The organism is Streptomyces sp. RLA131, assembly GCF_056270125.1.
Map to the genome: position 1 here is coordinate 6,064,652 of NZ_JBWDOQ010000002.1, position 115,343 is coordinate 6,179,994.

99 protein-coding genes, 2 pseudogenes and 1 riboswitch (2 of these 102 running past the window's edge) are annotated in these 115,343 nt (G+C 71.9%); of the genes and pseudogenes, 78 read left to right on the forward strand and 23 right to left on the reverse strand.

Translation table 11 applies throughout. The features are described from left to right. The 14 genes from rimM to RWE79_RS28520 form a co-directional block, all read left to right on the forward strand. Positions 1-443, forward strand: partial view of a ribosome maturation factor RimM gene (gene rimM, locus RWE79_RS28455; RefSeq protein WP_475942917.1) — the 3' portion only. 79 nt of this gene lie to the left of the window's left edge; 443 of the gene's 522 nt are visible here — the last part of the coding sequence; its start codon lies off the left edge, out of view; the stop codon is at positions 441-443. Positions 444-454: 11 nt separating this feature from the next. Then, the gene (trmD, locus tag RWE79_RS28460; RefSeq protein ID WP_475942918.1) at positions 455-1,288 is read left to right on the forward strand and encodes a tRNA (guanosine(37)-N1)-methyltransferase TrmD; all 834 of its coding nucleotides are present in this window, start codon (positions 455-457) and stop codon (positions 1,286-1,288) included. Between the two features lie 130 nt (positions 1,289-1,418). Then, positions 1,419-1,769, forward strand: a complete 351-nt coding sequence (rplS, locus tag RWE79_RS28465) for a 50S ribosomal protein L19 (RefSeq protein WP_475942919.1) — start codon at positions 1,419-1,421, stop codon at positions 1,767-1,769. 33 nt (positions 1,770-1,802) lie between these two features. Further along, the gene (gene lepB, locus RWE79_RS28470; RefSeq protein ID WP_475942920.1) at positions 1,803-2,420 is read left to right on the forward strand and encodes a signal peptidase I; all 618 of its coding nucleotides are present in this window, start codon (positions 1,803-1,805) and stop codon (positions 2,418-2,420) included. Continuing rightward, complete coding sequence (gene lepB / locus RWE79_RS28475; RefSeq protein WP_475942921.1) at positions 2,413-3,594, forward strand: signal peptidase I; 1,182 nt, start codon at positions 2,413-2,415, stop codon at positions 3,592-3,594. The genes lepB (RWE79_RS28470) and lepB (RWE79_RS28475) overlap by 8 nt, the downstream gene beginning before the upstream one ends. Then, positions 3,482-4,435 carry a signal peptidase I gene (gene lepB / locus RWE79_RS28480; protein ID WP_475942922.1) on the forward strand — a complete coding sequence of 318 codons (954 nt, stop codon included), beginning with the start codon at positions 3,482-3,484 and terminating at the stop codon, positions 4,433-4,435. The genes lepB (RWE79_RS28475) and lepB (RWE79_RS28480) overlap by 113 nt, the downstream gene beginning before the upstream one ends. A 34-nt stretch (positions 4,436-4,469) precedes the next feature. Then, entirely contained in the window at positions 4,470-5,255 is a 786-nt protein-coding gene (gene lepB / locus RWE79_RS28485; protein ID WP_475942923.1) for a signal peptidase I, read from the forward strand. Between the two features lie 2 nt (positions 5,256-5,257). Further along, positions 5,258-5,737: an NUDIX hydrolase gene (locus tag RWE79_RS28490; RefSeq protein WP_475946163.1), complete on the forward strand. Its 480-nt coding sequence runs from the start codon at positions 5,258-5,260 to the stop codon at positions 5,735-5,737. A 39-nt stretch (positions 5,738-5,776) separates the two neighbouring features. Continuing rightward, positions 5,777-6,103, forward strand: a complete 327-nt coding sequence (locus RWE79_RS28495; protein ID WP_475942924.1) for a DUF2469 domain-containing protein — start codon at positions 5,777-5,779, stop codon at positions 6,101-6,103. 149 nt (positions 6,104-6,252) lie between these two features. Continuing rightward, complete coding sequence (locus tag RWE79_RS28500; protein WP_475942925.1) at positions 6,253-6,630, forward strand: YraN family protein; 378 nt, start codon at positions 6,253-6,255, stop codon at positions 6,628-6,630. Continuing rightward, entirely contained in the window at positions 6,630-8,243 is a 1,614-nt protein-coding gene (locus RWE79_RS28505; protein ID WP_475942926.1) for a YifB family Mg chelatase-like AAA ATPase, read from the forward strand. Before RWE79_RS28500 ends, RWE79_RS28505 begins: the two co-directional genes overlap by 1 nt. Continuing rightward, entirely contained in the window at positions 8,240-9,439 is a 1,200-nt protein-coding gene (gene dprA / locus RWE79_RS28510) for a DNA-processing protein DprA (protein WP_475942927.1), read from the forward strand. Before RWE79_RS28505 ends, dprA begins: the two co-directional genes overlap by 4 nt. A 288-nt stretch (positions 9,440-9,727) precedes the next feature. Beyond that, entirely contained in the window at positions 9,728-10,573 is an 846-nt protein-coding gene (gene whiG, locus RWE79_RS28515; RefSeq protein ID WP_475942928.1) for an RNA polymerase sigma factor WhiG, read from the forward strand. A gap of 81 nt (positions 10,574-10,654) precedes the next feature. Then, positions 10,655-11,212: a TetR/AcrR family transcriptional regulator gene (locus tag RWE79_RS28520; RefSeq protein WP_475946166.1), complete on the forward strand. Its 558-nt coding sequence runs from the start codon at positions 10,655-10,657 to the stop codon at positions 11,210-11,212. Positions 11,213-11,404: 192 nt separating this feature from the next. On the opposite strand, the pseudogene RWE79_RS28525 reads toward RWE79_RS28520, so the two are convergent. Further along, a pseudogene (locus RWE79_RS28525) lies at positions 11,405-11,857 on the reverse strand (peptidoglycan DD-metalloendopeptidase family protein); the annotation flags it as partial. A gap of 254 nt (positions 11,858-12,111) precedes the next feature. Between RWE79_RS28525 and rpsB the strand changes: the two are divergent. The 9 genes from rpsB to RWE79_RS28570 all read left to right on the forward strand — a co-directional run bounded on the left by rpsB (position 12,112) and on the right by RWE79_RS28570 (position 20,601). After that, complete coding sequence (gene rpsB, locus RWE79_RS28530) at positions 12,112-13,059, forward strand: 30S ribosomal protein S2 (RefSeq protein WP_475942929.1); 948 nt, start codon at positions 12,112-12,114, stop codon at positions 13,057-13,059. Positions 13,060-13,198: 139 nt separating this feature from the next. Beyond that, positions 13,199-14,035: a translation elongation factor Ts gene (gene tsf / locus RWE79_RS28535; protein WP_475942930.1), complete on the forward strand. Its 837-nt coding sequence runs from the start codon at positions 13,199-13,201 to the stop codon at positions 14,033-14,035. Between the two features lie 162 nt (positions 14,036-14,197). After that, positions 14,198-14,932 (forward strand): UMP kinase, encoded by a 735-nt coding sequence (gene pyrH / locus RWE79_RS28540; protein ID WP_475942931.1) that lies wholly within the window; start codon positions 14,198-14,200, stop codon positions 14,930-14,932. A 126-nt stretch (positions 14,933-15,058) separates the two neighbouring features. Further along, on the forward strand, positions 15,059-15,616 hold the full coding sequence (frr, locus tag RWE79_RS28545; protein ID WP_475946168.1) for a ribosome recycling factor: 558 nt from the start codon (positions 15,059-15,061) through the stop codon (positions 15,614-15,616). 66 nt (positions 15,617-15,682) lie between these two features. After that, positions 15,683-16,672, forward strand: a complete 990-nt coding sequence (locus RWE79_RS28550) for a phosphatidate cytidylyltransferase (protein WP_475942932.1) — start codon at positions 15,683-15,685, stop codon at positions 16,670-16,672. Positions 16,673-16,694: 22 nt separating this feature from the next. Beyond that, entirely contained in the window at positions 16,695-17,801 is a 1,107-nt protein-coding gene (gene rlmN, locus RWE79_RS28555) for a dual-specificity RNA methyltransferase RlmN (RefSeq protein WP_475942933.1), read from the forward strand. 48 nt (positions 17,802-17,849) lie between these two features. Further along, a riboswitch (TPP riboswitch) is annotated at positions 17,850-17,956 on the forward strand. Further along, complete coding sequence (locus RWE79_RS28560) at positions 17,949-18,521, forward strand: ECF transporter S component (RefSeq protein ID WP_475942934.1); 573 nt, start codon at positions 17,949-17,951, stop codon at positions 18,519-18,521. Its footprint overlaps the riboswitch before it by 8 nt. Then, positions 18,521-19,867, forward strand: a complete 1,347-nt coding sequence (locus RWE79_RS28565; protein ID WP_475942935.1) for an ABC transporter ATP-binding protein — start codon at positions 18,521-18,523, stop codon at positions 19,865-19,867. Before RWE79_RS28560 ends, RWE79_RS28565 begins: the two co-directional genes overlap by 1 nt. After that, positions 19,864-20,601, forward strand: coding sequence for an energy-coupling factor transporter transmembrane component T family protein (locus RWE79_RS28570; protein ID WP_475942936.1), 738 nt, complete (start codon positions 19,864-19,866; stop codon positions 20,599-20,601). The genes RWE79_RS28565 and RWE79_RS28570 overlap by 4 nt, the downstream gene beginning before the upstream one ends. Positions 20,602-20,677: 76 nt before the next feature. Here the strand turns inward: RWE79_RS28570 and RWE79_RS28575 are convergent. Both RWE79_RS28575 and RWE79_RS28580 read right to left on the reverse strand, forming a co-directional pair. Next, positions 20,678-21,178: pseudogene (locus RWE79_RS28575) on the reverse strand (hypothetical protein); the annotation flags it as partial. A 70-nt stretch (positions 21,179-21,248) separates the two neighbouring features. After that, positions 21,249-22,685 (reverse strand): gamma-aminobutyraldehyde dehydrogenase, encoded by a 1,437-nt coding sequence (locus tag RWE79_RS28580; RefSeq protein WP_475942937.1) that lies wholly within the window; start codon positions 22,683-22,685, stop codon positions 21,249-21,251. Positions 22,686-22,861: 176 nt separating this feature from the next. Between RWE79_RS28580 and RWE79_RS28585 the strand changes: the two genes are divergently transcribed. From RWE79_RS28585 to RWE79_RS28600, 4 genes are all read left to right on the forward strand, one after another. Continuing rightward, positions 22,862-23,356 carry an Lrp/AsnC family transcriptional regulator gene (locus RWE79_RS28585; RefSeq protein WP_475942938.1) on the forward strand — a complete coding sequence of 165 codons (495 nt, stop codon included), beginning with the start codon at positions 22,862-22,864 and terminating at the stop codon, positions 23,354-23,356. A 2-nt stretch (positions 23,357-23,358) separates the two neighbouring features. Continuing rightward, positions 23,359-24,720: an aspartate aminotransferase family protein gene (locus RWE79_RS28590; protein WP_475942939.1), complete on the forward strand. Its 1,362-nt coding sequence runs from the start codon at positions 23,359-23,361 to the stop codon at positions 24,718-24,720. 151 nt (positions 24,721-24,871) lie between these two features. After that, complete coding sequence (locus RWE79_RS28595) at positions 24,872-25,609, forward strand: ABC transporter ATP-binding protein (RefSeq protein ID WP_475942940.1); 738 nt, start codon at positions 24,872-24,874, stop codon at positions 25,607-25,609. After that, positions 25,585-26,637: a hypothetical protein gene (locus tag RWE79_RS28600; protein ID WP_475942941.1), complete on the forward strand. Its 1,053-nt coding sequence runs from the start codon at positions 25,585-25,587 to the stop codon at positions 26,635-26,637. Before RWE79_RS28595 ends, RWE79_RS28600 begins: the two co-directional genes overlap by 25 nt. On the opposite strand, the gene RWE79_RS28605 is transcribed toward RWE79_RS28600, so the two are convergent. The 3 genes from RWE79_RS28605 to RWE79_RS28615 all read right to left on the reverse strand — a co-directional run bounded on the left by RWE79_RS28605 (position 26,626) and on the right by RWE79_RS28615 (position 29,728). Beyond that, positions 26,626-27,789 carry a serine hydrolase domain-containing protein gene (locus tag RWE79_RS28605; protein WP_475942942.1) on the reverse strand — a complete coding sequence of 388 codons (1,164 nt, stop codon included), beginning with the start codon at positions 27,787-27,789 and terminating at the stop codon, positions 26,626-26,628. The two genes, RWE79_RS28600 and RWE79_RS28605, sit on opposite strands and share 12 nt — an antisense overlap. A 119-nt stretch (positions 27,790-27,908) precedes the next feature. Beyond that, positions 27,909-28,574 carry a response regulator gene (locus RWE79_RS28610; protein ID WP_475942943.1) on the reverse strand — a complete coding sequence of 222 codons (666 nt, stop codon included), beginning with the start codon at positions 28,572-28,574 and terminating at the stop codon, positions 27,909-27,911. Next, complete coding sequence (locus RWE79_RS28615; RefSeq protein ID WP_475942944.1) at positions 28,571-29,728, reverse strand: sensor histidine kinase; 1,158 nt, start codon at positions 29,726-29,728, stop codon at positions 28,571-28,573. The genes RWE79_RS28610 and RWE79_RS28615 overlap by 4 nt, the downstream gene beginning before the upstream one ends. An 84-nt stretch (positions 29,729-29,812) precedes the next feature. On the opposite strand from RWE79_RS28615, the gene RWE79_RS28620 reads away from it, so the two are divergent. After that, positions 29,813-30,973, forward strand: a complete 1,161-nt coding sequence (locus tag RWE79_RS28620; RefSeq protein ID WP_475942945.1) for a polyamine ABC transporter substrate-binding protein — start codon at positions 29,813-29,815, stop codon at positions 30,971-30,973. On the opposite strand, the gene RWE79_RS28625 is transcribed toward RWE79_RS28620, so the two are convergent. Together RWE79_RS28625 and RWE79_RS28630 are read right to left on the reverse strand one after the other, a co-directional pair. Then, the gene (locus tag RWE79_RS28625; RefSeq protein WP_475942946.1) at positions 30,915-31,637 is read right to left on the reverse strand and encodes a glycerophosphodiester phosphodiesterase; all 723 of its coding nucleotides are present in this window, start codon (positions 31,635-31,637) and stop codon (positions 30,915-30,917) included. The two genes, RWE79_RS28620 and RWE79_RS28625, sit on opposite strands and share 59 nt — an antisense overlap. Beyond that, positions 31,622-32,659, reverse strand: a complete 1,038-nt coding sequence (locus tag RWE79_RS28630; RefSeq protein ID WP_475942947.1) for an adenosine deaminase — start codon at positions 32,657-32,659, stop codon at positions 31,622-31,624. Before RWE79_RS28630 ends, RWE79_RS28625 begins: the two co-directional genes overlap by 16 nt. A gap of 124 nt (positions 32,660-32,783) precedes the next feature. Here RWE79_RS28630 and RWE79_RS28635 point away from each other — a divergent pair, with 124 nt between their 5' ends. Then, positions 32,784-33,965 carry a DUF4190 domain-containing protein gene (locus tag RWE79_RS28635; RefSeq protein ID WP_475942948.1) on the forward strand — a complete coding sequence of 394 codons (1,182 nt, stop codon included), beginning with the start codon at positions 32,784-32,786 and terminating at the stop codon, positions 33,963-33,965. 27 nt (positions 33,966-33,992) lie between these two features. On the opposite strand, the gene RWE79_RS28640 is transcribed toward RWE79_RS28635, so the two are convergent. Further along, complete coding sequence (locus tag RWE79_RS28640) at positions 33,993-35,642, reverse strand: PucR family transcriptional regulator (RefSeq protein ID WP_475942949.1); 1,650 nt, start codon at positions 35,640-35,642, stop codon at positions 33,993-33,995. Positions 35,643-35,900: 258 nt separating this feature from the next. On the opposite strand from RWE79_RS28640, the gene RWE79_RS28645 reads away from it, so the two are divergent. The 8 genes from RWE79_RS28645 (at position 35,901) to RWE79_RS28680 (ending at position 45,281) form a co-directional block, all read left to right on the forward strand. Next, positions 35,901-37,385: a gamma-aminobutyraldehyde dehydrogenase gene (locus RWE79_RS28645; RefSeq protein ID WP_475942950.1), complete on the forward strand. Its 1,485-nt coding sequence runs from the start codon at positions 35,901-35,903 to the stop codon at positions 37,383-37,385. A gap of 20 nt (positions 37,386-37,405) precedes the next feature. Then, entirely contained in the window at positions 37,406-38,635 is a 1,230-nt protein-coding gene (locus RWE79_RS28650) for a polyamine ABC transporter substrate-binding protein (RefSeq protein WP_475942951.1), read from the forward strand. Between the two features lie 16 nt (positions 38,636-38,651). Further along, positions 38,652-39,830 carry an ABC transporter ATP-binding protein gene (locus RWE79_RS28655; RefSeq protein WP_475942952.1) on the forward strand — a complete coding sequence of 393 codons (1,179 nt, stop codon included), beginning with the start codon at positions 38,652-38,654 and terminating at the stop codon, positions 39,828-39,830. Continuing rightward, positions 39,830-40,765, forward strand: a complete 936-nt coding sequence (locus RWE79_RS28660; RefSeq protein WP_475942953.1) for an ABC transporter permease — start codon at positions 39,830-39,832, stop codon at positions 40,763-40,765. The genes RWE79_RS28655 and RWE79_RS28660 overlap by 1 nt, the downstream gene beginning before the upstream one ends. Next, on the forward strand, positions 40,765-41,574 hold the full coding sequence (locus RWE79_RS28665; protein WP_475942954.1) for an ABC transporter permease: 810 nt from the start codon (positions 40,765-40,767) through the stop codon (positions 41,572-41,574). The genes RWE79_RS28660 and RWE79_RS28665 overlap by 1 nt, the downstream gene beginning before the upstream one ends. An 81-nt stretch (positions 41,575-41,655) precedes the next feature. Then, complete coding sequence (locus RWE79_RS28670; RefSeq protein WP_475942955.1) at positions 41,656-43,050, forward strand: NAD(P)/FAD-dependent oxidoreductase; 1,395 nt, start codon at positions 41,656-41,658, stop codon at positions 43,048-43,050. Positions 43,051-43,202: 152 nt separating this feature from the next. Next, complete coding sequence (locus RWE79_RS28675) at positions 43,203-43,685, forward strand: hypothetical protein (RefSeq protein ID WP_475942956.1); 483 nt, start codon at positions 43,203-43,205, stop codon at positions 43,683-43,685. A 90-nt stretch (positions 43,686-43,775) separates the two neighbouring features. Further along, a complete protein-coding gene (locus RWE79_RS28680) occupies positions 43,776-45,281 on the forward strand; it encodes a CoA-acylating methylmalonate-semialdehyde dehydrogenase (RefSeq protein WP_475942957.1) in 1,506 nt (501 codons plus the stop codon). On the opposite strand, the gene RWE79_RS28685 is transcribed toward RWE79_RS28680, so the two are convergent. Both RWE79_RS28685 and gabT read right to left on the reverse strand, forming a co-directional pair. Continuing rightward, entirely contained in the window at positions 45,253-46,053 is an 801-nt protein-coding gene (locus RWE79_RS28685; protein WP_475942958.1) for a phosphatase PAP2 family protein, read from the reverse strand. The genes RWE79_RS28680 and RWE79_RS28685 overlap by 29 nt on opposite strands. Positions 46,054-46,215: 162 nt before the next feature. After that, positions 46,216-47,547 carry a 4-aminobutyrate--2-oxoglutarate transaminase gene (gene gabT / locus RWE79_RS28690; RefSeq protein ID WP_475942959.1) on the reverse strand — a complete coding sequence of 444 codons (1,332 nt, stop codon included), beginning with the start codon at positions 47,545-47,547 and terminating at the stop codon, positions 46,216-46,218. A gap of 173 nt (positions 47,548-47,720) precedes the next feature. Between gabT and RWE79_RS28695 the strand changes: the two genes are divergently transcribed. From RWE79_RS28695 to RWE79_RS28745, 11 genes are all read left to right on the forward strand, one after another. Beyond that, on the forward strand, positions 47,721-49,832 hold the full coding sequence (locus RWE79_RS28695; protein WP_475942960.1) for an ATP-binding protein: 2,112 nt from the start codon (positions 47,721-47,723) through the stop codon (positions 49,830-49,832). A 106-nt stretch (positions 49,833-49,938) separates the two neighbouring features. Then, complete coding sequence (locus tag RWE79_RS28700; protein ID WP_475946170.1) at positions 49,939-51,465, forward strand: PucR family transcriptional regulator; 1,527 nt, start codon at positions 49,939-49,941, stop codon at positions 51,463-51,465. A gap of 114 nt (positions 51,466-51,579) precedes the next feature. Then, positions 51,580-53,037, forward strand: coding sequence for an aldehyde dehydrogenase family protein (locus RWE79_RS28705; protein ID WP_475942961.1), 1,458 nt, complete (start codon positions 51,580-51,582; stop codon positions 53,035-53,037). 135 nt (positions 53,038-53,172) lie between these two features. Then, positions 53,173-55,353, forward strand: a complete 2,181-nt coding sequence (locus RWE79_RS28710; protein WP_475942962.1) for a M48 family metalloprotease — start codon at positions 53,173-53,175, stop codon at positions 55,351-55,353. Between the two features lie 122 nt (positions 55,354-55,475). Beyond that, positions 55,476-57,419, forward strand: a complete 1,944-nt coding sequence (locus tag RWE79_RS28715; RefSeq protein ID WP_475942963.1) for an acyl-CoA dehydrogenase family protein — start codon at positions 55,476-55,478, stop codon at positions 57,417-57,419. Between the two features lie 63 nt (positions 57,420-57,482). Beyond that, positions 57,483-58,817 (forward strand): 1-deoxy-D-xylulose-5-phosphate reductoisomerase, encoded by a 1,335-nt coding sequence (dxr, locus tag RWE79_RS28720; RefSeq protein WP_475942964.1) that lies wholly within the window; start codon positions 57,483-57,485, stop codon positions 58,815-58,817. Next, a complete protein-coding gene (locus RWE79_RS28725) occupies positions 58,814-60,139 on the forward strand; it encodes a M50 family metallopeptidase (protein WP_475942965.1) in 1,326 nt (441 codons plus the stop codon). Before dxr ends, RWE79_RS28725 begins: the two co-directional genes overlap by 4 nt. Positions 60,140-60,239: 100 nt before the next feature. Further along, positions 60,240-61,394 carry a flavodoxin-dependent (E)-4-hydroxy-3-methylbut-2-enyl-diphosphate synthase gene (gene ispG, locus RWE79_RS28730; RefSeq protein ID WP_475942966.1) on the forward strand — a complete coding sequence of 385 codons (1,155 nt, stop codon included), beginning with the start codon at positions 60,240-60,242 and terminating at the stop codon, positions 61,392-61,394. A gap of 102 nt (positions 61,395-61,496) precedes the next feature. Beyond that, positions 61,497-62,342 carry a GNAT family N-acetyltransferase gene (locus RWE79_RS28735; protein ID WP_475942967.1) on the forward strand — a complete coding sequence of 282 codons (846 nt, stop codon included), beginning with the start codon at positions 61,497-61,499 and terminating at the stop codon, positions 62,340-62,342. Between the two features lie 14 nt (positions 62,343-62,356). Further along, positions 62,357-62,890: a GNAT family N-acetyltransferase gene (locus RWE79_RS28740; protein ID WP_475942968.1), complete on the forward strand. Its 534-nt coding sequence runs from the start codon at positions 62,357-62,359 to the stop codon at positions 62,888-62,890. A 62-nt stretch (positions 62,891-62,952) separates the two neighbouring features. Continuing rightward, entirely contained in the window at positions 62,953-64,641 is a 1,689-nt protein-coding gene (locus RWE79_RS28745) for a proline--tRNA ligase (RefSeq protein ID WP_475942969.1), read from the forward strand. A gap of 61 nt (positions 64,642-64,702) precedes the next feature. Here RWE79_RS28745 and RWE79_RS28750 read toward each other — a convergent pair whose 3' ends face one another. From RWE79_RS28750 to RWE79_RS28760, 3 genes are read right to left on the reverse strand one after another with little or no spacing between them, the layout of a single operon-like run. Beyond that, positions 64,703-65,617 (reverse strand): aminoglycoside phosphotransferase family protein, encoded by a 915-nt coding sequence (locus RWE79_RS28750; RefSeq protein ID WP_475942970.1) that lies wholly within the window; start codon positions 65,615-65,617, stop codon positions 64,703-64,705. A gap of 39 nt (positions 65,618-65,656) precedes the next feature. Then, complete coding sequence (locus RWE79_RS28755; RefSeq protein WP_475942971.1) at positions 65,657-66,130, reverse strand: ferritin-like domain-containing protein; 474 nt, start codon at positions 66,128-66,130, stop codon at positions 65,657-65,659. Between the two features lie 7 nt (positions 66,131-66,137). Then, complete coding sequence (locus tag RWE79_RS28760) at positions 66,138-66,638, reverse strand: hypothetical protein (protein ID WP_475942972.1); 501 nt, start codon at positions 66,636-66,638, stop codon at positions 66,138-66,140. 191 nt (positions 66,639-66,829) lie between these two features. Between RWE79_RS28760 and rimP the strand changes: the two genes are divergently transcribed. The 9 genes from rimP (at position 66,830) to RWE79_RS28805 (ending at position 79,145) form a co-directional block, all read left to right on the forward strand. Next, positions 66,830-67,390: a ribosome maturation factor RimP gene (gene rimP, locus RWE79_RS28765; protein ID WP_475942973.1), complete on the forward strand. Its 561-nt coding sequence runs from the start codon at positions 66,830-66,832 to the stop codon at positions 67,388-67,390. Between the two features lie 2 nt (positions 67,391-67,392). After that, complete coding sequence (nusA, locus tag RWE79_RS28770; protein ID WP_475942974.1) at positions 67,393-68,379, forward strand: transcription termination factor NusA; 987 nt, start codon at positions 67,393-67,395, stop codon at positions 68,377-68,379. 80 nt (positions 68,380-68,459) lie between these two features. Continuing rightward, on the forward strand, positions 68,460-68,738 hold the full coding sequence (locus RWE79_RS28775; protein ID WP_475942975.1) for a YlxR family protein: 279 nt from the start codon (positions 68,460-68,462) through the stop codon (positions 68,736-68,738). Positions 68,739-68,893: 155 nt separating this feature from the next. Further along, complete coding sequence (gene infB, locus RWE79_RS28780; protein WP_475942976.1) at positions 68,894-72,112, forward strand: translation initiation factor IF-2; 3,219 nt, start codon at positions 68,894-68,896, stop codon at positions 72,110-72,112. 136 nt (positions 72,113-72,248) lie between these two features. Next, complete coding sequence (locus RWE79_RS28785) at positions 72,249-72,542, forward strand: DUF503 domain-containing protein (RefSeq protein WP_475942977.1); 294 nt, start codon at positions 72,249-72,251, stop codon at positions 72,540-72,542. A gap of 59 nt (positions 72,543-72,601) precedes the next feature. Beyond that, positions 72,602-73,123 carry a 30S ribosome-binding factor RbfA gene (rbfA, locus tag RWE79_RS28790; protein WP_475942978.1) on the forward strand — a complete coding sequence of 174 codons (522 nt, stop codon included), beginning with the start codon at positions 72,602-72,604 and terminating at the stop codon, positions 73,121-73,123. Further along, a complete protein-coding gene (gene truB / locus RWE79_RS28795) occupies positions 73,120-73,998 on the forward strand; it encodes a tRNA pseudouridine(55) synthase TruB (protein ID WP_475942979.1) in 879 nt (292 codons plus the stop codon). Before rbfA ends, truB begins: the two co-directional genes overlap by 4 nt. A 272-nt stretch (positions 73,999-74,270) precedes the next feature. After that, positions 74,271-78,029: a serine protease gene (locus RWE79_RS28800; RefSeq protein ID WP_475942980.1), complete on the forward strand. Its 3,759-nt coding sequence runs from the start codon at positions 74,271-74,273 to the stop codon at positions 78,027-78,029. Positions 78,030-78,191: 162 nt separating this feature from the next. Next, on the forward strand, positions 78,192-79,145 hold the full coding sequence (locus tag RWE79_RS28805) for a bifunctional riboflavin kinase/FAD synthetase (protein ID WP_475942981.1): 954 nt from the start codon (positions 78,192-78,194) through the stop codon (positions 79,143-79,145). A gap of 81 nt (positions 79,146-79,226) precedes the next feature. Here RWE79_RS28805 and RWE79_RS28810 read toward each other — a convergent pair whose 3' ends face one another. From RWE79_RS28810 to eccE, 3 genes are all read right to left on the reverse strand, one after another. After that, positions 79,227-81,845 (reverse strand): SCO5717 family growth-regulating ATPase, encoded by a 2,619-nt coding sequence (locus tag RWE79_RS28810; RefSeq protein ID WP_475942982.1) that lies wholly within the window; start codon positions 81,843-81,845, stop codon positions 79,227-79,229. Between the two features lie 171 nt (positions 81,846-82,016). Next, on the reverse strand, positions 82,017-82,850 hold the full coding sequence (locus tag RWE79_RS28815) for a hypothetical protein (RefSeq protein ID WP_475942983.1): 834 nt from the start codon (positions 82,848-82,850) through the stop codon (positions 82,017-82,019). After that, positions 82,850-84,148 (reverse strand): type VII secretion protein EccE, encoded by a 1,299-nt coding sequence (gene eccE / locus RWE79_RS28820; protein WP_475942984.1) that lies wholly within the window; start codon positions 84,146-84,148, stop codon positions 82,850-82,852. Before eccE ends, RWE79_RS28815 begins: the two co-directional genes overlap by 1 nt. Before the next feature lie 199 nt (positions 84,149-84,347). On the opposite strand from eccE, the gene eccB reads away from it, so the two are divergent. The 7 genes from eccB to RWE79_RS28855 all read left to right on the forward strand — a co-directional run bounded on the left by eccB (position 84,348) and on the right by RWE79_RS28855 (position 91,472). Further along, on the forward strand, positions 84,348-85,895 hold the full coding sequence (gene eccB / locus RWE79_RS28825; protein WP_475942985.1) for a type VII secretion protein EccB: 1,548 nt from the start codon (positions 84,348-84,350) through the stop codon (positions 85,893-85,895). 184 nt (positions 85,896-86,079) lie between these two features. Further along, the gene (locus RWE79_RS28830; protein ID WP_475942986.1) at positions 86,080-86,403 is read left to right on the forward strand and encodes a WXG100 family type VII secretion target; all 324 of its coding nucleotides are present in this window, start codon (positions 86,080-86,082) and stop codon (positions 86,401-86,403) included. Between the two features lie 84 nt (positions 86,404-86,487). Next, on the forward strand, positions 86,488-86,781 hold the full coding sequence (locus tag RWE79_RS28835) for a WXG100 family type VII secretion target (RefSeq protein WP_475942987.1): 294 nt from the start codon (positions 86,488-86,490) through the stop codon (positions 86,779-86,781). A gap of 100 nt (positions 86,782-86,881) precedes the next feature. Then, positions 86,882-88,135: a type VII secretion-associated serine protease mycosin gene (gene mycP, locus RWE79_RS28840; RefSeq protein ID WP_475942988.1), complete on the forward strand. Its 1,254-nt coding sequence runs from the start codon at positions 86,882-86,884 to the stop codon at positions 88,133-88,135. After that, on the forward strand, positions 88,135-88,482 hold the full coding sequence (locus RWE79_RS28845; RefSeq protein ID WP_475942989.1) for a hypothetical protein: 348 nt from the start codon (positions 88,135-88,137) through the stop codon (positions 88,480-88,482). The genes mycP and RWE79_RS28845 overlap by 1 nt, the downstream gene beginning before the upstream one ends. 57 nt (positions 88,483-88,539) lie before the next feature. Then, positions 88,540-90,063, forward strand: coding sequence for a hypothetical protein (locus RWE79_RS28850; RefSeq protein WP_475942990.1), 1,524 nt, complete (start codon positions 88,540-88,542; stop codon positions 90,061-90,063). 89 nt (positions 90,064-90,152) lie between these two features. Then, entirely contained in the window at positions 90,153-91,472 is a 1,320-nt protein-coding gene (locus RWE79_RS28855) for a S8 family serine peptidase (RefSeq protein WP_475942991.1), read from the forward strand. Between the two features lie 51 nt (positions 91,473-91,523). Here RWE79_RS28855 and RWE79_RS28860 read toward each other — a convergent pair whose 3' ends face one another. Together RWE79_RS28860 and RWE79_RS28865 are read right to left on the reverse strand one after the other, a co-directional pair. Then, positions 91,524-91,904 (reverse strand): hypothetical protein, encoded by a 381-nt coding sequence (locus tag RWE79_RS28860; protein WP_475942992.1) that lies wholly within the window; start codon positions 91,902-91,904, stop codon positions 91,524-91,526. Between the two features lie 49 nt (positions 91,905-91,953). Continuing rightward, positions 91,954-92,271 carry a hypothetical protein gene (locus RWE79_RS28865; protein WP_475942993.1) on the reverse strand — a complete coding sequence of 106 codons (318 nt, stop codon included), beginning with the start codon at positions 92,269-92,271 and terminating at the stop codon, positions 91,954-91,956. Positions 92,272-92,319: 48 nt separating this feature from the next. Between RWE79_RS28865 and RWE79_RS28870 the strand changes: the two genes are divergently transcribed. The 4 genes from RWE79_RS28870 to RWE79_RS28885 are packed head-to-tail and all read left to right on the forward strand — an operon-like array spanning position 92,320 to position 94,216. Continuing rightward, positions 92,320-92,643 (forward strand): hypothetical protein, encoded by a 324-nt coding sequence (locus tag RWE79_RS28870; RefSeq protein ID WP_475942994.1) that lies wholly within the window; start codon positions 92,320-92,322, stop codon positions 92,641-92,643. 20 nt (positions 92,644-92,663) lie between these two features. Continuing rightward, positions 92,664-93,419 carry a hypothetical protein gene (locus tag RWE79_RS28875; protein WP_475942995.1) on the forward strand — a complete coding sequence of 252 codons (756 nt, stop codon included), beginning with the start codon at positions 92,664-92,666 and terminating at the stop codon, positions 93,417-93,419. Positions 93,420-93,439: 20 nt separating this feature from the next. Then, positions 93,440-93,823, forward strand: a complete 384-nt coding sequence (locus RWE79_RS28880; RefSeq protein ID WP_475942996.1) for a hypothetical protein — start codon at positions 93,440-93,442, stop codon at positions 93,821-93,823. A 48-nt stretch (positions 93,824-93,871) separates the two neighbouring features. Next, positions 93,872-94,216, forward strand: a complete 345-nt coding sequence (locus RWE79_RS28885; RefSeq protein ID WP_475942997.1) for a hypothetical protein — start codon at positions 93,872-93,874, stop codon at positions 94,214-94,216. Between the two features lie 30 nt (positions 94,217-94,246). Here RWE79_RS28885 and RWE79_RS28890 read toward each other — a convergent pair whose 3' ends face one another. Together RWE79_RS28890 and RWE79_RS28895 are read right to left on the reverse strand one after the other, a co-directional pair. Next, the gene (locus RWE79_RS28890) at positions 94,247-95,560 is read right to left on the reverse strand and encodes an SUKH-4 family immunity protein (RefSeq protein WP_475942998.1); all 1,314 of its coding nucleotides are present in this window, start codon (positions 95,558-95,560) and stop codon (positions 94,247-94,249) included. Positions 95,561-95,639: 79 nt separating this feature from the next. Beyond that, positions 95,640-97,589: an ATP-binding protein gene (locus tag RWE79_RS28895; RefSeq protein WP_475942999.1), complete on the reverse strand. Its 1,950-nt coding sequence runs from the start codon at positions 97,587-97,589 to the stop codon at positions 95,640-95,642. Positions 97,590-97,730: 141 nt separating this feature from the next. Between RWE79_RS28895 and RWE79_RS28900 the strand changes: the two genes are divergently transcribed. From RWE79_RS28900 to RWE79_RS28910, 3 genes are all read left to right on the forward strand, one after another. Then, complete coding sequence (locus RWE79_RS28900) at positions 97,731-98,141, forward strand: hypothetical protein (RefSeq protein ID WP_475943000.1); 411 nt, start codon at positions 97,731-97,733, stop codon at positions 98,139-98,141. Between the two features lie 139 nt (positions 98,142-98,280). Then, positions 98,281-98,670, forward strand: coding sequence for a hypothetical protein (locus RWE79_RS28905; protein ID WP_475943001.1), 390 nt, complete (start codon positions 98,281-98,283; stop codon positions 98,668-98,670). A gap of 38 nt (positions 98,671-98,708) precedes the next feature. Beyond that, positions 98,709-103,718, forward strand: coding sequence for a toxin glutamine deamidase domain-containing protein (locus RWE79_RS28910; RefSeq protein ID WP_475943002.1), 5,010 nt, complete (start codon positions 98,709-98,711; stop codon positions 103,716-103,718). A 50-nt stretch (positions 103,719-103,768) separates the two neighbouring features. Here the strand turns inward: RWE79_RS28910 and RWE79_RS28915 are convergent, their stop codons facing one another. Beyond that, positions 103,769-104,755: a hypothetical protein gene (locus RWE79_RS28915; protein ID WP_475943003.1), complete on the reverse strand. Its 987-nt coding sequence runs from the start codon at positions 104,753-104,755 to the stop codon at positions 103,769-103,771. Between the two features lie 115 nt (positions 104,756-104,870). Here RWE79_RS28915 and RWE79_RS28920 point away from each other — a divergent pair, with 115 nt between their 5' ends. Genes RWE79_RS28920 through RWE79_RS28935 form a run of 4 tightly spaced genes read left to right on the forward strand, consistent with a single transcriptional unit; the run spans position 104,871 to position 108,619 of the window. Next, the gene (locus tag RWE79_RS28920; RefSeq protein ID WP_475943004.1) at positions 104,871-105,338 is read left to right on the forward strand and encodes a hypothetical protein; all 468 of its coding nucleotides are present in this window, start codon (positions 104,871-104,873) and stop codon (positions 105,336-105,338) included. After that, positions 105,338-106,546: an SUKH-4 family immunity protein gene (locus tag RWE79_RS28925; RefSeq protein WP_475943005.1), complete on the forward strand. Its 1,209-nt coding sequence runs from the start codon at positions 105,338-105,340 to the stop codon at positions 106,544-106,546. The genes RWE79_RS28920 and RWE79_RS28925 overlap by 1 nt, the downstream gene beginning before the upstream one ends. After that, positions 106,546-107,874, forward strand: coding sequence for a TerD family protein (locus tag RWE79_RS28930; protein WP_475943006.1), 1,329 nt, complete (start codon positions 106,546-106,548; stop codon positions 107,872-107,874). Before RWE79_RS28925 ends, RWE79_RS28930 begins: the two co-directional genes overlap by 1 nt. A 58-nt stretch (positions 107,875-107,932) precedes the next feature. Then, on the forward strand, positions 107,933-108,619 hold the full coding sequence (locus RWE79_RS28935) for a WXG100 family type VII secretion target (RefSeq protein WP_475943007.1): 687 nt from the start codon (positions 107,933-107,935) through the stop codon (positions 108,617-108,619). Positions 108,620-108,689: 70 nt separating this feature from the next. Here RWE79_RS28935 and eccCa read toward each other — a convergent pair whose 3' ends face one another. After that, entirely contained in the window at positions 108,690-112,634 is a 3,945-nt protein-coding gene (eccCa, locus tag RWE79_RS28940; RefSeq protein ID WP_475943008.1) for a type VII secretion protein EccCa, read from the reverse strand. 386 nt (positions 112,635-113,020) lie between these two features. Here eccCa and eccD point away from each other — a divergent pair, with 386 nt between their 5' ends. The 3 genes from eccD to RWE79_RS28955 all read left to right on the forward strand — a co-directional run. Next, positions 113,021-114,499 carry a type VII secretion integral membrane protein EccD gene (gene eccD / locus RWE79_RS28945; RefSeq protein WP_475946173.1) on the forward strand — a complete coding sequence of 493 codons (1,479 nt, stop codon included), beginning with the start codon at positions 113,021-113,023 and terminating at the stop codon, positions 114,497-114,499. A 206-nt stretch (positions 114,500-114,705) separates the two neighbouring features. Then, positions 114,706-114,993, forward strand: a complete 288-nt coding sequence (gene rpsO, locus RWE79_RS28950) for a 30S ribosomal protein S15 (protein ID WP_329311744.1) — start codon at positions 114,706-114,708, stop codon at positions 114,991-114,993. A 294-nt stretch (positions 114,994-115,287) separates the two neighbouring features. Beyond that, on the forward strand, positions 115,288-115,343 hold the 5' portion of the coding sequence (locus RWE79_RS28955; RefSeq protein ID WP_475943009.1) for a polyribonucleotide nucleotidyltransferase. 2,164 nt of this gene lie beyond the right edge of the window; only the first 56 of its 2,220 coding nucleotides appear in the window; its start codon is at positions 115,288-115,290; its stop codon lies off the right edge, out of view.

Below are 115,343 nucleotides of genomic sequence, written 5' to 3' on the forward strand. Positions count from 1 at the left end.
CCGAGCTGCGGCTCGGCCCGGGCGCCGTACTGGCCACGGACCCGGCCTCGGCCGGCCCGCTGACCATCGAGACGGGCCGGGTGCACAGCGGCCGGCTGCTGCTGCGCTTCGTGGGCGTCGCGGACCGCACCGCCGCCGAGGCGCTGCGCAACACCCTGCTGATCGCCGACGTGGACCCGCAGGAGCTGCCGGACGATCCGGAGGAGTTCTACGACCACCAGCTCATGGACCTCGACGTGGTGACCGTCGACGGCACCGAGGTCGGCCGGATCTCCGAGATCTCCCATCTGCCCTACCAGGACCTGCTGGTCGTGACCCGGCCCGACGGCAGCGAGGTCATGATCCCCTTCGTGGAGGCGATCGTCCCGGAGATCGACCTGGAGGAGCAGCGGGCCGTCATCAACCCGCCGCCGGGTCTGCTGGACGAGACCGGGGCACAGTGAGCGGCGCGGCCATGCGGATCGATGTCGTCACGATCTTCCCCGAGTACCTCGAACCGCTGAATGTCTCGCTCGTCGGCAAGGCCCGGCAGCGCGGGCAGCTCGACGTCCGCGTCCACGACCTGCGCGACTGGGCCCACGACAAGCACAACACCGTGGACGACACCCCGTACGGCGGCGGCCCCGGCATGGTGATGAAGCCCGAGCCGTGGGGTGAGGCGCTGGACTCGGTCCTGGCCTCGGCCGACCACGAGGCCGGCCACGAGGCCGACACCCGGCCCGTGCTGGTCGTGCCCACGCCCAGCGGGGTGCCCTTCACCCAGGAACTGGCCGTGGAACTGTCCGGGCGGCCCTGGCTGGTCTTCACCCCGGCCCGTTACGAGGGCATCGACCGCCGGGTCATCGACGCCTACGGCGAGCGGCTGGACGTGCGCGAGATCTCCATCGGCGACTATGTGCTGGCCGGCGGCGAGGCCCCGGTCCTGGTCATCGTCGAGGCGGTGGCCCGGCTGCTGCCCGGCGTCCTGGGCAACGCCGAGTCGCACCGCGACGACTCCTTCGCCCCCGGCGCCATGGCCGACCTGCTGGAGGGCCCGGTCTACACCAAGCCCCCGCTGTGGCGGGACCGTGAGGTGCCCGAGGTGCTGCTCAGCGGCCACCACGGCAAGGTCGCCCGCTGGCGCCGCGACGAGGCCTTCCGCCGCACCGCCGCCAACCGGCCCGACCTGATCGAGCGTTGCGACCCGGCCGGCCTCGACAAGCACGACCGCCGGCTGCTCGCCGAGCTCGGCTGGGTACAGCGCCCCGACGGCCGATTTGGGCGAGCGGCACAGCCCGTGGAAGAATAGGCCGCTGCTGTCCGTCCGGCGCGCGCCCCTGCCACAGGGGGAACGACGCCCGCCCGGTGGTGCGGCCCCCGTAGATCACTCCGAGAATGCCGCCGATGACCTGTGGCATCGGTGAAGAAAGCAGACAATCATGTCGCACCTGCTCGACTCCGTCGACTCCGCCTCGCTGCGCACCGACATCCCGGCGTTCCGCCCCGGCGACACCGTGAACGTCCACGTCCGCGTCATCGAGGGCAACCGCTCCCGTGTGCAGCAGTTCAAGGGTGTCGTCATCCGCCGTCAGGGCGCGGGCGTCCGCGAGACCTTCACGGTCCGCAAGGTCTCCTTCAGCGTCGGCGTCGAGCGCACCTTCCCGGTCAACAGCCCGATCTTCGAGAAGATCGAGGTCGTGACCCGCGGTGACGTCCGTCGCGCCAAGCTGTACTACCTCCGTGAGCTGCGCGGCAAGGCCGCGAAGATCAAGGAGAAGCGCGACAACTGAGTTCACAGCGGGGCCGGATAGGCTTTCCGCTCGATGGACACCGAGAACGACCCCCCGGAGCGCGACCGCAATGAGCGGTCGCGCTTCGGCGTACGTACACATCGGTACGCGCTGCTCTTCGTGGCGTGTGTCGCCGTTCTGTTCCTGGTCAACGCGTTTGTCGCGCAGCCCTTCGTGATCCCCAGCGGATCGATGGAGAACACGCTGCGCGTCGGTGACCGGGTACTGGTCGACAAGCTGGCCTACCGCTTCGGTGGTACGCCGCAGCGCGGGGATGTCGTGGTGTTCGACGGCGAGGGGTCGTTTGTGCAGGAGCCGGGCGGTTCCGACTACATCAAGCGGGTCATCGGCGTCGGCGGGGACCGGGTGACCTGTTGCGACAAGCTGGGCAGGATAACGGTGAACGGCCGGGCGGTGACCGAGACATACCTTTACCCCGGAGAGAGCCCGTCCCGGGTACCGTTCGACATCGAGGTGCCGGAGGGGAGGCTGTGGGTGATGGGCGACCACCGTGACGACTCGCGGGATTCGCGCGATCACCTCGGTGATCCCGGGGGTGGCACCGTGCCGGTGGGCAAGGTGATCGGCCGGGCCGAGTGGATCGTGTGGCCGTGGGGTCACTGGCGTTCCCTGGACCGTGTCCATGGGTAACAGGGGCAGGCCGCGCAACGGCGGCGGCAGGGGTGGCGGAGACCGGCTGTCCCAGTACGACACCTACATCGGCGATCCGCTGGAGGAGCCGGACGACCGCAGGCCCCGCAGGGGCGGCGGACGGGCCGACCGCCGCAAGCTGGCGCGCAAGGTCAAGCGCAAGCGGCGGCGCGGCGCGGCCAAGGAGGTGCCGATCCTCATCGTGGTCGCCCTGCTGATCGCGCTGGTGCTGAAGACGTTCCTGCTGCAGGCCTTCGTGATCCCGTCGGGTTCGATGGAGCAGACCATCCGGATCGGCGACCGGGTGCTGGTGGACAAGCTGACGCCGTGGTTCGGGTCCAAACCGCAGCGCGGTGACGTCGTGGTCTTCGGCGACCCGGGCGGCTGGCTGGACGGCGAGGAGACCACCACCACCGAGGATCCGGTGGTCATCAAGCAGGTCAAGGAGTTCTTCACCTTCATCGGACTGCTGCCCTCCGCCAAGGACGGGGACCTGATCAAGCGGGTCGTCGCGGTCGGTGGCGACACGGTGAAGTGCTGCGACTCCAACGGGAAGGTCACCGTCAACGGCACCCCTCTGGAGGAGCCGTACCTCAATCCGGGCAATCCGCCCTCGCAGATCAAATTCACGGTCAAGGTTCCGCAGGGCAGGCTGTGGGTGATGGGCGACCACCGTTCCAACTCCGCGGACTCGCGCTTCCACATGAACGACGACGGCAACGGCACCGTCCCCGAGAGCCTGGTGGTGGGCCGGGCCTTTGTGATCGCCTGGCCGATGGGCCATATGACGAGGCTGCGGGAGCCGACCACGTTCTCCTCGGTGGCGAGTCCGTCGAGCAGCGGTACGACGGCGTCCGGCGAGACCAATAGGGTGGCAGCAGCCAACAATCGGCAAGGATTGATCCAGCTCCCGACTCCTGCGGAACTCCCGCTCGTTATGGGAGTGGTGGGCCTGCGTCGCGTATGGGGCAGGCGGCAGCGTGGAGTGAGGAGTGGATGTGGGGGACCTGGTGGTCGGCGCACGGTCCGGACGCGAAGAACCCGAGGAGCGGGACTCCTCGGTGAACGACGCGACCGGCGGGAACGAGGCGGTGGCCGGCGACAAGGTCGGTTCCGCGGATACGGGTACGAGTACCGGAGGGTCCGGGCCCGGCTCCGGGGATTCCGCGTCTGACGCGGGTGACGGAAGCGGCGGCGACGGCAGGGGCGACGGCGGCGGTCAGGAGAAGCGCCCGTCGGAGAGGAAGCCTCGGTCCTTCTGGAAGGAACTGCCGCTGCTGATCGGCATCGCGCTGGTGCTGGCGCTGCTGATCAAGACCTTCCTGGTGCAGGCGTTCTCGATCCCGTCCGCGTCGATGGAGAACACCCTCCAGGAGGGCGACCGGGTCCTGGTCGACAAACTGACCCCGTGGTTCGGCTCCGAGCCGGAGCGCGGCGAGGTCGTCGTCTTCCACGACCCGGGCGGCTGGCTCGGCGAGACGGTCGAGCCCGACTCCAACCCGGTGGCCAAGGCATTCCAGAAGGCGCTGAGCTTCATCGGGCTGATGCCGTCCGCCGAGGAGAAGGACCTGATCAAGCGGGTCATCGCGGTCGGCGGCGACACCGTCGAGTGCAAGGGCACCGGCCCGGTCGAGGTCAACGGCAAGGCGCTCGACGAGCCGTACATCTACCCGGGGAACACGGCCTGCGGCGACAAGCCGTTCGGCCCGATCAAGGTGCCCAAGGGCCGTATCTGGGTGATGGGCGACCACCGCCAGGACTCCCTGGACTCGCGCTACCACCAGGACCTCAAGGGCAACGGCACGGTCTCGGCCGACGAGGTCGTCGGCCGCGCGATCGTGGTGGCCTGGCCGGTCAACCGCTGGGCCACGCTGCCGGTCCCGTCCACCTTCGACCAGTCGGGCATCAACGCCTCCGGCGCCACGCTGCCGGGCGCGGCCGGTGTCGCGGGCGCGGTGCCGCTGGTGATCTGGCGGCGGCGCCGGATGATCGCGAAGGTACGGCAGGGGCGCTGACCCAGGACCCTACCCCGGGGTAGGGTGCGGACCCATGAGCGGCGAGAGCACCACACGTACGGCTGCCCGGGGCGGCGCGCGTACGACTACGGGTAAGGCGGCGGGCCCGGCGGGCGGCCGGTCCGGACAGATCATCTCCGGGCTGGCCGTCGCGCTGGGCCTTGTGCTGTTCCTCGGCGGCTTCGTCTGGGGAGCGCTTCTCTACCGTCCGTACACCGTTCCGACCGGATCGATGGTTCCGACGGTCGAGGTGGGCGACAAGATCCTGGCGCAGCGGATCGACGGCTCCGAGGTCCGCCGGGGCGACATCGTGATCTTCACCGACTCGCTCTGGGGTGACGTCCCCATGGTCAAGCGGGTGGTCGGGACCGGCGGCGACAAGATCGCCTGTTGCGACAAGCAGGGCCGGATGACGGTCAACGGCAAGCCGGTCGAGGAGTCCTACCTGAAGGACACCGAGGGCCCCGCCTCGCCGACCGGCTTCAAGGCCACCGTGCCCAAGGGCGACCTCTTCCTGCTCGGCGACAACCGGGCGGTCTCCGAGGACTCCCGGGTGCGGCTGACCGACGCCGACAGCGGATCCGTACCGCGCTCCGCGGTGCAGGCCCGGGTCGACGCCACGGCATGGCCGCTCGGGCGGATGGGCATGATCGACAGGACCGGTGCGGACACCGCCTTCGCCGGACTGGGAGGCGGCGCGTCGCAGCAGGGGCCGCTGAAGTGGGTGGTGAGGGCGATCGTGGCGGGAATGGTACTGATCTTCGGCGGCGCGGCCTACGGGCCGGTCGCGGGGCTGGTGGCCCGGCGGCGGACACGCTAGGCATCCGCCGCCGCGCGGCCCGCGTCGTCCTGCTGGACGCCGACGACCGGATTCTGCTGCTGAACGGCTTCGAACCGGCCGACCCGGCGGTGCGCTGGTGGTTCACCCCGGGCGGCGGCGTCGAGAGCGGCGAGAGCCTGGAGGAGGCGGCCCGTCGCGAGCTCGCGGAGGAGACCGGAATCACATCCCTGCGGCTGGGCCCGGTGCTGTGGGAGCGTACGTGCTCCTTCGCCTTCGACGGCCGCAGCTGGGAGCAGGACGAGTGGTACTTCCTGGGGCGTACGGACACCACCGAGCTCGACCCGGCGGGCCAGACCGAGCTGGAGCGGCGCAGCGTCGCGGAGCTGCGTTGGTGGACCTGCGGGGAACTGCTCGCCGCGCGTGAGACGGTGTACCCGAGCAGGCTCGCCGGGCTGCTGCGCGCGCTGCTCGACGAAGGCCCCCCGGTGTCCCCGATTCACCTGGGGACAGAGCGTGACTGACGCACAATGGGGGGACGTACGGCTGAAGGGGAACATGCCATGAGCGCCGAGGACCTCGAAAAGTACGAGACCGAGATGGAGCTGAAGCTCTACCGGGAGTACCGCGACGTCGTCGGCCTGTTCAAATACGTGATCGAGACCGAGCGGCGTTTCTACCTCACCAATGACTACGAGATGCAGGTGCACTCGGTCCAGGGCGAGGTCTTCTTCGAGGTTTCGATGGCGGACGCGTGGGTGTGGGACATGTACCGGCCGGCGCGGTTCGTGAAGCAGGTGCGGGTGCTCACGTTCAAGGACGTGAACATCGAGGAGCTCAACAAGTCGGATCTCGACCTGCCGCAGGACGAGTCGGGCTTCAAGGGCTGAGCGCGGACACCGGGGGCGGGCCCGGGAGGGCCTCGATGGGCTCGCGCGGGCCCGGGTGGGCCTGGGCGGGTTCGGGTTATCCACAGGCACCGACGAAGATCATCTCGAGGGCGCGACCTCCGTCACAGTGAGTGACGGAGGTGGTGTACATGAACGCCCGGGCAGCTCTGGGACGGTACGGGGAGGATCTGGCGGCCCGATGGCTCGCCGACAGCGCCGGCATGACAGTGCTGGAGCGCAACTGGCGATGCCGCGAAGGCGAGATCGACATCGTCGCCGAGGACGGCGACGCGGTGGTCGTCTGCGAGGTCAAGTCCCGCATACAGGGTGACTACCAGCACCCCATGGACGCCCTGGGCCCCCGTAAGGCCGAGCGGCTGCGACGGCTCGCCGAGTGCTGGCTCACCGAGCGCTGGTTCGGACAGCACCATGTCCCGCCCCCGGGCGGGGTGCGGATCGACCTGGTCGGGGTGCTGGTACCGGAGCGCGGTGCCGCGCGCGTCGAGCATGTGCGGGGGGTGGCCTGATGGGCTTCGCCCGCACGGGTTCGGTGGCGCTGATCGGCGTGGAAGGCGTTGTCGTCGAGGTCCAGGCCGACCTGGAACCGGGCGTCGCGGCCTTCACCCTGGTCGGACTGCCGGACAAGAGCCTCACCGAGAGCCGCGACCGGGTCCGGGCCGCCATCGTCAACAGCGGCGAGGTCTGGCCCCAGAAGAAGCTCACCGTCGGCCTGAGTCCCGCCTCCGTCCCCAAGGGCGGAAGCGGCTTCGACCTCGCGGTGGCCTGCGCCGTCCTCGCCGCCAACGACCGTGTCGCCCCCAGGGACATCGCCGACCTGATGATGATCGGCGAGCTGGGCCTGGACGGCCGGGTGCGGCCGGTGCGCGGGGTGCTGCCGGCCGTCCTGGCCGCCGCGGAAGCCGGGTACCGCCATGTCGTCGTGCCCGACCGCACCGCCGCCGAGGCCGCCCTCGTCCCCGGTGTCTCGGTGCTCGGGGTGCGTACGCTGCGGCAGCTCGTCGCCCTGCTCAACGACGAACTGGCCCCCGAGGAGGACGAGGATCCCGCCGACGGCCGCCCCGACCCCATGCTGGCCGGGCTGGCGCTCCCGGGCGCGGGAATCGGCGCCGGCCTCGCCGACCAGGCCGCCGTTCCCGACCTGTCCGCCGTCGCCGGCCAGGGGGCCGCCCGGACGGCCCTGGAGGTCGCGGCGGCAGGCGGCCACCACCTGTATCTGAAGGGCCCGCCCGGGGCCGGCAAGACGATGCTCGCCGAGCGGCTGTCCGGGCTGCTTCCGCCGCTGACCCGGCAGGAGTCCCTGGAGGTCACCGCCGTCCACTCGGTCGCCGGCATGCTGCCGCCGGGCAAGCCGATGGTGGAGCTGCCGCCCTACTGCGCCCCGCACCACTCGGCGACGATGCAGTCCCTGGTCGGCGGGGGCAACGGCCTGCCCAGACCCGGCGCCGTGTCGCTGTCGCACAGGGGCGTGCTCTTCCTCGACGAGGCCCCGGAGTTCAACAGCCGGGCGCTGGAGGCACTGCGCCAGCCCCTGGAGTCCGGGCATGTGGTCATCGCCCGTTCGGCCGGCCTCGTGCGGCTGCCCGCCCGGTTCCTGCTGGTCCTGGCGGCCAACCCGTGCCCCTGCGGCCGGCACGGCTCGACCGGGGGCGGCTGCGACTGCACACCGAGCATGATCCGCCGCTACCAGGGACGGCTGTCCGGGCCGCTGCTCGACCGGGTGGACCTGCGGGTCGACGTGGAGCCGGTGAGCCGCAGCGAGCTGATCGGACACCTCGGGGAGTCGGAGTCCACCGCGACCGTCGCCGCCCGCGTCCGCCAGGCCCGCGACCGCGCCCTCGCCCGGTACGCCGGCAGCCCGTGGCGGACCAACAGCGAGGTGCCGGGACATGCGCTCAGAACCCGCTGGCCCGTGACCCCGGGCGCACTGCGGCCCGCCGAGCAGGACATGGAACGCGGGCTGCTCACCGCCCGCGGCCTCGACCGGGTGCTGCGGGTGGCCTGGACGGTGGCGGACCTCGCGGGCCGCGACCGCCCCGAGGGGACCGATCTGGTCCGCGCCCTGGAACTGCGTACCGGGGTCCGCCGGGGGCTGGCACTGGCGACGGGGGAGCGGCGATGACGGACGCACTGTTCGACCTGCGGGAGGAGCACGACACCTCCGGACCGCCCTCTCCGCAGGAGCGTCTCGCGCGGGCCGCGCTGACCCGGATCGCCGATCCCGGCGACGAGGTCGTCGGCCGCTGGCTGCGCGAGCGCGGCCCCCAGGAGGTCGTCCGGGCCCTGGTGGCGGGCGAGCGGCTGCCGGGGGCCGGTGAACGCCGGCTCGCCGGGTACCGGCTGCGCGGCCTGCAGGTGGACCCGCGGCGGGACCTGGCGGCGGCGGAGGCGCTGGGCGGACGCTTCGTCTGCCCCGGTGACCCCGAGTGGCCCGGCCAGCTGGACGACCTGGGCGACCAGCGCCCGTACGGCCTGTGGGTGCGGGGGAGGCCCTCCCTGCGGATGTGGGCGCTGCGCTCGGTCGCCCTGGTCGGCGCCCGGGCGTGCACGGACTACGGAGCGCACATGGCGGCCCGGATCGCCGCCGATCTGGCCGAGACCGGCTGGATCGTCGTCTCGGGGGCCGCGTACGGCATCGACGGGGCCGCGCACCGCGGCGCGCTGTCGGTGGCAGGCGCCACGGTGGGCGTCGTGGCCTGCGGCGTTGACGTCCCCTACCCGCCGGGCCACGCCGAACTGATCGGACGGATCGGCGAACAGGGTCTGCTGATCGGCGAGTTGCCGCCAGGATCGCATCCGACCCGCAGCCGGTTCGTCATGCGAAACCGGGTGATCGCGGCCCTGACCCGGGGCACCGTGGTGGTCGAGGCCCAGTACCGCAGCGGCTCCCTGATCACCGCCCGCCGGGCCGCCGAACTGGGCCGTTTCGTGATGGGCGTGCCCGGCCCCTGCACCTCGGCCCTGTCCCAGGGGGTGCACGAGCTGCTGCGCGGGGACGCGGTGCTGGTCACCGATGCCCGTGAGATCGCCGAGCTGGTCGGCAGTATCGGCGGCGATCTCGCGCCCGAGCGGCGCGGCCCGGTCCTCGCGCGCGACCTGCTGGCGCCCGACGCGGCCCGTGTGCTGGAGGCGGTCCCGGCCCAAGGGGGCGCGGGCGGCGTGGAGATCGCTCGCGCGGCGGGCGTGGGCGCCGACGACACGCTCGGCAGGCTCTACGAATTGCAGGCGCTCGGATTCGTCGAACGCGCCCACGACGGATGGAGGTTGGCCCGTACCAACCGGCCGGACCGGACCTTGGAAGGGCCTGAACCGCAATGAACACACCATCAGGTGACAGCACGGTTCTTGACCTGCGCCGGTCGGGTGACGAGTTCCCGGGGGTGCCGGCAGAACATGGCATTTCGCGACCGCGGCGCCACTACCACGCGCAACCCAGCCCCACCGCCACCTCGTCCCGGGCCGCGGCGCGGAAGGTCCCCGGCGCGGCCCCGTACCGCGTTCGTAGCAATCCGCGACCGCTCCGTCACGCTACGCTCAATGAGGCTCGATCCCTCACCCGCATCTTCTCCGTCCCCCACGGCACAGCAGAACGGCTCAGAACGACGCATGCCCCAGCACACCCCCGGGCCCGACCGCGCGATGGCGGCAGTCGCCGCCCGTCGCACCCCGCGGACGCCACGGCCCGCAGCGCCCACCTCGGTCGACGAGCTGTGGCGGACGTACAAGTCCACGGGGAACGCCCGGCTGCGGGAGCAGCTGATCCTGCACTACTCGCCGCTGGTGAAATACGTGGCGGGCCGGGTGAGCGTGGGCCTTCCCGCCAATGTCGAACAGGCCGACTTCGTCTCCTCCGGGGTCTTCGGGCTGATCGACGCCATCGAGAAGTTCGAGCCCGAGCGCTCCATCAAGTTCGAGACCTACGCGATCACCCGCATCCGCGGCGCCATGATCGACGAACTGCGGGCCCTGGACTGGATCCCGCGCTCGGTGCGGCAGAAGGCGCGGGCCGTCGAACGCGCCTACGCGACCCTTGAGGCCTCGCTGCGACGCACCCCGACCGAGCCCGAGGTCGCCGCCGAGATGGGCATCGGCCTGGAGGAACTGCACGGCGTGTTCAGTCAGCTCTCGCTGGCCAACGTCGTCGCTCTGGAAGATCTGCTGCACGCCGGCGGCGAAGGGGGCGACCGGCTCACCCTTGTCGACACCCTGGAGGACACCGGCGCGGACAACCCCGTCGAGGTCGCCGAGGACCGTGAGCTGCGCCGGCTGCTGGCCCGGGCGATCAACACGCTGCCCGAGCGCGAGAAGACCGTGGTCACCCTCTACTACTACGAGGGGCTGACGCTGGCGGAGATCGGTCAGGTGCTCGGCGTCACCGAGAGCCGCGTCAGCCAGATCCACACCAAGTCCGTGCTGCAGTTGAGGGCGAAGCTGGCGGACGTCGGCCGCTGAGCGCCGTACTGGGCGCACCGACTGCGGCCGACTTCACAGATTCCGTACAGTGGTGCCGTGCCCAAGATTCGAGCGGCCTCGGTGGCCGAGCACCGGTCGATGCAGCGCGACGCACTTCTGGACGCCGCCCGTTCCCTGCTGTCCGAGGGCGGCACCGATGCCCTGACCTTCCCGGCGCTCGCCGAGCGCACCGGGCTGGCGCGCTCGTCCGTCTACGAGTACTTCCGTTCGCGGGCGGCCGTGGTCGAGGAGCTGTGCGCGGTCGACTTCCCCGTCTGGGCGGCCGAGGTGGAGGCCGCGATGGCGGCGGCGGCCGACCCCGAGGCCAAGATCGAGGCCTATGTGCGCAGTCAGCTCACCCTGGTCGGCGACCGCCGGCACCGGGCGGTGGTGGCGATCTCCTCCGGCGAACTGGACGCGGGAGCGCGGGAGAAGATCCGCGCCGCCCACGGCGGTCTGGTCGCCATGGTCGTCGAGGCGCTGGGGTCCCTGGGGCACGCCGAGCCCCGGCTGAGCGCGATGCTGCTCCAGGGCGTCGTTGACGCGGCGGTGCGGCGGATCGAGCTGGGCGCGGCCGAGATCCCGGAGGTCATCGCCGAGGCGGCCGTGGCGATGGCGCTGCGCGGCGTACGCGGCTGAGGCCTCGGGCTCGGGCTCGTACAGCCCGCCCGGCCCGTCCGGCGACACCCACGGCCCGGGCACGGGCACTCCGAAGACCGGCAGCAGGCGGGACGGCCCGGAGCGCAGCATGCCCGGCGGGAGCAACGACAGCGGGTCCAGGTAGACCTGGCCGCGCAGCAGACCCCAGTGCAGACAGCGCCCCGCGCAGTGCGAGCGGACGCCGCCCTGGAGGACGCCGACCACCGTGCCGGCCGGGACCTCCTCGCCGACCGCCACCGAGGGCCGCACCGGCTCGTAGGTGATCCGCGGCGCACCGGGCACCGACAGCGCGATCACCACGACCCCGCGCCCGCCGACCGACCCCGCGAAGCTCACCCGGCCGGGGGCGGCGGCCCGTACCGGGGTGTCCGGCCCGGCCCGCAGATCGACGCCCCGGTGTCCGGCGCCCCAGGGGAGCAGGGGCGGGGCGAAGCCGCGCTCGACCACCGGGCGGCGCGCACCCGCGGCGGCGGCCACGGGCCAGGCGCGGCCGCCTTCGCCGGCAGCCGGTCCCGCAGCCGCGTGGGAAGCCGCGCCGGGGGCCGGGCCGGGGGCCGGGCCGACGCCCGCGCCGGGGCCCAGTACGGCGGCCAGGACCAGGAGAAACACCAGGTGCTGTGTCATGATCCGAGGGTCGCGCAGTACCGTCCCAACAGATGATCTTGCTCTGCGCCTGTGGATAACTCCGTGCGCCCCCTGATGGGTGTCGCCCCGGGCTCCGGCGGTCCCTTACACTTTCCATGGCGATCCGGGTCACCGGATCGACTTCGCACGCCCCGCCACACATGGTGTGGCCGCGCTCCTCGGTCCCGGACTTCGTCCGTGGCACGGCGCGTCGGGGCGTCAGGAACGTAACCGAGACCCCAAGGAGTACGGCTATGGCCGTCGTCACGATGCGGGAGCTGCTGGAAAGCGGCGTCCACTTCGGGCACCAGACCCGGCGCTGGAACCCGAAGATGAAGCGCTTCATCTTCACCGAGCGCAATGGCATCTACATCATCGACCTGCTCCAGTCGCTGTCGTACATCGACCGCGCCTACGAGTTCGTCAAGGAGACCGTCGCCCACGGCGGTTCCATCATGTTCGTCGGTACGAAGAAGCAGGCCCAGGAGGCCATCGCCGAGCAGGCCGGCCGCGTCGGCATGCCGTACGTCAACCAGCGCTGGCTGGGTGGCATGCTCACCAACTTCTCGACCGTCTACAAGCGCCTGCAGCGCCTGAAGGAGCTTGAGGAGATCGACTTCGAGGATGTGGCCGCCTCCGGCCTCACCAAGAAGGAGCTCCTGGTCCTCTCCCGCGAGAAGGACAAGCTGGAGAAGACCCTCGGTGGTATCCGTGAGATGCAGAAGGTGCCCAGCGCCGTCTGGATCGTGGACACCAAGAAGGAGCACATCGCCGTCGGTGAGGCGCGCAAGCTCCGGATCCCGGTCGTCGCGATCCTCGACACCAACTGCGACCCCGACGAGGTCGACTACAAGATCCCGGGCAACGACGATGCGATCCGCTCCGTCACGCTGCTCACCCGTGTGATCGCCGACGCCGTCGCCGAGGGCCTCATCTCCCGCTCGGGTGTCGCCACCGGTGCGGACAAGACCGAGGCCGAGCCGCTGGCCGCCTGGGAGCGCGAGCTCCTGGAGGGCGAGAAGGCCAAGTCGGACGACACCGCCGAGGCCCCCGCCGCCGAGGCTGCAGAGGCCCCCGCTGCAGAGGCCCCCGCCGCCGAAGCCCCCGCGGCCGAGGCCACCGAGGAGCCGGCCGCCGAGGCCGCTGCCGAGACCGAGGCGCCCGCCGCCGAGGCCCCGGCCGCCGAGGCCGAGCAGGCCTGAGCCTCAGCCTTTCCTCATCACGGCTGAAGACGGCGGGGGCCCATGGCCCCCGCCGTTCACCCGTAGAACCGCCGGATTCACCGGGATCCACCGGGATTCATCGGCATTCACCGACTTTCCGAGAAGAGACTCACAGACCATGGCGAACTTCACCGCCGCCGACGTCAAGAAGCTCCGCGAGCTGACGGCCGCCGGCATGATGGACTGCAAGAAGGCGCTCGAAGAGGCCGAGGGCGACCTGGAGAAGGCCGTCGAGGTCCTCCGCGTCAAGGGTCAGAAGGGCGTCACCAAGCGCGAAGGCCGCTCGGCCTCCAACGGTGCCGTCGTCTCCCTGATCGCCGCCGACAACTCCGAGGGCGTCCTCGTCGAGCTGAAGTGCGAGACCGACTTCGTCGCCAAGGGTGACAAGTTCGTCGTCGTCGCCGACGCGATCGCCGCGCACGTCGCCGCCACCAAGCCGGCCGGCATCGAGGCCCTGCTCGGCTCCGAGATCAAGGACGGCCAGACCGTCCAGGCGTTCGTCGACGAGGCCAACGCCACCCTCGGTGAGAAGATCGTCCTGGACCGCTTCGCGCAGTTCACCGACGGTTTCGTCGCCTCCTACCTGCACCGCACCAGCCCGGACCTGCCCCCGCAGGTCGGCGTTCTGGTCGAGCTGGACAAGCCCAACGCCGAGGTCGCCAAGGACGTCGCGCAGCACATCGCCGCCTTCGCCCCGACCTACCTCTCCCGCGAGGAGATCCCGGCCGACGTGCTGGAGAACGAGCGTCGCGTCGCCGAGGCCACCGCGCGCGAGGAGGGCAAGCCCGAGGCCGCCCTGTCCCGCATCGTCGACGGCCGCGTCACCGGCTTCGTCAAGGAGAACTCGGTCCTGGAGCAGGCGTTCGCCAAGGACAGCAAGAAGACCGTCGCCAAGGTCCTGGACGAGGCCGGCGTCACGCTGAAGCGCTTCGCCCGCTTCCGCGTCGGCGTCTGAGACGTCCATCCCGCGCACGGCACACCAGCCGTGACGCAGGCGATTGACCGACGACCCCGCTAGGGTCGTACGCAGTTGTGACGAGGAGGCCATTGCCGTACAGGGAACGATCACGGACCCGCGCGGCAATGGCCTTCTTCGTACGTGCACGAGGAGAACTCCATGTCTGACAGCACCCACCGCCGGTATATGCTCAAACTGTCGGGTGAGGCCTTCGCCGGCGGAGGCGGACTGGGCGTTGACCCCGACGTCGTGCACACGATGGCCCGGGAGATCGCCGCGGTCGTCCGGGACGGCTACGAGATCGCCATCGTCATCGGTGGCGGCAACTTCTTCCGCGGCGCCGAACTGCAGCAGCGCGGCATGGACCGCGCGCGCAGCGACTACATGGGCATGCTCGGCACCGTCATGAACTGCCTCGCCCTCCAGGACTTCCTGGAGAAGGAGGGCATCGAGACCCGCGTGCAGACCGCCATCACCATGGGCCAGGTCGCCGAGCCCTACATCCCGCTGCGCGCCGTGCGCCACCTGGAGAAGGGCCGCGTCGTCATCTTCGGCGCCGGTATGGGCATGCCGTACTTCTCCACCGACACCACCGCCGCGCAGCGCGCCCTGGAGATCCACGCCCAGGCGCTGCTCATGGGCAAGAACGGGGTCGACGGGGTCTACGACTCCGACCCCCGCAAGAACCCGGACGCGGTGATGTTCGACGCTCTGGAGTACGCCGATGTCATCTCCCGCGACCTGCGCGTCGCGGACCTGACGGCGATCACGCTGTGTCAGGACAACAAGCTTCCGATCCTCGTCTTCGAGCTCCTCACGGAGGGCAACATCGCGCGGGCCGTGAAGGGTGAGAAGATCGGCACGCTCGTCAACGACCAGGGCACCCGCGGCTAGACGCACGCCCGGGGCCGCCCGCCGGCTCGTTACGGGGATGGACAAGACGCTGCCGGTCGGACACCGTGCAGGAAAGACGCGCACAGGGGCGAGGCCGCCCCGCCTTCTGAAAACCAGGAGCACATGGTGATTGAAGAAACCCTCCTCGAAGCGGAGGAGAAGTTCGAGAAGGCCGTCGTGGTCGCCAAGGAGGACTTTGCCGCGATCCGTACCGGTCGTGCGCACCCGGCGATGTTCAACAAGATCGTGGCCGACTACTACGGCGCCCTGACCCCGATCAACCAGCTGGCCTCCTTCGCGGTGCCCGAGCCGCGGATGGCCGTGATCACCCCGTTCGACTCCAGCGCGCTGCGCAACATCGAGCAGGCGATCCGCGACTCCGACCTCGGCGTCAACCCGAGCAACGACGGCCGCATCATCCGCGTGGTCTTCCCGCAGCTGACGGAGGAGCGCCGCAAGGAGTACATCAAGGTCGCCCGCAGCAAGGCCGAGGACGCCCGGATCTCCATCCGCAGCGTGCGCCGCAAGGCCAAGGAGACCCTCGACAAGCTCGTCAAGGACGGCGAGAGCGGCGAGGACGAGGTGCGCCGCGCCGAGAAGGAACTCGACGACACCACGCACAAGTACGTCGCGCAGGTCGACGAACTGCTCAAGCACAAGGAAGCCGAGCTGCTCGAAGTCTGAGCCGCCCGCGCCACTCCTGCTCACCTCTCCCACCGGATCCGGAACGAAAACGCGAGGCGAATCTCCGTGAACGACTCTTCCTGGGGAGCTTCGCCACGCGCCGGCTCCTGGGGAGGCGAGAACGAAGGGGCTGCTCAGCTGAGCGGCCCCTTGTTCCGCGACGAGGCCCCCCAGCCCGCGGAGCGGCCCGCGACCCCCGAGCCGCCGTCGTCCGGGCCGGAACAGCCGGGCCGCGCCAAGAAGAACGCCGGCCGCAACCTGCGGGCGGCGATAGGGGTCGGTGTCGGCCTCGGAGCCGTGGTCATCGCCTCGCTCTTCGTCGTCAAGGCGGTGTTCGTCGGCGTCGTCGCCGCGGCTGTCGTCGTCGGCCTGTGGGAACTCACCTCCCGGCTCGCCGAGCGCAAGGAGATCCGCGCCCCCCTGGTGCCGCTCGCGGTGGGCGGCGCGGCCATGGTCGTCGCCGGCTATGCGCGCGGCGCCGAGGGCGCCTGGGTGGCCATGGCCTTCACCGCGCTCGCGGTACTGGTCTGGCGGATGACCGAGCCACCCGAGAACTACCTGCGGGACGTCACCGCCGGTGTTTTCGCGGCCTTCTACGTGCCGTTCCTGGCCACCTTCGTCTCCATGATGCTGGCCGCGGGGGACGGCGCCTGGCGGGTCTTCGTCTTCCTGATCCTCACAGTGATCAGCGACACCGGCGCGTACGCCGTCGGCTGGCGCTTCGGCACCCACCGGCTCGCCCCGCGGATCAGCCCCGGCAAGACCCGCGAGGGCCTGGTCGGTGCTGTGACCTTCGCCATGGCGGGGGGCGCGCTGTGCATGCAGTTCCTCATCGACGACGGCGTGTGGTGGCAGGGCCTGCTGCTGGGCCTGGCGGTCGCGGTCAGCGCCACCCTGGGCGACCTCGGCGAGTCCATGATCAAGCGCGATCTCGGCATCAAGGACATGGGCCACCTGCTCCCCGGCCACGGCGGAATCATGGACCGGCTCGACTCGCTGCTGCCCACGGCGCCGGTGGTGTGGCTGCTCCTGGTGGTCTTCGTGGGCACCGGCTGAGGTCTGCGACACTGGTACGACCATGCCTGCACCCGGAGAACTCACCTTTGTCACGCCGCGCGGCGCCAAGAAGCCGCCGCGGCACCTTGCCGACCTCACGCCCGCCGAGCGCCGCGAGGCGGTGGCGGAGCTCGGCGAGAAGCCGTTCCGCGCCAAGCAGCTGTCGCAGCACTACTTCGCGCGGTACGCGGACGACCCGGCCGCCTGGAGCGACATCCCGGCGGCCGCCAGGGGCAAGCTGGCCGGCGACCTGCTGCCGGAGCTGATGTCGGTGGTCCGGCACATCTCCTGCGACGAGGACACCACGCGCAAGACGCTGTGGAAGCTCTTCGACGGGACGCTGGTCGAGTCGGTGCTGATGCGCTACCCGGACCGGGTGACGATGTGCATCAGCTCGCAGGCGGGCTGCGGCATGAACTGCCCGTTCTGCGCGACGGGCCAGGCGGGCCTGACCCGCAATCTGTCCACCGCCGAGATCGTGCACCAGATCGTCGCCGGGATGCGCTCGCTGCGCGACGGCGAGATCCCCGGCGGCGCGGCCCGGCTGAGCAACATCGTCTTCATGGGCATGGGCGAGCCGCTGGCCAACTACAAGCGGGTCGTCGGCGCGATCCGCCGTCTCACGGACCCCGAGCCGGACGGGCTGGGGCTGTCGCAGCGCGGGATCACCGTCTCGACGGTCGGCCTTGTCCCGGCGATGCTCCGCTTCGCCGACGAGGGCTTCAAGTGCCGGCTCGCGGTGTCGCTGCACGCGCCCGACGACGAGCTGCGCGACACGCTGGTGCCGGTCAACACCCGCTGGAAGGTGCGCGAGGTGCTGGACGCCGCGTGGCACTACGCGGAGGTGTCCGGCCGCCGTATCTCCATCGAGTACGCGCTGATCAAGGACATCAACGACCAGGCCTGGCGGGCCGATCTGCTCGGCCGTCTGCTCAAGGGCCACCGGGTGCACGTGAACCTGATCCCGCTCAACCCGACCCCCGGGTCGAAGTGGACGGCGTCGCGGCCGGAGGACGAGCGGGCGTTCGTACGGGGCCTGGAGGCGCACGGCGTGCCGGTGACCGTGCGGGACACGCGGGGCCAGGAGATCGACGGTGCCTGCGGTCAGCTGGCGGCTTCCGAGGGCTGATCTGCGCTGCTACAGTGCGGATCGCGATCGAATGATCGTACAAGTGAACATTTCCGACAGGGGAGCGCGCACAGCGCTGAGAGTGCGGCCACGGGCCGCAGACCCTCGAACCTGATCCGGGTAATGCCGGCGAAGGGAGTCACAGACATGAGCAGCAATCGCTGGCGGACCGTCGACATCGTGGTGACCGCCGTCCTCGGCGCCGCGTTCGGCGTCATCTTCTGGGCCTGGAGCACGCTGTGGGAGGGCGCGGCCAACGCCATCCCGCTGCCCGGCCGGGCCGTGCTCTACGGCGTGTGGCTGGTCCCCGCGGTGCTGGGCCCACTGGTGATCCGCAAGCCGGGCGCGGGCATCTTCTGCGAGGTCGTGGCCGCCACCGTGGCGACCTTCTTCGGCTCGCCGTGGGGCCTGGTCACCCTGCTGTACGGAGTGCTGCAGGGCCTGGCCGGGGAGTTCGGCTTCGCGCTGAGCGCGTACCGCAGCTGGCGCTGGCCGACCGCGCTGGCCGGCGGGGCGCTCGCGGGCGCGGCGGCCGCACTGCTGGACATCGTGCTCTACTACCCGGACACCGGCGGCGGCTGGAAGGCCGCGTACGCCGCGCTGGTCGTCGTCAGCTCGGCCGTGATCGCCGGGCTCGGCAGCCTGGCGCTGACCAGGTCCCTCGCCCAGACCGGAGCGCTCGACCCGTTCCCGTCCGGGCGGGAGCGCGTCGCGGTCTGATGTCCTGCGTACGACTCCGGGGCTTCGGCCACCGGCACGCCGGGCGGCGCCGCTGGGCGCTGCGCGGCGTCGACCTGGACATCGCGCACGGCGAACGGGTCGCGCTGCTCGGCCCGTCGGGGGCCGGCAAGTCCACGCTGCTGGCCGCGCTCGCGGGGTTGCTGCCGCCGGAGTCCGGGGATCGCGAGGGCACGATCGAGGTCCGGGAGCGCGCGGGCATCGTCTTCCAGGACCCGCAGTCCCAGCTCGTCATGGCCCGGGCCGGTGACGACGTGGCCTTCGGGCTGGAGAACACCGGTACCGCGCCGGACCGCATCTGGCCGCTGGTCGACGACGCGCTGCGCAGGGTCGGGTTCCCGTACGGCAGGGACCGGTCGGTGGCCGCGCTCTCCGGTGGTGAGCAGCAACGGCTCGCGCTCGCCGGGGCGCTGGTGTCCCGGCCCGGGCTGCTGCTGCTCGACGAACCCACCGCCAACCTCGACCCCGGGGGCGCCCGCCTGGTGCGCGACGCCCTGGCCGGACTGACGGACACCACCATGATCGTCGTCGAGCACCGGGTGGCCGAACTCGTGCCGCTGCTCGACCGGGTCATCGTCCTGGAGCCCGGTGGCGGCGTCCGCGCCGACGGACCGCCGGAGCGGATCTTCGCCGACCACGGCGACGAACTGGCCGCCGACGGCGTCTGGGTGCCGGGCCGTCCCGTCGTGGTGTGCGCACCGCGCACGGCACCCGGCGAGGTACTGCTGCGCAAGGAGGCGATCGAGGTGCGGGCCGCCGAGGCGCTGGCCGTCACCGGGCCCAACGGCGCAGGCAAGACCACCCTGGCCCTCCAGCTCGGCGGCCTGCGCAAGCCGGTCGGCGGGCCGGTCACCGCGACGGCGGCCCTGGCCGGCGCCGACGCCGCGAAGCCGCCCCACAAGTGGCGGGCCCGGGCGCTGGCCGGACGGATCGGTTCGGTGTTCCAGAACCCGGCCCACCAGTTCGTGACGGCCAGGGTCCGGGACGAACTCGCCCTGGGCGGCGGCCAGGCGGGGCGGGTGGACGAGCTTCTCGTACGGCTGCGCCTGGACGCGCTCGCCGAGGCCAACCCTCATACGCTCTCCGGCGGCGAGCAGCGCCGCCTCAGCGTCGCGACCGCGCTGGCCGCCGCTCCCCGGCTGCTGATCCTGGACGAGCCGACCTTCGGCCAGGACCGGCGGACCTGGACCGAACTCGTCGCCCTGCTGGCAGGGTTGCGCGACGACGGCCACGGCATCGTCGCCGTCACCCATGACCCCGACTTCACCGTCGCGACCGGCGCCCGCGAACTGCCTCTGGCCGCCCGCCCGCTGGAGGCCGTCGGATGAACTCCGCCGCGCCGCTGGCCCGCCGTAACCCCGCCGCCAAGCTCCTGGCCGCCGCCGTCGTGACGCTGGCCCTGGTGGTCAGCCTCGATCCGGTCGCCCCCGCTGTCGCGCTCGCCGCGGAGCTGGCCGTCGTGCCGTTCTTCGGCATCCCGTACGGGGCGCTGGCGCGCCGCGCCTGGCCGCTGCTGGTCAGCGTGCTCGGGGCCGTGTTCACGCTGTTCCTCTTCGCGCAGGACCGGGAACACGTGGCCGCCTCCGCCCTGGCTCTGGCCCTGCGGCTGTTCGCCGTGGCGCTGCCGGGGATCATTGCCTTCGCGACCACCGATCCGACGGACCTCGCCGACGCCCTGGTGCAGAACGCCCGGGTGCCCGTGCGCTTCGCGATCGGCACGCTGGCGGCCTGGCGGCTGGTGCCGCTGCTGGGAGAGGAGTGGCGGCTGATCAACCTGGCCCGCCGCGCCCGCGGTGTCGACGCCGGCCGTGATCCGCTGGCCCGGCTGCGGCTCTTCGCCTCCGCCGCCTTCACGCTGCTCGTCGGTGCGATCCGGCGGGGCACCCGGCTGGCCCTGGCCATGGACGCCCGGGGGTTCGACTCCGGCGCTCCGCGCACGTTCGCCCGACGGCAGTCGTTCGGCGCTGCCGACGCCGCGCTGGTCGTGGGCGCGGTGTGCGTCGCGGCACTGTCGCTGGGGGTCAGCCTTGCGGCAGGGGCGTTCCGGCCGCTGCTGGGCTAGGCGTATCGGAGCTGGGCGTATCGGGGCTGGGCACATCGGAGCTGGGCGTTTCGTAGCTGGGCACATCGGGCCTGCGCGCATCGGGGCCGGGCAGCAGTTCCAGGCGCTTGATCATGCGCCGCAGGAGGTACAGCGGGATGATGCCGAAGACCCCGAAGGACATGTCGATCAGCGTCCACCAGTACGGGATGTGGCGGATCGGGACGCAGATCAGCGCCAGTGGGACGACCCCGACGCAGGCGATCATCGCGAACTCGACCACCCAGATGTTGCGCACGGGGTCACGGTGGACCCCGTAGAACGCGACGGCGATGACGAGGTGTGCGAACGCCAGCCAGTCCGTCCCGTACATGATGAACGGGTACTTCGCGTCCGTGGCGTCCAGGCCCTCACGGACCCGGCCGATCCACTCGCCGAGGGCGCCCGGCAGATGCATGCCGTCCACCCAGCGCACCTCGTGCACCAGGGGGAAGGCGGTCAGTCCGCTCAGCAGCAGGCAGACGACGAAGAGGGCAAGCCATGCGCGTACGCGCCGTTCGAGCGTGGCGCGTTCCTCGGAGGATCCGTGGAACTCCATGGCATGGACATTACGCCGGGCCCCCGGACGCTCGGCGTCCGGGGGCCCCGTACGTGGCTGGGTGCGTGCATCAGGCGTCGAGTGAGGTCATGACGTGTTTGATGCGGGTGTAGTCCTCGAAGCCGTAGGCGGAGAGGTCCTTGCCGTAGCCGGACTTCTTGAAGCCGCCGTGGGGCATTTCGGCGACGAGGGGGATGTGGGTGTTGATCCAGACGCAGCCGAAGTCGAGTTTTTTGGACAGGCGCATGGCGCGGCTGTGGTCTTTGGTCCAGACGGAGGAGGCCAGGGCGTAGTCGACGTCGTTGGCCCAGGTGAGGGCCTGGTCCTCGTCGGTGAATTTCTGGACGGTGATGACGGGGCCGAAGACCTCGTTCTGGATGATCTCGTCGTCCTGGTGGAGGCCGGAGACGACGGTGGGGGCGTAGAAGTAGCCCTGGTCGCCGACCTGGTGGCCGCCGGTCTCGATTTTGGCGTGGGTGGGGAGGCGGTCGATGAAGCCGGTGACCTGGGCGAGCTGGGCGGCGTTGTTGAGGGGGCCGTACAGGACGTCCTCGTCGTCGGCGGGGCCGGTTTTGGTGGCGGCGGCTGCTTTGGTCAGGGCGGTGAGGAATTCGTCGTGGATGGTGTCCTGGACCAGGACGCGGGTGGCGGCGGTGCAGTCCTGGCCGGCGTTGAAGTAGCCGGCGACGGTGATGTCCTCGACGGCTTTGGCGATGTCGGTGTCGGCGAAGACCAGGACGGGGGCTTTGCCGCCGAGTTCGAGGTGGACGCGTTTGACGTCTTTCGCGGCGGAGGTGGCGACCTGGGTGCCGGCGCGGACGGAGCCGGTGATGGAGGCCATGGCCGGGACGGGGTGTTCGATCATGGTGCGGCCGGTGTCGCGGTCGCCGCAGATGACGTTGAAGACGCCGGGGGGCAGGATGTCGCCGATGATTTCGGCGAGCAGGAGGGTGGAGGCGGGGGTGGTGTCGGAGGGTTTGAGGACGACGGTGTTGCCGGCGGCGATGGCGGGGGCGAACTTCCACACGGCCATCATCATGGGGTAGTTCCAGGGGGCGACCTGGGCGCAGACGCCGACGGGTTCGCGGCGGATGATGGAGGTCATGCCGTCCATGTACTCGCCTGCGGAGCGGCCTTCGAGGAGGCGGGCGGCGCCGGCGAAGAAGCGGATCTGGTCGACCATGGGCGGGATTTCCTCGCTCGCGGTCAGGGCGAGGGGTTTGCCGGTGTTCTGGCTCTCGGTGGCGACCAGTTCGTCGGCGCGTGTCTCGATGGCGTCGGCGATCTTCAGGAGGGCTTTCTGGCGTTCGGAGGGTGTGGTGTCGCGCCATGCGGGGAAGGCGGCGGCTGCGGCGGCCATGGCGGTGTCGACGTCGGCGGCTGCGGACAGCGGCGCGGTCGCGTAGACCTGGCCGGTGGCCGGGTTGACCACGTCGGTGGTCCGGCCGTCGGCGGCGTCGCGGAATTCTCCGTCGACGTAGTTGCGCAGAGTACGGAGCTCGCTCACTGCAACCTCTCCCTGTCCGGTGTACTGGTGTGAGGTCCAGCCTAGCTGTAACACTGCCGTATTCGACATACCTGGTGGCCCGAAACAATGGAATCCGTGAGATCTGAGCTCACGAACCACGAATTACATCGATCGGGGCTTGCGTGACGGCCGACCTCTCATGCAGAGTGGGGCCCGTGGCCACTCGCACCCCGGATCCCAGGAACGTTGCCAACGGCACGGCCCCGGCGATCGACTCCGTCTCCAAGGCGATCATCGAACAGTTGCAGGAGGACGGACGCCGTCCCTACGCAGCCATAGGGAAGGCCGTCGGCCTCTCCGAGGCTGCCGTCAGACAGCGCGTCCAGAAGCTGCTCGACCAGGGCGTCATGCAGATCGTCGCCGTCACCGACCCCCTCACCGTGGGGTTCCGGCGACAGGCGATGGTCGGCATCAACGTCGCGGGTGATGTCGAACCCGTCTCCGACGCGCTGGCCGAGATGGAGGAGGTCGAATACGTCGTCATCACCGCCGGCTCCTTCGATCTGCTGATCGAGGTCGTCTGCGAGGACGACGACCACCTCCTGGAGACCATCAACAAGCGGATCCGCACGCTGCCCGGCGTGCGCTCCACCGAGAGCTTCGTCTACATGAAGCTCCGGAAGCAGACCTACACCTGGGGAACCAGATAGCTATGAGCGCGGACCTCTCGAAGAGCGCGTACGACCACCTGTGGATGCACTTCACCCGCATGTCGTCGTACGAGAACGCCCCTGTGCCGACCATCGTGCGCGGCGAGGGCACGTACATCTACGACGACAAGGGCAAGCGTTACGTCGACGGCCTGTCCGGCCTGTTCGTCGTCAACGCCGGCCACGGCCGCCACGAGCTCGCCGAGACCGCCTACAAGCAGGCCCAGGAGCTGGCCTTCTTCCCGGTGTGGAGCTACGCCCACCCCAAGGCCGTCGAACTCGCCGAGCGGCTGGCGAACTACGCCCCCGGCGACCTCAACAAGGTCTTCTTCACCACGGGCGGCGGCGAGGCCGTCGAGACCGCGTGGAAGCTCGCCAAGCAGTACTGGAAGCTCCGCGGCCACCACACCAAGTACAAGGTCATCTCGCGGGCCGTCGCCTACCACGGCACCCCGCAGGGCGCCCTGTCGATCACCGGTCTGCCGGCCCTCAAGGCGCCCTTCGAGCCGCTGGTCCCCGGCGCGCACAAGGTGCCGAACACCAACATCTACCGCGCCCCGATCTACGGCGACGACCCCGAGGCCTTCGGCCGCTGGGCCGCCGACCAGATCGAGCAGGAGATCCTCTTCGAGGGTGCCGAGACCGTCGCCGCGGTCTTCCTGGAGCCGGTGCAGAACGCCGGCGGCTGCTTCCCGCCCCCGCCCGGCTACTTCCAGCGGGTCCGCGAGATCTGCGACAAGTACGACGTGCTGCTCGTCTCCGACGAGGTCATCTGCGCCTTCGGCCGGCTCGGCACGATGTTCGCCTGCGACAAGTTCGGCTACGTCCCGGACATGATCACCTGTGCCAAGGGCATGACCTCCGGCTACTCGCCGATCGGCGCCTGCATCATCTCCGACCGCATCGCGGAGCCGTTCTACAAGGGCGACAACACCTTCCTGCACGGCTACACCTTCGGCGGCCACCCGGTGTCGGCCGCGGTCGGCATCGCCAACCTCGACATCTTCGAGCGCGAGGGCCTCAACCAGCACGTGCTCGACAACGAGGGCGCCTTCTTCGACACCCTCAAGAAGCTCCACGACCTGCCGATAGTGGGCGACGTGCGCGGCAACGGCTTCTTCTACGGCATCGAACTGGTGAAGGACAAGGCCACCAAGGAGACCTTCACCGACGAGGAGACCGAGCGCGTCCTCTACGGCTTCCTGTCGAAGGCGCTCTACGACAACGGCCTGTACTGCCGCGCCGACGACCGCGGTGACCCGGTCGTGCAGCTCGCACCGCCGCTCATCTCCGACCAGGGCACCTTCGACGAGATCGAGGGCATCCTGCGCTCCGTCCTCACGGAGGCCTGGACCAAGCTCTGAGCGCCGACGCGCTCACAGACCGGTTCACGGGGCCGGGCACGCCGACGCGTGCCCGGCCCCGGCGCCGTTTCCCGGAGCGTCTGCCCAGTGACCCGGCTCCCCTCGCGTTCGTTCACCCGGTCAGGGGGATCGAGACGCGGAGGTAGCGAACGTGAGCGAGGCCCCACCGGACAACGACGTGCTGTGGGCCCGAGGTCTGCGGCACAGCTACGGCGGCTCGGCCGCGCTGCTCGGCATGTCGCTCGGCGTGCGCGAGGGGGAGATCCTCGGCGTGCTGGGCCCGCACGGCTCCGGGAAGACCACACTGCTGCGCTGCCTGGCCGGGAACCTGCTGCCGGAGCAGGGCGAGGTGTGGTTCAACAGCTCGCCCGTGCACAGCCTGCGCAGGGCGGCCCGCGAACGGCTGCGCCGCGAGCGCTTCGGCTGGATCGGCGCCGCCCCGCAGCTGCTGCCCGAGCTGACCGTCCGGGAGAACGCCGCCCTGCCGCTGATGCTGCGCGGCACACCGCACCGCGAGGCCGGGGCCGCCGCCCAGGAGTGGCTGGAGCGGCTCGACATCGGCGGCATCGCCGGTAGACGGCCCGCGCAGCTCCTGCCGGCCCAGTGCCAGCGGGTCGCCCTGGCCCGCGCCCTGGCCAACCGGCCCGCCGTGGTGTTCGCCGACGAACCGACCGCCCCGCTGCACCGGGCCGACCGCGTCCAGGCGCTGCGCATGCTGACCAGCGCGGCCCGCTCGCACGGCATCACCGTGGTGCTGGCCAGCGGCGACCCGGAAGTGGCCGCCGTGGCCGACCGGGTGATCACCATCGCCGACGGCCGCCCGGTGTCCGGCATGCCCCGGCAGGACCGGGAGGGCACCGCGTCGTGCTCAGCCTCAGCTTCCGTGTAGCGCGCGGCTCACGGCCCGCCGTGCCGCTGCGGCGGCTGCCGGCCGGGGCCGCCGCCGCCGGGACCGGCTTTCTCCTGCTGACCGCGGCCGGCCGGGCCTCGCTGCCGCTGCTGGCCTGGTGCACCGTGCCGTTCGCGGTCAGTGCGTACCTGGCCGTACTGACCGCCCGTGCCGAACCGCGGGTCCGCCCGGGGCGGCCGGAGGGACCGGGCGCGGCCTCGGCGGCCCTGCACTGCGCCCTGAGCTGTGCCCTGGGCAGCGCGGTCGCCCTCGCGGCCTACGACGGTACGCACCGGGCGGTGCCCTGGGCCGGGGCGCTCACCCTGCTGGCGCTGCTGCCCGCCGTGGCGGCCGTCGCCACCGCGGTGAGCCTGCGCGCCCCACGGCCGGGCCGGTCACCACGGGGGCCCGCGGTGGCGCCGGCCGGGCTGCCGTGGGGCGCCGCGCTGGTGGTGATCGGGGTCGCGGTGGAGTTCTCCGCGCGCCCCGGCGCCGGGCCCGCGGTGCCGCTGCCCGGGGGGCTCGGGCGGATCGGGCCCGCCCTGCTGGGCGGCTGGGCCCTCACCGCGGCGGGGCTGGTGCTGGCGGTGCCCGGCCTGGTGCACGGCTGCGGCCGGCTGCTGGCGGCCGGCCGGCCCGGGGCCCTGCGGCTCCTCGCCGGACGGGCCCTGCAGGAGGACGCCCGCCGGATCGGCCGGCCGGTGGGCGTGGTGTGCGCGGTGGCCTCCGCCCTCGTCGGCGTCGTGGCTCTGCACGGCTCGGCCGCGCTGCACGGTTCCGGGGGCCGCCCGGCCGGACCGCTCACCCTGCTCGGCGTGGTGCTCGTCACCGCCGGTGCCGTCGGGGCCCTCCTCTCCGCGGCGGTCGAGGCCGGGCACGCCCGCCGCCCCGTCACCGACGCCCTCACCGGCCTGGGCGCCCCCGCCTCGCTGTTGCGGGGCGCGGCCGCGCTGCGCGGCGTCGTCGTGATCGCGGCGGTCGTGCCGGTCACCTGGGCGGTGGCGGAACTGGCGGCCTCACCCCTGTAGGGCGGCCAGCAGGATCGGCACCGTGCGGGGGTTCCCGGTCTCGGACTTGGCGTCGGTCGAGTTGACCGAGAAGACCAGGGTCCGCCGGACCCGGCCGTCGGCGTCCAGGGTGGCCCCGATCCCCGCCGAGTAGCCGTAGCGCTCGCCGGTCTTCCCGTACGCCACGGTGCCGTCCGGGAGCACGGCGCGGGACATGCCCATGGTGTAGGCGGCGCCGTCGATGCCCTCCGGGACCTCCAGCATGTGCTGGAACTGGGCCTTCGGGACGACCCTCCCGCCGAACAGGGCGGTGGTGAAGCGCTCCAGGTCGGCGGCGCTGGAGATGATGTCGCCGGCGGCCCATCCGGCCGAGACGTTCCACTCGCTGACGTCGACCAGGCCGTCCGCGGTGGTCTGGTATCCGTGGTTGTGCGGGCCCAGGATCCGCGGGTCGTCGCCGGGGAAGTACGTGTCGCGCAGGCCGAGCGGGGTGAGGATGCGGCGCCGCACCTGGTGCTCGTACGAGGTGCCGGTCACCTTCTCGACGAGCAGCCCCAGCACGGTGTAGTTGATGTTCAGGTAGTCCTGCCGGGTTCCCGGCGCGAACTCCAGCGGCTTGGCGGCCGCCTCGGCGGCCATCGCCTGGGGCGTGTACGAGTCGAAGCGGTGCGCGTACTGGTCGGCGAAGGTGTCACCGGGACCGTCGGCGGGCTGGAGGCCACTGGTGTGGTTGAGCAGCTGGGCGACCGTGATCGGCGGGCGGTCGGCGGGGAGGAGGTCCGGCAGATAGTCCTGCACCGGCCGGTCCAGGGCCAACCGGTGCTCGGCCACGAGCTGGAGGACGACGGCCGCCGTGAACACCTTGGTCACGCTGCCCGCCCGGAAGCGGCCGTCGGTGATGGCGGTACGGCCCGAGGCGAGGTCGTGGACGCCGGAGACACCGCGCCAGGTGCCGTCCCGGCCGGCGACCCGGATCACGGCGGCGGTGGCGTCGTCCGCCGGGAGCCCGGCGATGGCCTGCTCCAGGGCCGCGGTGTCGAGCGCCGTGGCGGTGGCCGACGCCGCCTGCGCAGCGGCCGGCGCGGGGTCGGCGAAGGCGGGGGCGGCCGGTCCGGCGACGATGCCGAGGGCCAGGGTGGCGGCGATGACGCCGCGGCGGGTGGGGGAGTTCATCTCTGCGGCTCCAGAAGGGAGTTGGGCTGGTCGTCCGTCGTTTGTCCGGACGGCTCCCATCCTGGGGATCGCGGGCCCGACCCGGATCGCCGGAGCGAGTGGTCTTCGCGGCCCGCGACTCACTCCTGCGAGGGATCTCCGGCCGCGATCAGCCCGCTCTCGTACGCGCAGATCACCGCCTGGACCCGGTCGCGCAGGCCGAGTTTGGCCAGCACGCTGCTCACATGGGTCTTGACGGTGTGCTCGCTCACCGTCAGGTCCGCCGCGATCTCGGCGTTGGACAGGCCCCGGCCGAGCCGCAGCAGGGTCTCGCGCTCGCGGGCGGTCAGCCCGTCCAGCCGGTGTCCGTCGGAGGGGCGCCGCCCGCGCCGGGTGTAGTCGGCGATCAGCCGCCGCGCCACCGAGGGCGCGAGCAGCGACTCGCCCGCCGCCACGACCCTGACGGCGTGCACCAGGTCGTCGCGCCGTACGTCCTTGAGCAGGAAGCCGCTGGCGCCCGCGTGCAGCGCCTCGTGGACGTACTCGTCGGAGTCGAAGGTGGTCAGCATGACGGTCCGGGCCCGGGTGCGCCCGCAGATCGCGCGGCAGGCCTCGATGCCGTCCATGCCCGGCATCCGGATGTCGAGCAGCGCCACGTCGGGGGAGTGGCGCAGGGCCGCGTCCACGGCCGCCGGGCCGTCGCCCGCCTCCGCGACAACCTCGATGCCGGTCTGCGCGTCCAGGATCATCGCGAACCCGCTGCGCACCAGCTCCTGGTCGTCGGCCACCAGCACCCGGATCGTCAACTCCCCACCCCCTGCCGTGAGTCTAGGGTCGGGGCGAGCGGGATCGTCACCGTCAACTCGAAGCCCCGGCCGTCCGGACCCGGGCCGGTCCTGGCCCTGCCGCCGTGCGCGGCGGCGCGCTCGCGGACGCCGATCAGCCCGTGCCCCCGGTACGGGCCGCCGGGCCCGGCCTCCGGGCCTGCCGGTCCGCGCCCGTCGTCGGTGACGGTCACCGCCAGGGCGTCCGGGCCGTGGCCCAGCCGGACCGCGACCGTGCTCGCGCCGGAGTGCCGCACGGCGTTGGTCAGCGCCTCCTGGACGATGCGGAAGGCCGTGGCCTGTACGTCGGGCGGCAGCGGGCGCGCCCGGCCGGAGGTGTCGTACGAGACGCGCAGGCCACTGCCCGCCGCCACCCGCTCCACCAGCGCCGGCAGATCCGCCAGGCCGGGCTGCGGCTCGCGCGGGCCGTCGCCACCGTCGTCCTCGCGCAGCACGCCGAGGATGCGGCGCAGCTGGGTCATCGCCTCCCGTCCGGTCTCCGCGACGGCCTCGAACGCGGCCTCCGCCCGGTCGGGCGCCGTGCGCACCGCGATCGGCCCGGCCTCGGCCTGGACCACCATCAGGGCCACGGAGTGCGACAGGATGTCGTGCATCTCCCGGGCGATACGGGCGCGTTCACGGACCGCCGCCTGCTCGGCCTCGACCCGGTTGGCGCGCAGCCGGCTGCGGCCCAGCGCATAGGAGCCGAAGAAGCAGAAGAGCGTGAAGAGCAGCTCGCGCACCTCGCCGGTGTTGAGCCGCACCCCGACGACGATCAGCGGGACCGCCACCACGAACATCGTCAGCCGCCGGCGGGCCGGCGACAGCACCGCCACGGTGTACACGGCGATCAGCCCCGCGTACGGCAGCGGCTGCCCGGGGCCGTCCAGCACCGCCTTGTACAGGAACTGCGCCCCGGCGACGGCGGCCAGCACCGCGCAGGGCGCCCGCCGCCGCCACAGCAGGGGCAGGACCCCCAGGCTCGTCAGCCCGTACGCCGCCCAGCCCGCCGGGGGCAGTTCCGGCGCGCGCGGGATGACGAACGGCATGGTGACCGCGAGCTGCACCAGCAGCGCGATCCCGGCGTCCACGGTCCGGGGCCCGGCGGCCCGCGGCCGGCGTAAGAGGTGTGCCACGGCGACACAGTGTCAGACGGAAGTGATCAGCGCTGACGAAACGACGGTTGCCCGGGGTCACCTTCGGGGCCCAGGCTTGCGCGCATGGCTGATCTCTCTCGACGTACGGCGCTGGTGGGCGCGCTCGCCGCAGCTCTGACCGGCTGCGGGGTGCCGCCCGCCTACATCGAGGCGAACCGGCGGGCCGGGCGGGACCGGTCGGCGACCGAACGGCGGATCGACTTCGCGAACTGGCCGCTCTACATCGACGTGGACGACGACGACCCCAAGCGGCGCCCGACGCTGGAGGCCTTCGAGAAACGCACCGGCATCCACACCCGGTACACCGAGGAGATCAACGACAACAACGAGTTCTTCGGCAAGCTCGGCCCGACGCTGATGAACCGGCACGACCCGCAGCGCGACCTGATCGTGGTCAGCGACTGGATGTGTGCCCGCTATGTCCGGCTCGGCTGGGTGCAGGAGATGGACCGCGCCCGCCAGCCCAACGTCACCAGGTACCTCGACCCGCTGCTGCGCGACCCGGGATTCGACAAGGGCCGCAAGTACACGGTGCCGTGGCAGTGCGGGATCACCGGCATCGCCTACAACCGCAAGGCCCTGGGGCGGGAGATCCGGCATGTCGAGGACCTGTGGGCGGACGACCTGCGCGGCCAGGTCACCCTGCTGTCCGGGATGGACGAGGCCTTCGCGCTGCTCATGCAGGGCGACGGCGTCGACATCCGGCACTGGACCACCGACGACTTCCACCGGGTCATCGACCGGCTCCACGAGCTGCTGCGGAGCAACCACATCCGGCGCTTCACCGGCAACGACTACACCAAGGACCTCTCCTCCGGCGATGTGCTGGCCTGCCAGGCCTACTCCGGTGATGTGATCCAGCTCCAGGCGGACAACCCGGACATCGAGTTCGTCGTCCCCGAGGAGGGCGCCGAGCTGTGGGCCGACAGCCTCATGATCCCCAACCTCGCCGGCCACAAGCGCAACGCCGAGCGGCTCGTCGACTACTACTACGAGCCCGAGGTCGCCGCCGAGCTGGCCGCCTGGGTCAACTACGTCTGCCCGGTACCGGCCGCCCAGGACGTCCTGGCCTCCAGCAAGGACAAGGAGACGGCGGCCCTGGCCGAGGACCCCCTGATCTTCCCCGACGACGTCATGCGCAAGCGGCTGTTCATCGCCCGCGACATCACCCAGGCCGAGCGTCCCGAGCTGGAGAAGTCGTGGGAGAAGCTGGTGGGCCGCTGACCCCCGGACCGCCGAGCAACTCGCGCAGCACGCCGATGCGGTTGGTGGTGATGGCGTCCACCCCCAGCCGCTCCAGCCTGCGCATGGTCCGCCGGGTGTCCGCCGTCCACGCGCCGACCAGCAGCCCGTTGTCCCGTGCCCACGCCACCAGGGCCGGGGTGACCAGTCCGAAGTTCGGGTTGATCCAGCGCGGCCGTACCTCGGCCAGCAGCAGCGGAGGCAGCGGGGCGGCCGTCTTCCAGGTCAGCGAGATCTCCGCCCCCGGGTCCAGGTCCCGCACCGCCAGCATCGCCGCGGCCTCCCCGCAGTAGTACGTACGGTCCCGGGCCCCCGCCTCCCGTACGGCGGCCAGCACCGGGGCCACCGAGGCGGTCTCGGTGAGGTCGAGCAGCGCGCGGGCGCCCTCGGTGGCGGCCAGGGCCTGGTGGAGGCCGGGGAGCCCGGCCGGCAGCCGGTCGGCCGTGAGATCGGCGAGGGCGATGTCCCGGTGGCCCCACAGCCGCTTCAGGGTCGGGTCGTGCAGCAGCACCGGCACACCGTCGCCCGTCACGCGCACGTCCATCTCCACCGCGTCCGCCCCGGCGCGCACCGCGCTGCGCAGCGCGGGCAGCGTGTTCTCGCGGTGCCGGTACGGATCGCCGCGGTGGGCTACGGCCTGGACCACGAGGCCGTGTACGCGTCGATCTCGGCGGTGAGCCGCGCCTTGCCCGGGGCGTCCAGGAAGGAGGCCTCGACCGCGTTGGTGGCCAGGGCGGCCAGACCGGCCTCGTCCAGGTCCAGCAGGCGGGCGGCGACCGCGTACTCGGTGTTGAGGTCGGTGCCGAACATCGGCGGGTCGTCGCTGTTGATGGTGACCAGGCAGCCCGCCGCGACCATCTCCTTGAGCGGGTGCTCGTCCAGGGTGCGCACGGCGCGGGTGGCGATGTTGGACGTCGGGCACACCTCCAGCGGGATCCGGCGCTCGGCGAGGTGCGCCAGCAGCTCCGGGTCCCGGACCGCGCTGGTGCCGTGGCCGATCCGCTCGGCGCGCAGGTCGCGCAGCGCGTCCCAGATCGTCCCGGGGCCGGTGGTCTCGCCCGCGTGCGGCACGCTGCGCAGCCCGGCCGCGATGGCGCGGTCGAAGTAGGGCTTGAACTGCGGGCGGGGCACGCCGATTTCGGGTCCGCCCAGCCCGAAGGCGACCAGGCCTTCCGGCCGCAGGTCCACGGCCAGGCGGGTGGTCTCCTCGGCGGCGGCCGTCCCGGCCTCGCCGGGGATGTCGAAGCACCAGCGCAGCACGACGCCGAGCTCCGTCTCGGCGGCCTTGCGGGCGTCCTCTATCGCCTCCATGAAGGCGGTGTCCGGAATGCCGCGCCGGGTGGAGCTGTACGGGGTGACGGTCAGCTCGGCGTAACGGATGTTCTGCCGGGCCATGTCGCGGGCGACCTCGAAGGTCAGCAGCCGCACGTCCTCGGCGTCGCGGATCAGGTCGACGACGGACAGGTACACCTCGATGAAGTGCGCGAAGTCGCTGAAGGTGAAGTAGTCCGCCACCGCGGCGGGATCGGTGGGCACCTTGGAGTCGGGGTGCCGGGCCGCCAGTTCGGCGACGATCCGGGGCGAGGCCGAGCCGACGTGGTGGACGTGCAGCTCGGCCTTCGGCAGGCCCGCGATGAAGGCGCCGAGAGCGGTCGGGTTGTCCGGCATGGGGTGCTCCTCCTGCGGGTGCTGCGGTGGTTCGCTTGCTCGGCTCATCGTAAACGCGGAATTGATCGTGCTCGCCGTCGGACGCAGGCCATAGCATTGCCCGACGTAGCAGAGGAAGGCGCCGATGTCCGAGTCCGACGAGCCCGACAACCCCGCACCGCGCGACCCGTGGGCGCCCCCGGCCGAGCCGGCCGGTGTGCCGGCCGAATCCGCCGAATCCGCCGAACCCTCCGCGCCGTCCGCGCCGTCCGCGTCTTCCGTGCCGCCCGTGCCCGCGCCCGTGCCCGTGCCTGCCCCGCCCGCACCGCGCGACCCGTGGGCGCCCCCGGCCGAGCCGGCCGGATCGCTCGTCGAGCCCGCCGCCGTGCCCGCCGGTCCGCCGGCCGACGCCGTGCCTCCCGTGCCCCCGTTCCCGGGCGCCGGGGCGCCCTACCCGCCGCCGGTGCCCGCGCCGTACCCGCCCTACGGCATGCCCCCGCCCGGCGCCGAGGGCCACCCGGCATATCCGGGCCACCCGGGCCACCCGGGCTATCCGGGCCACCCCGGGTATCCGGTGCCGCCCTACGGCTACGACTACGGCTACGCCGGCTGGCCCCCGCCCTCCCCCCGCAACGGATTCGGCACCGCGGCGATGGTGCTCGGCATCATCGGCGCGGTCCTGGCCATCGCCTGCTTCGGGGCGGTCCTCGGGCTTCCCGTGGGCATCGCCGCCATAATCTTCGGCATCGTCGGCCTGCGCGTCGCCAACCGCGGCGAGGCCACCAATCGCTCGCAGGCGATGACCGGTCTCATCCTGGGCATCTTCGCCGTCGTCATCGCCGGGGCCATGCTGGCGCTCGTCGTCGGAGGGGCGATGACCGGCGTCTTCGACGACTGGGAGAGCGACGGGGGCTCCTCCATCAGCGCGGACGGCGGCGACTTCGACGAGCCCCTGGCCGAGGGCGACACCGCCACCTACGACGACGGCCTGGAGATCACGGTCTCCGCCGTCCGGTCCAGCTCGGCCCTGAAGGACCTCACCGACGGCGGCACCGCGCTGACCTTCACCGTCACCGTCGTCAACCACGGCGACTCGTCCACCTCCGCGCTGGAGGACGCCGAGATCACCGCCTACGCCGACGCGGCGGACGAGGACCCGCTCCAGGACCTGACCACCGGTTCCGGGCTCTCCGGCCGCCTGACCCCGGGCGAGACCGCGAGCACCACGGTCATCGTCGTCGTGCCCGACGGCGACGACGGTTCCGTGGAGCTGGAGATATCGCCCGCCTACGCCTACGACTACGTCTACTGGGAAGTGGCGGCCTAGCCGGGCGGCGGCACCTGGGGTGCCGTCTCAGCGCCGTACGGCCTCCAGCGCGAGCAGCGCGACATGCAGGGACAGACAGGACTCGACCTGATCCAGGTCGACCCCGAGGATGCGTTCCACGCGGTGCAGCCGGTCGTAGAACGAGGGCCGGGACAGATGGGCGGCGTCGGCGGCGGCCGACTTGTTGCGGCCGTGGTCCAGATAGACGCTGAGGATCCGGACGAGGTCGCTCCCGTGCTCGGCGTCGTGCGCGAGCAGGGGGCCGAGTTCGCGCTCGACGTAGGTCTGGAGCCGGGCGTCGTCGCGCAGCAGGTGCAGCAGCCCGCGCAGCCGTACGTCGGGGAGCCGGTAGTAGGTGCCGGACTTGCGGCCGCCGTGAAGTGCGGCGTCGGCGACCTGGGCGGCCTCCAGGAGCGTACGGCGCGCGTCGCGCAGCGAGCCGACGGAGGAGCCGGCCGCCATGACGAAGGCGGGGGAGCCGGCGACGGGCTCGGTGAGCCGGTCGAGGGCGGCCGCGAAGCCCTCCAGGGCGGCGTGCTCGTCGTCGGAGGGGCCCAGGGAGACCAGGACGCCCACCGCGCCGTCGTCCAGGGCGCCGGTCAGGGCGGTGAGGCCGCGTTCGCGGACCGCCAGGGCGGCGGTCTCGGTGAAGTCCCGCAGCCGGGCCTGGGCCTCCAGTGCGGCGGACGCCGGGCCGCCGCGGGGCCGGAGCATGACGCCGACCAGGCGCCGCCCCTCCAGGGGCACCCCGAGGGCCCGGGCGCGCAGCGCGACATCGGAGACGGTCAGCGCGTGCGTCAGGATCCCCGAGAGCAGGGTGCGGTGGGTCTGCCGTTCCAGGGACTCGCGGTCGCGTTCCAGCAGCCGGTTCAGGGCCAGCGTCGCCGCGCCGCGCTCCAGGAGCACCGTGTGGCGGTGCGGCCCCGAGGCGGACTCGTCGGTGCGCGGCGGCGGTCCCGGCTCTCCCACGACGATCAGGCGCCCCCAGTCGCGGCCCCGGGCGCCGACCGCGGTGACCAGCCAGCCGGTGCGGCGGTCGTAGCCGGTGCGGCCGACGGGGGAGACGCCGCGTGACCGCCGTTCCCAGCCGTCGAGCAGCGCCTGCGCGTCGCGGCCGGAGGCGTCGAAGGCCAGCACCTGGTGGGAGAGGTTCTCCAGCACCACGGGCGCGCCGGCCATCCGGGCCACCTCCCGTACGACCTCGTCGGGCTCGGCTCCCTCGACGGACAGCTCGTTGAAGGTCTGGTGGACGGCCTCGGAGGCCCGCAGCCGGCTGAGCTGGGCGTTCACCACATGGGCGTGGACCGCCTCGGTCACCGCCACGAAGCGGACCTCGGTGCGCAGCACCACCAGCGGCAGTCCGCGCCGCTCGGCGGCCCGGACCAGGGGGCGGGGGAGCGCGTCGGTGTAGCGCCGCCCCAGCTCGACGACGAGCCCGGCCGCGTCCACGTCGGCGAGGTCGTCGATGTAGCGGGCCAGCGCCTCGCGGTCCTCCGGCAGCATCACGCCCGTGGTCAGCACCAGCTCGCCGCCGTGCAGCATGCCGGCGATGTCGGCGAGCTCGCTGATGTGCACCCAGCGCACCGGCCGTTCCAGCCCCGCCGAACCGGCCACGACCTGCGGCGCGCCTCGCTTCAGCGCGTCGAGGTCGAGGACCTGGGCGACAGTGGGGAACAACGCGTGACCTCCGGTCGGGGCGTGTGCAGCACAGTGTAAAGCCGTTCTCGGCACGACTGGCGATGTGTCGGTTGCCGCGTTTCGCGGCCTGGGGCATCGTCCAAGGCGAAAGGCAAGCGAAAGACAGAATTCGTCGCGTAACCAAAAGGCAACAACGGAATCCCTTGTTGGGACCAGGCTACTCTGCCAGGATCAGCCACCAATCCGGTTTTTGGCCACGGGATCGCGCGGATGGCGGCATTTCTCTAGGAGAGCACCATGGAACAGTTCGCCGACGGGGCCCAGTACATCGCCGGAGAGCTGCGTGCGGGCACGTCCGGAGCCGACCACCGCGTCATCGACCCCGCCACCGGCCGGGCGGTGTACGAGTACCGGATGGCCGGCACCGCCGATGTGGACGCCGCCGTCGCCGCGGCCAGGGAGGCGCTGCCCGGCTGGGCCGGGGCCACCCCGGGCGCGCGCTCGGACGCGATGCACCGCTTCGCCGGTGTGCTGGCGGGCCAGGCGGAGGAGCTGGCCCGGGTCGAGTCGGTGCAGTGCGGCAAGCCGCTCCGGCTCACCACCGAGTTCGACGTGCCCGGCACCGTCGACAACACGGCCTTCTTCGCCGGTGCCGCCCGCCATCTGGAGGGGAAGGCGGCCGGTGAGTACTCCGGTGACCACACCTCGTACGTGCGCCGCGAGCCGATCGGTGTCGTCGGCTCGATCGCGCCCTGGAACTACCCGCTGCAGATGGCCGCCTGGAAGATCCTCCCGGCGATCGCGGCCGGCAACACCATCGTCCTCAAGCCGGCCGAGCTGACCCCGCTGACCTCGCTGATGTTCGCCCGGGCCGCCACCGAGGCGGGCATCCCGGCCGGTGTCGTCAACATCGTCAACGGCGCCGGACGGGTCGCGGGCGAGCACCTGGTCGGCCACCCGGACGTGGCCATGACCTCCTTCACCGGCTCCACCGGGGTCGGCAAGCGGGTCGCCGAGGTGGCCACCGCCACCGTCAAGCGGCTCCACCTGGAGCTCGGCGGCAAGGCGCCCTTCGTGGTCTTCGACGACGCCGACCTCGAAGCCGCCGTCCACGGCGCGGTCGCCGGCTCACTGATCAACACCGGCCAGGACTGCACGGCGGCGACCCGGGCCTATGTGCAGCGCCCGCTCTACGACGCCTTCGTGGCCGGGGTCGCGGACCTGATGGCCACCGTCCGCGTCGGTGACCCCTTCGACCCCGGGACCGATCTCGGCCCGCTCATCTCCCACGCCCAGCGCGACCGCGTCGCCGCCTTCGTGGAGCGAGCCCGCTCCTACGCCACCGTCGTCACCGGCGGCGCGGCCCCCGACTCCCCGGGCGCGTACTACCTGCCGACCCTGATCACCGGCGCCGCGCAGGGCAGCGAGATCGTCCAGTCCGAGATCTTCGGCCCGGTGCTGGTGGTCCTGCCCTTCGACACCGACGACGAGGGCCTGGCCCTGGCCAACGACACCCCCTACGGCCTGGCCGCCTCGGCCTGGACCCGCGACGTCTTCCGTGCGGGCCGTGCCACCCGGGAGATCCAGGCGGGCTGCGTCTGGATCAACGACCACATCCCGATCATCAGTGAGATGCCGCACGGCGGCGCCAAGGCCTCCGGCTACGGCAAGGACATGTCGGCGTACTCGTTCGAGGAGTACACCCAGGTCAAGCACGTCATGTACGACAACACAGCGGTGGCCCGCAAGGACTGGCACCGCACGGTCTTCGGCGACCGCTAACCCAGGAGGACCGCATCCCCATGGACCTGTACGAGGGCCTGTCCGAGCCAGTCCGCAAAGCGTGGGAACGCAGCCTCACCAACGGGCGGGCAGCACTGAGCCGGCGCCATCTGCTGGGCGCGGGCCTGGCCGTGGCCGGCGCCGGGGCGCTGAGCGCCTGCGGCATCCCCGCCGCCACCGGCACCAGCGGCGCCACCACCACCGACGACCGGTCCGACAAGGACAAGTCCCTGGTCTTCTCCAACTGGCAGCTCTACATCGACCAGAGCGACGACAAGAAGCACATCCCGACCCTTGAGGCCTTCGAGAAGCACTACGGCATCAAGGTCGACTACACCGACGACATCACCGACAACGTCGAGTTCTTCGCCAAGATCAAGCCGCAGCTCGCCGCCGGCCAGTCCACCGGCCGCGACCTGGTCGTGCTCACCGACTGGATGGCGGGCCGCATGATCCGCCTCGGCTGGGCCCAGACGCTGGACCCGGCCTATCTGCCTCATGCCTACAGCAACCTGGAGCAACGTTTCCGCAATCCCGACTGGGACCCCGGACGCGCCCACTCCTACCCCTGGGCCGGCATCGCCACCGTCATCGCGTACAACTCCAAGGTCCTCAAGGACAAGAAGGTCGGGAGCATCACCCAGCTCCTGGAGGACCCCGACCTCAAGGGCCGGGTCGCCATGCTCAGCGAGATGCGCGACACCATCGGCATGACGCTGCTCGACATGGGCAAGAAGCCGGAGTCCTTCACCGCCGACGACTTCGACGGCGCCCTGGCCAAGGTCCAGAAGGCCGTCGACAACAAGCAGATACGCCAGTTCACCGGCAACGAGTACACCGACGGCCTCGCCTCCGGGAACATCGCCGCCTGCCTGGCCTGGGCCGGCGACCTGGTACAGCTCCAGGTCGACAACCCCGAGATCGAGTTCGTGGTCCCCAAGGCGGGCTACCTCACCTCGACCGACAACATGCTCGTCCCCGCCAAGGCCAAGCACCGCAGGAACGCGGAACTGCTCATGGACTGGTACTACCGGCCCCGGGTCGCCGCCGAACTGGCCGCCTGGGTCAACTACATCACCCCCTGCGCGGGTGTGAAGGAGGAGCTGCTCAAGATCGACAAGGACGTGGCCAACAACCCGCTGATCATCCCCGACGCGGCGATGGCGGCCGGCGCCCACGCCTTCCGGTCACTCAGCTCCAAGGAAGAAACCGCCTTCGAGGCCAAGTTCGCCAAGCTCATCGGCGCGTGAGAAGGATCTGACCACCATGACCCAGCAGACCACCGCCCCCGCCGAGCAGCAGAAGGCGGACGCCGCCTCCTCCGGCGGAGCCGTCACCCTCACCGGTATCAGCAAGGTCTGGGGCGACTTCACCGCCGTCCGGCCGCTGGACCTGACCATCCCCGAGGGCTCCTTCTTCGCCCTCCTCGGCGCGTCCGGCTGCGGCAAGACCACCACCCTGCGCATGATCGCGGGCCTGGAGGAACCCACCGCCGGCACCGTGCACATCGGGAACCTCGACGTCACCCAGCTCCCGCCGCACAAACGCCCGGTCAACACCGTCTTCCAGAACTACGCGCTCTTCCCGCACCTCGACATCTACGAGAACGTCGCCTTCGGCCTGCGCCGCCGCGGCATCAAGTCCGTCAAGAAGCAGGTCGAGGAGATGCTCGAACTGGTCGAGCTCGGCCACCTCGCCCGCCGCAAACCGCAGCAGCTCTCCGGCGGCCAGCAGCAGCGCGTCGCCGTCGCCCGCGCCCTGATCAACCACCCGCAGGTGCTGCTGCTCGACGAGCCGCTGGGCGCCCTCGACCTCAAGCTGCGCCGCCAGATGCAGCTGGAACTCAAGCGCATCCAGACCGAGGTCGGCATCACCTTCGTGCACGTCACGCACGACCAGGAGGAGGCCATGACGATGGCCGACACCATCGCGGTGATGAACGCCGGACGCATCGAGCAACTCGGCGCCCCCGCCGACCTGTACGAGAACCCCGGCTCGACCTTCGTCGCCAACTTCCTCGGCCAGTCCAACCTGATCGAGGCCACCGTCTCCGGCACCTCCGGCGACGACCTGCTGCTCAGCGTCGGCGACAGCCGCCTCACCCTGCCCCGCTCGCGCAGCGCCGCCACCGCCGGCACCGGCGACAAACTGCTGGCCGGCGTAAGGCCGGAGAAGATCTCCATCGCCCACGCCGACGACGCCGCGACCGTCCCCGACGGCCGCAACCGCATCACCGGGCGGATCACCGACGCCAGCTTCATCGGCGTCTCCACCCAGTTCGTGGTCAACAGCCCCTGGTGTCCCGAACTCGCGGTCTTCTCGCAGAACGTCGAACGCGACACCCGCCTGGTCCCGGGCACCGAGGTCGTCCTGCACTGGAACCCCGCCCACACCTTCGGCCTGGACGCCGCCCAGGACATCGACGCGGGGGAGGTCACCGAATAATGGCCGCGATATCCACCGCGCCGGCCGGAGCCCCGGCACAGACCCCACCGCTCCCGCCCGGCCGCGCCGCCCGCCGCCGCAAGCTCGTCCCGTACTGGCTGCTGCTCCCCGGCATCCTGTGGCTGCTGGTCTTCTTCGTCGCGCCGATGGTCTACCAGGCGTCCACGTCCGTGCAGACCGGCTCCCTGGAGACCGGCTACCGGGTCACCTGGCACTTCGCGACGTACTGGGACGCGTTCAAGGAGTACGACCTCTTCTACCTGCGGTCGTTGATCTACGCGGGCATCGCCACCGTGCTGTGCCTGGCGATCGGCTACCCGCTCGCCTACACCATCGCCTTCAAGGCCGGCCGCTGGCGCAACGTCCTGCTGGTGATGGTCATCGCGCCCTTCTTCACCAGCTTCCTGATCCGCACGCTGGCCTGGAAGACCATCCTCGCCGACGACGGCATCGTGGTCTCCGTCCTGGACAAGCTGCACATCCTGAACGCCACCGCCGCCATCGGCCTCACCTCGGGCGACCGGGTGCTGGCCACCCCGCTCGCGGTGGTCTGCGGTCTGACGTACAACTTCCTGCCCTTCATGATCCTTCCGCTGTACTCCTCGCTGGAGCGCATCGACCCCCGGCTCCACGAAGCGGCGGGCGATCTGTACGCCCGGCCCTTCACGACCTTCCGCAAGGTCACCTTCCCGATCTCGCTGCCGGGCGTCGTCGCCGGGACGCTGCTCACCTTCATCCCGGCCTCCGGCGACTACATCAACGCCGAACTGCTGGGCAGCCCCAGCGAGCAGATGATCGGCAACGTGATCCAGTCGAAGTTCCTGACGGTGCTCGACTACCCGACGGCCGCCGCGCTGTCCTTCCTGCTCATGGCCGTGATCCTGGTGATCGTGTCCGTCTACATCCGCAAGGCGGGGACGGAGGAACTGGTCTGATGACCGCTTCGAAATGGCTCAACTGGATTCGGCGCCACCTCGTCGTCTTCGCGGCCGCCGCCGCGCTGTTCTACATGACGATCCCCAACGTGATCGTCCTGATCTTCTCCTTCAACCAGCCCAAGGGACGCTTCAACTACTCCTGGAACCACTTCTCGCTCGACGCCTGGACCCATCCCTGCGATGTCGGCGACATGTGCACCTCGGTGTCCCTGTCCCTCCGGATCGCCGTCCTCGCCACCATCGGCGCCACGGTGCTGGGCACGATGGTCGCGTTCGCGCTCGCCCGCCACCGCTTCCGGGGCCGGGCCCCGGTCACCGGTCTGATCTGGCTGCCGATGGCGATGCCCGAGATCGTCATGGGCGCCTCGCTCGGCACGCTCTTCCTCAACATGCGCATCCAGTTCGGCTTCTGGACCATCCTCATCGCGCACATCATGTTCTGCCTGAGCTTCGTCGTCACGGCGGTCAAGGCACGCGTCATGAGCATGGACCCGAGGCTGGAGCAGGCCGCCCAGGACCTCTACGCCACCCCGACGCAGACCTTCCTGCGCGTCACCCTGCCGATCGCCGCCCCCGGCATCGCGGCCGGAGCGCTGCTGAGCTTCGCCATCTCCATCGACGACTTCATCATCACCCAGTTCAACGCCGGCCCCTCGACCGTGACCTTCCCGATGTTCGTCTGGGGCGCCGCGCAGAAGGGCCTCCCGGTCCAGGTGAACGTCATCGGCACGCTCATGTTCCTGGTGGCGGTGCTGTGCGTGGTCGTCGGGCAGCTGCTGAGCCGCAGGCGCAAGGTCCGTACGTAGCACCAGCACCAGCACCAGCAGGACCCAGTAAGACCCAGTAAGACCCAGTAAGACCCAGTAAGACGCAGAAGAAGGTGCCCCATGGATCCGGCCCGTTCGCTCGCCGAGGCGCAGCCGACACCGTTCTGGCTGGAGGACCCCGGCAAACCGCAGGCCGAGCCGGCGCTCGTGGGCGACGAGCACTGCGACCTGCTGGTGGTGGGCGGCGGTTACACCGGGCTGTGGACGGCGCTGATCGCCAAGGAGCGCGACCCCGCCAGGGACGTGGTCCTGATCGAGGGCAAGGAGACCGGCTGGGCCGCCTCGGGCCGCAACGGCGGGTTCTGCGCCGCCAGCCTCACCCACGGCCTGGCCAACGGACTCGCGCGCTGGCCGGGCGAGTTCGACAGGCTGGAGGAGCTGGGCAACCGCAACCTCGACGAGATCGAGGCGGCGGTCGCCCGCTACTCCCTGGACTGCGACTTCGAACGCACCGGTGAGATCGACGTCGCCACCGAGCCCTACCAGGCCGACGAGCTGCGCGCCGCGGCCGCGGAAGCCGCCGAGCACGGCGTCTCCCTCGAATACCTCGACCGCGACCAGGTCCGCGCCGAGGTCGACTCGCCCACCTTCGCCGGCGGCCTGTACGACCGCGACGGCGTCGCCATGCTGCACCCCGCCAAGCTCGCCTGGGGCCTCAAGCGGGCGGCCGTCGGCCTGGGGGTGCGGATCTACGAGCACACCCCCGCCACCGCCCTCGCCGCGAACGGCGGCGGCATGGCCGTGCGCACCCCGTACGGCCGGGTCTTCGCCCGCCGGGTCGCGCTCGGCACCAACGTCTTCCCGTCGCTGGTCAGGCGGGTACGCCCGTACGTCGTCCCGGTCTACGACTACGCGCTGATGACCGAGCCGCTCAGCCAGGACCAGCTCGCCTCGGTCGGCTGGAAGAACCGGCAGGGGCTGGGCGACTCCGCCAACCAGTTCCACTACTTCCGGCTCACCACCGACAACCGGATCCTGTGGGGCGGCTACGACGCCGTCTACCCCTACGGGGGACGGCTGTCCGCCGACCGCGACCAGCGCCCCGAGACCAACCTGACGCTGGCCCGGCACTTCTTCCGCTGCTTCCCGCAGCTGGAGGGCCTGCGGTTCAGCCACGCCTGGGGCGGCGCCATCGACACCTGCTCCCGTTTCTCCGCCTTCTTCGGCACCGCCCACGCCGGCCGGGTCGCCTATGCGGCGGGGTACACGGGCCTGGGGGTCGGGGCCACCCGCTTCGGCGCCGAGGTGATGCTCGACCTGCTGGCGGGGGAGCGTACCGAACGCACCGAGCTGGAGATGGTACGGACCAAGCCGCTGCCCTTCCCGCCGGAGCCGTTCGCGTGGGCCGGAATCGGTCTGACCAAGTGGTCCCTGGCCCGGGCCGACCGCCGCGCCGGACGGCGCAACCTGTGGCTGCGGACCATGGACCGGGTGGGCCTGGGCTTCGACAGCTGAACCGTGAGACCTGTGAGACCTGTGAGACCTGTGAGACCCGGGATCCGTGTCAATGCCGATCAGTCGCGCGAATCCGCGTAATGATCCGGGACCGGCCCCCTCTCCTCCGTGTGAGAGCAAACGATGGGACACGGATGATCGGAGGTACCGGCATGGTCGCAGCCGGTGCGAGGAGTGCGGTCGAGTGGCTGGTTTCCGTGGCACCCGATCCCGGGACGTGCCGGTGGGAGTGGGAGCGCAACCCCCTCGGGGTGACGCTGCTGCCCGCCGGCCGGCTCTGGGACGTGCTGATCCTCACGGGTGAGCTGGGCTATCCCACCCTGGACGTCCTCACCCGCATGCTGGACCGGCCGGGCCCGGTGCTCGCCGACTTCGGCGACTCCCGGATGGGCTTCTTCGTGCCGCCGGGCACCGCGGCCCGCTGGATCGGCACCGGGGTCCGCACGGCCGGGCCCGGGACCTGGATCGTCGTGCCGTACCCCGGCCGGGCCACCGGCGGCGTGCGCTGGCTGGTCCCGCCGGACGGCACCGGGCACCTCACGGACCCGGTGCTGCTGGAGCTGGCCATGCACGAGGCGGCGGCCACCCTCGCCGGTGATCGGAGCGCCCCGGGTCCCGCCCCCGACACACCGTAAAGGCATCGCGGACACCGCCGACACATTGGTGCTTGTCGGTCCTGGCGGGGCTGGCAAGACTGGCGGCAGGCTAAGAGAGGAAGGTCTGCCGTGACCGACAAGCACATCACGCACTGGATCGCCGGACAGACGTGGACCGGCACCGCCGAGCGCCGTGGCGACGTGTACGACCCGGCGACCGGCGCGGTGACCGGTCAGGTGGACTTCGCCTCCATCGCGGAGGTCGACCAGGCGGTCGGCGCCGCCGCCGCCGCGTTCAGGAGCTGGCGCGACGCGTCGATCGCCAAGCGCACCCAGGTGCTCTTCGCCTTCCGCGAGCTGCTCAACGGCAAGCGCGACGAACTCGCCTCGATCCTCGTCTCCGAGCACGGCAAGGTGCACTCCGACGCGCTCGGCGAGATCGCCCGCGGCATCGAGGTCGTGGAGTACGCCTGCGGCATCCCGCAGCTCATCAAGGGCGGCTTCACCGAGCAGGCCTCCACCGGCATCGACGTCTACTCGATCCGCCAGCCGCTCGGTGTCGTCGGCATCATCTCGCCGTTCAACTTCCCGGCCATGGTGCCGATGTGGTTCTTCCCCATCGCCATCGCCGCGGGCAACACGGTGGTCCTCAAGCCCTCCGAGAAGGACCCCTCCGCCGCCAACTTCCTCGCCGAGTTGTGGAAGCAGGCCGGGCTGCCGGACGGCGTCTTCAACGTCGTGCACGGTGACAAGGTCGCCGTCGACCGCATCCTGGAGCACCCGGACGTCAAGTCCGTCTCCTTCGTCGGCTCGACCCCGATCGCCCGTTACGTCTACGAGACGGGCACCAGGTACGGCAAGCGGGTCCAGGCGCTGGGCGGCGCCAAGAACCACATGCTGGTCCTGCCCGACGCCGATCTGGACCTGGCCGCCGACGCCGCCGTCAACGCCGGTTTCGGCGCGGCCGGCGAGCGCTGCATGGCCGTCTCGGTGCTGGTGGCCGTCGACCCGGTCGGCGACGAGCTGGTCGAGAAGATCAAGGAGCGGGTCGCCACCCTGAAGGTCGGCCCCGGCTGCAACGGCGACTCCGAGATGGGCCCGCTGGTCACCGGCGTCCACCGCGACAAGGTCACCTCCTACCTCGACGCGGGCGTCGCCGACGGCGCCGAGCTGGTCATCGACGGCCGTAAGCACCCCATTTCGGGTGAGGGCACCGCCGACGGCTTCTGGCTCGGCCCGACCCTCTTCGACAACGTCAAGCCCGGCCAGTCCATCTACAACGACGAGATCTTCGGCCCGGTGCTGTCCGTGGTCCGCGTCTCCTCCTACGACGAGGGCCTGGAGCTCATCAACTCCAACCCCTACGGCAACGGCACCGCGCTGTTCACCAACGACGGCGGCGCCGCCCGCCGCTTCCAGCACGAGGTCGAGGTCGGCATGGTCGGCATCAACGTCCCGATCCCGGTGCCGGTGGCCTACTACTCCTTCGGCGGCTGGAAGGCCTCGCTCTTCGGCGACAGCCACGCCTACGGCCCCGACGGCGTCCACTTCTTCACCCGTGGCAAGGCCGTCACCCAGCGCTGGCTGGACCCGAGCCACGGCGGCATCAACCTCGGGTTCCCGACCAACAGCTGACCCCGGTGAGCAGGGCGCCGCACAGCAGCCAGCTCCCCACCACGTCCAGCGGCCAGTGGTAGCCGCAGTACACCAGGGCGACGCCCACCGCGAGTACCAGCGGCACGGCGGCAGCGACCAGCAGCCGCCGTGCCGCCGCGCGTCGTACGAAGGGCAGCACCAGCAGGGCGGCGCCGCCGTACGCCAGGGTGGCCATGGCGGTGTGACCGGAGGGAAAGAGCCCCGGGTAGCCCGGGGCGAGGGTGAGGGAGCCCGGGCCGCCGCGGCCGACCGCGGCCTTGAGCGGGGTGACGACCAGCGGTATCACCGCCATCGGCAGCGTGTACGCGATCAGGCGCCGCAGGTGCCGTCCGCGCCGTTCCCGCCGTCCGCGCCACCAGGCGAAGGCCACGGCCGACGCCAGTACGGGCAGGGCCACCTGCGGATTGCCCAGGTCCGACAGGAACCGGCCCAGGTCCGAGCCGGCCGGCCGTACGGACGCCCCGGCGATCGCGCGGCGCAGCGGGGGGTCGAGGGCCAGCAGCGGGCCGCGTACCGCCTCCTGCCAGGTGAGAAGGGCGAAGAGCCCGGTCTGGAGCAGGGCCAGGAGCAGCGGAAAAGTCAGCCGCCCCGGAACAGGGGGGAGAGTTCCGGGGCGGCCAGAGCGATCGCCGCACCGTTCGTCCCGGGGGGTTTGGGACGAACGGCCGACCGATCGGCGAGGAGTGCCGAGGCTTGCGGCTTCGGCGTTGCTGTGCGCGAGTGCGCTGCTGCACCGGTGATGGGGAGTCACCGGCAAAGTGTCGCCTGCGGACTTCCGCAGACGGGGTGTTTCTTCCATCTGCCGAAACCGTACGTCACCAAAGTGACCCCCGGGAGGGTGTGCACCCTCCCGCCATCAGGCCCGCACACCTTCTTCACCGAGCCTGAGAATCACTCACAGTCACGGTCGGGGTCACAGGCGGCTGAAGGCCTGCTCGATGATGTCGAGGCCCTCTTCGAGCAGGTCCTCGCCGATCACCAGGGGCGGCAGGAAGCGCAGGACGTTGCCGTACGTACCCGCCGTCAGCACCACGAGCCCCTCGGCGTGGCAGGCCTTGGCGAGCGCGCCCGCGGCGGCCGCGTCCGGCGTCCTGGTGCCGGGCTCGACCAGCTCGATCGCGATCATCGCGCCACGGCCGCGTACCTCGCCGATGATGTCGAACTTCTCCCGCATCGCGGCCAGCCGGCCGAGCATGATCTCGCCGATCCGCCGCGCCTTCGCGGGCAGGTCCAGCTCCTTCATGGTCTCGATCGCGCCCAGCGCGCCCGCGCAGGCCACCGGGTTTCCGCCGTAGGTGCCGCCCAGGCCGCCGGGGTGCGCGGCGTCCATGATCTCGGCCCGCCCGGTGACCGCGGCCAGCGGCAGACCGCCCGCGATGCCCTTGGCGGTGGTGATCAGATCCGGGACGATGCCCTCGTCCTCACAGGCGAACCACTGGCCGGTGCGGCAGAAGCCGGTCTGGATCTCGTCCGCGACGAAGACGATGCCGTTCTCCTTCGCGAACTCCGCGATCCGGGGCAGGAAGCCCTTCGCCGGCTCGATGAAGCCGCCCTCGCCCGCGATGGGCTCGATCACGATCGCCGCCACATTGTGCGCGCCGATCTGCTTGTCGATCTGGTCGATCGCCTGTGCGGCGGCCTCCTCGGCGCAGTTCTCGGCGCCGGTGGGCCAGCGGTAGGGATAGGCCAGCGGCACCCGGTAGACCTCGGGCGCGAAGGGCCCGAAGCCCTCCTTGTACGGCATGTTCTTCGCGGTGAGCGCCATGGTGAGGTTCGTACGTCCGTGGTAGCCGTGGTCGAAGACCACCACCGCCGTGCGCTTGGTGTACGCGCGGGCGATCTTCACCGCGTTCTCCACCGCCTCGGCACCGGAGTTGAACAGCGCCGACTTCTTGGCGTGGTCACCCGGGGTCAGCTCGGCCAGCGCCTCGGCGACCTCCACGTACTCCTCGTACGGCGTCACCATGAAACAGGTGTGGGTGAAGTCCGCCAGCTGCGCGGACGCCCGGCGCACGACCGCCGCCGCGCTGTTGCCGACCGAGGTCACGGCGATGCCGGAGCCGAAGTCGATCAGCGAGTTGCCGTCCACGTCCTCCAGCACGCCGCCACCGGCGCGCGTGACGAACACCGGCAGCGTCACGCCGACGCCGTTCGCGACCGCCGCCGACTTGCGGGCCAGCAGCTCCTGCGACTTCGGACCGGGAATGGACGTGACGAGTCGGCGCTCCTGGGCCAGTTCGCTCATGGCGGTCGTACTCCTTCTTCGTGCCGTGGGCTTTTCCCGCAGGCTAAGCGGACGCCCTCCGGGCCCGCACACTCCGATAGGGCGCAGTGGTGACGCCGTCTTCGACGCGGCGGACAGGTCCACTACATTGAGTGTCGGCGCGTGAGGGCACGAATGCGAGGGGCAGCGGGCGAATGGACGTCGACGGCACGTACGAGTCGCGCGGGACCACACCACCACCCATGCCCGCGGGCCCACCGCCCCCCATGCTCCCCCGGCCCGCCGGCCCGCCCCCCAGGCCGCAGGCGGCACCCGCGAGCCCGATGGAGACCTGGCTGCGCACCCCCCGCCGCCGCCCCGCCCCCGGCATCTTCGCCTACGGCCACGACCCCCGCCCGCCCCGCGACCCCGACCGCCTCCCGGGCCGCCGCCTGGTGGGCGGAGCGCTCGGCACGCTGCTGCTCGGACTGCTCGTGTGGTCGCTGTGCTGGAACGGCTACATCACCTTCTGGACCAAGCCGGTGTTCTGGTTCACGCCCGACTCCTGGTACGTCGCGATGCCCAACGGGTCGCTGCCGCCCCCCGCCGCCTTCGACATCTACTACGTTCTGTTCACCGCGCTCCTCGCGTGGATCTTCGGCCGCCTCGGCAACTGGCCCGAGGTCATCCGCCGCTACCTCACCCCCCTCCTGCGCCGGGCCGTCACCGACCCCGCGCCGCACGAGAGCGCGGCCGCGCTGGAGGAGGACCCCGTCGAGTGGCCCGAGCTGCGGGCGGCCGGGCAGGGGGCCGCCGCCGACCGGCTCGCCGCCGAGATCCGGGCCGGGCGGCTCGGCGACGTCGACTACACGCGGCTGCGCCGCGCCTGGCGGGGCGTACCGGCGGAGGCCTTCACCGACGCCGTCCTGAGGCAGGGCGCCGCGGCCTTCGCCCACCCCTCCGGCGCCCGTGACCTGCCGGTCCGCAGCGCCCGGCACGACCTGCTCGCCTCCCAGGTGCGGATCGGCCTCGCCCTCGACGACGAACGCAACCCCTACCAGCACCGGGGCGCGGCCCTGGCCCTGGACCCGGGGCTGCTCGGGACCGGGCTGCTCGCCGTCGGCCCGGCCGGCTCCGGCAAGACCCGGCATGTCGTGCGGCCGGTCGCCGAGTCGCTCGGCCTGCAGGCCCTGTCCGGCACGGCTGCCGTCGTCACCGTCGCGGCGGCCGGTACGGACCTGGGTCCGGCCGACTCCTACGACGTGGTCATCGCGCTGGGCGACCCCACCTCCGCGTACGACCTCGACCTGTACGGCGGCACCAGCGACCCCGACGAGGCGGCGGCGATGCTCGCCGAGGCCCTCGTCGGCGGCGCCGACGGCCAGGCCGGCGAATCCGACTCCCGCCGCGCCGCCACCGCCCTCGGTCAGCTCCTCGGCCCCTACCGGGCCGCGTACGGCCGCTACCCCTCCGTCACCGAGCTGCGCGAACTGCTCGACGGCAGCCCCACCGGCTACGCCGCGCTGCGCGACGCGCTGGACGCGGCCGGTGCCCACGGCCAGGCCCGTGAACTGGACGCCCGCGAGCGGCAGTCCGGCCGCCCCGGCGACATCGGCACCCTGCTCGCCGATCGGATCGCCCTCCTGGACCGGCAGGCGTTCGCCGGGTTCTTCGACGTCACCGGGCGCACCCGTCCCTTCTCCCTGCGGACCCTGGAGCATCCCCTGCGGGTCCGTATCGACCTGCCCAACCGCGGCCACGCCGAGGCCTCCCGGATCCTCGCCCGGCTGGTCCTCGCCCACTTCACGGCCGCCGTCACCGGCCGGGCCGACCGCTCCCGCTTCGCCTGCCTGGTCCTCGACGACGCCGCCCACACCGTCTCGGCGGAGGCGGTGCGCGGCCTCCAGCGGCTCCGCTCCGCCAACGCCGGCGCCGTGCTGACGCTGCGCACCCTGGACGACGTCCCCGAGGCCCTGCGCACCGCGCTGCTGGGTGCCACCGGCTGCCTCATGGCCTTCTCCGGGATCACCACCTGGGACGGCAAGCGCTTCGCCGAGGCCTGGGGCACCACCTGGGTCGAGGCCCGCGACGTCACGCGCACGCCGGATCAGTCCGGCGGGCTGCTGCGCCGCCTCACCCGGGGCGTCCGCAAGCTCTTCACCGGCGAGGCGGTCACCACCGAGTCGGTCACCGTGCGCAAGGTCGAGCGGGAACGCTGGTCCGCCTCCGACCTGGCCCACGCGGTGCCCGCCGGGCACGCGGTGCTGTCGCTGACCATGACGGACGGCGAACACGCCCCGCCGGTCCTGGTGGACCTGCGGGGCTGACCGTGCCCGGGCGCGATCCGGCACGGACCGGCACCGCCAGAGGACCGACGCCTGTACGGTGAGGCAGAATCGAGCACAGATCCACTCCAACCTGGAGAAAAACGCCGTGCCGCCCACCCTCGCCTCACTGATCCGCACCCCGGCCCTGAAGCTGACCGTTCTCGCCGCGGGCGAGCGGCTGGACGCACCCGTGCGATGGGTCCACACCAGCGAACTGGACGACCCGGCGCCGTATCTCGAAGGCGGGGAGCTGCTGCTGACGACCGGGCTGAAGCTGGAGGTCGGCGATCCGGCGGCCCTGAGCGCGTACGTACGCCGGCTCGCGGACGCCGGGGTGGTGGGCCTGGGCTTCGGGGTGGGCGTCAGCCACGACGCCGTACCGCGGGCGCTGGTCGACGCGGCGGCCGAACACGGCCTGCCGCTCATCGAGGTGCCGAGACGGACCCCGTTCATCGCGATCAGCAAGGCGGTCTCGGCCGCGATCGCCGCCGAGACGTACCGGGAGGTGACCGCCGGGTTCGAGGCGCAGCGCGACCTGACCCGGGCAGCGCTGGCCCCGGACGGCACCACCGCCCTGCTCGGCCGGCTGGCGGCCCATCTGAACGGCTGGGCGGCGCTGTACGACGCCTCCGGCGCGGTGCTGGCGTCGGCGCCGGACTGGGCGGCCCGGCGGGCGGCCCGGCTCTCCGGGGAGATCGACCGGCTGCGGGACAAGCCGGCGCCGGCCAGCGCGGCGGTCGCCGGTATGGCCGGCACCGAGGACCGCGTCGAACTGCAGTCCCTCGGCACCGGGCGCCGGCCGCGCGGCTACCTCGCCGTCGGCACCGAGGAACGGCTCGGCACCCCGGCCCGCTACATCGTGCACGCCGCCGTCGCCCTGCTCACCCTCTCCCTGGAGCAGTCCCGCGTCCTCCAGGACACCGAGCAGCGGCTCGGCTCGGCGCTGCTGCGCATGCTGCTCGCGGGCGAGCCGGAGCATGCCAGGTCGGTGGCCGGGCGGATGTACGGCGACCTCCTCGACATGCCGGTACGGCTGCTGGTCGCCGAGGGGGACTCCGACGCGGTCACCCTCCTCGCCGAACGGGTCGACGCGGCGGCCGCCCGTGCCGCCGAGCCCGTCCTCGCCGTCCGCGACGGCGACCGTCTCACCGTCCTGGCCTGCGAGGCGGGGGCGGTCCTCCCGGCCTCGGCCGGTTTCGCCGAGGCCGACGACGCGCTGGCCGCCGGCCTGTCCGGCACCGCCCCCGGACCGGCCGGCGTCCCCGTCGCGCACGCCCAGGCCGAGCGCGCCCTCGCCGTCGCCCGGCGGCGCGGCCGCGCCCTCGTCGAGCACGACGAGGTCGGCGCCGGCTCCGTACTGCCCCTGCTCTCCGACGAGGCCGTCCACGCCTTCGCCGACGGCCTGCTGCACCCGCTGCGCGACCACGACGCCCACGCCCGGGGCGACCTCGTCGCCTCCCTGCACGCCTGGCTGTCCCGGCACGGCCAGTGGGACGCCGCGGCGGCCGACCTCGGCGTGCACCGCCACACGCTGCGCTACCGGATGCGCCGGGTCGAGGAGATCCTCGGCCGCTCCCTGGACGACCCGGACGTACGGATGGAGCTGTGGCTGGCCCTGAAGGCCTCCGGCTGACCGGACAGGCGCCGACGGGTAACCGGGCAGACACTCCGGAACGGAGCACACCGGCCGTCGCGTACTACGCCCTGGACAAACGCGACGCGGGCCGCCCCGCCCTACCGTGGTCGCATGAGCACCCCCACCGCCACCACAGGTTTCTGGCTCGCCGGCCGCAAGGCCACCGGCGATGAGAGCTTCGACGTCACGAACGCCTGGGACGGCCGCGTCGTCGGCACCGTCTCCGTGCCCACCGCCGAGCAGCTGGAGCAGGCCGTCGCGGCCGCGCATGCCGCCGAGGCGGCGTTCGCCGCGACGCCCGCGCATGTGCGGTCGGCGGCGCTGGACCACGTCGCGAAGCGGCTGGGGGAGCGTACGGAGGAGATCGCGCGGCTGATCAGCGCGGAGAACGGCAAGCCGGTGAAGTGGGCGCGCGGCGAGGTCGCGCGTGCGGTGTCGGTGTTCCGGTGGGCCTCGGAGGAGGCCCGGCGCTTCAACAGCGGTGAGGCGCAGCGGCTGGACACCGACGCGGGCGGGGTGGGGCGGCTGGCGCTGACCCGCCGGTTCCCGCGCGGCAGCGTGCTGGGCATCGCGCCGTTCAACTTCCCGCTGAACCTGGTCGCCCACAAGGTGGCGCCGGCGATCGCGGTCGGCGCGCCGATCATCCTGAAGCCGGCGCCGGCGACCCCGCTGTCCGCGCTCGTGCTCGGGGAGATCCTCGCGGAGACCGAGGGGCTGCCGGAGGGTGCGTGGAGCGTGCTGCCGGTTCCCAACGACCGGATGCCGGACCTCGTACAGGACAAGCGGCTGCCGGTGATCTCGTTCACCGGCTCCGACAAGGTCGGCTACCAGATCCTGGACTCGGTGCCGCGCAAGCACGTCACCCTGGAGCTGGGCGGGAACGCGGCGGCGGTCGTGCTCGCCGACTGGTCCTCCGAGGAGGACCTGGAGTGGGCGGCGTCCCGGATCGCCACCTTCGCCAACTACCAGGGCGGCCAGTCCTGCATCTCCGTCCAGCGCGTGATCGCCGACGCGAGCGTCTACGACCGCCTCGCCGAGAAGATCGTGGCCAAGGTCCGCGCCCAGGTCACCGGTGACCCGTCCGACGACGCGACCGACGTCGGCCCGCTGGTCGACGTCAACGCCGCGCGCCGCGTGGAGTCCTGGGTGGACGACGCGGTCGCCAAGGGCGCCAAGCTCCTCACCGGCGGCAGCCGCGACGGCGCGTCCTACGCCCCGACGGTGCTGGCCGGGCTGCCGGGCGACGCGATCGTGGCCACCGAGGAGGTCTTCGGCCCGGTGCTGTCGCTGCAGCGGGTGGACGGCACCGACGAGGCGTTCGCCGCGGTCAACGACTCCCGCTTCGGCCTGCAGAGCGGGGTGTTCACGCACGACCTGCAGACCGCCTTCCGCGCCCACCGCGAGCTGGAGGTCGGCGGTGTCATCATCGGCGACGCGCCCTCCTACCGCGCCGACCAGATGCCGTACGGCGGCGTCAAGGACTCCGGCATCGGCCGTGAGGGCGTGAAGTACGCGATGGACGACTACACCTACGAGCGGGTGCTGGTCCTGACCGGCCTCGCTCTCTGACGGACCACTCCTTCCAGCGGCCCGGGCGCATGTGCGGTGCTCCCGGGCCGCGCCCTTTCCTGACGCCCCCTGCCTCTGCATGACCACGTAAAGTGGCCCGACCCGATTCGGGGTTGAGGGAGGGAGAGGACGAAGGTGACAACCTACGCGGTGGTCTGCGCGGCGGATGCCGAGGCGACCGCAGGAGCCGTGGCCGAAGGAACGGCCGGCGGCTGGATATCGGGGGACGCGGGCGGCACGGCCGTGCTGTTCGACGCGCCGGAGACCGACGGCGGCGGCCTGGGCATCAAGGATCTGCTGCCGCCCGCCCGGGAGTTGGCGAAGCGGCTCGACGTGCCCGCCGTCGTCCTGGTCGGCACCCCGCAGGTCGCGTACGCGGTCTTCGTGCGGCCCGGCGACAAGGGCGACCAGAGCCTGGTGTGGGCGGCGGACTGGAAACCGCCCACCGATCCCGGGGAGTACGCCCAGCACCGCGAGGAGTGGGACGCCCAGGCCGCCACCTGCGCGCGGTGGTTCGGCCGTCCCGAGGCCGCCGCCGCGCTGGCCGAGGTGCGCAACGACCCGACGCCCGGTGAACCCGTCCCCGGCAGCGACGAGTTGCTGCGCGGGGTGTGCACCGCGCTGGGTGTGCCGTCGCAGGCGGTCGGCGCCTCGTCGCTCGCCTCCGCCGACGGCGTCGCGGAGGAGGGGGTGCCCCGGGACGCGGTCCGGGCCGAGGCGGCGCCGGCGGCCGCGGGCAGCGGCGGGACGGCGGCCGGGCCGAGGAGTTCGACGCTGCGGGCGCTGCGCGCGCTGGTGCTGTTCGCGGGCTTCTACCTGCTCGGGTTCGTGCTGCTGGCGGGGCTGGCGGGCATCGACGCGCTGCTGCTGTCCTGGCGGCTGAACGGTGTGACCGGCAAGGTGGTCTTCGTTTCGGTGGTGCTCGCGATCCCCATCGTCCAGGGCATGTTCATGCTGCGCACCCCCAAGGACGGGGGTCCGCCCGCGGTGCCGGTCACCGAACAGGGGCAGCCCGCGCTCTGGGCCGCCGTCAGGATGCTGGCCGAGCGCTACGGGACCCGCGCGCCCGACGAGATCCTGCTGGTCGGCGAGGTCAACGCGGCCGTGTCCGAGGAGTCCCGGCTGCTCGGCCTGATCGGCGGCCGGCGCCGTATGTACATCGGCGTACCGCTGCTCGCCGGGCTCACCGAGCGTCAGCTGTACGCCGTCCTCACCCATGAACTGGGCCACTACGGCAACAGCGACACCCGGCTGTCCGCCATCACCCTGCGCGGCCAGCGCAGGATCCTGCATACGATCGAGCACTTCCACGGGCGGGCCCGCGGCAAGCAGGACCAGGAGCGGAACCGCCAGGAGGAGAAGGCCGCCAAGGCCCTGGCCAAGGGCCGGAAGGCCAAGGAGGTGGACACGGCCGGCGCGGGCATCACCTACCGGGCCATGGCCGCGATCTACACCGCCTACGCCAAGCTCTACTTCCGCGCCTCGCACAGCGTCGGCCGCGGCCAGGAGCTCGCCGCCGACCTGGCCGCCGTGCGCATCGCGGGCCGCGACGCCACCGCCTCCGCGCTGCGCGAGCTGCCCGTCCTGGACGCCGCCTTCGGCCACTACATGCGGCAGTACGCGACCTTCGGCACCGCCGCCGGTCTCCTCCCGCCGCCCGGCGAGGTCTACGGCGGCCTGCGCCGCTTCCTGGCCGACCCCGGCCGCCGCGCCGAACTGGACCGGCTGCGCGCCCGGCTGCCCCGCGAGCAGCGGTCCCCGTACGACTCCCACCCGCCGATCGCCGAGCGGGTACGCGCCATCGAGGCACTGCCCGCCGACCCGCCCGCCGACGAGCCCGGCGCGGCGCCGCTCTCCGGCACCGACCGGCCGGCCCTGGAGGTGCTCCAGGACCTGGACCGGCTGCTGACCGAACTCGAAGATGCCACCCTTTCGGCCGAAGCCCTGGCCCTGGAGCGGGTCGAGTGGAGTGCGCTGGCCGGTCCCGCCGTACGCGTGCACCTGGAGGAGAACGCCGGCCCGCTGCGCACCGCGCTCACCGCCGCCGGCATCGAGCCGACCCCGGCCGCCCTGCTCGACGCGGCCGACGCCGGCGCGCTGCCCGCAGGACTGCGGCCGGAGGGCGTGGCCGCACTGGCCGGACTGGCCCTGAGCGACTCCGGCACCGGCCACTGGGAGCTCACCTGGGACCAGGGCGTACGCCTGGTCCTGCCCGGCACCGACGACGCCGACGAGGCGCTGTCCGCCGCCGCGCGGGCCGTGCTCGCCGACACCCCGGACACGGTGCCGCTGCGCGGACTGCTGGCCCCGGCCTGACCCCGCGTCCGGTCGGCCGCTCAGCCCCCGCGCCCGGTGTGCGGGGGCTGGCGGGCCTGCCGGATATGGGGTACCAACGGACAAGTAGCACCGCCCGGTAACCGGAGAGGTGGCTTCCCCTCATGTCCACACCCGCATCCGCACCCCGTCAGGACGCGCCGCGCCCCGACGCCCCCCGCCAGGTCTCGGAACGCGAGGCGCGCCAGGTCGCCGAGGCCGCCCGTGAGCAGGACTGGCGCCGGCCCAGCTTCGCCAAGGAGCTGTTCCTGGGCCGCTTCCGGCTCGACCTGATCCATCCGCACCCCACGCCCGCCCCCGACGACGTGCAGCGCGGCGAGGCATTCCTGGCCAAGCTCCGCGACTTCTGCGAGACGATCGACTCCGCGCGCATCGAGCGCGAGGCACGCATCCCCGACGAGGTGATCGACGGGCTCAAGGAGCTCGGCGCCCTCGGCATGAAGATCGACACCAAGTACGGCGGTCTCGGCCTCACCCAGGTGTACTACAACAAGGCGCTGGCCCTGGTCGGCTCCGCGAACCCGGCGCTGGGCGCGCTGCTGTCCGCGCATCAGTCCATCGGCGTACCGCAGCCCCTGAAGCTTTTCGGCACCACGGAGCAGAAGGAGGAGTTCCTGCCGCGCTGCGCACGCACCGACATCTCCGCCTTCCTGCTGACCGAGCCCGACGTCGGCTCCGACCCGGCCCGGCTGGCCACCACCGCGGTGCCGTCCGAGGACGGTGGTACGTACGTCCTGGACGGCGTGAAGCTGTGGACGACCAACGGCGTGGTCGCCGACCTCCTGGTCGTCATGGCCCGGGTGCCGAAGTCGGAGGGCCACAAGGGCGGCATCACGGCCTTCGTCGTCGAGACCAACGCCGAGGGCGTCACCGTCGAGAAGCGCAACGCCTTCATGGGCCTGCGTGGCCTGGAGAACGGCGTCACCCGCTTCCACCAGGTCCGGGTCCCCGCCCAGAACCGCATCGGCGCCGAGGGCGCCGGTCTGAAGATCGCCCTCACCACCCTCAACACCGGCCGGCTCTCGCTGCCCGCGATGTGCGTCGGCGCGGGCAAGTGGTGTCTGAAGATCGCCCGCGAGTGGTCGGCGGTACGGGAGCAGTGGGGCAAGCCGATCGCACAGCACGAGGCCGTCGGCTCCAAGATCGCCTTCATCGCCGCGACGACCTTCGCCCTCGAAGCGGTGGTCGACCTGTCCTCCCAGATGGCCGACGAGAACCGCAACGACATCCGTATCGAGGCCGCCCTCGCCAAGCTCTACGGCAGCGAGATGGCCTGGCTGATGGCGGACGAGCTGGTCCAGATCCGCGGCGGCCGGGGCTTCGAGACCGCCGAGTCGCTCGCCGCGCGCGGCGAACGGGCCGTCCCCGCCGAGCAGATGCTGCGCGACCTGCGCATCAACCGCATCTTCGAGGGCTCCACCGAGATCATGCATCTGCTGATCGCCCGCGAGGCCGTGGACGCCCACCTCTCCGTCGCCGGTGACCTCATCGACCCGGAGAAGTCCCTCGGTGACAAGGCCAGGGCCGGCGCCAGGGCCGGTGGCTTCTACGCCCGCTGGCTGCCCAAGCTCGTCGCGGGACCCGGCCGGGTCCCGGGCGCGTACGGGGAGTTCGGCGAACTCGCCGGGCATCTGCGCTTCGTCGAGCGCGGCTCCCGCAAGCTCGCCCGCGCGACCTTCATGGCCATGGCGCGCTGGCAGGGCCGGATGGAGACCAAGCAGGGCTTCCTCGGCCGGATCGTCGACATCGGAGCGGAGCTCTTCGCCATGAGCGCCGCCTGCGTACGCGCCGACATGCTCGGCACCCAGACCGCGCGGCAGCTCGCCGACGCCTTCTGCCGCCAGTCCCGGATCCGGGTCGACGAACTCTTCGGCCGGCTGTGGACCAACACCGACGACATCGACCGCCGGGTCGTCGACGGGGTCATGTCCGGCGCCTACACCTGGCTGGAGGAGGGCATCGTCGACCCCTCGGGCGAGGGACCGTGGATCGCCGACGCGACCCCGGGACCGTCGCGGTCCCCGAACCTCCACCGGCCGATCCGCTGACCTGCCCGCCACGGCCCCGGAGGCGGTGCCGCCGGGGCCGTGGCGAGCAGACACAATGGAGGGATGACGGACTCTCTCGCCGACCCGCATCTGCGGCTGCCCGGTCACACCCCGGCCGCCGGCCCCCGGGACATAGTCATCCTCGGCTCGACCGGATCGATCGGCACCCAGGCCATCGACGTCGTGCTGCGCAACCCGGACCGCTTCCGGGTGGTGGCCCTCTCGGCGGCCGGCGGCCGGGTGGCGCTCCTGGCCGAGCAGGCCCACCGGCTGGGCGTACGCGCCGTGTCGGTGGCCGACCGGGAGGCGGAAGGCCCGCTGCGCGAGGCGCTGACCCGGCTGTACGGTGCCGAGCCGCTGCCCGCGGTCCTCGCCGGGCCCGACGCGGCGGCCGAGCTGGCGGCCATGGAGTGCCACTCGGTGCTCAACGGCATCACCGGCTCGATCGGCCTGCGGCCCACCCTAGCCGCCCTGGAGGCCGGCCGGATCCTGGTCCTGGCCAACAAGGAGTCCCTGATCGTCGGCGGCCCGCTGGTGAAGGCGGTGGCCAGGCCCGGCCAGATCGTGCCGGTGGACTCCGAGCACTCCGCGCTCTTCCAGGCACTGATGGGCGGCACCCGCGCCGAGGTGCGCAAGCTGGTCGTCACCGCTTCGGGCGGGCCCTTCCGGGGGCGCACCAAGGAGGAGCTGGCCGGCGTCACGCCCGAGCAGGCCCTGGCGCACCCCACCTGGGACATGGGCCCGGTCGTCACGATCAACTCGGCGACGCTCGTCAACAAGGGCCTGGAGGTGATCGAGGCCCATCTGCTCTACGACATTCCCTTCGATCGGATTGAGGTAGTGGTCCATCCCCAGTCGTATATCCACTCGATGGTGGAGTTCACTGACGGTTCGACGCTGGCCCAGGCGGGGCCGCCCGACATGCGGATGCCGATCGCGCTGGGCATGGGCTGGCCCGAGCGGGTGCCCGACGCCGCCCCGGGCTGCGACTGGACCAAGGCCGCGACCTGGACCTTCTTCCCGCTCGACGACGAGGCCTTCCCCTCAGTGGCGCTGGCCCGCCATGTCGGTAGTCTCGGGGGCACCGCGCCCGCGGTGTTCAACGCGGCCAACGAGGAGTGCGTGGACGCCTTTCTCGCGGGCACCCTGCCGTTCACGGGGATCGTGGACACCGTGGCGAGCGTGGTGGCCGAGCACGAGTCCGGCGGGGGCACGTCCGGAGGCGGGACGGGAACCCCGCTCACCGTCGAGGACGTCCTCGAAGCGGAACGGTGGGCCCGGACCCGCGCACGGGAACTGGCCGACCAGGCACAGCAGACAGCACAGACAGCACAGACAGCAAAAACAGAACAAACCGCACAGGCGGAACAGGCGACCTCGGAGGCTGCAGGCGTATGACGGCACTCATGACGGCCCTCGGGATCGTCGTCTTCTTCTTCGGACTCCTCTTCTCCATCGCCTGGCACGAACTGGGCCATCTCTCGACCGCCAAGCTCTTCAAGATCCGGGTGCCGCAGTACATGGTCGGCTTCGGCCCCACCATCTGGTCCCGGCACCGGGGTGAGACCGAGTACGGCTTCAAGTGGGTCCCGCTCGGCGGCTACATCCGCATGATCGGCATGTTCCCGCCCGGGGACGACGGCCGCATCACGGCCCGCTCCACCTCGCCCTGGCGCAGCATGATCGAGGACGCCCGCGAGGCCTCGTACGAGGAGGTCAAGCCGGGCGACGAGGACCGCCTGTTCTACACGCGCAAGCCGTGGAAGCGCGTCATCGTGATGTTCGCCGGGCCCTTCATGAACCTGATCCTGGCGTTCGTGCTGTTCCTCATGGTCCTCATGGGCTTCGGCCAGACGACCCAGACCACCACCGTCGGGGAGGTCTCCGACTGCGTCATCTCGCAGTCCGACGAGGCCGCGCTCAAGGCGAAGAACCCCTGCGCCACCGACAAGTACGCCGAGTCGCCGGCCAAAAAGGCGGGCCTGAAGGCGGGCGACCGGATCCTCACCTTCAACGGCACGCCGGTCGACGACAGCCAGTGGTCCGTCCTCCAGCAGGAGATCCGCCGTACCACCGGCCCGGCCACCCTCACCGTGCTGCGCAAGGGGCGGACGCTCACCCTGCACGCCGACCTGATCGAGAACAAGGTCGCCAAGACCGACGGCAACGGCGGCTACGCCGACGGCCAGTACGTGACCGCCGGCTTCCTCGGCTTCACCCCCGCCACCGGCGTCGTACGGCTCGACCTCGGGCAGTCCGTCGAGCGGATGGGCGACATGGCCCGCAGCGGCGTGGAGTCACTGGCCGCGCTGCCGTCGAAGGTCCCCGACCTGTGGAACGCGGTCTTCAACGGCGCCGAGCGCAAGCAGGACTCCCCGGTCGGCATGATCGGCGCGGCCCGGATCGGCGGCGACGTCCTGGCCATGCACATCCCCGCCACCCAGCGCATCGCGTTCTTCCTCAGCCTCCTCGCGGGGATCAACCTCTCCCTCTTCCTGTTCAACATGCTCCCGCTGCTGCCGCTCGACGGCGGCCACATCGCGGGCGCGCTGTGGGAGTCGGTACGCCGCCATGTCGCCAGGGTCTTCCGGCGTCCCGACCCGGGCCCCTTCGACGTGGCCAAGCTGATGCCGGTCGCCTATGTCGTCGCCGGTATTTTCATCTGCTTCACGGCGCTCGTGATGGCCGCGGATCTCATCAATCCGGTGCGTTTGACGTAGGTACCCGGTCGGGGACGTGGGCCGGGTGCCGTAATCTCGGTAAGCGGAGCCCGCCCACGCCGCCGGGACCTCGATCCATACTTTTGGGGACTGCACGCACATGACCGCGATTTCGCTCGGGATCCCGTCCGTTCCGATCAAGCTCGCCGACCGGCGCCCAAGCCGCAAGATCCAGGTCGGCTCGGTGGCCGTCGGCGGCGACGCGCCGGTCTCCGTGCAGTCCATGACCACCACGGTGACCGCGGACATCGGCGCCACCCTCCAGCAGATCGCCGAGCTCACCGCCTCCGGCTGTCAGATCGTGCGCGTCGCCTGCCCCACGCAGGACGACGCCGACGCGCTCGCCACGATCGCGCGCAAGTCGCAGATCCCGGTGATCGCGGACATCCACTTCCAGCCGAAGTACGTCTTCGCCGCCATCGACGCGGGCTGCGCCGCGGTCCGGGTCAACCCGGGCAACATCAAGCAGTTCGACGACAAGGTGAAGGAGATCGCCCGCGCCGCCTCGGCGGCCGGCACCCCGATCCGGATCGGCGTCAACGCCGGGTCGCTCGACAAGCGGCTGCTGGAGAAGTACGGCAAGGCCACCCCCGAGGCGCTGGTGGAGTCGGCGCTGTGGGAGTGCTCGCTGTTCGAGGAGCACGGCTTCCGCGACATCAAGATCTCGGTCAAGCACAACGACCCGGTCGTGATGGTCAACGCCTACCGCCAGCTCGCCGCCAAGTGCGACTACCCGCTGCACCTGGGCGTGACCGAGGCGGGTCCGGCGTTCCAGGGCACCATCAAGTCCGCGGTGGCCTTCGGCGCGCTGCTGAGCGAGGGCATCGGTGACACGATCCGGGTCTCGCTTTCGGCGCCGCCGGCCGAGGAGGTCAAGGTCGGCATCCAGATCCTGGAGTCGCTCAACCTGCGGCAGCGGCGTCTGGAGATCGTCTCCTGCCCCTCCTGCGGGCGGGCGCAGGTCGATGTGTACAAGCTGGCCGACCAGGTCACCGCCGGTCTGGAGGGCATGGAGGTGCCGCTGCGGGTGGCGGTCATGGGCTGTGTCGTCAACGGTCCGGGCGAGGCCCGCGAGGCGGACCTCGGGGTCGCCTCCGGAAACGGCAAGGGACAGATCTTCGTCAAGGGCGAGGTCATCAAGACCGTCCCCGAGTCCAAGATCGTCGAGACCCTCATCGAGGAGGCCATGAAGCTGGCCGAGCAGATGGAGGCGGACGGCGTCATGTCCGGCGAGCCCTCGGTCAGCATCAGCTGACCGTCCCGGGCGGCGCGCTCCGCGCGACGGCGGGGTATCGTGCGGAGACCCTCCCCCGGAAGGGGGGACCCAGCTGCGGCCCGTACGGTGAGGCGCCCCATCGTGTTGACGACGACCACCACGAGAGTCCTGGAGCCCGGCGACCTCGAAGCCGCCCTCGACGTCCTCAACCGCGACCCGGTGGCCAACGCCTTCGTCGCCTCCCGGGTCAACGTCGCCGGACTCGACCCCTGGCGCCTCGGCGGCGAGATGTGGGGCTGGTACGCGGGCGGCCGGCTCACCTCGCTCTGCTACGCCGGGGCCAACCTGGTGCCGATCTGCGCCGGACCGGAGGCCGTACGGGCGTTCGCGGAACGCGCGCGCCGGACCGGCCGCCGCTGCTCGTCCATCGTCGGCCCGGTCGAACCCACCACCGCGCTGTGGTCGCTGCTGGAACCGAACTGGGGCCCCGCCCGCGAAGTGCGGGCCCGGCAGCCGCTGATGGTCACCCGCGCCCTGCCGGCCGAGGTCGCTCCCGACCCCCTCGTACGCCGGGTCGCGCGGGACGAGATCGACATCCTCATGCCGGCCTGCGTGGCGATGTTCACCGAGGAGGTCGGCGTCTCGCCGCTCGCCGGGGACGGCGGCCTGCTCTACCAGGCCCGGGTCGCCGAACTCGTCACCACCGGACGGTCCTTCGCCCGCATAGAGAACGGCCGGGTGGTCTTCAAGGCCGAGATCGGGGCGGTCACCCGGCACGCCTGCCAGATCCAGGGCGTCTGGGTGGCCCCCGAACACCGCGGCCGGCGGCTCTCCGAGAGCGGCATGTCGGCCGTCCTGCACTACGCGCTCCGCGATGTGGCGCCCATCGTCAGCCTCTACGTCAACGACTACAACTCCCCGGCCCGAGCCGCGTACCGGCGGGTGGGGTTCACCGAGGTCGGCGCATTCATGAGCGTGCTGTTCTAGTAGTGTCCCCGCCCATGGATGACGTGGTGGTCGGGCCGGTCGATCTCGCCGCGCGGGTCGACGAGGCGCTGGCCGTACAGGCGCTGGCCTTCGGACTGGGCGACGACGAGATCGCCATCCGCCGGCAGATCGTGCTGCGGCACCTCACCCACCCCGGCGTGCGCGCGCTCGGCGCCCTCGCCCCCGGCGACCGGCTGGTGGGCTTCGTCTACGGGATGCCCAACAGCCGCGACCACTGGTGGTCGACCGTCGTCGAGCCCTATCTGCGGCGCACCGGCACCGACGACTGGCTGGACGACTCGTTCACCATCACCGAGCTGCACGTCCACCCCCGTTACCAGGCCAGGGGCCTGGGCCGTGAGCTGATCACCACGATCACCGACTCCGCCGCCGAGCCCCGCAGCATCCTGTCCGCCATCGACGTGGAGAGCCGCGCCCGCCGCCTGTACCGGTCGCTCGGATACGCCGACCTGGCCCGCCCCGTGCACTTCCCCAGCGCTGCCAGCCCGTACGCCGTGATGGGCGCGGTACTTCCGCTGCGCCGCTGAGCGATATCCTCGGCATCTGTCCCTGTGTTCCTGTGTCACCGCCCCGCCCTGGAGATCTCACCATGGTCCTGCGCATGTCCCGTCTGATGCTCAAGACGCTGCGCGACGACCCGGCCGACGCCGAGACCGCGAGCCACAAGCTCCTGGTCCGCGCCGGTTATGTCCGTCGCACCTCCGCGGGGATGTGGACCTGGCTGCCGCTGGGCAAGCGGGTCCTGGAGAACGTCTCCCGCGTCATCCGCGAGGAGATGGACGCCATCGGCGCCCAGGAGGTGCTGCTGCCCGCGCTGCTGCCGCGTGAGCCCTACGAGGCCACGGGCCGCTGGTCGGAGTACGGCGACCTGCTGTTCCGCCTGAAGGACCGCAAGGGCGCCGACTATCTGCTCGGGCCGACCCACGAGGAGATCTTCACCCAGACGGTGAAGGACCAATGCACGTCCTACAAGGACCTGCCGGTGATGCTCTACCAGATCCAGACCAAGTTCCGTGACGAGGCCCGGCCGCGCTCGGGCGTGCTGCGCGGGCGCGAGTTCCAGATGAAGGACTCGTACTCCTTCGACACCACCGACGAGGGCCTGGCCGAGTCCTACCGCCTCCACCGCGAGGCCTACGTACGGATCTTCCAGCGGCTCGGCTTCGACTTCCGGGTCGTCTCGGCGATCTCGGGCGCCATGGGCGGCTCCGCGTCCGAGGAGTTCCTCGCCCCGGCGGCGGCCGGCGAGGACACCTTCGCCGACTGCCCGGCCTGCGACTTCGCGGCCAACACCGAGGCCGTCACGACCGCGCTGGTGCCGGTCGACGGCTCCGCGCACGGGCCCGTCGAGCTGCTGGACACCCCCGACACCCCGACCATCGAGACGCTCGCCGCCCACCTGGGCGTGCCCGCCTCGGCGACGCTGAAGAACCTGCTGGTCAAGGTCGACGGCGAGATCACCGCCGTCGGTGTCCCCGGCGACCGCGAGGTCGACCTCGGCAAGCTCACCGAACACCTCGCCCCGGCCGTCGTCGAGCTGGTCACCGCCGAGGACTTCGCCGGCCGCCCCGACCTGGTACGCGGCTACGTCGGCCCGCAGGGCCTGTCCGGCGTCCCCTACCTCGCCGACCCGCGCATCGCCCCCGGCACCGCCTGGGTCACCGGCGCCAACACCGTGGGCAAGCACGCCCGCAACGTCGTCGTCGGCCGTGACTTCGACGTCGACCGCTACCTGGACGTCGTCACCGTCCGGGCCGGCGACCCGTGCCCCCGCTGCGGCACCGGGCTGCGGCTGGACCGCGCGATCGAGATCGGCCACATCTTCCAGCTCGGCCGCAAGTACGCCGACGCCTTCGAACTCGACGTCCTCGGCCAGCAGGGCAAGCCGGTCCGGGTCACCATGGGCTCGTACGGCATCGGGGTGTCGCGCGCCGTCGCGGCCCTCGCCGAGCAGACCCACGACGAGCAGGGCCTGTGCTGGCCCCGCGAGGTCGCCCCGGCCGACATCCACATCGTGGCGGCCGGCAAGGCCGTCCAGACCGAACTGGCCCTGGAGATCGCCGAGAAGCTGCACGCGGCGGGTGTCCGGGTGCTGGTCGACGACCGCGCGGGCGTCTCGCCCGGCGTGAAGTTCACCGACGCCGAACTGATCGGTGTGCCCGCCATCCTCGTCGTCGGCCGACGGGCGGCGGAGGGCGTCGTCGAGCTCAAGGACCGCCGCACCGGCGAGCGCGAGGAACTGCCCGTCGACGAGGCCCTGGCCCGGCTCTCCAGCTGAGCCCGCAGGGCCCGCAGGGCTGAGCCCGCCGCGCCGGGGCCGTGGTGCCGGGCGCGGCGGCTCAGAGCCAGCCGGCGAACTCCAGCAGCAGCTCCGCCCCGTCGCGGTCGCCGACGGACAGGCCCCAGACGCCGGCCTCCACGGCCCGGAAGACCGTCCAGGCCCGGAGGCGGTCGCGGTCGACGTCGAGCGAGTCGGCGAGCTTGGAGATCCGGCGGCGGGCCGCCGACTCGGCGCCCGGCGCGGCGGCGAGCGTGTCGAGGCGGTCGCGGGTGAGCCAGGCGAGGTCGTAGGCGGGATCGCCGACCAGCGGCTTGGGGTCGATGGCCAGCCAGGGCGTACGGTCGCCGGCCAGGACGTTGCCGTGGTGGTAGTCGCCGTGCAGCAGCACCGGCTCCACCGGCTCGGCCAGCGCCCGTTCACGCGCCTCCAGCGCCTCGTCGACCAGGTGCCGCACCTCCGCCGCCCAGGGCTGCTCCCGGCGCTCCCGCAGGGTCGTGACGAGCGAGGCGGTGCGCTCGGCGACCGGCACGAAGGGATGCCCGTCCACGGGCGGCGCGACCCACAGCCGCCGGAGGATCGCGGCGGCCTCCAGCATGGCCCTGGGCTCGGGCAGGGAGCGCAGCGAGACCTCGCCCTGCAACCGTTCCAGCAGCAGCACACCCTCCGCCGGGTCGGCGTCGAGCAGCCGCACCGCGCCCCGGCCGTCCCAGTGGGCGAGGGCGGCGGACTCGTGCAGGGTCTCGGGGGTCACCATCCCGGCCTTCAGCACCGCGGGAGTGCCGTCGGCCCGCCGGACGAGCACGATCATGCTGATCTGGCCGCCCGGCGTGAACACCCGCTCCGGCCGCAGCTCCCACCGCTCCAGATAGCCCGCGACCCGGCCCGGGAGGGTGTCGAGCCAGGCGCGGCCCGGTTCGCCCTCCCAGGCGGTGATGGTGCGGACCAGCCGTTCCGGCGGTTGAAGCTGCGTCATGGTCGGGGTCGTCCCTCCGTCGGGCTCCGTCGGGCTCGGTCAGGCCGAGGCCGCTGCCGAGGCCGAAGGGGTCGCGTCCGCCGCCCGCTCGGCCAGCCCCGGGAAGGCTACGCTCTTCCCGCGCCAGCGCACCGCCCTTACGGCGGCCTCCCGCAGCCAGCCGGCGGCGTCGCCGCGCAGCTCGCCCTCGGCGGCCCGGACCAGGTCGGCGTAGACGGCGCAGACCCGCTCCTCCAGCTCGGCTCCCAGCCGTACGGCGGCCGCCGCGTCCGGCACCGGGAAGGGCAGCGCGTACGCCGGCTCCGCCGCGACCGGGGTGCCGCCCAGGCCCGTCACGGTGCGGCGCAGCGTGTCACGCCGGGCGCGGTGGGCGTCGTAGGCCGAACGGGCCTCGTTCTGACGGGACTCGGCGACCCGGGCGCCGAGCACGCCGTAGCCGTAGACCGCCGCGTGTTCGGCGGCCAGCGCCGCCTGGACGGCCGCGAGCGGCTTCTGCTCTGCCGTGTCCGACATGGCTCGGTCAGCCTTCCTTGAGCAGCAGGACATGACAGGCCCCGGCCGCGGCGGCCGAGGCCAGCAGACGGGCCAGCTCGGGCGGGGCGTCGAGCAGGGCGGTCGCCCGGGAGTCGGCCAGCGACTTCTCCGCCGAGGCGAGGGCCGCCAGGGCCGCCGCGGAGCCCTCCGGCGCGCCGGTGGCCGTGACCGCGGGCGGCGAGGCGCCGCCCTTCGCCCCGAACGCCCTGGCGTGCCGTGCGACCTCGGCCCGCAGCGGCGCCAGCCCGCCGGCCAGCTCCGGAAGGGCCGCGATGACGGCGTCGTAGTGCGCCAGCAGCGCCGCGCTGTCCCGGCCGGCCGCGGCCAGCAGCACCGCCCCGGCCGAGGCGGACGCCGAGGCCCCGCGGGTCGTCGCGCCCGCTTTCTGCCCCGCGTCGTCCGAACACCCGCCGAGCAGCGCGGCCACCGCCGGCAGAGCCAGTACGGCACGCCTGCGCGGGCGTGCCGGATTCGTTCCCGTGATCATCACAGGTGAGGGTACCCGGGCCGGGGCCGTCCCGGCTCGCGGAGCGACGCGGGGCTCGCCGGGGGTCGGGCGTGCCCGGGGCGGAGGGTGGCGAAACGTCCGAATCGCGATCGCGGTGCCGGAACCGATAGGCTCTGGGCCGACACACGACCTTCCACCACAACAGCACACGCGGCCGAGGAGTCACCCGGATGAGCACCACCCACAGCGAGAGGCTGCGCGGACTGCTTGAGCCCCTCGTCGCCGATACGGGACTGGATCTGGAAGAGGTCAGGGTGACGCAGGCCGGCAAGCGCCGGCAGTTGCTGGTGGTGGTGGATTCCGATGAGGGCGTGCAGCTGGACGCGGTCGCCGAGCTGAGCCGGGAGATCTCCCAGGCGCTCGACGCGTCCGACGCCATGGGTGACGGCGAGTATCTGCTCGAAGTCAGTTCCCCCGGTCTGGACCGCCCGCTCACCGAGCCGCGGCACTTCCGCCGCAACACCGGCCGGCTGGTCAGGTTCACCCTTGCCGCGGGGGGCGAGACCATCGCGCGGATCATGGCGGTGGACGACGAGGGAATCGATCTGGAGATCCCCGGGGTCAAGGGGCGCAAGCCCAAGCCCGGACGGATCGCCTTCCCGGAGATCACCCGGGCCCGCATCGAGATCGAGTTCAACCGCAAGGACGACAAGGAAGACGGCGCGGCGGACGCGGACGGCGACTCCGAAGCCGGAACCGATGGCAGCGACGAGAGCACTGAGGAGGCGTAGCCGTGGACATCGACATGAGTGCCCTGCGGGGTCTGGTCCGTGAGAAGGAGATCTCGTTCGACCTGCTGGTCGAGGCGATCGAGGCGGCTCTCCTCATCGCGTACCACCGTGAACCGGGCAGCAGCCGTAACGCCCGCGTGGAACTGGACCGCACCAACGGTCACGTCACGGTCTGGGCGAAGGAGGACGCGTCCGAGACGCCGGAGGGCGCGGAGCCGCGTGACTTCGACGACACGCCCACCGGTTTCGGGCGGATCGCGGCGACCACCGCCAAGCAGGTGATCCTCCAGCGGCTGCGCGACGCGGAGGACGAGATCACCTTCGGCGAGTTCGCGGGCCGTGAGGGCGACATCGTCACCGGTGTCGTCCAGCAGGGCAAGGACCCCAAGAACGTGCTGGTCGACATCGGCAGGCTGGAGGCGATCCTGCCGGTCCAGGAGCAGGTGCCGGGCGAGGAGTACAAGCACGGCATCCGCCTGCGCTCGTACGTCGTACGGGTGGCGAAGGGGGTGCGCGGTCCTTCGGTGACCCTGTCCCGTACGCACCCCAACCTGGTGAAGAAGCTCTTCGCGCTGGAGGTGCCGGAGATCGCCGACGGGTCGGTGGAGATCTCGGCCATCGCCCGCGAGGCCGGTCACCGCAGCAAGATCGCGGTGCGTTCGACCCGGTCCGGGCTGAACGCCAAGGGCGCCTGCATCGGCCCGATGGGCGCGCGGGTGCGGGCCGTGATGGCGGAGCTGCACGGTGAGAAGATCGACATCGTGGACTGGTCGGACGACCCGGCGGAGATGGTGGCCAACGCGCTGTCACCCGCCCGGGTGACCAAGGTCGAGGTCGTCGACCTCGGCGCCCGCTCCGCCCGGGTGACGGTGCCGGACTACCAGCTGTCGCTGGCGATCGGCAAGGAGGGGCAGAACGCCCGCCTGGCCGCCCGCCTCACCGGCTGGCGGATCGACATCCGTCCCGACATCGAGCAGACCGCCCCCTGATTTCCGGAACGTAACGGACGAACAACCGTGCGTCGAATAACCCGAAGGGGTGAGGTCGGCGCGGGGAGGTAGACTTAAGAGTGTCTGGCCGGACGCACAGCCCAGCATGCCCGGAGCGAACCTGCATCGGCTGCCGGGAGCGAGCGGCCAAGAACGACCTGCTGCGTGTGGTGGTGGTCGGGGACGAACTGGTCCCCGATGATCGCGGTACGCTGCACGGTCGGGGTGCCTATGTGCATCCCAGCACCGTCTGTCTCGACCTGGCGGTCCGCCGCCGGGCGTTCCCCCGGGCCCTCCGGGTCCAGGGAGCGCTTGATACCGCCGACTTGCGTCGGCACGTCGAGCAGGCAACACCGTAAGCAAGCAAGGACGCACGGGACACCGTGCGGTCAGGTACCCCGCGAGTTGGAAGTAGGTCGAGATTGCGATGAGCACTCGATGAGCACGCGATGAGTACGCCCATGAAGTAGCGACGGTCCGGCGGACGACCACCCCGGACCTCAGAAGGAGCGAAGTGGCTAAGGTCCGGGTATACGAACTCGCCAAGGAGTTCGGAGTTGAGAGCAAGGTCGTCATGGCCAAGCTCCAAGAACTTGGTGAATTCGTCCGTTCGGCGTCCTCGACGATCGAGGCGCCGGTTGTTCGCAAGCTGACTGACGCACTGCAGGGTCCCGGTGGCGGTTCCGCCTCCGGCAAGCCCTCTGCTGCCAAGCCCGGGGCTCCGCGCCCCGGCAGGCCGGGCGCCCCCACTCCGGGTGCCCCGGCACGTCCCGCCGCCCCCGGCCCCAGGCCGGCGGCCGGTCCCTCCCCCGTCACCCCGGCGGCCGGTTCGCGGCCCGCCGGTTCCGGTGCGCCGGCCCCCGGCCCGCGTCCGGGCCCCAAGCCCGCCCCGGCGGCTCCCGCCGCCCCGGTGGCTCCGGTGGCCCCCGCGGCCCCGACCAAGCCGGCCCCGGTCACCCCGGTGCCCCAGGCGGAGTTCTCCGCCCCGGCCCCGGCACAGCCGAGTGCCCCGTCCGGTCCGTCCACCCCGGCCGGCCCGTCGGGCTCCGGCGCGCCGCGCCCCGCCTCGGGTGCGACCCCGGGCCCGCGCCCCGCACGTCCGGCCCCGGCCGGCCAGCAGGGCGGCGACCGTCGCGAAGGCGGCCGTCCCGGCCAGGGCGCCCCGCGCCCCGGCGCCCGTCCGGCGGGTCCCCGTCCGGGCAACAACCCCTTCACGTCCTCCGGCTCCACCGGCATGCAGCGCCCCGGTGGCGCCCCGCGTCCCGGCGGCGGCCAGGGCGGTCCCGGTGACCGTGGCGAGCGTGCCCCGCGTCCCGGCGGCGGTCAGGGTGCTCCCGGCGGCATGCCGCGTCCCGGTGGCGGTGCCCGTCCCGGTGCCGGTGGTCCCGGTGGTGCCCCGCGTCCCGGTGGCCAGGGCGGCCCCGGCGGTCCCGGCGGCGCCCGTCCGTCCCCGGGCGGTATGCCTCGTCCGCAGTCCTCCGGCCCGCGTCCCAACCCGGGCATGATGCCGCAGCGTCCCGCTGCCGGCGGTGCCCCCGGTCGTCCCGGCGGCGGCCCCGGCAGCCGTCCCGGCGGTCCGGGCGCGCGTCCCGGCGGCGGCGGTGGCGGTGCAGGCCGTCCCGGTGGCGGCGGCGGCGGCTTCGCCGGTCGTCCCGGTGGCGGCGGCGGTGGCGGTCGTCCCGGTGGCGGCGGCGGCTTCGGCGGCCCCCGTCCGGGTGGCGGCGCCCCCGGCGGTGGCGGCGGCTTCGGCCCCCGTCCCGGCGGCTTCGGCGGCCGTCCCGGCGGCCCCAACGCCCGTGGCGGTACGCAGGGTGCCTTCGGCCGTGGCCCCGGTGGCCGTCCGGCCCGTGGCCGTAAGAGCAAGCGTCAGCGGCGCCAGGAGTACGAGGCCATGCAGGCCCCGTCCGTGGGCGGCGTGCTGCTGCCCCGCGGCAACGGCGCTGCCGTACGGCTGCGCCGTGGCTCCTCGCTGACCGACTTCGCCGAGAAGATCGGCGCCAACCCGGCGTCGCTCGTCCAGGTGATGCTGAACATCGGCGAGATGGTCACCGCGACGCAGTCGGTCTCCGACGACACGCTGCAGCTGCTCGCGACCGAGATGAACTACGTCCTGGAGATCGTCAGCCCGGAGGAGGAGGACCGCGAGCTGCTCGAGTCCTTCGACATCGAGTTCGGCGAGGACGAGGGCGGCGAGGAGATGCTCGTCTCCCGTCCGCCGGTCGTGACCGTCATGGGTCACGTCGACCACGGCAAGACCCGCCTCCTCGACGCGATCCGCAAGACCAACGTGGTCGCGGGCGAGGCCGGTGGCATCACCCAGCACATCGGTGCCTACCAGGTCGCGTCCGAGGTCAACGGTGAAGAGCGCAAGATCACCTTCATCGACACCCCGGGTCACGAGGCGTTCACCGCCATGCGTGCCCGTGGTGCCAAGTCCACCGACATCGCGATCCTCGTGGTCGCGGCGAACGACGGTGTGATGCCCCAGACGATCGAGGCGCTGAACCACGCCAAGGCGGCCGGTGTGCCGATCGTGGTCGCGGTCAACAAGATCGACGTCGAGGGCGCGGACCCGGTGAAGGTGCGCGGTCAGCTGACCGAGTTCGGCCTCGTGGCCGAGGAGTACGGCGGCGACACCATGTTCGTCGACATCTCCGCCAAGCAGGGTCTGCACATCGACAGCCTGCTGGAGGCCGTGGTCCTCACCGCGGACGCCTCGCTCGACCTCCGGGCCAACCCGGAGCAGGACGCACAGGGCATCGCGATCGAGGCCCACCTCGACCGCGGCCGCGGCGCCGTGGCCACCGTGCTCGTCCAGCGCGGCACGCTGCGCGTCGGCGACACGATGGTCGTCGGCGACGCCTACGGCCGGGTCCGGGCCATGCTCGACGACAACGGCAACAACGTCGACGAAGCGGGCCCCTCGACCCCGGTCCTGGTGCTCGGTCTGACCAACGTGCCGGGCGCCGGCGACAACTTCCTGGTTGTCGACGAGGACCGCACCGCCCGTCAGATCGCCGAGAAGCGTGCCGCCCGTGAGCGGAACGCGGCGTTCGCCCGCAAGGGTGTCCGGTTCTCCCTGGAGAACCTGGACGAGGCCCTCAAGGCCGGCGAGGTCCAGCAGCTCAACCTCATCATCAAGGGCGACGCGTCCGGTTCGGTGGAGGCTCTCGAGTCCTCGCTGCTCCAGCTCGACGCCGGCGACGAGGTGGACATCCGTATCCTGCACCGCGGTGTGGGTGCGGTCACCGAGTCCGACATCAACCTGGCGGCGGGCTCCGACGCCATCGTCATCGGCTTCAACGTGCGGGCCGAGGGCCGCGCCACGCAGATGGCCGAGCGCGAGGGTGTCGACATCCGCTACTACTCGGTGATCTACCAGGCCATCGAGGAGATCGAGGCGGCCCTCAAGGGCATGCTCAAGCCCGAGTACGAGGAGGTCGAGCTCGGCACCGCGGAGATCCGCGAGATCTTCCGGTCCAGCAAGCTCGGCAACATCGCCGGTGTCCTCATCCGCTCCGGCGAGGTCAAGCGCAACACCAAGGCGCGCCTGCTGCGTGACGGCAAGGTCGTCGCGGAGAGCCTCAACATCGAGGGTCTGCGCCGCTTCAAGGACGACGTCACCGAGATTCGTGAGGGTTACGAGGGCGGTATCAACCTCGGCAACTTCAACGACATCAAGATCGACGACGTCATCGCGACGTACGAGATGCGCGAGAAGCCGCGCGGCTGATCGGGCGTAGCACGCGACCGGGGCCGGTCGGCGGAGTAAAATCCGTCGATCGGCCCCGGCCGTTGCCCGTACTGTTGTGGTGACCGTTCACCACGTGCACCACGGATGCCCCACAGGGCGGCTTGCCCTGACGCATATGTATGTAGGGACCCTGTCCTTCGATCTGCTTCTCGGCGACGTACGGTCGCTGAAGGAGAAGCGCTCCGTCGTCCGGCCCATCGTCGCCGAGCTGCACCGCAAATTCGCGGTCAGCGTGGCCGAGGTCGACAGCCATGATCTGTACCGCAGGGCCGAGATCGGCCTCGCGGTGGTGTCCGGGGATCTCGGGCACATCAAGGACGTACTGGACCGGTGCGAGCGCTGGATGGCCGCCCGGCCCGAGGTGGATCTGCTGTCGGTACGGCAGCGGCTCCACGGCGACGACGACTGAAGACCGAGCAGAACCGCAGAGCCGAAGATCAGAGCCGAAGAGTAGAGAGAAGAGCACGCATGACCGACACCGCGCGGGCGCGCAAGCTGGCGGACCGCATCCGGGTCGTGGTCGCCGAGACCCTCCAGCGCCGGATCAAGGATCCGCGCCTGGGGTATGTCACGATCACCGACACCCGGGTCACCGGTGACCTCCGGGAGGCGACCGTCTTCTACACGGTCTTCGGCTCCGACGAGGAGCGGACGGCCTCGGCCGCGGCCCTGGAGAGCGCCAAGGGCGTCCTGCGCTCCGAGGTCGGCCGGCAGACCGGGGTGCGTTTCACCCCGTCCCTGACGTTTGTCGCCGACGCGATCCCGGAGAACGCGCGCACCATCGAGGATCTCCTCGCCAGGGCCCGCGCGTCCGACGAGGAGGTCCGCAAGACGGCCACCGACGCCACGTACGCCGGTGACGCGGACCCGTACCGCAAGCCGGAGGACGAGGACGAGGACGAGGACGGCGCCGACGCGGACGTTGACGCGGATGCCGACGTGGAGGCCGCCGACGGCACCGCCGCCGCCGACGGGGACGAGAAGGCGTGAAGGACGGCCTGGTCATCGTCGACAAGCCGGCCGGGCTGACCTCGCACGGCGTGGTGTCGCGCATGCGGCGCCTCGCCGGCACCCGGCGGGTCGGCCATGCCGGCACCCTCGACCCGATGGCGACCGGTGTCCTCGTTCTCGGCGTGGAGAAGGCCACCCGGCTGCTCGGCCATCTCGCGCTGACCCGCAAGGAGTACGTCGCCACGATCCGCCTCGGCCAGTCCACGGTGACCGACGACGCCGAGGGCGAGGTGACGGCCACCGCCTCGGCGGCCGGCGTCACCCGGGAGGCCGTGGACGCCGGCATCGCGGCCCTGACCGGGGACATCCTCCAGGTCCCCTCCAAGGTCAGCGCGATCAAGGTCAACGGCGTACGGTCCTACGCGCGGGTGCGGGGAGGCGAGGAGTTCGAGCTCGCCGCCCGGCCCGTGACGGTCTCCTCCTTCGTGGTGGACGATCTGCGCCGGGAGGGCGATGACGCCGATCTCGTCGATCTCGACGTCACCGTCACCTGCTCCTCCGGCACCTACATCCGCGCCCTGGCCCGTGATCTCGGCGCCGGCCTCGGGACCGGCGGCCACCTCACCGCCCTGCGGCGCACCCGGGTCGGTCCGTACGGCATCGGTGCCGCCCGCACCCTGGAGCAGCTTGAGGAGTCCCTCGACATCATGCCCATCGGGGAGGCCGCCGCGGCCGCCTTTCCCCGCTGGGACATCGACGCCGAGCAGGCGAAACTGCTGTCGTACGGCGTCCGTATCGCGACCGCCCCGGGCGTCGGTGACCGTCCGACGGCCGTCTTCGGCCCGGACGACCGCTTCCTGGCGCTGGTCGAGGACCGTGAGGGCGAGGCCAGGATCCTGGCCAACTTCGCCTGACGCGCCGTCTGACCCGCTGCCGGAGCGCCCGGACCGGGTACCGCGTCTGCGACCGTCCAGCGCGGGCCGCCCCCGGTGTTCCCGGGCGGCCCGCGCCGCACGATTCCCCTCCTCGGGACCTCTCTGTCCATCTCCGAAGATCAATTCACCCCATCGGACGGGCGCTCGGAGTGAACCGAGGGGTGCAAGGGGGCGCGTTCGTCCCGGGATCTGTTGGAACGATCAACGGACGTCTACGGTCGAAACGGGCACTGTGGCGGGGAGGTGCGCAGATGGCGGGGCGTGCCGCTGATGTCGACGATGCGCTGGTGCGCATCTGTGATCTGGCCGGACGGCCGCGCGGGACAGGTTTTCTCGCCGACGGCGCCGGCACCCTTCTCACCAGTCATGAGGCCGTCGACGGCCTCGCGCGGCTGGTGCTGCACGCCCACGGCGACCAGACGGTCCTGGTCGACGCCGCGCAGGCGGTCGTCGCCCTGCCCGAACTCGGCCTGGCCCTGGTGGCGACGGAGGGGCTGGCCGTGCCGCCGCTGCCGGTGGCCGCGACCGGCGGCCCCGCGCATCCGGAGGCGAGGGTGCGGCTGCGGGGGCGTACCTGGACGGACGCGGTGATCGTGGGCAGCACCCCGGTGACGTACACCGCGACCGACCGCTTCCATCTGCTCGACGAGGTGTACGAACTGGCCGCCGTCCCCCCGGCGTCGGCGGACGCCCCGCACCCGCACCCGCACCCGCACCCGCAGGCGTCCGGCACCCCGGTGCTGGACGCGGAGACCGGGGCGGTGCTGGCGGTGGTCGTCACGGCGCTGCAGGCGGGGCACCGGGCGCACGGCTTCGCGGTGCCGCTGCGGGGCCGGGAGGGGCCGCTGGGGGAGCTGCTGGCGCGCAACGCGGCGACCGTACCGGCGTACGGGCGGCATCTCAATCTCGCCGGCGCGCTGCAGCTCACGGCGACCTCGGTCGGCTCGGCGACGGGGCCGTACGAGGACCGGGAGCCGGTGGCCCGGCCGGGGACGGCGGCCGAGCTGCGGCGCTTCACCGAGGGCGGCGGGCCGGCCGACACCGCCGGACGGCCCCTGGTGCTCGGGCTCGTCGGGGATCCCGGCAGCGGCCGTACGACGGAGCTCACCGCGCTCGCCGCCGGCCGGGCGGTCGGCGCCCGGCCGGAGCTCACCGTATGGCTGCGCGGAGCCGAACTACGGCCGGGCGACGGCGGGTTGAAGGACGCGGTGGAACGCTCCCTGCGCACCGCCGCCCGCATCGTGCACGCCGCGACCGGCGGCACCGGCGGTAGTGGTGGCACCGGTGGCACCGGTGGCACCGGCGGTAGTGGTGGCACCGACGAACCCCGGTACGCCTCGCCCGACGCCGTCGCCGACCTGGCCCACGCGTCGGGACGGCCGCTGCTGGTGCTGCTCGACGGGCCCGAGGAGATGCCCCCGGTGCTGGCGCACGCCCTGCCCGAATGGACGGCGGGCACCGCCGGTTGGCTGCGGACGGCCGGTGTGCGGCTGGTGGTGGCCTGCCGCCCCGAGTACTGGGAGCAGGCCGGCCCGCTCTTCCCGGCCGGTCTGCTCTACGCCCCCGAGTACGGGGCCCCCGCGGCCCGCGCGCTGCCGCCCTGTGTGCTCCTGGGCGACCTGCCGCCGGAACAGGCCGAGGGCGCCCGCGTCCGCTACGGCATCCCGGAGGGGGCGCTGGCCCCGCAGGACGCCGCCCATCCGCTGACGCTGCGGCTGCTGTCGGAGGTACGGGCCGCACTGCCCGGCACGTCGCCCCCCGGTGCCCCGGACCGGGCCGAGGTCTTCTCGGCCTACCTGGACCTGGTCTGCCTGCGCGTCGCGGTACGGCTGGCGGCCTCCGGGCCGGCCCTGGGCAGGGGGACCGCGGTGCGGCGGCTGGCCGCCCGGGTGGCCGGACAGGTGCACGAGGCGGCCCGGCGGTGCCTGGGGCCGGGGCAGGGGGAGCTGGACCGGCCGTCCTTCGAGGAGCTCTTCCCCTGGGGACAGTCGCCGGCCGGGGGCTGGGGCGCGGGCTGGGCGTCGGCGGTGCTCACCGAAGGGCTGCTGGTGCCCGCCGGGTCCGGATACCGCTTCGCCCACGAGGAGTTCGCCGACTGGCTGCAGGGCCGCCATCTCGACCTGGACACCGCGCTGCACGCCCTGGTCCACCGCTGGTTCGCCGCCCCCGTGGTCCCCTCGCCCGGGGGCCCCGCCGAGGCCCCGGTCCGGCTGCCCTCCCGGCCGGCCCCGGCCGCCCGGCACGCCGCCGGCCCCCCGGTCCCGCCCGCCCCGCCGGTGGCCCCGGCGATGGCACCCCGCGCGCTTCCCGTGCCCCGGCACCGCATCGGCCCGGTGATCCAGTCCCTGCTGCTCACCGCCCGCCGTGACGGTCCCGCCGGCGCGGCCCGCCGGCTGCGGGAGCTGGCCGGCGTGCTCGACCAGGACGCCGCGCGGGCCACCCGGGGCGGTCCCCGGCGGGCCGACGCGGTGTGGTGGGCGGCGCATCTGCTGGGCGAGGTGCTGCTCCGGGTGCCGGACGCCACCGCGTACCGGGGTGTGCTGCGGTTCCTGGCCGAACGGATCACCGCGCGTTCCGTCGAGCACGGCGGCTTCCGCGGCCTGCCCCGGGGTGCCGGGCTGGCCGAGTTCGGCCCGTGGTTCTGGACGCGGCTGCGGCTGCCGCTCGCCGAACGGCTGGAACTGCTGCGGCTGTTGCTGCCCGCCGACGCCCCGCCGTCCCCCGGCCCGTCCGGCGAGCGCTTCCTCACCGCCGCCGGGGAGCTGCTGTCCGCCGAGCCGCGGGAGGCGATGCCCGTGGTGTGCGGATGGTTCGACGACGTGCGGCCGCTGCAGTCGGCGCCGCGCGGGGACGGGCCCCGCCCCACCGTGGCCGCCGCCGCCCAGGCCCTGCTGCACACGCACCGCCAGCGGGCCGTGGACGACCTCACCGAGGCCCTGGTGGCCGCCGCCCACCCCCGCGCCGACGAACTGCTGGCCGCGCTCGCCGAGGACGAGCCGTCGGCCCTCTGCCGGGCCGTGGACCGCTGGGCGCACGAGGGACGCCCGGAACGGCACGTCGCCGCCATCGCCTACGGGCTGCGCGCCGCCCCGCACATCACCTCCGCCGCCGACCGCGAACTGCTGCGCTACGCCGCCCTCGCGACGCTGGCCCGCCCCGCCGACTGCACCCTGCACGGCGGCGCCCTGGCCCTGCTCGTACGCGACCCGGCCACCCGCTCCCGCCATCTGCCCGCCGCCCTGGCCCACTTCGCCGCCGGCGACCCCCAGCTGCCGGCCGGGGCGCTGGCCGCCGCCCTGACCACCCACCCCGAGCCGGTGCTGGCGGCCCTCCAGGCCCGGCTGCGCGAACCCGGGGAGGGAGCCGGGGAGGTGCTGCGCGAACTGGCCGATGTCACCACCCCGGTACTCGCCCGCCGGGTCGCCGCCCTCGTACGCGACCACCTCGACCACCGGCCGGAAGGCGCCGCCCAGGTGGCCGCCTACCTCGACCGGCGCCTGGAACACGGGCCCGGCGCCCGGTCCGTGGTCTTCCCGCTGGCCGCCGGACTGCTGCGCGACCACCCCCCGGAGGTGCGGCGCGCCCTCGCGCCCGTCCTGGCCGCACCCGGCACCCACACCTCACGCCCGCTGCGCCAGGAGCTCCTGGACGCCCTCCTGGACCGCGAGCGCGACCCCGGCGTCCTCGACGCCCTGCTGCGCGCCGCCGCCGACGGCTGCGGCCGCCGCCCCGCCCCCATGACCCGCGACCTGGTCCACCGCGTCGGCCTGCTGTTCGGCCGTACGGCGGAGGGCGCCGCGTACTTCGACCGGCGTCTGGTGCAACTGGCCTTCGGATCACCGGGGTTCGCCCGGCAGGTGCGCTGCTGGCTGGCCTCCGGCGGCTGGGACGCGGTGATCGGACCCGGCGCCCGCCGCATGTTCGACCGTCTCCCCCCGGAGCCGGCCGGCGACGGACGGGACGACCAGCAGACGGACGCCCGGCCCGTTCCCGTCCAGCTGCGATCATGATGTCGCCGTGACCGCGCCACCCGCCGGCGCCACCGGAGCCACCGGGGCCGCGATCCCCGCTCCGGAACCGGCATGACCGTGCCGGTTCCCTGCGGCGCCCGGCGGCATGGCAGTCTTGGACCTGCAGAACGGATACGCGGAATCGTGCGAGGAGCGGACACAGTGCAGCGCTGGCGGGGCTTGGAGGACGTTCCCAGGGACTGGGGACGCAGCGTCGTCACCATCGGCTCCTACGACGGGGTCCACCGCGGCCATCAGCTGATCATCGGCCGGGCCGTCGGGCGCGCCCGTGAGCTGGGCGCGAAGTCGGTGGTCGTCACCTTCGACCCGCATCCGAGCGAGGTCGTGCGCCCCGGCTCCCACCCCCCGCTGCTGGCGGCCCACCACCGCCGCGCGGAGCTGATGGCGGACCTGGGTGTGGACGCGCTGCTCATCCTCCCCTTCACCTCGGAGTTCTCCCGGCTCTCGCCCGAAGACTTCATCCGGACCGTCCTGGTGGACGCGCTGCACGCCGAGCTCGTCGTCGAGGGCCCCAACTTCCGCTTCGGCCACAAGGCGGCCGGCGATGTCGGACTGCTCTCCGCCGTGGGCCGCACGCACGACTACGCGGTCGACGTCATCGATCTGTACGTCACCGGCGCGGCCGGTGGCGGCCTGCCCTTCTCCTCCACCCTGGCCCGCCGCCTGATCGCCGAGGGCGACGTCGAGGGCGCCATGGAGATCCTCGGCCGCCCCCACCGCGTCGAGGGTGTCGTCGTACGCGGTGCCCAGCGCGGCCGCGACCTCGGCTACCCGACGGCGAACGTCGAGACCCTCCCGCACACCGCCATCCCCGCCGACGGCGTCTACGCGGGCTGGCTGCACGTCGACGGCGAAGCGATGCCCGCCGCCATCTCGGTAGGCACCAACCCGACCTTCGACGGCACCGCCCGCACCGTCGAGGCCTACGCCATCGACCGCGTCGGCCTCGACCTGTACGGCCTCCATGTCGCCGTCGACTTCCTCACCTACCTGCGCGGTATGGAGAAGTTCGACACCATCGACGCCCTGCTGGAGCGGATGGCCGACGACGTCAAGCGGGCCCGCGACCTGGTCGACGCGCACGACACGGCCTGACCGGCCCGACGGCGACAGCAGGGGCCCGGCACCGCGGACGCGGTGCCGGGCCCCTGCTGTCGGTTGTCGCAGTGCCCGCGCCTAGACCGGCGGCGGGGCCGGGGGGTAGCCGTAGCCGGGCTGGGGCTGGGGCTGGGGCTCGGCCGGCGGCGGGGGCGGCGGGGGCTGCTGGTGCCAGCCGGGCGGGGGCTGCTGACCGTAGCCAGGCTGCTGTTGCTGGGGCTGCGGCTCCTGCGGGGCGGGCGGCTGCTGGCCCCAGCCCTGCTGCGGCTGCTGCGGATAGGGCTGCTGACCGTAGCCCGGCTGCTGCTGGGGGTGCCCCTGGGGGGACTGCTGCTGCTGTTGCTGCTGGGCGTACGGGTCGTACTGCTGCTGCCCGTACAGTCCTTGCGCCTGCTGCGCGCGCACCATGTCCTCGGCGACGAGCGCGGAGAGGTTGAAGTACGCCTCGCGGGTCCTGGGCCGCATCATGTCGAGGTCGACCTCGGCACCGGCGGCGAGGTGCTCGTCGAACGGGACGACGATGACGCCGCGGCAACGGGTCTCGAAGTGCGCCACGATGTCGTCGACCTTGATCATCTTGCCGGTCTCGCGGACCCCGGAGATGACGGTCAGGCTGCGCTGGACGAGGTCGGCGTAGCCGTGCGCGCCCAGCCAGTCGAGTGTGGTGCTGGCGCTGCTGGCACCGTCGACGGACGGGGTGGAGACGATGATGAGCTGGTCGGCGAGGTCCAGGACGCCGCGCATGGCGCTGTAGAGCAGACCGGTGCCCGAGTCGGTGAGGATGATCGGGTACTGGCGGCCGAGCAGGTCGATCGCGCGGCGGTAGTCCTCGTCGTTGAAGGTGGTGGAGACCGCCGGGTCCACGTCGTTGGCGATGATCTCCAGCCCGGAGGACGCCTGCGAGGTGAACCGGCGGATGTCCATGTAGCTCTGCAGATTGGGGAGGTTCTGCACCAGGTCACGGATGGTCGCGCCGGTCTCGCGGCGCACCCGGCGGCCCAGCGTGCCGGCGTCCGGGTTGGCGTCGATGGCGAGGATCTTGTCCTGGCGCTCGGACGCGAGGGTGGAGCCGAGCGCGGTGGTCGTGGTGGTCTTGCCGACACCGCCCTTGAGGCTGATGACCGCGATCCGGTAGCAGGACAGGACGGGCGTACGGATCAGCGCGAGCTTGCGCTCCCGCTCCTCCTGCTCCTTCTTCGCCCCCAGCTTGAACCGGCTGGGCTGCGCGTTGGCCCCGGGCTTACGGGCCTTGGGCTGGTTGCGCAGCAGCCGGTCGGAGGACAGCTCGACGGCCGCCGTGTAACCCAGCGGCGCCCCGGGGGCGGCACGAGGGCCGCCCTGCTCGGGCACGGTCGGCCAGCCGCCGCTGCGCGGGTCCACCGGCTGCGGGGGACCGGCGACGGGCTGAGGGGGCTGCGGAGCGGGCTGCTGGTACTGCGCGGGCGGCGGAACGGGCGCGCCGGGCTGCGGGTAGCCGTAACCGTAGCCCGGCTGTGCCTGCGGCTGCTGCTGCTGTGCCTGCGGCTGCGGCTGAACCGGGGGCTGCTGCTGCGGGTAGGGCTGCGGCTGTGCCTGCGGCGGCGGTTGCTGGCCCTGCGCCTGCGGCGGTACGGGCGCACCCTGCTGGGGGTAGCCGTAACCCGGCGGCGGAGGCGGGACGTTGGGCGCGGGCTGTGCCTGCGGCTGCGGTTGCGGCTGGCCCTGCTGCTGCGGCCAGGACGCCCCGGGCACGGGCGCGCCCGGCGGCGGGTAGCCGTAACCGGGTGGCGGCTGGGGCTGCTGATGCTGCGGCTGCCGCGGGGCTTGGGGCTGTGCCTGCGGCTGGGCGTACGCCTGCTGGTAACCCGGCGGCAGTGGCGGCATGCCGGCCTGCTCGGGCGGGGGCGGCGGCTGCTGACCCTGCGGCGGCGGTCCCCACGGGGCGCCCTGGGCCGGGACGCCGGGCGGCGGGTAGCCGTAACCGGGCGGCGGAGCAGGGGCGTTGGGGGCGACCGGGGGCATGCCCTGCGGCGGGCCGGCCTGCGGCGGCACGGGCGGGGCGACGGGCTCCGGCACCTCGGCGACCGGCTCCGGCACTGACGGCGGGACCGCCGCCGGGGCGGGCGCGGCGACGGGCGCGGCCGCCGGCTCGGGCTGCGGCGCCGCGGCGACAGCCGCGGGCTCGGGCTCGTCGTCGTCTGAACCCCACACGCCGGCCGCCGGGTCGGGCCTCGGCGCGACGGGTGCGACGGGCGCGGCCGGCTCAACAGGCGCCGGGACAGGGGCGGAAGCGGCAGCGGGGGCAGGGGTTGCGGGAGCCGGGGCGGCGGGCTCCTGCGACAGGTTCGGCCGGAGCATGGGGAACCCGGGCGCCGCGGCCGGCGGCGCGGCGGGAGCCACCTGCCCGGCGGGCTCCGAAGCCGACGGCGCCGAGGGCCCGGAAGGCGCCGGGGGCTCCGACTGCGCCGTGGGCACGGGGATGCCCCCGGCCAGCGGCTGCGGGCCGCCACCGACACCGCCGAGCGGCACCGGCTGGCCCAGCGGCGGCGGGGGAGCCGGCGTGGACGGGCCCGGCGGCGACGTCGATCCGGTGTCTCCGCCGCCTCCGCTCTGCTGCGTGTACCAAGCCGGAGGCGTGAAATCGATGCTGAATTCGCTCGTAAGCGGCTCTTCGCCCCGCTCGTCGTCGGGCACGTTCCCGTCCCGGTCGCTGCTCACTGTGCCTCCTGGTCAATCACTGCGTTCCCCGTCGCGAGCGGCATCACGGACGCGGGACCGTACCATCCGTGCTGCAGCCGCTCGTAGGACAGCCTAATCATGTGGAGCATCAATGGGGCAGGCCGGTGGGCACACCGCCCACCGGCCCGCTCCACGTACGACGAGGACCCGTCAGTCCATACGGCGCGGAGCGCCCAGCAGACCTGTCTCCGCGTCCGTGGGCTGCGTCATCACGAACTGCTGACGGTCCCGGGTGCACCACAGCATCACGTTGTCGCCGAGGGTGGGCAGCGCGGCCGCCACCTGACGCGGCAGCCGCAGCACCCGCGTGACGACCTCGGTCTCCTCGGGCGAGAGCCGTTGCAGACCCACCAGGTCGGCGCGGCCCAGCAGCCGGGGCGCGTCGGGCCCGAGGAAGGGCAGCAGCGTCAGCAGCGACTGCCACGGGCTCGGCGCCAGCAGGCTGCGCGGCGGCCGGGCGCCGCAGTCGCGCACCACGAGCACCGGGCTGGTCACCGACGGGCCCTGCGGGGCGATCTGCCGTACCTCATGGACCGTCACCGACTGCTGGCCGCCGCCGGCCGCCTGCGCCATCGGCCCCCAGGCCGGCGGGCGCGCGGTCTCGACCGCGACCCGGGCGCCCACCGCGACCGTGCGCAGCGCGAGCAGTTGGGCGATCCACATGCTGCCGACCACCACCACGTCCAGCGGGGCGGGCCGGGCGATGCCGAGCACCGCGGGCTGGTTCTGCGGGTCGACGCCGATCACGACGCCGTCGTCACCCACCGGCACGGTCAGGCCGGCCAGCGCCCCGGCCGGGAGTACGTGCTGGTCGCGGCGCGGACCGCGCAGCCCGAAGCCGGGGCGCGGCCGGCGCGCCGGGGCCTGCGGTGTCTCCTCGGGTCCCTGGGTCGGCAGATGGGTGGGCCGGCCGTGGCCCTGACCGGCGCCGGGGGCCTGCTGCGGCCAGCCGCCGCCGGAGGGTACGAACGTGGGCACGGACATCAGCGCGTACCTCCGAGGGGGAGCGTGGCCAGCAGGCCGGGAAGCTGCTCGCGGTCCAGCCGTACGAGGCCCGCCCGCGCGGTGGCGGACCGGCGCTCCAGATCGCGGCGCGCGGCGACCAGTTCGTTCTCGCTGCGCGCGGCCAGGCGTACGTAGCCGGACAGGGCGGGGGAGTTGAGGGCGCCGCGGCCCGCGGTGAGCGCGAAGGTGGTCGCCATCACCGGGGTCGAGGTCAGCAGCGCCGCCAGATCGGCCAACTGCGCCGCGCCGGGGCCCATCTGGGGCCAGCTGCCGACCCAGTACGTGGTGTGCCAGCGGTCGTCGCAGCGCCAGGCCCGCACCGACTCCTGGGTGCGGCGCGCGGCCCGGCCGTTCTGCGAGGCGGCGTTGTTGGCACGGGGGTTGATGCAGGACGCGATGCCTACCGCGGTGATGATCTCCCGCTCGTCGAGCACGCTCGCCCGGAAGCCCAGCCCCGTCAGCCGGCTCGCCAGCTGGTCGGCGGCGCGCAGCAGCGCCCGCTGGGCCCCGCCGACACCGCCGCCGCGTGCCGCGACGGCCTCCGCGCACAGCTCCGGGTCCAGCTTGAGCGCGACCCAGGTCAGCCGCACGGCCGGGGTCTGCGCCTGGGCCTGCAACGGCGCGTAGGAACGGACCGACACGGCCTGCTCGGGCACGTGCGGCGCCGGGGCGGGCTGGGTGTACTGCACCAGCTGCACCGACTCCAGGTGGATGTCCTCCACGTCAAGTGCCGCGTGCAGCAGGTCCAGTGGCAGCTGGCGGGTGCCGCGCTGCGGGCGCAGCGGCTCGTCCGGGGCCTCGACCTGGACGACCGCCGTCAGGAAGGTGCTGTCGCCGACGAAGCCCACGGTCCGCTCGTCGCGGTCGGTGTAGGCGTAGGTGCGCAGCGCCGGATCGCACTCCACGGCCGGCACGAACGCCGGGTCGGTGCCCTGCGGCGGCGGCTCCGTGCCCTGCTTCTTGCGGCGGTTCATGGCCTGCACGGTGGCCATCCATTCCGGCATCGGGCGCTTGCGCCGGCGTCCGAGGCCGAAGACGAGCAGCGCGACCGCGAAGACGGCCGCGATCCCGAGCGCGATCGGGTGGATCACCCAGCCCACCAGCAGCAGTGCCGCCGCGAGCTCGATGAACACCAGCTGCTGCACCCGTACTCCGCCGACGCTGCCCGACCGCGTGCGCAGTCTGGGCGCCACCGGGCCGGTACGTGTCGCGGGCGGCGACGCCGGCCGCCCGTCCTGCTGCCCGTTGCCACGACGGGTCCTGGTAGCGGTGGACATCCCCCGGTTTGCTCCTTAGCTGGTTGGCTGTTCGCCGCACGAAGCCCTGCTCGGCTGGCGGACGCATCGGCGGTACCCGTACCGTACGGGTCGACCACCTCACGGCATAGTAGAGGGCCCTCCGGTGCAACCGCCGGGGCCGGACTCCTGGTTGGCCGGGGTGGATCCGACATACGGGATACGGGGAGACAAGGCAGCAATGACATCACGACGGGATGAGCTCAACGCGTACACCTTCGCCCGCAAGCGGACGGTCGCCGCCTTCCTGAAGCCGCTGCAGAACGGGACCGCCGAGGACGCGCCCCGCCCGATGAAGGCCGTCATGCCCGGACTTGTCGTCGGGGCGCTGATACTCGTGGGCTTCGGCGGCTACGGCCTGCTCAAGCCCAGCGCCCCCACCGGCTGGGACACCCCCGGCGCGAAGGTGCTGGTGGGCAGTGACTCGACCACCCGTTACGTGTACCTGGACTCGGGCAAGAAGGACAAGAACGGCAAGCAGATCAACCTGCTGCACCCGGTCCTGAACCTCGCCTCGGCCCGGCTGCTGCTGGACCCCGACAAGTACGAGGTGCTCAAGGTCGACGAGTCGGTGCTCGACGACCCCAAGATCCTGCACGGCCCCACCATCGGCATCCCGTACGCCCCCGACCGGCTGCCCGACAAGGACGAGGCGGCCAAGGCCAAGGTCTGGGCGCTGTGCGAGCAGCCCAGCGGCGGCAGCGGCAACAAGGCGCAGAAGATGGTCTTCGTCCTCGGCGGCGCCGACAAGCAGGACGTCGAGGACGGCAACAAGCTCCGGGCCGACCAGGCACTGTTCGTCCAGGCCCCCGGCGGCGGCTGGTACCTGGTGGACAACTCCGGCACCGCCTACCCGATCGGGAAGACCGGCGGCCAGGAACTGCCCGCCGACCAGAAGGACAAGCTGCGCCGCGCCCTGTTCGGCAACGCCTCGGAGCCGCAGAACGTCACCCAGGAGTTCATGGACACCCTCAACCCGGGTACCCCCATCGACTTCCCGGAGATCGACGGCGCCGGCGGCACCTCCAGCGCCTCCGGCCTGCCCGCCGCCCACAAGACCATCGGCACCGTCCTGCTCGCCGACGACGGCGCCGGCCAGCAGCAGTACGTGGTCCTCAAGGACCGGCTCGCCCCGATCTCGGACTTCACCGCCCGCCTGCTCCTCCAGGGCCCCAACGCCCAGGACGCGTACGGTGAGGGGTCGCCCAAGGCGATCGGCGTCAAGACCGCCGAGATCACCCCGGGCGAGCCCTTCGACGACAAGTCCTGGCCGCAGAAGGACCCCCACCAGGTCAACACCTCCGCCGGCCGCAAGGTCTCCTGCAACGTCTTCTCCGGCTCCGCCGACAGCAAGGGCCGGCCGGTCCTGACCGTCTGGGCCGGCAAGGACTACCCCGAGAAGGTCTCCGACGGCGGCACCAGCGCCTACGTCACCCCGGGCAGCGGCATCCTGCTGCGCCGGGTCTCCTCCCTCAAGACCAACATCGGCTCGGTCTTCCTCGTCACCGACACCGGCCTGCGCTACTCGGTGCCCTCCAACGGCGACAGCGACACCACCGCCGCCGACACCCAGTCCCAGGACGCCTCCCAGACCTCCGACAACGGCCCCCAGAAGCGCCTCGGATACGACGGCATCACCCCCGTACCGGTCCCGGGAGCCTGGGCCGGCCTGCTGGCGGCCGGGCCTACGCTGGACACCACGAGCGCCAAGCAGCCGCAGAACCAATGAAGTTGAACGGGCCGCGGCTCTGGACGGCCGATCCTGTGAAGAGTTGTTGTGGCTGTGTCACAACTGCGTTCCCCCGTTGGGTGTTGTCACAGGCAATCGCTAGAGTGGGTTAAGGCATCAGACGTAGATGCCGGCCGTATTCACTACGGACACGGGTTACGAGTCTCATGGGGGACGCTGGCTTATGGCTGGACAGCAGTACACGACGACCGAGGAGGAGATGGTTGCTTTCAGCAACAAGATCTCCACGGTCAACGGACAGATCCAGGGTGAGATCAGCCGCCTGCAGACGGTGATCGACACCATCACCTCCGGGTGGAAGGGCTCCGCCGCGACCGCGTACAACAACCTGCAGACGCAGGTGAACGAGGACGCGAGCAAGCTCAACCAGATCCTTGGTGAGATCAAGGACGCGATCGACACGACCACCAAGAACTACTCGGCCTCGGAAGAGGACCAGGCGGCGTCGATCAGCCAGGTCTCGGCAAGCGCCTCGCCCTTCGGATGATCCGGCCCGCGCCGTACGGCCGCCGTACGCGCGTACCGAATCGCCCGGGACGACCAGACCACACCAACTCCCCGAGGAGACACCATGTCCGGCCAGATCCTCGTTAATTTCACGACGATCTCGCAGGCCTCTTCCGACGTTCGGCAGACGGCCGGCAACATCCGTACCCAGCTCGACGACCTCGAAAGCGGCGTCAAGAAGATCGCCCAGAGCTGGGAAGGCTCGGCCCAGGAGGGCTACCAGGCCAAGCAGGCCGAGTGGGACAAGCGCGCGGCCTCGCTGCACGCCACCCTTGAGGCCATCGCCAAGGCCCTCGACACCGCGGCCCAGAACTACCAGAGCACCGAGCGCCAGAACGCCAGCATCTGGCAGTCCTGACCGAGCGGCCCTAGCGGCTCTCGCACAATCACTGAGGGTGGGCGCGCTGCTTCTGGTGCGCCCACCTTTCGCGTCCGTCACAAACAGGGGGAAACGTCCCGTGGGATCTCGCGCCGCACACCACGCCGCGGCAGCGCTGTGTGCCCTGAGTCTCGTCGGCCTGTCCGGCATCGCGACCGCCACACCCGCCGTCGCCGACGACGATCCGAGCATTCCGATCGCCGACAGCGCCTCGTGCAAGTTCGGCGGCGACGACATCAAGGGCACGCCCTGGTCCCTCCAGCGCATCCTCCTGGACGAGATGTGGGACAACTCCCGTGGCGAGGGAGTCAAGGTCGCCGTCATCGACACCGGTGTCGACAACGACAACAAGCAGCTCCAGCAGGCCATCGACCCCGACGTCCGCGGCAAGGACTTCATCTCCTCCGGCGGTGACGGCACCGACGACCCCGTAGGCCACGGCACCAAGGTGGCCGGCATCATCGCCGCCCGCTCCAAGTCCGGCACCGGCTTCGTCGGTATAGCCCCGCAGGCCACCATCATCCCCATCCGCCAGAACGACAACGAGGGCGGTGGCACCGCCGGCACCATGGCCAGCGCCATCCGCTTCGCGGTCAAGGCCGGAGCCGGGGTCATCAACATCTCCCAGGACACCTCCGCCGCCCTCAGCCCCGGATCGTCGCTGGAACTGGCCATCGACTACGCCCTCCAGAAGGACGTGGTCGTCGTCGCCGCGGCCGGCAACGACGGCGCCAGCGGCAAGGAGAAGGACACCTATCCCGCCTCCTTCCCCGGCGTCCTGGCCGTCGGCGCCTCGGACCGCAACAACGAGCGCGCCGCCTTCTCCCAGCCCGGCGGGTTCGTCGGCGTGGCCGCCCCCGGCGTGGACATGGTCTCCACCGTCCCCAAGGGCGGCCAGTGCATCGACAACGGCACCTCCTTCGCCGCCCCCTACGTCGCCGGTGTGGCCGCCCTCGTCCGCTCCAAGTACCCGGACTGGTCGCAGGAGCAGGTCGTCGCCCGCATCGAGCAGACCGCCGAACGCACCGAGCGCGGCCCCAACCACCTCATCGGATGGGGCGTCGTCGACCCCGTCGCCGCCCTCACGAGCGACGACGAACCCGGCGACAAGCCAACCAAGGACCCCCAGTCCACCCAGATCCAGAACGCCGGCAGCGCGATCGTCCCGGGCACCCTGACCATCGGCGAGACGACGGAGGAGCGCAACGCCCGCTACGGCATCTATGTCGTCGGCGGCGGAGTGCTCGTCATCGCCGTGGTCGTGGGTGCCGGGATCACCATGCGCGACTGGCGCCGTAAGCAGTCAATCAACACACACGGGGAGGCCCTGTAATGAGCACCGCCGACGAGTACAAAGTCGATCTCGATGCCCTGGACAAGGTCATGGTCAAGCTGAACGGCGTGCTCAAGTCCATGCAGGAGATCAAGGGCAAGACCGCGCACAGCACCTACCTGCCGGAAGGCGCGCTCGGCAAGGACTTCGACGAGCAGTCGGAGCTCCGCACGGCACACAGCACCATGAAGTCGTACTTCGAGGACGAGATCCTCGCCAAGCTCGAATCGCTCATCGACGACTTCAGCAAGAAGACAGCCAAGACCCGTGGCGCCTACGAGGACCGCGAGCACGACCACAAGGCAGCGCTGAACGGCACCGGCGCAGACCCGGGCAACCTGGCGTAACGGCGATGGGGCCGACGATCGGTGAGGAGAAGGCGACGTGACTATGGGGGATGACCGATGACGGAGAAGAAGCTGGTCGTGAAGAGCGACCAGACAAGCTACAAGATGGAACACACCACGCCCTTCTACCAGAGTGACCTCGACTCGCTGAAGAGCATGGTCGCCAACTCCAACCACGAGACCATCGAAGGCATCGCCGACAACTGGCAGTGGGTCGCCGAGCGCCTGACCGGCGGCTCGACCGGTGGCCTCAAGTCCGAGTTCGACGACGCCGTCAACGAGGTCCTCGAACACTGGTCCGGCTCCGCGGCCGACGGCTTCCGCGCCCGCGCGGAGCTCATCAGCACCAACATCGCCAACGCCTCGCCGTACGCGACGAACGTGAGCAACGCCATGCGCAACGCGGCGTCCTCGCTCAAGTACTACAAGGCACAGCTCGACTCGGTGAAGAAGCCGACCGCCACCGAGAGCGGCATGGACCGCGTCGGCAACGAGGCGTTGAGCGTCGTCACCCTCGGCGCAGCCGGCGGCCGCGACGACAGCAAGGCCAACGCCGAGCTTGCCGCGGGCAAGCCGACCGCCGACGTCCTCACCGGCAACAGCGGCGAGCTGTCCGAGGGCAAGGAGCGGCAGCTCCAGGGCGCGATCGTGATGGAGTACCTGGGTACTGCGTACCGCAACAACGCGAAGTCAATTGGGACGCCGCAGGCTGGTGTCGGTGAGAAGGACGAGATCCCTCCCACCGACAGCAGCACGCCGATCACCCCCGTCGTGCCGATCCCCACAGCGATGGGCGGTCCCAGTGCGACGAGCAGCAGCGTCAAGCTGCCGACCGCGAACAGTTCCGGAATGACGTCACCGAACACGGTCGCCTCGCCTCAGACCGACGGCATTTCCGGCGGAATCGGAAGTTCGAGCACGCCTAAGTCACCGACGTCCATCGCCGGGATCGGCAGCGGCGGCGGTTCCACTTCGATCGGTACCGGCCTGGACAGCTTCGGTACCGGTACTGCCGGAACCAGCATCGGCGGTGGCGGTGGCAGCCTCGGTGGCGGCGGTGGTGTCGGCTCTGTAGGCGGCGGCGTGGGCTCCACCAGCCTCGGTTCCATGGGTAGTGGTACGTCAGGGATGGCGGCCGCCGCCGGTGTCTCCGGTTCCACACTCGGCGCCGGTGCCACAGGCCGTACTTCGGGCACAGGTGCCGGTCGTACCGGCTCGGGTGCCGGCCGTATGGGCACCCCGGGCATGGGTGGTGCGGCAGGCGCAGGCAAGGGCGGCTCCGCCGGCGGCGTTACGGGCCGTGGTGCGCTGGCCCGTCAGAAGGGTGGTGTCGTCGGCGCCGCTAAGGGCAAGACCGGCACCGGGACGCAGGGAGGCTCCGGCCTTCACCGCAGCCGTGGTGGCACCCAGGCCGGTACGGGCACTGGCAAGAGCGGTCGGGGGATGGCAGGCGCCCCCGGTGCGCACGGCCGTGGCAAGGGTGACGAGGAGGGGCGCGAGGGACAGCGTCCGGACTACCTCATCGAGGATGAGGAGACCTGGACCACCGAGCGTAATGTGGCACCCCGGGTCATCGAGTAGGCAACTGCGTAACCAGTGATCGGCGGAACGGGAAGGGGCCCGCAGTCTTCGGGCTGCGGGCCCCACTCACGTAGGAGAGGTGTTACAGCATGAGCTTCACGCGGACGCTGCGTGCGGTGGGTGGCGCGGCAGTGGCGGGAGCCCTGCTCTTCGGGACTGCCCCGGTCGCTTCGGCGGACAGCATCAGAGACAGCCAGTGGCCACTCACGTCGTTCAGCGCCGACAAGGTCTGGAAGGTGTCGACGGGCAAGGGTGTCACGGTCGCTGTCATCGACAACGGCGTGAACGGTGACCATCAAGATCTCAAGGGCAACGTGCTGGCGGGTAAGAACTTCTCCACCGGCGCGCCCGCCGATCATGAGACCAAGAATGAGCACGGGACCGAGATGGCGTCCATCATTGCTGGTCACGGTCATGGAGCTGGAGGAGCGTCAGGAGTCATGGGCCTGGCTCCCGACGCAAAGATCCTTCCCATTAAGTACTGGGACTCCGACGGAACGTATCTCAGCACGACCTCCTGGGCAGAGCCTCTTCGCTACGCCGTTGATCACGGAGCGACCGTGATCAACATGTCCTTCATCGATCCGCAGATGTCGGATGACGAGAAGCAGGCTGTTGCGTATGCGGTGAAGCATGACGTCGTGCTTGTTGCAGGCGCAGGCAACAGCGGCGTGAGCACACGCGAATACCCCGCAGCTGCGGATGGGGTTATTGCTGTTGGCGCCGTGGGTCCTACCCTGAAAATCTGGGAGGACTCGAACTTCGGCCCCCATTTGCTTCTCGCAGCTCCTGGGCAGCAAATCAGGGTCGCTAGTGCTTCTGGCGGGTATGACGCATCCAAGGGGACCTCGGACGCAACCGCATACGTCTCCGCCGCCGCGGCCCTGCTTCGCTCTAAGTTCCCGGACCTGACTGCCGGGCAGATCGCCAACCGGCTGACGAAGACCGCCCTGATCCCGAGTGGGGCGAACGTCTCCAAGACGCCTGACGCGCACTACGGCTACGGCATCATCCGTCCGTATCGTGCCCTTACCGATGACATTCCGGCGGGCTCGAAGAACGGTCCGCTGACGATGCCGGATCTTTCCGCGGTGAGCGACTCGCCGAGTTCGGGGACGGCGGCGGACAACTCCGCGGCGGAGAGCAATGACACGAGCCCGACGGTGCTGGGTGTGCTGGGCTTCGGGTTGATCGTGGTGGTCGTCGTCGTGGTGATCGTGGTGGTCATCATGGTGGTGAGGAGCAAGAACAAGCGCCGCAACGGTCCGCCTCCGGGCGGCGGCGGTGCCGGCGGGTGGGGTGGCGGGGGCGGTCAGCCGTATCCGCCGCAGCAGACGGGGTATCCGCCGAACCAGCAGAACCCTTACGCCTCGCAGCAGCAGCCGCCGAACCAGTGGCCGGGACAGTGACGGAGTGACGGTTCGAGGCCCACGGTGTGCATGCCGTGGGCCTTCGACATGTCAGGGGAGCAGGAGCCAGTCCGTCGCGAGGGCGGCGGCGAGGCCGGCGACGAGCAGCCATGTGGCCAGGCGGGTGCGGCCGTTGCGGCTGAGCTGGATGACGATGCCGCACAGCACGAGGGCGAGTCCGTAGTCCCCGACCACCAGCACCGAGGTGCTGTTCGCGAGTCGCAGGACCAGGACGACGGCCATCAGGGCCATGAGGACGGAGGCCAGGATGACGCGTATGCGGCGGGCCTGCCGGGGAGTTGTGCCGGTTCGGCCTTCGGCCTCGTTCTCGGCCTCGGGATCGGCCTCAGGATCGTTCTCGGCCTCGTTCTCGGCCTCGGGATCCTGCTCGGACACGACGAGGGGGGACGGGGTGGTTTCGGAGCCGCTCATGTGCGGGATCGTAGCGTCCGTCCCGCGCGGTCAGGCCCCGGGTGGCCGCTCAGAGCAGCCGCATGGCCACGAGCAGGGCGGTGGCGACCGCCAGCAGTCCGTACGCGCCGAGCATGCGCCGCCGGGAGCGGGGCGGGTAGGCGCGGACGGCCAGGATGCCGCCGCTTAGGGCGGCGAGGCCGGCGGCGAAGCCCAGGGCGCGTCCGAGGGCGCTGAGTTCGGGGCTGTCGTCGAGGAGGTCGAGGACGGGGCCGGCGATGCCGCTTGCCGCCAGGGACAGGGCGAGGACGAGGGCGAGGCCCATGACGTTCCACCAGACCAGGGTCCAGCTGCGGTTCAGGCGATCGCTGTGGGTGTCGTCAGACATGCCTTGTATGGTAGCCAGGTCATCCATTGGTAAAGACGGGGACCGAGTATGGCATTTGATGTCGAGCCGGCCGATCTCGATGCGTTCGGGAAGCAGATCGGACGGGCTGCCGACGACATGCAGTCGGCCAAGAGCTACACGGAAGCGAATACCGAGATCAACTGGTACGACCTCGGGCTCAAGAGTCTGATCAGCGGCGCGAGCGGCGCGCACGACACCGTGGTGCAGAACGTCAAGGCGTCGCTGACGACCGCCGAGTCGATCCTGCGGGCCTCGGCCGGTGAGCTCGCGGCGTCGGCGCGGTACTACCGCGAGACCGACCAGGGCAATGCCGCCAACCTCGACGCCCAGTATCCGGCCAGTAAGCGCTGAGCGCTGAGGGGGAATGCGACTTGTCCGGCTTCACTGATGTGTCCGAGCCCGTCGATCTGCTGAAGAAGCCCAGCGACGAGCCCGAGGAGTTCTCGCAGGGGACGATCATAGACATCTTCAACGATGTCAGTGACCTGCTGAGTCCGGTCTGGTACGTCACGGAGGCGATCGACCTCGTCTTCGGCTTCAACCCGCTCGAAGAGGTCCTCGACTGGTTCTCCGGGGACTGGGAGAGCTTCGTCAGGTGCGCCGAGGTGTGGAGCAACCTCGGCAAGGCCACCGAGGCGATGGCGGCCAACATCAAGGCCGGCAACGCCGAGCTCGACGCCTCCTGGAACGGCAACGCAGGTGACTCGGCGTATGTCTACTTCGACGAGCTGGCGAAGAAGCTCGACGCCCAGAAGGCCTCGTACGACAAGCTCCACGAGGCGTACACGCAGATGGCGCACTCCGTCTATCTGACCGCCGAGGCCATCAACGGCTTCGTCGGCGGCATTCTCGACGGCCTGATCATCGTGGGCCTCGACCTGGCGGCCGGGACGCTGACCTCGTGGACCGGGGTGGGTGCCGCCGTCGGATACGGGCTGGCGGCCCTGGAGATCCTCAACATCCTGCGCGAGTGGGGCATGGCCACCAAGGCGTTCGTCGCCGCGCAGCAGATAGTGCAGGCGGGCGTCGGCACCATCGAGGGGCTCGCCACCGATCTCGCCGACGCGTTCAAGAGCTTCCCGGTGCCGAACGGCAGTTACGAGCACCCCAACGCGGCGATCGAGTAGACGCGAACGAAGGAGCAGCAGTGAACGACGACGACCGCCAGATCGGCGACACCGACCTCACCGGTATGACCGGCGGCGACCAGGTCCGCGCCCGCGCCCTGCGCAAGACACTGCAGAAGCTGGCCGGCAGCCAGCAGGCGGGCGGCCCATTGCAGGAGATGGCCCGCGAGGTGCTGGCCGGCCGGGTCGGGCTGCGCGAGGCCCTGCGGGTCGGGGCGTACGCCGAGGCGCTGGGGGAGAAGGTCGCCGAGGGGCGGCGGGCGTACGAGCAGCAGTCACCGGAGGAGCGCAGGAGCCAGGAGGAGGCGGCGCGCGCCTATCTGGCCGAGCAGCGCGAGGAGATCGAGCAGGAGCAGCGCGACGGCGGCAGGCAGGGCGGCGCCCGGCCCCGCCACCGCGGATAGCACAACACGCGAACAGACGAACGGGCGAACAAGACGAACGGGGATCGCATGTCCGACGAGTTCCGCATCAGCCATGCCGTCGTGGCCGAGCTCGGCAAGAGCTTCCAGACGCATGCGTACGACCTTGAGCGGTACGTCACCGCGTTCGAGGAGACCACCGGCGCCGACGCCCTCGGGGAGGGCGAAACCGCCGCCGCGTACCAGGAGTTGGCCGAGCAGACCCGGTACGCGATGGGCGAGCTGCACCGCCGGTTCGACACCGTCGGTGCCGCACTGGTGGCCACCGCCGGGAACAGCGCGGCCACGGACGACGCCGTGGCGCGGTTGCTCCCGCTCAGCCCCGGCACCCCGGCCTCCCGGCCCGGCGGCCAGGACCGCCGGCCCGGCGGCTAGGACCGCCGGCCCGGAGGCTAGGACCGCCGCTCAGAACAGCCCGTGCCACATCTGCTCGACCACGACCGTCCACCAGTTCTCGACGTCGCTCAGCGCCGTCGGGTCCAGGGCGGCCAGCTGCTGCTGGAACGCCGCGACCGCCGCGCCCGCCTCGGCCGGGCTCCTGCCCTCCATCTGCTCCCGGGTCTCGACCAGCAGCGACAGGCAGCGGTCGAAGGCGGAGACGGACTGGTTGACGAAGCGCCCGGTGCCGGAGCGCGGGTGCACGGCCCAGATCGAGCCGATCCAGCGCTCGGCGCCCCGGCACTGGACGGTGACCACGTACAGGCCGTCGGAGCCGATCCGGACATGGCCGGCGAGGTTGTCCAGGGCCTGCTCCGACGCCTCGGTGTCACGCTCGCGCAGATGCGTGGCGGCGTCCGTCAGCAGGCCGCCCGCCGGAGGCGTGTCGGGGTTGTCGGCGGCGAAGAAGAAGGGGATGTCGGCGGGGACACCGGCCCAGGTGAGGGTGGCCCGCGCGGATTCGGGGAGTTCGGTGCGGGCGAGGTCGTCGGCGTCGTAGCGGCGCACACCGCCACGGTCGCTGAACGTCCTGGCGAGCTGCCTGCCGAGCGCGAAGTCACGTACCGGCTGCGCCGGGGTGACGTCCTGCGGGACCGGGAGCCGGTGCGGGCGCGGCGGGGGCGTCTGCCCGGCGGCGCGGTGCATGGACTCGACGCTCTCGATGAGGGCGGCGATGCCCTCGGCGCGCTCCTCCGGCCGCATGCCGTAGTCCTGGGAGCAGGAGAAGGACGCGTTGGGGAAGGTGTTCATCACCAGCTCGCCGGTGTAGCCGCCGGGCAGCAGGCTGGGCCGCAGGTCGGTGTGGACGGCGACCACGTTGCCCGGCGGCACGCCCATGCGCTGCAGATCGGACCACACCTGGTACTCGGCGGGCGGCAGGCCTGGGGCGGAGGTGCGGAAGAGGGTGGTCTCCTCACCGTTCGCCGGGTCGACGTAGGAGAACACCGCGGTGTTGCCCGGCCCGATGACCGCGGGTGCCTGCGAGGCGTCCGCTCCGGCGCCGTGCTTCGCCTGGTACATGCGGATGACCTCCTCGACCGGTACGGACGGCCAGACGGTCAGTTCGCCGGTGCGCCGGTCGACGACCCCGGACGCGTTGCCGAAGTCGGCGGGCGGCCGGCGCTGCCCGGACACCGGGTCGACCTCGACGGGCGGCGGCACCGCCCACACCACCCATCCCAGGTCGAACTCCTGGATGCCGACCCGGCGGTGCTGCTCCTGCGGAGCGTGGCCGTTGAGCCAACGGTCGGCGGTCGCGAGCGCTTGCGCCTGGCTGATCACGAGGAAGGACTCCTTCGGGGAGGGCTGGGGCGGGTGTGCGTACGAGGCTATCGGTTACGCGGGCCGGTTACGTGGGCCGTCACGCGGGGACGGCGATCCGCAGGGCCTTGGCCCCGCGCTCGGTGGCGAGCAGCAGGATGCCGTCGGGGGAGAGGTCGGCACCGGTGAAGGGCACGTCGGAGATCACGGCGGTAACGACCTCCTCGGCGGCGCGGTCCCAGACCCGTACGTAGTCCGCGCCCCGGCTGAACGCCAGCGGCGCCGCGGCCCGCTCGTCGTCGTCCGGGCGGAGGATCGCGGCGGGGTCGACCGCGGCGAACGGGGCGGGGTCGGTCAGCCCGTGCACCACCACGGCCGCGTCGCCGACCGGCACCGCGCCCGGCGTGCTCCCGGGGACGACCAGGACGGCGACGGGCGACGGCTCCAGGCCCTCCTCGGACGGCGGCAGTGCGGCCGCCGTCACCGCGCTGACCCCCGGCACCCGCACGCTCCACAGCGTGCGCCACGGCAGGGCCAGCCCCAGCGCGTGCACGGCGTCGGCGTACTCGCGAAGTCCGTCCTCCACGAAGGCCGTCTCCAGCAGCGCCGCCCGCAGTACGTCGGGCGCCTCGGCGCGGGTCAGCAGCGGCGCGAGCCTGCGGTACGTACGGGCCGGGGCACCCAGCGCCTCCAGCGGCACGGCGTCCACCGCGGCGCGCAGCGCGACGGGGTCGGCGTAGGTGAACAGGCCCGGGTCGGTGAGCAGTTGGGGCAGCAGCCCGGCGGCCAGGGCATGCCCGGCGATGTAGTCGCGCACATACGGATCGGCGGCGGCCCAGTTCTGGCCCGGCACCTGCTCCAGCAGCGCCACCGCGATCTGCGCCTGGGCCGCCCGCCCGCCGTCGGGCAGGGCGGAACGCAGCTCGGCGGCCAGCGCGGGGTGCAGCAGCCGCAGCAGCGTACGGCTGCCGGCGCTGTCGTCTTCGGCGTCGTCGTCTCCGGCGCTGTCGCTGTCGCTCGCGGCTTCCTCCGGAGTGACGAAGGGCCCGGCCAGCGCCATCGCGCCGGCGATCACCTCGCCCATGTCCTGTCCGGCCACGGCACTGGCCAGCGGCGCCCACAGCTGCACCGGCAGCCCCGGCCCCTCGGCGAGCGCGAGCGGCAGCAGGATCTGCCGCAGCACCTCGGGTTCGGCGCCCAGCCGGCGCGCGTGCAGGTCGAGGGCGCCGCCGACACCGCGCGGCAGCCACCCCTCGTCCGCCGGGTCGAAGCCCTCCGGCTGCATCAGCAGCCCGTTCACCGCCAGTTGTACGGTCAGCCGGCTCGCTTCCGCGCCGCTCGCCTGCGCGCGGCGGGCGATGGCCTCCGCCAGGGCGTGCCGGATGCCCGGGTCCTCGGTGAACGGCAGCTCAGGGGCCCCGAATTGCGGGTTCAGCAGCGCCTCGGCCTGGAGCACCAGGCCCTCCGGGTCCGCCCACTGCGGCTCGTCCAGGTCGATGACCAGCACTGTCCCCGCCGGGAGTCCGGCGGCCAGCTCGGCGGCCAGGGGGCGCGGTACGTCCACGAGCAGCCGTACGGTCTCCGTCGCGGCCAGCGGCAGCAGCACCTCCCGTACGAGCCGGGCGGGTTCGTCCACCGTCCGGATCGGGCCGGCCCGGTCCACGTCCGGCACGACCACGGTCACCGGCTCGTCCAGGGCGGCCAGTTCGGCGTACACGTCCTCGGTACGCCGGGCCGACAGCCCGAGATGGTCCGCCAGCACCCACAGCAGCTGAGCCGCCGTCAGCCCCGCGGGGCTGGGCACGGCCGGCGCGGGCAGCTCGGGCGGAACGATCGTGGGATCGAGTGCCTCCAGCGCCATCTGCTTGCGGAACTCCGGGTCGCACAGCATCAGGAACCCGGTCAGCAGGCGGGACACCCCACTCCCCGAACTCCCCGTCAGCGCAACGCATCTGGGCGTACCCGGCCACTCCATCCGCCAGGCCGCCAGCGCGCGCAGCGCCTCGGTCCGGCCGCCGATGTGGGGGTGCGGTGCGTACTGGCCCGCCATGGCCTCTGCCGCCCTTCGCTCGGATCGTCGTCGTGTCGCGCTACGTACGGAACATACGGACGCTGATCCTATGGCCATGGTTTCAGGGTCCGAACGCCTGGCAGTATGGCGTGCACACGCGATTCCTGAGACGGGGGCACCATGAGTATCGAGCGCAACGAGCGTGAGGTCACCGATGACGACCTCATGGAGGACGCCCGCGATCCCGAACAGGCCGCACGCCTCCACAAGGCCCTGCGAACCCTCCGCGACAACCCCTCAATACCTCCACAACTCAAGCAGATGGCCCGTGAGGTCCTCAGCGGCCGCCTCACCATGACGGATGTCGCGAAGGGCGGGCCCTATCTCGATGCCCTCGGCGCCCGCATGACCGAGATCAAGCGCGCCGCCGAGAACCTCTCGCCCGAGGAGGAGGAGCGCAACCGCGAGGCCGCCGAGCGCTACCGCCGCGAGCAGGAGGAGACCGAGGCCCGCGAGCGCGCCGAGCGCGACGCACCCAGCCAGCAGCCCCCCTCGGGCCCGCGCCCGCGCAGCCGCCGGGGCCGGATCTAGGCAGCGTCGAAAGCTAGAACAGAGCTGTGACGTAAGCGGCTTGATGAAGTACGGGTGTTTCTCAGTAAGCTCTAAGCTCTTCGAGAGCTCTGCGGAGCGCACTGCCGACAGTGATCGCCGCATGAACGGGGGAAGTTGAGTGGGACAGGACGGGCTCAAGGCCGCAACAGACGTTCTTGACGCCGAGGGCACCAGCTTCACCGGCATGGGTCAGACCTTCGGCAGTGCGCTGGACCGCCTCAGGGACGGCCTGACCGCGCTGGAGGCGGGCGACACCCCGCCGTGGGGCGACGACGACATCGGTGAGAAGTTCGGTGTCGTCTACGAGGGCGTCCGCGACGGCATGTACCAGTCGATGGACTACCTTTCGACCCGGCTGGGCGACATCGGCAAAGCCCTCTCGGGCATGGGCAAGAACCACGACTCCAACGAGAACTTCACCAACGCGCTCATGGAGCAGGAGCAGTCGCACGCCGACGCCACGGGTCAGCTCATCAAGAGCCTGAACCCGCCCACCACAAGCGTCTGATCATCGGCAGCTGAACGACCAACACGGGGGAAGACCGCATGTCCATCATGCTGCCGGACTGGCTCGAATGGGTCCTCAACGAGGTCCTCGGCATGGACTGGCCGACGGCTGACGAGGACAAGCTCTTCGAATCGGCCGCGCTCTGGCGCCAGTTCGCTGCGGATGTGCAGCAGGTCCAGTACGCCGGTGTCACGTCGGCCGGCAATGTGATCTCGGAGAACTACGGCGACTCGATCGACGGCTTCAAGGGCGCCTGGGACAAGTTCTCCGGCAACGGCTCCGGCTACCTGGACGACGCCCAGACCGTCGCCCTCGTGGTGGCAGGCGTCCTGGACGCGGCCGGTGCCATCGTCATAGCCGGGAAAGCCGCCGTGATCGTCCAACTCGCGATCCTGGCGGCCGAGATCATCGCGGCACAAGCCGCCGCGCCCTTCACGTTCGGGCTGTCCGAACTAGCCGTCGCGGGCGCCACGGCCGCGGCGAGAGCGATCGTGCGGCGACTGCTGAAGGAGCTCAAGGAAGCGCTGATCGAGGCGATCGTGGAGGCGATGAAGGAGCCGGCGATCTCCGCCCTCCAGGCCATCATCACCGACCTGATCACCCAGTCCATGAACGTCAACTTCGGTGCCCAGAAGGGCATCGACGTCGGCCAGACCGTCAAGGCCGGCGCCGACGCGGGCTTGGAGCAGATCAAGAACACCCCGCAGACCATCGCCGAGGGTGTCCGCGACAACCTGGGCGGTCAGGCCGGTCACCACGCGCGGAACTCGATCGACAACCACCGCAACGGCGGTTCCGGCGACTCGGGTGACTCCGGTGACAGCTCGTCGTCGACGACGCCGGACAGCACGGGCTCCGGCAGCGCCAACCCCAGCACCACGGGCGACTCGGGCTCCACGACGACCAACGCCGGCGGCAACGGCGACCCGTCCTCCAGCACGACGACCCACGCCGGCCCCGGGACGACCACCGCGTCCGGCTCGCCCGGCAGCAGCAACAACAGCAACAGCAACGCGGGCTCGAACGGCAGCGACAACAGCAGCCCCGGCGGCGACGGCAACAGCGACACGAACGGCACCGGGAACAACAGCACCACGAGCCCGGACGGCACGCCATCGCATTCCCCCGTCCGGTCCCCGGCGGCCTCGACGCCGGACTCGACGTCGCCCAACACGACGACCCCGGATTCCACGTCCCCGATCACGACGCCGCCGGAGTCGACGTCGCCGAACACGACGCCGCCGGACACCACGACGCCGCCCAACACGACGACGCCGGACTCGACGTCCCCGAACACGACGCCGCCGGACACCACGACGCCGCCCAACACGACGCCGCCGGAGTCGACGTCGCCGAACACGACGCCGCCGGACACCACGACGCCGCCCAACACGACGACGCCGGACTCGACGTCCCCGAACACGACGCCGCCGGACACCACGACGCCGCCCAACACCACGACGCCGGACTCGACGCAGCCGAACACGACGCCATCGACGGCCGGAACGCCGGACAACTACACCCCGTCACCGTTCGATCCCCCCAGCCCGGATCCGACGCCCACGAATACCCCGGACTCCGGGCCGGACGCGACTCACGGCGATGCCTCCACGCCCAACCAGCCGTCGACGCCGTCTTCGACGCCGGCCCACGAGTCCACGCCGTCCTCGGACACGCACACGCCTGCCGCTTCGACGCCGCGCGCGACTCCGGCGGGGTCGCCGCTCACTGTGAACCCGACGTCGTACACGCCGACGCACTCGACGGACACGCCCTCGAACACGGTTCGCACGCAGGCCGACAGCTTCACCTCGCCCGATCTGAGCCAGCAGTACGTCCCGACCCATCAGTCCGGGGACACCGGGTCGACCGGCCAGCAGTCGCAGTCGACCAATTCGGGCATGCCGTCCAGCCCGAACCTGGCCAGTACCGGGACCGGCACCTCGACGCCCTCCAGGTCGACGCCGAGCGGCGGCAACACCACGCCGAGCGGCGGCAACTCCCCGGTCAGCAGCCCGAATCCCGTGGCGGCCACCCCGGCGCCGGCCTCGCCCTCCTCCTCGCCGACGGCGACACCGTCCCGGCCCGTGACGACCCCGAGCAGCACGCCGCCGCCGAGCACGGGCACGGGCACGGGTACGCCGACGAACACCAGCACGGGGACGCAGTCCAGCACCACCCCCAGCACCACCCCGGGGCGCAACGTTCCGTCGAACACGACGACCAGCACCCCGAGCAGCACCCCGGGCCGCACTGCGAGCACTCCGAGCACTCCGAGCAGCACCCCGGGCAGCACGCCGACCACCCCGAGCAGCACTCCCAGCAGCACCCCGGGCAGCACGCCGAGCACCGCGGGCAGTACCCCGGGCAGCACGCCGACCACCCCGAGCAGCACTCCCAGCAGCACCCCGGGCAGCACGCCGAGCACCCAGAGCAACACCGCGGGCAGCACGCCGAGCACCGCAGGCAGCACCCCCAGCAGTACCCCGGGCACCCCGGGCAGCACCCCGGGCACCCAGAGCAGCACCCCGGGCAGCACCCCGGGCACCGCAGGCAGCACGCCGAGCACCGCGGGCAGCACTCCCAGCAGTACCCCGGGCAGCACGCCGAGCACCGCGGGCAGTACTCCGAGCAGTACCCCGGGCAGCACGCCGGGCACCGCAGGCAGCACGCCGAGCAGCACGCCAAGCACTCCGAGCAGCACCCCGGGCAGTACCCCGGGCAGCACTCCGGGCACCCCCGGCAGTACTCCGGGCACCCCCGGCAGTACTCCGGGCAACACCCCCGGCAGTACCCCGCCCCGCCAGACGCCCGACCGACCGGTTGCCGAAAGCCCGGCTTCCCGCCCGCAGCAGCCGCCGCAGGGGCAGCAGGGAACCCCCCAGCAGCCGTCGCAGGGCAGCCAGCAGACGACCACGCCGCCGCCCCCGGTCCACGTCACCGTTGTCGCGTCGCAGGGCAACGGCCACCCCCAGCACCAGCCGAGCCCGCAGGGGCAGCCGCAGGGGCAACCGCAGGGCCGGCCGGCCTCGGACTCGCGTCCGTACGACCAGCCCGGCGGTGTCGAGGGGCCGCGCGCCGACGACCAGAACCATCTGGAAAACAGCGTTCCCCGCGACGAGAACGGCGACCCGGTCCGTCACCCCGACCCCAACGACGGGTCGTGGACCGAGAACATCAACGGCGCCGACCCCAACGAGCCGGGCCGCAACAACAACTGCGTCGACACCGCGCTGTCCACCGTCGACACCTACTCGGGCAATCCCACCGCCGCCGCGTCCCGCACCCCGGACGTCGACGCCGACGGCAACCCCTCCGACCGGGGCGAGACCGGCGGCCGGGACCGTATCGAGAACACCCTCGGTGCCAGGTTCTCCGACCTGGGCAACGGCCGTGACGCCTTCACGCGCCTGGAGTCCACCCTCCAGGACTCCGGCCACGGCTCGCAGGCCGTCATCATCACCTCCGACTCCAACGGCCGCGCCCACGCCTGGAACGCCGTCAACCACAACGGCCGCATAACCTACGTCGACGCCCAGACCGGCCAGCGTTCCAACACCCCGCTCCACAACGGCGACAACGGCGTCTTCGCCGTCCCCCTCGACCCCAACCGCCGCCCCGTAACGCCTGCTCCGACCGCCCCCGGCGCCGGCCGCCCGGCCGACAGCCGCCCCGAGACCACCGAGCGGCGCCCCGCGGCGGAGCCCGGGCACGGCAGTGATTCCGATGCCATGGACGTCGATGACGAGGGCGGCCACGCCCACGGCGACGATCACAACATGGACGATCACGACATGGACGGCGACGAGGACGACCACGAGGACGGCGACGAGGACGCCGAGCCGAACCACGTATCCGCCGCCGAGGAACCCGACTCGAAGCAGTACGGGATCGAGCCCGACGCCGCGCAGCAGAACCTCCGTGCCTCGCACGACGTGCACCGGGTCGATCTAAACCGGGTTCACGAGCGACTCGACGCATGGGCGAACGACGGTAGCCTGGCCAACCTCATGCGCGACTCCGTCGGTGACCCGGCCGGTCCGGACGGGGGCGTGAACGGGCCGATGGCGTTCACGCAGAGCGACCTCAACGACAAGCTGCAGGGCTTCAACAGCCTGTCGCAGGGAGAGCAGCTCGCGGCGCTGTCCTCGATGGGCCGGCTCAGCGCCGGTTTCCATGAGCAGCACGGTGTCGGCAAGAGCCCCGAGGACGTCGCCAAGCCGTACCGCGGGGCGAACGAGGCCGCCCCGGCTGCCGGCACCACGGACAGCGCGGCGAAGAACGCGGACGGCTCCCTGGGCGCGAAGGCGCACAAGAAATCCGGTGACAACTATCTCGGGGGCTTCAAACAACAGGCCATCAACGACTCGGAACACATCTGGGAACACGGTCCGGACTTCACCGAGCGGAACTACGCCGTCCTTGAGATGACGGGGCCCGACGGGGAGACTCACTACGTCGTGGACTCCTCCGTTCCGCCGGGTGAGAAGAACGTGTCCGGGCGCCACTCCGAGAAGCACCTGCTCGACTGGATGAAGCGGGTCAACGAGGGTAAGCCGGCGAGCGACCAGTACCAGCCGACGGGCCTCTACACCGAGCGTGAACCCTGCGGCCAGGGAGCGGGCCATGCCAGGTGTTCCGACCAGTTGAGGCAGAACCTGGCGACCAACGTCCCCGTGTACTACAGCACGACCTACCGGACCGACCCGCAGGACGTGGCGGACGGCAGGGCCCTCGACGCCGAGAAGCGGGACGACATCAAGGCGATTCCCTCACTCACGACCGCCGAGGTGAAGGCCGAGGTGACGCAGCGGTTGTCGGACCGTTACGGCGCCGACGCCGGTCGTACGCAGAAGATGGCCACCTCCCTCGTCGGGATGAGCGACGCGAACGCGAGGGAGGCACTCAAGAAGGCGATCGAGAGCGACTACACCAAGCTGAAGGCCGAGTCGCGGAGCGACAACGTGAAGTTGATGGGCCAGGAGATGACCGATCACCTCTCGGCTCTCGAAAGCACCTGGCAGAAGATGGGCAACCAGCTCATCTGATCCTCCCCGCCCCGCCCCGCCCCTCCCCCCCCCGCCGCCGCTCCCACCGCTCAGATCACCAGCGCGCCCCTGAACCGGCCGTGGCCGATCTGGCGGTCGGTGACGGCCAGATATCCGTGCCCTGATTTCTCGGCGGTGCCGATCGTCGTCGGAGGGATGGAGATCCACGATGCGACGCTTTCCGGATCGGTGACACCCTCCGAGTAGTCGTCGGCGTCGTCGAACAGATCATCCGGGTCGTCGGACATCAGGCTCTGCTCGAACGGCATCGGCTCCCCGATCCACTGAGGATCGCCGTAGGTGCGGTAGCCACGCCGGTCCTGCCCCTTCTCGGCCACCCACCAGATCTTCGCCCCGTCGTAGTCGTCGACGAGGTAGAAGTGCGCTTCGCGACACCGGGCGCTGAGCCGCTGGACCGCGTCGGCCCAGCGGTCGTTGAGGAAGTCGTTGCCGTAGACCAGACGCCAGCCGTCGAACTCGGGGCTGATGAAGACCCGGTAGCCGGTGGCCGTCCGTCCGTCGGAGTCCTGGTACCCGACCGAGTTCTCGCTCTCGACCGAAGCCGACACCCCCATGGCGACGGTGGCCGGCCGCGGGTCGTGGAGCCCCAGCGCCTCCACGATGTCCTCCGCCTTCGCATGGGGAACGGCGAGCCACCGCCCGATGGGCAGGTCATCGGGCTGCTCGTCGACCAGCTTGGCCGCCACCAGGCGCTCGACGGCCCGCACATCCTTCTCGTCCAGTACGTCGGCGCCACCGAGGTCCGCCAACGCCCGCAACGCCGACCGGCGCAGACGTCCCGGCCCCTGACGGCGGATCCGCTGCAGAGGTGGCAGCGCCTGCTCGCCCAGCCGTTCCAGCAGCAGCTTCGCGGCCCGGTAGCCCGCGACTCCGTCACCCTGCTCCGCGAGCGCCAGCACATGCTCAACGGCCGGTGCGCCGACGGCGATCAGCGCGTTCTCGGCGGCCCGCCTCCGCGCTCGGTCACGGGACCGCAGTTCCCCTGCGAGGGCCTCGATGTCGATGTCGTCGCTCATGGGGAAAACCCTAGTCGGCCGTACCGGAGCCTGTCCCGGAGCCAGTTTCGCGCAGGACCTCTCGTCGCCCACCGGTACCGTCTCCCTGAACCGCGCCGGAGGGATGACCGACCGAATGACCCACCAGGAAGCGGCACTCGACGACACCCCACCGCACGAGGCCGCGTCCCGGCTCCTCCAGTGGTGGCGGGACGAGGACGTCGCCGAGGCCCTGCGTCAGGAGGCCGGGCGCACCGACCCCGGCGCCCCGAAACGCGTCGGTGAGCACCTGGTACGCCGGCTCCGCGAGGCGGCCCCCGGTTTCCGGCACCCCGCCGGCTGGGCCGCCTCCGGTCCCGTCGGGGCGTACGCGGCGGCCGGGCCGGCCATGCACGCGGCGCAGGCCGGCCGGTTCGAGGCCGACGTGCTCGGCGACGGTGAGTCCATCGCCGACATCCCCCGCACCGCGCTGCTGGACGCCGCCCGCTGCGCCTTCGGCGGCGAGGGCCTGCCCGGTGGGAACGCGGCGGCCGACGCGAACTACCTTGCCCTGTACGGGGTCGACCCAGCGGCCCAGCCCGAATGGGCGCCTGGCTGCACCTGATGGCCACCGCGCGCGGCGACACCGGCCTCGCCTCGGCCATCGCCGGCAGCGGCATCGCACTGCCCTGGACCACACACTGGACCCTCTGGCGTCCGCCCGGCGGGTACGACCCCACGTATCTGCGGTACGAGGCCGTCAACGACCTTGTCGAGGTGCGCCGGCAGGGCCGTCCCGCCGTAGCGGTCATCGGTGACCGGGACGGTTCGGTACGTGTCCGCGACCCGCACACGGCGCGGCAACTCGCCGGGCCCTGGTACGAAGGCGACATTCCGGCCTCCGACCGAGCCGCCCTGACCTGGCCGGACGCCGAAGAACACGACGAGCCGGGCCCGGTCTCCACCGAGAACCTGGAGGACGCCGCCGGCTCGGCGGAGGGCCCCTCCGCCGGTTACGACTACTGGCTGGACGTAATGCTCCAGGTCGACGGTGTCGTCCTCCTGGCGGGGGAGGGCGGCCTGATCGCCCTCGTGCCCGGCGCCCCCGAGGACCCCGGCGCCCCCGAGGACCCCGACGGGTTCTCCGGCATCGAGCCCTGCCACCGCACGCTGCTCGCGGCCGCCTTCTCCGCCCCGGACGCGGTGCGGCACGCCACCACCCCGCCCCCGTCCCCGGCCGATCCGGCCCGCCTCCTCGGTCCGGGGGCCGTGCACCGCACCGCCCCCGAAGCCCTGCCGCCGGGTCTGACCGACGACAGCGCCCGCCGGGTCCTGACCGGCTCCGGGCTGCCCGAACCGGACGAGCAGGGGCTCGGTCTCCAGCCCCGCCGGGCGGAGTTCCTGAACGAAATCCCCTGGCCCCCCGACCTGCCCGCCCCGGACACCGCCGGACCGTTCTTCCGCATCGGCCAGTGGATGGGGGGCCTTCTCGTCCTCGACGGTGCCGCCGGCACGGTCCTGCGTATCCCCGCCGGCCCCGACGAACCCGGCCTTGAGGGCAGTCTGGTCGCGGCGGACCTGGAACGCTTCCTGACCATGACCGCCGAATGGATCGTCGGCCATCGCACCCTGGCCCGCATCGGAGGGCTGGAAGAGCCACGTGCGCTTACGCCAGGAGATCGAAGGGCGCCTGTTGGCTCATCGACCCGGTGGGCAGCGCCTCGAAGGCATGGACGTACGCCCTGTACAACGACTGACCCGCTGATGCGTTCGCACGCCCGGGCGGGGAGGATGGGGCGGCAGGGACGACGACGCCTACAGGGGATGCGCTGATGCTGATTCAGAAGGGCATGAACGTACCGGTGCCCGCGCCGGTGGTGCGGGTGGAGCTGGGCTGGGGCACGGGCCCCGGTGTGCCGGACGCGGACGCCTCGGCGCTGCTGCTGACGGGCGGGAAGGTGCGGTCGGACGCCGACTTCGTCTTCTACAACCAGCCGGGGCACGCCTCGGGCGCGGTACGGCACGAGGGCAAGACCCCGGCGGCGGGCGGGGCGGGCGTCACGGATGTGCTGACCGTGGACCTGGGCCGCCTGGAGCCCGCCGTGGAGACGGTGGTGCTGGCGGCTTCGGCGGACGGCGGCAGCTTCGGGCAGGTGCCGGGACTGCATGTGCGGGTCGTGGACGCGGGCAGCGGGGCGGAGATCGCGCGGTTCGACAGCGCGGACGCCACGGTGGAGACCGCGTTCGTGCTCGGGGAGCTGTACCGCCGGCAGGGCGCGTGGAAGTTCCGGGCGGTCGGGCAGGGGTACGAGAGCGGGCTGGCCGGGCTGGCGACCGACTTCGGCATCTCCGTCGAGGACGGGGGCGACAACGATGTACCGCCGCCGCCCTCCCCGGTCATGACGGCCCCGCCCGTGACCATGCCGCCGCCGATGCCGCCGTCCATGCCGGCGCCGATGCCCGCCGCCCCGCCCCAGCCGCCGCCCGCGCCGAACGCGCCGCCGGTCAGCCTCAGCAAGGTCACGCTGACCAAGCACGCCCCCGCCGTCTCCCTCACCAAGCAGGGCGGGACCTCCGGGGCGATGCGGGTCAACCTCAACTGGCAGATGGCCCGCCCGGCGTCCGGGGGCGGCACCGGCGGCTGGATGCGCAAGCTCGCCAAGGCGGGTGCGGCGCCCCCGCCGGTGACCGACCTCGACCTGTGCGCGCTGTGGGAGCTGAACAACGGCAGCAGGGGCATCGTCCAGGCCGTCGGCGGCAACTTCGGCAACCTGCACCAGGTCCCGTACATCCACCTGGACGGCGACGACCGTACGGGCGCGGTCAGCACCGGCGAGAACCTCACGGTCAATCTCGACCACGCCGCCGAGTTCCGCCGGATCCTGATCTTCGTCATCATCTACCAGGGCACCGGCAGCTTCGCCGGTCTGCACGCCACCGTCACCCTGCAGCCGCAGTACGGCGCGCCCGTCGACTTCGCGCTCGACGCGTGCGACGCGCCCTCGCGGGTCTGCGCCCTCGCCCTGATCACCAACCACGACGGCGAGTTGGTCGTGCAGCGCGAGTCCCGCTATCTGCCGCCGCAGCCCGGGGTCAGCATGCAGCAGGCGGCCGACCTGGCGTACGGCTGGGGTCTGGAGTGGCACCCGGCGCGCAAGTAGCGTGCGGATGTGGTGGACGCGGATGCGCGCGCGCCGCCCGACGTGCGAGCGTGGCGGGATGACTGCGGAATCGTTGCGGGAAGCGGCCAGGGGCTGGCGGGGGATGGGCAGGCAGCTGGAGGGGATCACGCACGATCTCGACCGGCGGGTCCGTCAGGTGCGGGAGACCCACTGGCACGGGCCGGCCGCGGAGGCCTTCGGCGGCGAGTGGCAGCGGCTGAAGGGGTCCGTGGACGAGGCGCTGCCGGTCTTCGAGCTCGCGGCGGCCGGGCTGGACGACGCGGCGGACCGGATGGACGACCAGGACCACCAGGACTACCAGTACCACGAGGACCACGAAGGCCAGCCCGCCGATCCCGCGCGGCAGGCGGCCGCTCCGGCGGTCGACGACACCCAGCTGGTCCTCCGGATAGCCTTCGCCGCCAACGCCCTGAGCCAGATAGGCGCCCAGCTCGGATCCACCTTCGGCGGCGCGGGCCGCAGGCCGCAGCGCGGCGCCCGTCAGGCGGCCCCCACCGGCCCGCTGCCCGCCCCCGAGGGCTCGCACCTCCCGAACGGCGTGATCGGCGTCCCCGTGGCCACCTCCGCCCCCCGGCGGGACCTGCCCGCCGGCGGCCTCGGCGTCGCCGCCGGCGCCCGCACCCCGGCCGCCCCGGCACCGGCGGCCCCGGCCCCGGCCCCGGCCCCGGCCGCCGCCCCGGCACCGGCCGCCCCCGCCCCCACCGACCACGGAGTCTTCGGCTGAACGCGGAAGCGGTGGCGCCCCCGGGCCAGGGCCCGGGAACGCCACCGCCTCACGCTCGCGTGACGGATCGTCAGTTCGTCGGCAGCCAGCCGGTCTGCACCAGCTGCGCCCCCTTCTTACGGGTCACGAACTGACCGCGGCCCTGCGGCAGCCGGGCGGCCTTGGTGCTGCCGACCAGCGGCCCTTCCTGCGGGTCACCGGACATGATGAGCGCCTGGGCGCCGAGTTCCTTCATCCGCTGCATGAACGGCTCGAACGAGGACCGGGACGCACCCTGCGAGCTGCGGGCCAGAATGACGCGCAGGCCCAGGTCGCGGGCGAACGGCAGGTATTCGAGCAGCGGATGGAGCGGGTTGCCGCTGCTGGTGGCCACCAGGTCGTAGTCGTCGACGATGATGAAGGCGTCCGGCAGGTCGTACCAGGAACGGTTGCGCAGCTGGTCCGGCGTGACGTCGGGGCCGGGCATACGGCGGCCCATCGATCCCGCGAGCCCCGTGATGACCTCCTGCAGTGACGGCGCCGCGGCGCAGTACTTGTACAGATGGCTGTCGGGGATCTCGCCGAGCAGCGCGCGCCGGTAGTCGGAGACCACGAACAGCGCCTTGTCGCTGGGGTAACGCTCCGCGATCTGCTTGGAGAGCAGCCGCAGCACCGACGACTTGCCCGACTCGCTCTCGCCGTAGACGATGAACAGCGGGTCGGTCTCGAAGTCGATGAACGAGGGCTGCAGCGTGGTCTCGTCGACACCGAAGGCGACACCGCGCTCCGGGAAGTCGCTGCCCTTGGGCAGCTCGCTGACGAGCAGCCGGGTCGGCAGCATCCGGACCGGCGGGGCCGGGGGGCCCTGCCAGTGCTCGGCGACGGTCGACACCAGGTGCGCCATGCCGTCGCCCAGCGAGTCGGTCTCGCTGACGCCGTCCAGCCGGGGCAGGCCGCCCAGGAAGTTGAGCTTCTCCGGCGACAGGCCGCGGCCGGGCACCCCGGCGGGGACGGCCTCGGCCTTCTTGCGGTCGAACTCGGACTCCATGGAGTCGCCCAGGCGCAGCTCGACGCGGTTGAGGAGCTGGTCGCGCAGGGCGGGCCGGACCTCGGTGTAGCGGGAGGCGCCGATCACCAGGTGGATACCGAAGCCGAGACCGCGGGCGGCGATGTCGAGTATCACCGCGTCGAGCATCTCGTAGTCGGTCTTGAAGGTGCCCCAGCCGTCGATGACCAGGAAGACGTCGCCCCACGCCTGGTCGGGGTAGGCCCCGGCGGCGCGCCGCTGGCGGTAGGTGTTGATGGAGTCGATGTGGTTGGCCCGGAAGAACTCCTCGCGGGCGTTGAGGATGCCGGTGACCTCGGCGACCGTACGGCGGATCTTCTCCGCGTCCAGCCGGGAGGCGACTCCGCCCACATGCGGCAGGCCCTCGAAGGCGAGCATGCCGCCGCCGCCGAAGTCCAGGCAGTAGAACTGCACTTCCACCGGGGTGTGGGTGAGCGCGAAGCCGGAGATCATCGTGCGCATCAGCGTCGACTTTCCGGACTGCGGACCGCCGACGACCAGGCCGTGACCGGCCGAGCCCGAGAAGTCCAGGTACATGACGTCCCGGCGCTGCTCGAAGGGCTTGTCGACGATCGCGACCGGTACCACCAGCTTGCCCAGCAGCGGGTACTCGGGCGCGTGCGCGCCGCGCTCCGGGGTGGCGGCCAGCGCGGGCAGCAGCTGGTTGACGGTGGGCGACTCGTCCAGCGGCGGCAGCCACACCTGGTGGGCCGGCGGGCCCTGGCCCTGCATGCGCTGGACGATGACGTCGAGCACCGTGTCGGCGAGCGCGTCGTCGGTCTGCGGGACCTCCGGCTCGTGGTCCTGCGTCTCCTCGATCATCCGCATCTCGACCGGCGCCGCCGTGAACGGCACCGGCAGCCGGTCCAGCCGGCCCCCCGTGCTGCGGCTGCCGCCACCGCCCGGACGGTACGCGCCGGAGACGTACGCGGCCTTGAACTGCACCATCGTCTCGGTGTCGTACTTCAGGATGCCCGAACCCGGCACGTTGGGCAGGTGGTAGGCGTCCGGCACGCCGATCGCGGTCCGCGACTCGGCCGCCGAGAAGGTGCGCAGACCCAGCCGGTAGGACAGGAAGGTGTCCAGGCCGCGCAGCTTGCCCTCCTCCAGGCGCTGCGAGGCGAGCAGCATGTGCACACCCATGGACCGGCCGATCCGGCCGATCTGGATGAACATCTCGATGAAGTCCGGCCGTGCGGTGAGCAGTTCGCTGAACTCGTCCAGCACCATCACCAGCGACGGCAGCGGTTCCAGCGCGGCACCGGCGGCACGGGCCTTCTCGTAGTCGGTGATGTTGGCGTAGTTGCCCGCCGTACGCAGCAGTTCCTGGCGGCGCTGCAGCTCACCGGTGATCGAGTCGCGCATCCGGTCGACCATGGTGAGGTCGTCGGAGAGGTTGGTGATGACGGCGGCGACGTGCGGCATCTCGGACATGCCGGCGAAGGTCGCGCCGCCCTTGAAGTCCGCGAGGATGAAGTTGAGGGTCTCCGAGGAGTGCGTCACCGCCAGCGCGAGCACCAGCGTACGGAGCACCTCGGACTTGCCGGAGCCGGTGGCGCCGACACACAGGCCGTGCGGGCCCATGCCCTCCTGCGAGGCCTCCTTGATGTCGAGCATGACGGGCTGGCCGTCCTTGTCGACACCGATCGGCACCCGCAGCCGCTCGTGCAGCGAACGCGGCCGCCAGGTACGGGAGACGTCCACCGCGGCGGGGTCGCCGATGCCCATCAGGTCGGTGAAGTCCAGATTGCCCAGCAGCGGGTCGTCGCCGTCCGCCGAACCCATCCGCAGCGGTGCCAGCTGACGGGCCAGGGCCTCGGCCTCGGCGACCGACAGCACGTCCGGAACGCCGGTGTAGACAGCGCCGTTCGCGGACTCCAGGCGCAGCCGGCCCGGGTACACCTCGACCGCCAGGCTGCTGCGCATCTCGTCCAGGTCGCCGGGGACGACCTCCATGATCGTGACGCCCTGCAGTCCCTCGGCGCCGGCGATGACCGAGTCCTCCGGCACCCCGCCGCCGTCGAGCACGACCACCAGGTGCGGCACGTCCAGCACCGGCGCGGCCGCGGTGTTGAAGCGGCCCCGGCCGTCCAGGATGTCGGCCAGCAGGTCCTCGACCTCGCCCAGGTCACCGACGACCAGCCGGCGCGTGCCCGCCCCGTCGTGCGTGGTGTCCTGCGCGTGCGGCAGCCACTTGATCCACTCCCACTCCGGGAGCGCGCCCGGGGCGGCGACCACCGCGACCATCAGGTCCTCGGGGGAGTGCAGGGCGACCAGCTGGGCGATCATCGCCCGCGAGGCGCCGTACACGGTCTCCGGGTCGCCGGAGAGCGTCAGGTGGTAGAAGGCGCGCAGCGACACCGCCAGCGGCAGGTTCTCGATCGAACCGTGCGAGGACAGGAACTGCTTCATCGCGTGCGCGGTCAGCGGCTCCAGCTCGTCCACCGGAGCGGTCTCGGGGGCCGCCAGGGGCGTCGCCAGCTGCTGCGGGCCCAGCCCCAGCCGGACCTGCGCGAAATCTCCATCGGTCGCCCGCCGTTCCCACACCCGGCGGCCCTCGGCCACCACCGACCACAACTGGTCGGGGCTGGGGTGCTGGAAGAACTGCGCGTCACGCTGCTTGCGCGCGGTACGCCGGATCTGACGGCGGGTCTGCGACAGGTACTTGAGGTAGTCGGTGCGTTCCTGGGCCATCTGCCCCGAAGGCCCCTGCCGGGCCTTGATGATCTGGGCGATGGCCATGGCCAGCGTCGAGGCGACCATCAGACCACCCATGATCTTCATGAACGGTTGCCCGCCGATGAAGAAGAACGCCGCCGAACTGCCCATACCCAGCATGGGCAGCAGGTTCATCAGGAGTCCCTGGTCCTCCTGGCGCGGCAGCTCCGGCGGCGGTTCGAGGCGTACCTCCTCGCCGCTGACATCGGGCGGCAGAGCCCGAGGCGGGCGCTTGACGATGACAACGCTCACCGAGGCACCAGTCCTTCACGCAGATCGCAGAGAATAGGACCGCCCCCGTTTATTGACGGTCCCCCCGGCCAATTCACTTGCCGTTGGCGCTGGCGACGATCCTACTGACAGGCGTCAACCCAAGGGCCGGGTGGGGCAAGTGAGAAACCAGCGGTACGCTAACGCACCGCCGCCACCTCGCTGCCCACGCAGCCGAAGGCGGCCAGGGCCCGCCCGGCGCACCACGGTCCGGACGGCCCGGGGCATACGACGCGATCGGCCGCAGAACGGGCGGAGCCTCAGGAAGCGTTCCACTTCCGGGAGTTCACCCCCGCCGGCGGACCACCGTGCCGGACGCCGCACCAGCCAACCACCACACCGGACGACGGGGGAACCTCCAGGTGAGCATGACCGCAGCGACCGGCTTCTGCAGGGTCACAGTCGCCGCGCCGGAAGCACGTATCGACGTCGCCCTGCCCGAGGACGTCGCACTCGTCGATCTCTACCCGGAGATCCTGCGCCTCTCCGGCCAGTCCCAGTCCGAAGGCGCCCCGACCGGCTATCACCTGGTGCGCCGCGACGGCACCGTCCTGGACGCCGGCCGCTCCCTCGCCGAGCAGCGCATCCTCGACGGCGACCTGCTGCTGCTGCGCCCGTTCGCCGAGTCACTGCCGTCGGCGGTCTACGACGACGTGTCCGACGCCATCGCCTCCGCGGTGAGCCGCGACCGCCGCCGTTGGAGCGACGAGCTGATGCGGGGCGCCGGCCTCACCGCCGGCGTACTGCTGCTGGTCATGATGGCGTTCGCGCTGTGGTTCGCCGACCCGGTCCGGCGCGACATGAACAGCCTCCAGGGCATCATCGCCGGCGCCACCGGCGTCCTGCTGGTCGCGCTGGCCGGCGTACGGGCCCGGGTCTACGACGACCGCGCCTCCTCGATCGCCCTGGGCCTGGCCGCCCTGCCGCACCTGCTGCTCGCCGGCTCCGGCGTCTTCCCCGTCGACCGGGGCGAGGGACCGGGGCGGCTGCACTTCCTGGTCGGCTGCGTCGTCGTACTGATCGCCTCGATCCTCCTGGTCGGCCTGCTGCCGCGCGGGGACGCGCCCTTCGTGGCCACCTCCTTCCTCGCCGTGACCGGCACCCTGGCCACCTTCGCCGCCGTCCTGACCGACGCCGCCGTCAGCGAGGTCGCCGCCGTCACCGCCGTCGCCGCGATCGCGGTGGTCGCCTGGCTGCCCTCGCTGTCCGCGCGCTTCGCCCGGCTGCCCATCGGCTTCCGCTCGCCCGACCAGATCGCCAAGGGCCGCGACTGGGGCAACGGCCCGGACCGCGGCAACCGCGCGATGCCCGAGGAGGAGTCCGTCGACTTCGACCGCATCGGCGCCCAGGCCCGACGCGGCCACGAACTGCTCCTCGGCCTGGTCGCCGGCTGCGCCGCCGTCGTGACGGCCTCCGCCGGCGTCGTCCTCGGCTTCTCCGACAACCACTGGGCGCAGGCCCTGGCGCTGGCCGCCGGTGTCGCCACCATGCTGCGGGCCCGGCTGTTCCACTACACCTCGCAGGTCGTGTGCCTGCTGGTGGCCGGCATCCTCACCATCATGGGGCTGATCCTCGGGCTGGCCCTGAACCCGCCCTCCGACGCGCTGCTCGCCTTCCTCCAGGGCGACGGCGCCCAGCTCGACATCCGGATCGTCTGGTTCGCCGGCAGCATCGCCATCGGTGCCGCGCTCCTCGTGGCCGTCGGCCTGATCGTCCCCAGCAAGGGGGTCTCCCCCTTCTGGGGACGTATCCTCGACGTCTTCGACGCCACCGTGCTGCTCTCGCTCATCCCGCTGGTGCTCGCGGTCCTGGACGTGTACTCCATGGCCCGCGGCATGACCAGCTAGCGCTGTTTTCCGGCGCGTCCGGCGACTGCGGACCTGCTCGGCCGCGGGCCGCGCAACGCGGTAAGGCATGCCGGTCACAGGTGGTAACCTGTGACCGGTCGCCTGTGCTCACGCACATGTGCGCCACCCCGCTTCCAGAGTCGTCGAAGTTCCCCTGTGACCTAGACCAGGGGCGCTCGGAAGCACCCAGACACCGAGGAGTCCGTATGCCGCTCGACATCGCGACGAAGAAGCAGATCATCGCCGAGTTCGGCCAGAAGGAGGGCGACACCGGCTCCCCCGAGGTCCAGGTCGCCATGCTTTCCCGCCGCATCTCGGACCTGACCGAGCACCTCAAGACCCACAAGCACGACCACCACTCCCGTCGTGGTCTGCTGATCCTGGTCGGCCAGCGCCGCCGTCTGCTGCAGTACCTGGCCAAGAAGGACATCCAGCGCTTCCGTGCCCTCGTGGAGCGCCTCGGCATCCGCCGCGGCGCGGCGGGTGCCCGCTAAGACGCCATGAAGGGAGCGGTTCCCCTCCGGGAGCCGCTCCCTTCGCGTACGTAAGGACACCGGCCCGGGCCCCGCACGACGCGTGACATGTGCGGAAGCTTTGTAGGCTGGTGGCACAACGCGACAACGCACAGGAGGAGCGTCCTCCTGCCGCCATACGAGCCGGTCCTCGGTAGTGGCCCCCGGGCAAGCATCCCGGAGGCTTCGATCGAAGACCGGCCCGGCAGGACGCCCCTCCAACCGACGGTCCCGCGGGAAACGCCCGCGAGGACACGAACGAGGAGAAACCCCATAGTGGAGAACGAGACCCACTACGCCGAAGCCGTGATCGACAACGGTACCTTCGGCAC

Excerpts from the sequence above, each read along its gene's own strand:
- lepB (WP_475942920.1), top strand. The coding sequence starts at position 1,803 with ATGGACACCGAGAACGACCCCCCGGAGCGCGACCGCAATGAGCGGTCG.
- trmD (WP_475942918.1), top strand. The coding sequence starts at position 455 with ATGCGGATCGATGTCGTCACGATCTTCCCCGAGTACCTCGAACCGCTG.
- rpsO (WP_329311744.1), top strand. The coding sequence starts at position 114,706 with ATGCCGCTCGACATCGCGACGAAGAAGCAGATCATCGCCGAGTTCGGC.
- RWE79_RS28745 (WP_475942969.1), top strand. The coding sequence starts at position 62,953 with ATGGTCCTGCGCATGTCCCGTCTGATGCTCAAGACGCTGCGCGACGAC.
- RWE79_RS28695 (WP_475942960.1), top strand. The coding sequence starts at position 47,721 with ATGGACGTCGACGGCACGTACGAGTCGCGCGGGACCACACCACCACCC.
- RWE79_RS28855 (WP_475942991.1), top strand. The coding sequence starts at position 90,153 with ATGAGCTTCACGCGGACGCTGCGTGCGGTGGGTGGCGCGGCAGTGGCG.
- RWE79_RS28505 (WP_475942926.1), top strand. The coding sequence starts at position 6,630 with ATGGGCTTCGCCCGCACGGGTTCGGTGGCGCTGATCGGCGTGGAAGGC.
- tsf (WP_475942930.1), top strand. The coding sequence starts at position 13,199 with ATGGCGAACTTCACCGCCGCCGACGTCAAGAAGCTCCGCGAGCTGACG.
- RWE79_RS28645 (WP_475942950.1), top strand. The coding sequence starts at position 35,901 with ATGGAACAGTTCGCCGACGGGGCCCAGTACATCGCCGGAGAGCTGCGT.
- RWE79_RS28605 (WP_475942942.1), bottom strand. The coding sequence starts at position 27,789 with ATGAACTCCCCCACCCGCCGCGGCGTCATCGCCGCCACCCTGGCCCTC.
- lepB (WP_475942923.1), top strand. The coding sequence starts at position 4,470 with ATGAGCGGCGAGAGCACCACACGTACGGCTGCCCGGGGCGGCGCGCGT.
- RWE79_RS28935 (WP_475943007.1), top strand. The coding sequence starts at position 107,933 with ATGACTGCGGAATCGTTGCGGGAAGCGGCCAGGGGCTGGCGGGGGATG.
- RWE79_RS28755 (WP_475942971.1), bottom strand. The coding sequence starts at position 66,130 with ATGTCGGACACGGCAGAGCAGAAGCCGCTCGCGGCCGTCCAGGCGGCG.
- RWE79_RS28865 (WP_475942993.1), bottom strand. The coding sequence starts at position 92,271 with ATGTCTGACGACACCCACAGCGATCGCCTGAACCGCAGCTGGACCCTG.
- RWE79_RS28800 (WP_475942980.1), top strand. The coding sequence starts at position 74,271 with ATGGCGGGGCGTGCCGCTGATGTCGACGATGCGCTGGTGCGCATCTGT.
- rplS (WP_475942919.1), top strand. The coding sequence starts at position 1,419 with ATGTCGCACCTGCTCGACTCCGTCGACTCCGCCTCGCTGCGCACCGAC.
- eccE (WP_475942984.1), bottom strand. The coding sequence starts at position 84,148 with ATGTCCACCGCTACCAGGACCCGTCGTGGCAACGGGCAGCAGGACGGG.
- lepB (WP_475942921.1), top strand. The coding sequence starts at position 2,413 with ATGGGTAACAGGGGCAGGCCGCGCAACGGCGGCGGCAGGGGTGGCGGA.
- RWE79_RS28495 (WP_475942924.1), top strand. The coding sequence starts at position 5,777 with ATGAGCGCCGAGGACCTCGAAAAGTACGAGACCGAGATGGAGCTGAAG.
- RWE79_RS28860 (WP_475942992.1), bottom strand. The coding sequence starts at position 91,904 with ATGAGCGGCTCCGAAACCACCCCGTCCCCCCTCGTCGTGTCCGAGCAG.
- gabT (WP_475942959.1), bottom strand. The coding sequence starts at position 47,547 with ATGAGCGAACTGGCCCAGGAGCGCCGACTCGTCACGTCCATTCCCGGT.
- dprA (WP_475942927.1), top strand. The coding sequence starts at position 8,240 with ATGACGGACGCACTGTTCGACCTGCGGGAGGAGCACGACACCTCCGGA.
- RWE79_RS28845 (WP_475942989.1), top strand. The coding sequence starts at position 88,135 with ATGAGCACCGCCGACGAGTACAAAGTCGATCTCGATGCCCTGGACAAG.
- RWE79_RS28850 (WP_475942990.1), top strand. The coding sequence starts at position 88,540 with ATGACGGAGAAGAAGCTGGTCGTGAAGAGCGACCAGACAAGCTACAAG.
- dxr (WP_475942964.1), top strand. The coding sequence starts at position 57,483 with ATGACGGACTCTCTCGCCGACCCGCATCTGCGGCTGCCCGGTCACACC.
- RWE79_RS28815 (WP_475942983.1), bottom strand. The coding sequence starts at position 82,850 with ATGTCCGTGCCCACGTTCGTACCCTCCGGCGGCGGCTGGCCGCAGCAG.
- RWE79_RS28655 (WP_475942952.1), top strand. The coding sequence starts at position 38,652 with ATGACCCAGCAGACCACCGCCCCCGCCGAGCAGCAGAAGGCGGACGCC.
- eccD (WP_475946173.1), top strand. The coding sequence starts at position 113,021 with ATGACCGCAGCGACCGGCTTCTGCAGGGTCACAGTCGCCGCGCCGGAA.
- RWE79_RS28670 (WP_475942955.1), top strand. The coding sequence starts at position 41,656 with ATGGATCCGGCCCGTTCGCTCGCCGAGGCGCAGCCGACACCGTTCTGG.
- RWE79_RS28630 (WP_475942947.1), bottom strand. The coding sequence starts at position 32,659 with ATGCCGGACAACCCGACCGCTCTCGGCGCCTTCATCGCGGGCCTGCCG.
- RWE79_RS28565 (WP_475942935.1), top strand. The coding sequence starts at position 18,521 with ATGTCCTGCGTACGACTCCGGGGCTTCGGCCACCGGCACGCCGGGCGG.
- RWE79_RS28870 (WP_475942994.1), top strand. The coding sequence starts at position 92,320 with ATGGCATTTGATGTCGAGCCGGCCGATCTCGATGCGTTCGGGAAGCAG.
- RWE79_RS28660 (WP_475942953.1), top strand. The coding sequence starts at position 39,830 with ATGGCCGCGATATCCACCGCGCCGGCCGGAGCCCCGGCACAGACCCCA.
- RWE79_RS28930 (WP_475943006.1), top strand. The coding sequence starts at position 106,546 with ATGCTGATTCAGAAGGGCATGAACGTACCGGTGCCCGCGCCGGTGGTG.
- RWE79_RS28620 (WP_475942945.1), top strand. The coding sequence starts at position 29,813 with ATGGCTGATCTCTCTCGACGTACGGCGCTGGTGGGCGCGCTCGCCGCA.
- eccB (WP_475942985.1), top strand. The coding sequence starts at position 84,348 with ATGACATCACGACGGGATGAGCTCAACGCGTACACCTTCGCCCGCAAG.
- RWE79_RS28590 (WP_475942939.1), top strand. The coding sequence starts at position 23,359 with ATGAGCGCGGACCTCTCGAAGAGCGCGTACGACCACCTGTGGATGCAC.
- RWE79_RS28650 (WP_475942951.1), top strand. The coding sequence starts at position 37,406 with ATGGACCTGTACGAGGGCCTGTCCGAGCCAGTCCGCAAAGCGTGGGAA.
- RWE79_RS28675 (WP_475942956.1), top strand. The coding sequence starts at position 43,203 with ATGGTCGCAGCCGGTGCGAGGAGTGCGGTCGAGTGGCTGGTTTCCGTG.
- RWE79_RS28725 (WP_475942965.1), top strand. The coding sequence starts at position 58,814 with ATGACGGCACTCATGACGGCCCTCGGGATCGTCGTCTTCTTCTTCGGA.
- RWE79_RS28920 (WP_475943004.1), top strand. The coding sequence starts at position 104,871 with ATGACCCACCAGGAAGCGGCACTCGACGACACCCCACCGCACGAGGCC.
- RWE79_RS28635 (WP_475942948.1), top strand. The coding sequence starts at position 32,784 with ATGTCCGAGTCCGACGAGCCCGACAACCCCGCACCGCGCGACCCGTGG.
- RWE79_RS28760 (WP_475942972.1), bottom strand. The coding sequence starts at position 66,638 with ATGATCACGGGAACGAATCCGGCACGCCCGCGCAGGCGTGCCGTACTG.
- ispG (WP_475942966.1), top strand. The coding sequence starts at position 60,240 with ATGACCGCGATTTCGCTCGGGATCCCGTCCGTTCCGATCAAGCTCGCC.
- RWE79_RS28915 (WP_475943003.1), bottom strand. The coding sequence starts at position 104,755 with ATGAGCGACGACATCGACATCGAGGCCCTCGCAGGGGAACTGCGGTCC.
- RWE79_RS28925 (WP_475943005.1), top strand. The coding sequence starts at position 105,338 with ATGGCCACCGCGCGCGGCGACACCGGCCTCGCCTCGGCCATCGCCGGC.
- RWE79_RS28895 (WP_475942999.1), bottom strand. The coding sequence starts at position 97,589 with ATGGCGGGCCAGTACGCACCGCACCCCCACATCGGCGGCCGGACCGAG.
- rbfA (WP_475942978.1), top strand. The coding sequence starts at position 72,602 with ATGACCGACACCGCGCGGGCGCGCAAGCTGGCGGACCGCATCCGGGTC.
- RWE79_RS28835 (WP_475942987.1), top strand. The coding sequence starts at position 86,488 with ATGTCCGGCCAGATCCTCGTTAATTTCACGACGATCTCGCAGGCCTCT.
- rlmN (WP_475942933.1), top strand. The coding sequence starts at position 16,695 with ATGCCTGCACCCGGAGAACTCACCTTTGTCACGCCGCGCGGCGCCAAG.
- RWE79_RS28665 (WP_475942954.1), top strand. The coding sequence starts at position 40,765 with ATGACCGCTTCGAAATGGCTCAACTGGATTCGGCGCCACCTCGTCGTC.
- whiG (WP_475942928.1), top strand. The coding sequence starts at position 9,728 with ATGCCCCAGCACACCCCCGGGCCCGACCGCGCGATGGCGGCAGTCGCC.
- RWE79_RS28570 (WP_475942936.1), top strand. The coding sequence starts at position 19,864 with ATGAACTCCGCCGCGCCGCTGGCCCGCCGTAACCCCGCCGCCAAGCTC.
- RWE79_RS28715 (WP_475942963.1), top strand. The coding sequence starts at position 55,476 with ATGTCCACACCCGCATCCGCACCCCGTCAGGACGCGCCGCGCCCCGAC.
- pyrH (WP_475942931.1), top strand. The coding sequence starts at position 14,198 with ATGTCTGACAGCACCCACCGCCGGTATATGCTCAAACTGTCGGGTGAG.
- rpsB (WP_475942929.1), top strand. The coding sequence starts at position 12,112 with ATGGCCGTCGTCACGATGCGGGAGCTGCTGGAAAGCGGCGTCCACTTC.
- RWE79_RS28740 (WP_475942968.1), top strand. The coding sequence starts at position 62,357 with ATGGATGACGTGGTGGTCGGGCCGGTCGATCTCGCCGCGCGGGTCGAC.
- RWE79_RS28910 (WP_475943002.1), top strand. The coding sequence starts at position 98,709 with ATGTCCATCATGCTGCCGGACTGGCTCGAATGGGTCCTCAACGAGGTC.
- RWE79_RS28705 (WP_475942961.1), top strand. The coding sequence starts at position 51,580 with ATGAGCACCCCCACCGCCACCACAGGTTTCTGGCTCGCCGGCCGCAAG.
- RWE79_RS28900 (WP_475943000.1), top strand. The coding sequence starts at position 97,731 with ATGAGTATCGAGCGCAACGAGCGTGAGGTCACCGATGACGACCTCATG.
- RWE79_RS28560 (WP_475942934.1), top strand. The coding sequence starts at position 17,949 with ATGAGCAGCAATCGCTGGCGGACCGTCGACATCGTGGTGACCGCCGTC.
- rimP (WP_475942973.1), top strand. The coding sequence starts at position 66,830 with ATGAGCACCACCCACAGCGAGAGGCTGCGCGGACTGCTTGAGCCCCTC.
- RWE79_RS28750 (WP_475942970.1), bottom strand. The coding sequence starts at position 65,617 with ATGACGCAGCTTCAACCGCCGGAACGGCTGGTCCGCACCATCACCGCC.
- RWE79_RS28830 (WP_475942986.1), top strand. The coding sequence starts at position 86,080 with ATGGCTGGACAGCAGTACACGACGACCGAGGAGGAGATGGTTGCTTTC.
- RWE79_RS28500 (WP_475942925.1), top strand. The coding sequence starts at position 6,253 with ATGAACGCCCGGGCAGCTCTGGGACGGTACGGGGAGGATCTGGCGGCC.
- RWE79_RS28785 (WP_475942977.1), top strand. The coding sequence starts at position 72,249 with ATGTATGTAGGGACCCTGTCCTTCGATCTGCTTCTCGGCGACGTACGG.
- RWE79_RS28885 (WP_475942997.1), top strand. The coding sequence starts at position 93,872 with ATGTCCGACGAGTTCCGCATCAGCCATGCCGTCGTGGCCGAGCTCGGC.